This is a genomic window from Kitasatospora phosalacinea (assembly GCF_000717185.1).
GTDB classification, from domain to species: Bacteria; Actinomycetota; Actinomycetes; order Streptomycetales; family Streptomycetaceae; genus Kitasatospora; species Kitasatospora phosalacinea_A.
Genome location: NZ_JNYE01000036.1, coordinates 1 through 106,419 on the forward strand (window position 1 = coordinate 1; position 106,419 = coordinate 106,419).

General features: G+C 73.8%; 99 protein-coding genes and 4 pseudogenes. 69 read left to right on the forward strand and 34 right to left on the reverse strand.

Annotated features, from left to right (window positions below):
- On the forward strand, positions 1–484 hold a 484-nt coding region (locus OO57_RS17090), incomplete at its 5' end, for a nuclear transport factor 2 family protein (protein ID WP_234337374.1).
- Here OO57_RS17090 and dnaN read toward each other — a convergent pair.
- Positions 454–1,596, reverse strand: a complete 1,143-nt coding sequence (gene dnaN / locus OO57_RS17095; RefSeq protein ID WP_033253361.1) for a DNA polymerase III subunit beta — start codon at positions 1,594–1,596, stop codon at positions 454–456. The two genes, OO57_RS17090 and dnaN, sit on opposite strands and share 31 nt — an antisense overlap.
- Before the next feature lie 288 nt (positions 1,597–1,884).
- On the opposite strand from dnaN, the gene OO57_RS17100 reads away from it, so the two are divergent.
- From OO57_RS17100 to OO57_RS44755, 3 genes are all read left to right on the forward strand, one after another.
- Entirely contained in the window at positions 1,885–2,391 is a 507-nt protein-coding gene (locus OO57_RS17100) for a DinB family protein (protein WP_033253362.1), read from the forward strand.
- Positions 2,392–2,468: 77 nt separating this feature from the next.
- The gene (locus OO57_RS17105) at positions 2,469–2,987 is read left to right on the forward strand and encodes a SigE family RNA polymerase sigma factor (protein WP_033253363.1); all 519 of its coding nucleotides are present in this window, start codon (positions 2,469–2,471) and stop codon (positions 2,985–2,987) included.
- Between the two features lie 33 nt (positions 2,988–3,020).
- On the forward strand, positions 3,021–3,956 hold the full coding sequence (locus OO57_RS44755) for a hypothetical protein (RefSeq protein ID WP_033253364.1): 936 nt from the start codon (positions 3,021–3,023) through the stop codon (positions 3,954–3,956).
- A gap of 100 nt (positions 3,957–4,056) precedes the next feature.
- Here the strand turns inward: OO57_RS44755 and OO57_RS17115 are convergent, their stop codons facing one another.
- From OO57_RS17115 to OO57_RS17125, 3 genes are read right to left on the reverse strand one after another with little or no spacing between them, the layout of a single operon-like run.
- Complete coding sequence (locus tag OO57_RS17115) at positions 4,057–4,644, reverse strand: histidine phosphatase family protein (RefSeq protein WP_033253365.1); 588 nt, start codon at positions 4,642–4,644, stop codon at positions 4,057–4,059.
- Between the two features lie 27 nt (positions 4,645–4,671).
- Entirely contained in the window at positions 4,672–6,207 is a 1,536-nt protein-coding gene (locus tag OO57_RS17120; protein WP_033253366.1) for a pyruvate, phosphate dikinase, read from the reverse strand.
- On the reverse strand, positions 6,207–6,836 hold the full coding sequence (locus tag OO57_RS17125; protein ID WP_033253367.1) for a hypothetical protein: 630 nt from the start codon (positions 6,834–6,836) through the stop codon (positions 6,207–6,209). Before OO57_RS17125 ends, OO57_RS17120 begins: the two co-directional genes overlap by 1 nt.
- A gap of 132 nt (positions 6,837–6,968) precedes the next feature.
- Here OO57_RS17125 and OO57_RS17130 point away from each other — a divergent pair, with 132 nt between their 5' ends.
- Positions 6,969–8,075 (forward strand): TetR/AcrR family transcriptional regulator, encoded by a 1,107-nt coding sequence (locus OO57_RS17130; RefSeq protein ID WP_033253368.1) that lies wholly within the window; start codon positions 6,969–6,971, stop codon positions 8,073–8,075.
- A 178-nt stretch (positions 8,076–8,253) separates the two neighbouring features.
- On the opposite strand, the gene OO57_RS17135 is transcribed toward OO57_RS17130, so the two are convergent.
- Positions 8,254–8,808 (reverse strand): GNAT family N-acetyltransferase, encoded by a 555-nt coding sequence (locus OO57_RS17135; RefSeq protein ID WP_033253369.1) that lies wholly within the window; start codon positions 8,806–8,808, stop codon positions 8,254–8,256.
- A 145-nt stretch (positions 8,809–8,953) separates the two neighbouring features.
- On the opposite strand from OO57_RS17135, the gene OO57_RS17140 reads away from it, so the two are divergent.
- The 10 genes from OO57_RS17140 (at position 8,954) to OO57_RS17185 (ending at position 20,114) form a co-directional block, all read left to right on the forward strand.
- Positions 8,954–10,297, forward strand: a complete 1,344-nt coding sequence (locus OO57_RS17140) for an ATP-grasp domain-containing protein (protein ID WP_081973739.1) — start codon at positions 8,954–8,956, stop codon at positions 10,295–10,297.
- Positions 10,294–11,097 (forward strand): Rossmann-like domain-containing protein, encoded by an 804-nt coding sequence (locus OO57_RS17145; protein WP_033253370.1) that lies wholly within the window; start codon positions 10,294–10,296, stop codon positions 11,095–11,097. The genes OO57_RS17140 and OO57_RS17145 overlap by 4 nt, the downstream gene beginning before the upstream one ends.
- Complete coding sequence (locus OO57_RS17150; RefSeq protein WP_033253371.1) at positions 11,094–12,164, forward strand: PLP-dependent cysteine synthase family protein; 1,071 nt, start codon at positions 11,094–11,096, stop codon at positions 12,162–12,164. The genes OO57_RS17145 and OO57_RS17150 overlap by 4 nt, the downstream gene beginning before the upstream one ends.
- A gap of 105 nt (positions 12,165–12,269) precedes the next feature.
- On the forward strand, positions 12,270–13,364 hold the full coding sequence (locus OO57_RS17155; protein WP_051777809.1) for an enolase C-terminal domain-like protein: 1,095 nt from the start codon (positions 12,270–12,272) through the stop codon (positions 13,362–13,364).
- Positions 13,361–14,590, forward strand: coding sequence for an MFS transporter (locus OO57_RS17160; RefSeq protein WP_033253372.1), 1,230 nt, complete (start codon positions 13,361–13,363; stop codon positions 14,588–14,590). Before OO57_RS17155 ends, OO57_RS17160 begins: the two co-directional genes overlap by 4 nt.
- Entirely contained in the window at positions 14,587–15,384 is a 798-nt protein-coding gene (locus OO57_RS17165) for a class I SAM-dependent methyltransferase (RefSeq protein WP_033253373.1), read from the forward strand. The genes OO57_RS17160 and OO57_RS17165 overlap by 4 nt, the downstream gene beginning before the upstream one ends.
- Positions 15,381–16,931, forward strand: coding sequence for an ABC transporter substrate-binding protein (locus OO57_RS17170; RefSeq protein ID WP_033253374.1), 1,551 nt, complete (start codon positions 15,381–15,383; stop codon positions 16,929–16,931). Before OO57_RS17165 ends, OO57_RS17170 begins: the two co-directional genes overlap by 4 nt.
- Entirely contained in the window at positions 16,928–17,872 is a 945-nt protein-coding gene (locus tag OO57_RS17175; protein ID WP_033253375.1) for an ABC transporter permease, read from the forward strand. Before OO57_RS17170 ends, OO57_RS17175 begins: the two co-directional genes overlap by 4 nt.
- Positions 17,869–18,663, forward strand: coding sequence for an ABC transporter permease (locus OO57_RS17180; protein WP_033253376.1), 795 nt, complete (start codon positions 17,869–17,871; stop codon positions 18,661–18,663). The genes OO57_RS17175 and OO57_RS17180 overlap by 4 nt, the downstream gene beginning before the upstream one ends.
- Positions 18,660–20,114: an ABC transporter ATP-binding protein gene (locus OO57_RS17185; protein WP_063737583.1), complete on the forward strand. Its 1,455-nt coding sequence runs from the start codon at positions 18,660–18,662 to the stop codon at positions 20,112–20,114. The genes OO57_RS17180 and OO57_RS17185 overlap by 4 nt, the downstream gene beginning before the upstream one ends.
- A 241-nt stretch (positions 20,115–20,355) precedes the next feature.
- Here OO57_RS17185 and OO57_RS17190 read toward each other — a convergent pair whose 3' ends face one another.
- Positions 20,356–21,732 carry an FAD-binding oxidoreductase gene (locus tag OO57_RS17190; RefSeq protein ID WP_033253377.1) on the reverse strand — a complete coding sequence of 459 codons (1,377 nt, stop codon included), beginning with the start codon at positions 21,730–21,732 and terminating at the stop codon, positions 20,356–20,358.
- Between the two features lie 151 nt (positions 21,733–21,883).
- Here OO57_RS17190 and OO57_RS17195 point away from each other — a divergent pair, with 151 nt between their 5' ends.
- From OO57_RS17195 to fabG, 10 genes are all read left to right on the forward strand, one after another.
- Positions 21,884–22,903 (forward strand): beta-ketoacyl-ACP synthase III, encoded by a 1,020-nt coding sequence (locus OO57_RS17195; protein ID WP_033253378.1) that lies wholly within the window; start codon positions 21,884–21,886, stop codon positions 22,901–22,903.
- Positions 22,904–22,992: 89 nt separating this feature from the next.
- On the forward strand, positions 22,993–23,235 hold the full coding sequence (locus tag OO57_RS17200; RefSeq protein ID WP_033253379.1) for an acyl carrier protein: 243 nt from the start codon (positions 22,993–22,995) through the stop codon (positions 23,233–23,235).
- Positions 23,232–24,452 (forward strand): beta-ketoacyl-[acyl-carrier-protein] synthase family protein, encoded by a 1,221-nt coding sequence (locus OO57_RS17205; protein WP_033253380.1) that lies wholly within the window; start codon positions 23,232–23,234, stop codon positions 24,450–24,452. Before OO57_RS17200 ends, OO57_RS17205 begins: the two co-directional genes overlap by 4 nt.
- Positions 24,453–24,578: 126 nt before the next feature.
- Positions 24,579–26,414 carry an acyl-CoA dehydrogenase gene (locus OO57_RS17210; RefSeq protein WP_051777811.1) on the forward strand — a complete coding sequence of 612 codons (1,836 nt, stop codon included), beginning with the start codon at positions 24,579–24,581 and terminating at the stop codon, positions 26,412–26,414.
- Positions 26,415–26,419: 5 nt separating this feature from the next.
- Complete coding sequence (locus tag OO57_RS17215; protein ID WP_033253381.1) at positions 26,420–26,842, forward strand: acyl-CoA thioesterase; 423 nt, start codon at positions 26,420–26,422, stop codon at positions 26,840–26,842.
- A gap of 1 nt (position 26,843) precedes the next feature.
- Positions 26,844–27,731, forward strand: a complete 888-nt coding sequence (locus OO57_RS17220; RefSeq protein WP_051777814.1) for a fumarylacetoacetate hydrolase family protein — start codon at positions 26,844–26,846, stop codon at positions 27,729–27,731.
- Positions 27,728–28,396 (forward strand): 4'-phosphopantetheinyl transferase family protein, encoded by a 669-nt coding sequence (locus tag OO57_RS17225; RefSeq protein ID WP_033253382.1) that lies wholly within the window; start codon positions 27,728–27,730, stop codon positions 28,394–28,396. Before OO57_RS17220 ends, OO57_RS17225 begins: the two co-directional genes overlap by 4 nt.
- A 3-nt stretch (positions 28,397–28,399) precedes the next feature.
- The gene (locus OO57_RS17230; RefSeq protein WP_033253383.1) at positions 28,400–29,992 is read left to right on the forward strand and encodes an acyl-CoA carboxylase subunit beta; all 1,593 of its coding nucleotides are present in this window, start codon (positions 28,400–28,402) and stop codon (positions 29,990–29,992) included.
- A 32-nt stretch (positions 29,993–30,024) separates the two neighbouring features.
- Positions 30,025–31,107, forward strand: a complete 1,083-nt coding sequence (locus OO57_RS17235) for a branched-chain amino acid aminotransferase (protein WP_033253384.1) — start codon at positions 30,025–30,027, stop codon at positions 31,105–31,107.
- Positions 31,108–31,147: 40 nt separating this feature from the next.
- Complete coding sequence (gene fabG, locus OO57_RS17240; RefSeq protein ID WP_033253385.1) at positions 31,148–31,867, forward strand: 3-oxoacyl-[acyl-carrier-protein] reductase; 720 nt, start codon at positions 31,148–31,150, stop codon at positions 31,865–31,867.
- A 10-nt stretch (positions 31,868–31,877) separates the two neighbouring features.
- Here the strand turns inward: fabG and OO57_RS17245 are convergent, their stop codons facing one another.
- Positions 31,878–32,447, reverse strand: a complete 570-nt coding sequence (locus OO57_RS17245; protein WP_033253386.1) for a helix-turn-helix domain-containing protein — start codon at positions 32,445–32,447, stop codon at positions 31,878–31,880.
- 21 nt (positions 32,448–32,468) lie between these two features.
- Between OO57_RS17245 and OO57_RS17250 the strand changes: the two genes are divergently transcribed.
- From OO57_RS17250 to OO57_RS38525, 3 genes are all read left to right on the forward strand, one after another.
- Entirely contained in the window at positions 32,469–33,203 is a 735-nt protein-coding gene (locus OO57_RS17250) for an AzlC family ABC transporter permease (protein ID WP_324606786.1), read from the forward strand.
- Positions 33,204–33,229: 26 nt separating this feature from the next.
- Positions 33,230–33,523, forward strand: coding sequence for an AzlD domain-containing protein (locus tag OO57_RS17255; protein WP_033253439.1), 294 nt, complete (start codon positions 33,230–33,232; stop codon positions 33,521–33,523).
- Between the two features lie 1,119 nt (positions 33,524–34,642).
- On the forward strand, positions 34,643–34,978 hold the full coding sequence (locus OO57_RS38525; RefSeq protein ID WP_051777816.1) for a helix-turn-helix domain-containing protein: 336 nt from the start codon (positions 34,643–34,645) through the stop codon (positions 34,976–34,978).
- 422 nt (positions 34,979–35,400) lie between these two features.
- Here the strand turns inward: OO57_RS38525 and OO57_RS17265 are convergent, their stop codons facing one another.
- A complete protein-coding gene (locus tag OO57_RS17265; RefSeq protein ID WP_033253388.1) occupies positions 35,401–35,832 on the reverse strand; it encodes a winged helix-turn-helix transcriptional regulator in 432 nt (143 codons plus the stop codon).
- A 92-nt stretch (positions 35,833–35,924) separates the two neighbouring features.
- On the opposite strand from OO57_RS17265, the gene OO57_RS17270 reads away from it, so the two are divergent.
- From OO57_RS17270 to OO57_RS42630, 3 genes and pseudogenes are all read left to right on the forward strand, one after another.
- Positions 35,925–37,025 (forward strand): Gfo/Idh/MocA family protein, encoded by a 1,101-nt coding sequence (locus tag OO57_RS17270; protein ID WP_033253389.1) that lies wholly within the window; start codon positions 35,925–35,927, stop codon positions 37,023–37,025.
- Between the two features lie 56 nt (positions 37,026–37,081).
- Positions 37,082–37,690: an NAD(P)H-dependent oxidoreductase gene (locus tag OO57_RS17275; protein WP_033253390.1), complete on the forward strand. Its 609-nt coding sequence runs from the start codon at positions 37,082–37,084 to the stop codon at positions 37,688–37,690.
- 36 nt (positions 37,691–37,726) lie between these two features.
- Positions 37,727–37,855, forward strand: a pseudogene (locus OO57_RS42630) (IS982 family transposase); the annotation flags it as partial.
- 233 nt (positions 37,856–38,088) lie between these two features.
- Here the strand turns inward: OO57_RS42630 and OO57_RS17285 are convergent.
- Genes OO57_RS17285 through OO57_RS41150 form a run of 4 tightly spaced genes read right to left on the reverse strand, consistent with a single transcriptional unit; the run spans position 38,089 to position 44,387 of the window.
- On the reverse strand, positions 38,089–39,315 hold the full coding sequence (locus tag OO57_RS17285; protein WP_033253392.1) for an MFS transporter: 1,227 nt from the start codon (positions 39,313–39,315) through the stop codon (positions 38,089–38,091).
- 47 nt (positions 39,316–39,362) lie between these two features.
- Entirely contained in the window at positions 39,363–42,446 is a 3,084-nt protein-coding gene (locus OO57_RS39535) for a condensation domain-containing protein (protein ID WP_051777818.1), read from the reverse strand.
- Positions 42,443–43,435: a UDP-N-acetylglucosamine 4,6-dehydratase (inverting) gene (pseB, locus tag OO57_RS17295; RefSeq protein WP_033253393.1), complete on the reverse strand. Its 993-nt coding sequence runs from the start codon at positions 43,433–43,435 to the stop codon at positions 42,443–42,445. Before pseB ends, OO57_RS39535 begins: the two co-directional genes overlap by 4 nt.
- Before the next feature lie 19 nt (positions 43,436–43,454).
- A complete protein-coding gene (locus OO57_RS41150; protein WP_033253394.1) occupies positions 43,455–44,387 on the reverse strand; it encodes an NAD-dependent epimerase/dehydratase family protein in 933 nt (310 codons plus the stop codon).
- Between the two features lie 25 nt (positions 44,388–44,412).
- Here OO57_RS41150 and OO57_RS43880 point away from each other — a divergent pair, with 25 nt between their 5' ends.
- Positions 44,413–45,558 carry a hypothetical protein gene (locus OO57_RS43880; protein ID WP_051777819.1) on the forward strand — a complete coding sequence of 382 codons (1,146 nt, stop codon included), beginning with the start codon at positions 44,413–44,415 and terminating at the stop codon, positions 45,556–45,558.
- 37 nt (positions 45,559–45,595) lie between these two features.
- Here the strand turns inward: OO57_RS43880 and OO57_RS17310 are convergent, their stop codons facing one another.
- Positions 45,596–46,159, reverse strand: coding sequence for an O-methyltransferase (locus OO57_RS17310; protein WP_051777821.1), 564 nt, complete (start codon positions 46,157–46,159; stop codon positions 45,596–45,598).
- A 442-nt stretch (positions 46,160–46,601) separates the two neighbouring features.
- Here OO57_RS17310 and OO57_RS17315 point away from each other — a divergent pair, with 442 nt between their 5' ends.
- The 8 genes from OO57_RS17315 to OO57_RS42635 are packed head-to-tail and all read left to right on the forward strand — an operon-like array spanning position 46,602 to position 54,256.
- Positions 46,602–47,528, forward strand: a complete 927-nt coding sequence (locus OO57_RS17315; RefSeq protein WP_051777823.1) for a thiamine pyrophosphate-dependent dehydrogenase E1 component subunit alpha — start codon at positions 46,602–46,604, stop codon at positions 47,526–47,528.
- Positions 47,525–48,478: a transketolase C-terminal domain-containing protein gene (locus OO57_RS43885; protein ID WP_051777825.1), complete on the forward strand. Its 954-nt coding sequence runs from the start codon at positions 47,525–47,527 to the stop codon at positions 48,476–48,478. The genes OO57_RS17315 and OO57_RS43885 overlap by 4 nt, the downstream gene beginning before the upstream one ends.
- Entirely contained in the window at positions 48,475–49,623 is a 1,149-nt protein-coding gene (locus OO57_RS17325) for a pyridoxal phosphate-dependent aminotransferase (RefSeq protein ID WP_033253395.1), read from the forward strand. Before OO57_RS43885 ends, OO57_RS17325 begins: the two co-directional genes overlap by 4 nt.
- Positions 49,620–50,858 (forward strand): aminotransferase class III-fold pyridoxal phosphate-dependent enzyme, encoded by a 1,239-nt coding sequence (locus tag OO57_RS17330; RefSeq protein ID WP_051777827.1) that lies wholly within the window; start codon positions 49,620–49,622, stop codon positions 50,856–50,858. The genes OO57_RS17325 and OO57_RS17330 overlap by 4 nt, the downstream gene beginning before the upstream one ends.
- 40 nt (positions 50,859–50,898) lie before the next feature.
- Complete coding sequence (locus OO57_RS17335; RefSeq protein WP_033253396.1) at positions 50,899–51,186, forward strand: hypothetical protein; 288 nt, start codon at positions 50,899–50,901, stop codon at positions 51,184–51,186.
- Positions 51,179–51,874, forward strand: a complete 696-nt coding sequence (locus tag OO57_RS17340; protein WP_033253397.1) for an RraA family protein — start codon at positions 51,179–51,181, stop codon at positions 51,872–51,874. The genes OO57_RS17335 and OO57_RS17340 overlap by 8 nt, the downstream gene beginning before the upstream one ends.
- 16 nt (positions 51,875–51,890) lie before the next feature.
- Entirely contained in the window at positions 51,891–53,099 is a 1,209-nt protein-coding gene (locus tag OO57_RS17345; protein ID WP_033253398.1) for a cytochrome P450, read from the forward strand.
- Positions 53,096–54,256 (forward strand): hypothetical protein, encoded by a 1,161-nt coding sequence (locus tag OO57_RS42635; RefSeq protein ID WP_051777829.1) that lies wholly within the window; start codon positions 53,096–53,098, stop codon positions 54,254–54,256. The genes OO57_RS17345 and OO57_RS42635 overlap by 4 nt, the downstream gene beginning before the upstream one ends.
- Positions 54,257–54,379: 123 nt before the next feature.
- Here OO57_RS42635 and OO57_RS17355 read toward each other — a convergent pair whose 3' ends face one another.
- From OO57_RS17355 to OO57_RS47390, 3 genes are all read right to left on the reverse strand, one after another.
- Positions 54,380–55,654: an extracellular solute-binding protein gene (locus OO57_RS17355; RefSeq protein ID WP_033253399.1), complete on the reverse strand. Its 1,275-nt coding sequence runs from the start codon at positions 55,652–55,654 to the stop codon at positions 54,380–54,382.
- 128 nt (positions 55,655–55,782) lie between these two features.
- The gene (locus OO57_RS17360; RefSeq protein WP_033253400.1) at positions 55,783–56,712 is read right to left on the reverse strand and encodes a glutaminase; all 930 of its coding nucleotides are present in this window, start codon (positions 56,710–56,712) and stop codon (positions 55,783–55,785) included.
- The gene (locus OO57_RS47390) at positions 56,700–57,038 is read right to left on the reverse strand and encodes a hypothetical protein (protein ID WP_199811274.1); all 339 of its coding nucleotides are present in this window, start codon (positions 57,036–57,038) and stop codon (positions 56,700–56,702) included. Before OO57_RS47390 ends, OO57_RS17360 begins: the two co-directional genes overlap by 13 nt.
- 378 nt (positions 57,039–57,416) lie before the next feature.
- Here OO57_RS47390 and OO57_RS40415 point away from each other — a divergent pair, with 378 nt between their 5' ends.
- The 5 genes from OO57_RS40415 (at position 57,417) to OO57_RS17390 (ending at position 63,385) form a co-directional block, all read left to right on the forward strand.
- Positions 57,417–58,040, forward strand: a complete 624-nt coding sequence (locus OO57_RS40415) for a carbohydrate-binding module family 20 domain-containing protein (protein WP_063737585.1) — start codon at positions 57,417–57,419, stop codon at positions 58,038–58,040.
- A gap of 203 nt (positions 58,041–58,243) precedes the next feature.
- Positions 58,244–58,528 carry a hypothetical protein gene (locus OO57_RS17375; protein WP_158715145.1) on the forward strand — a complete coding sequence of 95 codons (285 nt, stop codon included), beginning with the start codon at positions 58,244–58,246 and terminating at the stop codon, positions 58,526–58,528.
- A 631-nt stretch (positions 58,529–59,159) separates the two neighbouring features.
- Complete coding sequence (locus OO57_RS42640) at positions 59,160–59,576, forward strand: hypothetical protein (protein ID WP_033253403.1); 417 nt, start codon at positions 59,160–59,162, stop codon at positions 59,574–59,576.
- Positions 59,573–62,179 carry a GH32 C-terminal domain-containing protein gene (locus OO57_RS17385; protein WP_051777831.1) on the forward strand — a complete coding sequence of 869 codons (2,607 nt, stop codon included), beginning with the start codon at positions 59,573–59,575 and terminating at the stop codon, positions 62,177–62,179. Before OO57_RS42640 ends, OO57_RS17385 begins: the two co-directional genes overlap by 4 nt.
- Positions 62,180–62,374: 195 nt before the next feature.
- Positions 62,375–63,385 (forward strand): LacI family DNA-binding transcriptional regulator, encoded by a 1,011-nt coding sequence (locus tag OO57_RS17390; protein ID WP_199811275.1) that lies wholly within the window; start codon positions 62,375–62,377, stop codon positions 63,383–63,385.
- A gap of 66 nt (positions 63,386–63,451) precedes the next feature.
- Here OO57_RS17390 and OO57_RS17395 read toward each other — a convergent pair whose 3' ends face one another.
- The 7 genes from OO57_RS17395 to OO57_RS17425 all read right to left on the reverse strand — a co-directional run bounded on the left by OO57_RS17395 (position 63,452) and on the right by OO57_RS17425 (position 71,063).
- On the reverse strand, positions 63,452–64,906 hold the full coding sequence (locus tag OO57_RS17395; RefSeq protein ID WP_051777834.1) for a glycoside hydrolase family 32 protein: 1,455 nt from the start codon (positions 64,904–64,906) through the stop codon (positions 63,452–63,454).
- Positions 64,907–64,981: 75 nt separating this feature from the next.
- Entirely contained in the window at positions 64,982–65,887 is a 906-nt protein-coding gene (locus OO57_RS17400) for a carbohydrate ABC transporter permease (protein ID WP_081973747.1), read from the reverse strand.
- Position 65,888: 1 nt separating this feature from the next.
- Positions 65,889–66,821: a carbohydrate ABC transporter permease gene (locus tag OO57_RS17405; protein WP_033253405.1), complete on the reverse strand. Its 933-nt coding sequence runs from the start codon at positions 66,819–66,821 to the stop codon at positions 65,889–65,891.
- Positions 66,822–66,896: 75 nt separating this feature from the next.
- Positions 66,897–68,198 (reverse strand): ABC transporter substrate-binding protein, encoded by a 1,302-nt coding sequence (locus tag OO57_RS17410; RefSeq protein WP_033253406.1) that lies wholly within the window; start codon positions 68,196–68,198, stop codon positions 66,897–66,899.
- Positions 68,199–68,293: 95 nt separating this feature from the next.
- A complete protein-coding gene (locus tag OO57_RS17415; protein WP_234337375.1) occupies positions 68,294–69,301 on the reverse strand; it encodes a LacI family DNA-binding transcriptional regulator in 1,008 nt (335 codons plus the stop codon).
- A 464-nt stretch (positions 69,302–69,765) separates the two neighbouring features.
- Positions 69,766–70,059 (reverse strand): putative quinol monooxygenase, encoded by a 294-nt coding sequence (locus tag OO57_RS17420; RefSeq protein ID WP_033253408.1) that lies wholly within the window; start codon positions 70,057–70,059, stop codon positions 69,766–69,768.
- Positions 70,060–70,097: 38 nt separating this feature from the next.
- Complete coding sequence (locus OO57_RS17425) at positions 70,098–71,063, reverse strand: carbohydrate kinase family protein (RefSeq protein ID WP_033253409.1); 966 nt, start codon at positions 71,061–71,063, stop codon at positions 70,098–70,100.
- Positions 71,064–71,329: 266 nt separating this feature from the next.
- Between OO57_RS17425 and OO57_RS17430 the strand changes: the two genes are divergently transcribed.
- From OO57_RS17430 to OO57_RS17460, 7 genes are all read left to right on the forward strand, one after another.
- A complete protein-coding gene (locus OO57_RS17430; RefSeq protein ID WP_033253410.1) occupies positions 71,330–72,355 on the forward strand; it encodes a sugar ABC transporter substrate-binding protein in 1,026 nt (341 codons plus the stop codon).
- A 125-nt stretch (positions 72,356–72,480) separates the two neighbouring features.
- A complete protein-coding gene (locus OO57_RS17435) occupies positions 72,481–73,476 on the forward strand; it encodes an ABC transporter permease (protein WP_033253411.1) in 996 nt (331 codons plus the stop codon).
- Entirely contained in the window at positions 73,476–74,315 is an 840-nt protein-coding gene (locus OO57_RS17440; protein WP_033253412.1) for an ATP-binding cassette domain-containing protein, read from the forward strand. Before OO57_RS17435 ends, OO57_RS17440 begins: the two co-directional genes overlap by 1 nt.
- A gap of 61 nt (positions 74,316–74,376) precedes the next feature.
- A complete protein-coding gene (locus tag OO57_RS17445) occupies positions 74,377–75,399 on the forward strand; it encodes a LacI family DNA-binding transcriptional regulator (protein WP_033253413.1) in 1,023 nt (340 codons plus the stop codon).
- A gap of 161 nt (positions 75,400–75,560) precedes the next feature.
- A complete protein-coding gene (locus tag OO57_RS17450; protein ID WP_033253414.1) occupies positions 75,561–78,104 on the forward strand; it encodes a glycoside hydrolase family 32 protein in 2,544 nt (847 codons plus the stop codon).
- A 287-nt stretch (positions 78,105–78,391) separates the two neighbouring features.
- Complete coding sequence (locus OO57_RS17455) at positions 78,392–80,446, forward strand: glycoside hydrolase family 32 protein (RefSeq protein ID WP_051777836.1); 2,055 nt, start codon at positions 78,392–78,394, stop codon at positions 80,444–80,446.
- Positions 80,447–81,830: 1,384 nt separating this feature from the next.
- Positions 81,831–82,190 (forward strand): MerR family transcriptional regulator, encoded by a 360-nt coding sequence (locus tag OO57_RS17460; protein WP_033253415.1) that lies wholly within the window; start codon positions 81,831–81,833, stop codon positions 82,188–82,190.
- Positions 82,191–82,560: 370 nt separating this feature from the next.
- Here OO57_RS17460 and OO57_RS17465 read toward each other — a convergent pair whose 3' ends face one another.
- The 3 genes from OO57_RS17465 to OO57_RS17475 all read right to left on the reverse strand — a co-directional run bounded on the left by OO57_RS17465 (position 82,561) and on the right by OO57_RS17475 (position 85,181).
- Complete coding sequence (locus tag OO57_RS17465) at positions 82,561–82,941, reverse strand: CBS domain-containing protein (protein ID WP_051777838.1); 381 nt, start codon at positions 82,939–82,941, stop codon at positions 82,561–82,563.
- Positions 82,942–83,110: 169 nt separating this feature from the next.
- On the reverse strand, positions 83,111–84,613 hold the full coding sequence (locus OO57_RS17470) for a DEAD/DEAH box helicase (protein WP_033253416.1): 1,503 nt from the start codon (positions 84,611–84,613) through the stop codon (positions 83,111–83,113).
- A gap of 364 nt (positions 84,614–84,977) precedes the next feature.
- Positions 84,978–85,181, reverse strand: coding sequence for a cold-shock protein (locus OO57_RS17475; RefSeq protein ID WP_033253417.1), 204 nt, complete (start codon positions 85,179–85,181; stop codon positions 84,978–84,980).
- Positions 85,182–85,675: 494 nt separating this feature from the next.
- Between OO57_RS17475 and OO57_RS46810 the strand changes: the two genes are divergently transcribed.
- Entirely contained in the window at positions 85,676–85,804 is a 129-nt protein-coding gene (locus OO57_RS46810) for a hypothetical protein (RefSeq protein WP_267884966.1), read from the forward strand.
- A 35-nt stretch (positions 85,805–85,839) separates the two neighbouring features.
- Here the strand turns inward: OO57_RS46810 and OO57_RS38530 are convergent, their stop codons facing one another.
- A complete protein-coding gene (locus OO57_RS38530) occupies positions 85,840–86,169 on the reverse strand; it encodes a hypothetical protein (RefSeq protein WP_051777840.1) in 330 nt (109 codons plus the stop codon).
- A gap of 850 nt (positions 86,170–87,019) precedes the next feature.
- Positions 87,020–87,436, reverse strand: coding sequence for a GNAT family N-acetyltransferase (locus OO57_RS17485; RefSeq protein WP_033253418.1), 417 nt, complete (start codon positions 87,434–87,436; stop codon positions 87,020–87,022).
- A 388-nt stretch (positions 87,437–87,824) separates the two neighbouring features.
- Between OO57_RS17485 and OO57_RS17490 the strand changes: the two genes are divergently transcribed.
- The 3 genes from OO57_RS17490 (at position 87,825) to OO57_RS17495 (ending at position 88,866) form a co-directional block, all read left to right on the forward strand.
- Positions 87,825–88,304 (forward strand): hypothetical protein, encoded by a 480-nt coding sequence (locus OO57_RS17490; RefSeq protein WP_033253419.1) that lies wholly within the window; start codon positions 87,825–87,827, stop codon positions 88,302–88,304.
- A complete protein-coding gene (locus OO57_RS43890; protein ID WP_158715146.1) occupies positions 88,301–88,603 on the forward strand; it encodes a hypothetical protein in 303 nt (100 codons plus the stop codon). Before OO57_RS17490 ends, OO57_RS43890 begins: the two co-directional genes overlap by 4 nt.
- 77 nt (positions 88,604–88,680) lie before the next feature.
- Positions 88,681–88,866 carry a hypothetical protein gene (locus OO57_RS17495; RefSeq protein ID WP_033253420.1) on the forward strand — a complete coding sequence of 62 codons (186 nt, stop codon included), beginning with the start codon at positions 88,681–88,683 and terminating at the stop codon, positions 88,864–88,866.
- A gap of 237 nt (positions 88,867–89,103) precedes the next feature.
- Here the strand turns inward: OO57_RS17495 and OO57_RS17500 are convergent, their stop codons facing one another.
- Positions 89,104–89,673 (reverse strand): TetR/AcrR family transcriptional regulator, encoded by a 570-nt coding sequence (locus OO57_RS17500; RefSeq protein WP_033253421.1) that lies wholly within the window; start codon positions 89,671–89,673, stop codon positions 89,104–89,106.
- Positions 89,674–89,789: 116 nt separating this feature from the next.
- Here OO57_RS17500 and OO57_RS17505 point away from each other — a divergent pair, with 116 nt between their 5' ends.
- The 5 genes and pseudogenes from OO57_RS17505 (at position 89,790) to OO57_RS17520 (ending at position 94,268) form a co-directional block, all read left to right on the forward strand.
- Positions 89,790–90,476 (forward strand): SDR family oxidoreductase, encoded by a 687-nt coding sequence (locus OO57_RS17505; protein WP_033253422.1) that lies wholly within the window; start codon positions 89,790–89,792, stop codon positions 90,474–90,476.
- An 87-nt stretch (positions 90,477–90,563) separates the two neighbouring features.
- Positions 90,564–91,568, forward strand: a complete 1,005-nt coding sequence (locus OO57_RS17510; RefSeq protein ID WP_033253423.1) for an NADP-dependent oxidoreductase — start codon at positions 90,564–90,566, stop codon at positions 91,566–91,568.
- A gap of 1,205 nt (positions 91,569–92,773) precedes the next feature.
- Positions 92,774–92,944 (forward strand): annotated as a pseudogene (locus OO57_RS45595) (MerR family transcriptional regulator); the annotation flags it as partial.
- Between the two features lie 157 nt (positions 92,945–93,101).
- On the forward strand, positions 93,102–93,554 hold the full coding sequence (locus tag OO57_RS17515) for an ATP-binding protein (RefSeq protein ID WP_033253453.1): 453 nt from the start codon (positions 93,102–93,104) through the stop codon (positions 93,552–93,554).
- Between the two features lie 321 nt (positions 93,555–93,875).
- Positions 93,876–94,268: a hypothetical protein gene (locus OO57_RS17520; RefSeq protein WP_033253424.1), complete on the forward strand. Its 393-nt coding sequence runs from the start codon at positions 93,876–93,878 to the stop codon at positions 94,266–94,268.
- 409 nt (positions 94,269–94,677) lie between these two features.
- On the opposite strand, the gene OO57_RS17525 is transcribed toward OO57_RS17520, so the two are convergent.
- From OO57_RS17525 to OO57_RS17535, 3 genes are all read right to left on the reverse strand, one after another.
- Positions 94,678–95,007 carry a CBS domain-containing protein gene (locus tag OO57_RS17525; protein ID WP_033253425.1) on the reverse strand — a complete coding sequence of 110 codons (330 nt, stop codon included), beginning with the start codon at positions 95,005–95,007 and terminating at the stop codon, positions 94,678–94,680.
- A gap of 199 nt (positions 95,008–95,206) precedes the next feature.
- Positions 95,207–96,709 carry a DEAD/DEAH box helicase gene (locus tag OO57_RS17530; protein ID WP_033253426.1) on the reverse strand — a complete coding sequence of 501 codons (1,503 nt, stop codon included), beginning with the start codon at positions 96,707–96,709 and terminating at the stop codon, positions 95,207–95,209.
- Between the two features lie 369 nt (positions 96,710–97,078).
- The gene (locus OO57_RS17535; protein ID WP_033253427.1) at positions 97,079–97,282 is read right to left on the reverse strand and encodes a cold-shock protein; all 204 of its coding nucleotides are present in this window, start codon (positions 97,280–97,282) and stop codon (positions 97,079–97,081) included.
- Positions 97,283–97,787: 505 nt separating this feature from the next.
- Between OO57_RS17535 and OO57_RS17540 the strand changes: the two genes are divergently transcribed.
- Both OO57_RS17540 and OO57_RS47395 read left to right on the forward strand, forming a co-directional pair.
- On the forward strand, positions 97,788–98,015 hold the full coding sequence (locus OO57_RS17540) for a hypothetical protein (protein ID WP_033253428.1): 228 nt from the start codon (positions 97,788–97,790) through the stop codon (positions 98,013–98,015).
- A gap of 232 nt (positions 98,016–98,247) precedes the next feature.
- Positions 98,248–99,032, forward strand: a pseudogene (locus OO57_RS47395) (transposase).
- A gap of 117 nt (positions 99,033–99,149) precedes the next feature.
- Here the strand turns inward: OO57_RS47395 and OO57_RS17550 are convergent.
- Together OO57_RS17550 and OO57_RS17555 are read right to left on the reverse strand one after the other, a co-directional pair.
- A pseudogene (locus OO57_RS17550) lies at positions 99,150–99,490 on the reverse strand (Tn3 family transposase); the annotation flags it as partial.
- Between the two features lie 100 nt (positions 99,491–99,590).
- Positions 99,591–100,565 (reverse strand): helix-turn-helix domain-containing protein, encoded by a 975-nt coding sequence (locus tag OO57_RS17555; RefSeq protein ID WP_033253430.1) that lies wholly within the window; start codon positions 100,563–100,565, stop codon positions 99,591–99,593.
- Positions 100,566–100,812: 247 nt separating this feature from the next.
- Between OO57_RS17555 and OO57_RS43895 the strand changes: the two genes are divergently transcribed.
- From OO57_RS43895 to OO57_RS43910, 6 genes are all read left to right on the forward strand, one after another.
- Positions 100,813–100,986, forward strand: coding sequence for a hypothetical protein (locus OO57_RS43895; protein ID WP_158715147.1), 174 nt, complete (start codon positions 100,813–100,815; stop codon positions 100,984–100,986).
- Positions 100,987–101,103: 117 nt separating this feature from the next.
- The gene (locus OO57_RS43900) at positions 101,104–101,265 is read left to right on the forward strand and encodes a hypothetical protein (protein WP_158715148.1); all 162 of its coding nucleotides are present in this window, start codon (positions 101,104–101,106) and stop codon (positions 101,263–101,265) included.
- A 262-nt stretch (positions 101,266–101,527) separates the two neighbouring features.
- Entirely contained in the window at positions 101,528–101,962 is a 435-nt protein-coding gene (locus OO57_RS17560) for a hypothetical protein (protein ID WP_033253431.1), read from the forward strand.
- A 388-nt stretch (positions 101,963–102,350) separates the two neighbouring features.
- A complete protein-coding gene (locus OO57_RS17565; protein WP_051777844.1) occupies positions 102,351–103,241 on the forward strand; it encodes a peptidoglycan-binding domain-containing protein in 891 nt (296 codons plus the stop codon).
- A 66-nt stretch (positions 103,242–103,307) separates the two neighbouring features.
- A complete protein-coding gene (locus tag OO57_RS43905) occupies positions 103,308–104,132 on the forward strand; it encodes a CHAP domain-containing protein (protein WP_158715149.1) in 825 nt (274 codons plus the stop codon).
- Positions 104,133–106,027: 1,895 nt separating this feature from the next.
- Positions 106,028–106,207, forward strand: coding sequence for a hypothetical protein (locus OO57_RS43910; protein WP_158715150.1), 180 nt, complete (start codon positions 106,028–106,030; stop codon positions 106,205–106,207).
- Positions 106,208–106,419 lie beyond the last annotated feature (212 nt).

Consider the following 106,419-nt stretch of genomic DNA (forward strand, 5'->3'; position numbering starts at 1 on the left):
CTCCCAGCCCCCCGCCCAACCCGCCGCCCGCACCCCGCACGAGGTGCTGGAGCACTACCACCGCGCCCTGGTCAGCATGTCCGCCGACGACCTGGCCGACCTCTACGCCCCCGACGCCACCCACGAGTTCCCGTTCCCCTTCCCCGGGATGCCGAACTGCTACAAGGGCCGCGAACAGGTCCGGGCCGGCTTCCGCGCCGCCTGGCAGCACAGCCCCGCCACCCCCGCGGGCCTCCGTGACGTCACCGTCCACCCCACCGCCGACGCCACCGTCCTGATCGCCGAACAGACCGTCACCGGCACCGTCGCCACCACCGGCGAGCCCTTCGCCTTCCCCGGCATCCTCGTCCTGCACGTCGAGGACGGCCGGATCACCCACGTCCGCGACTACATGGACGCCCTCACCATCACCCGCACCCTGCGCCGCGACCCCGGGCCGGGCCCGGCGTCCGCTCAGGCGGAGCGCAGCGGCATGAACAGGTAGCGGTAGCCGGGGTCGTGCTCCGCCCCGCCGTCCGCCCGTCCGGTGAGGACGGCCGGTTGGGTGGGGGTGGTGTAGCCCAGTTCCACCACGGGGGCGGCGACGGCGCTGACGCCTTCGACGAGGTAGGCGGCGCTGACGGGGATGCGGACCGGTTCGCCGTGGAAGGCGCCGGGCAGGGTCTCGCGGCCGCGGGCGTCGGCGCCGTCGCCCGCGTCGAGGGTGATCCGGCCGGTGGACAGGGTGATGCGCAGGGGCGAGCGGCCGTCGGCGACGAGGGCGATCCGCTTGGCGGCTTCGAGGAGCGGGAGCCGCTCGACGGTGGCGGACCCGGTGTAGGCGGCGGGGAAGAGGCGCTCGTAGTTCGGGAAGGCGGCGTCGAGGAGCCGGGCCGTCGCCCGGCGGGCCCCGGCGCGGAGGCCGATCAGCCCCCCGCTGCCCGGGGGGCCGCTGTGCAGGGCGATCGTGACCCGGTCGCCCCGGGGCGCCCTGGCCAGTGCCCGGGTGATGTCGTGCAGGCTCCTGGCCGGTACGAGTGCGAGGGCCTCGGGCGCCCGGGGGTCGGCCGGCTGCCAGGGCAGGTCGCGGACGGCGAGGCGGTACCGGTCGGTCGCGGCCAGCCGCAGCCGTTCGGCGGTGATCTCGACCCGGACGGCGGTGAGCACCGGGAGGCTGTCGTCGCGGGCGGCGGCGACGGCGACCTGCGCCACGGCCTCGGCGAGGGCGGCGGCGTCGACCGTGCCCAGGGCCGGGGGCGGCTCCGGCAGCCGCGGGTAGTCCCCGGCCGGGAGGCGGGGCAGCGTGAACTGCGAGTCGCCGCAGGACAGGACGGTGTCCGCGGCGTCGGAGGCGAGTTCGACGGGCCGGTCGGGGAGCGCCCGGCCGAGGTCGGAGAGGAGCCGGCCGGAGACGAGCGCGCTCCCGGGCTCGACGACCTCGGCCTCCGCCTCGAAGGTGGCCGAGACCTCGTGGTCGAAGGCGGCGGCGGTCAGCGTCCGGCCGGACGCCGTCAGCACGATGCCCGCGAGGGCGGGCAGCACGGGGCGGTGCGGGAGGGCCCGGGCGGCCCACGCGACGGTGTCGGAGAAGGCGGCGCGGTCGAGGCGGAGCTTCACGGGGCGGCCTGTTCTGTGCGGCGGATCGGTACGGGCGTCGGGCGCTGCCTACGGGCGTCGGACGCTGTCGAGGACGGTGGCCGCTCGACCTGGTCGAAGGTCAAGCCGGGGCGCCCCCGCGCGGGGGCCGCCCGGTCCCACCCCTGTACACGGCCCTCCCGCTCGTGGATCCTCTGTGGCTGTGACAGTCACCACTTGCGCCCCCTCCCGCCCCACCGGCACCGGTGCGGTCCCCCTCTCCCGCCGGGAGCCGGCCACCGCGGAGCGGTCCCACCGGGAGGTCGCCGCGTGACCGCGTCGCCGGACCTCGAGGTCCGCACCCTGCTGTCGTTCCTGGACGGTCAGCGCCGCCACGTCCTCGGCATCCTCGACGGCCTCGACGCGGACGCCCTGCGCCGACCCGTGCTGCCGTCCGGGTGGAACTGCCTCGGTCTCGTCCAGCACCTCGCCCTCGACGTCGAGCGGTTCTGGTTCCGCGCGGTGGTGGCCGGCGAGCAGGACGTCATCGGGGCCCTGGGCGACGAGGGCGACGCGTGGCGGGTGGGGCCGGAGGTCGGGGCGGCGGAGGTCCTGGACCGGTACCGCGCGGAGAGCGCCCGCGCGGACGCCGTCATCAGGGCCACCGCCGCGGACGCCCCCCTCGCCTGGTGGCCCCACCACCTCTTCGGCGCACCGCACCTGCACACCCTCCGGGACGCCCTGCTGCACGTCATCACCGAGACCGCCTGCCACGCCGGCCACCTGGATGCGGCGCGGGAACTCCTCGACGGCCGACGGTGGCTGGTGCTGACCTGACGCGGCATCCGGTGTGACACCGGCAGGCGGTTCGAGTCGTGTATGGAGTCGTCCGACTTCAAGCCCGAGGAGACCCCTTGTCCGACCGGATCACCTTCGAGGAGTTCGCCGCCGGCCGGGCCGGGCAGCTTTTCAAGATCGCCTACCTGATGTGCGGGGACTGGCACCAGGCGCAGGACCTGGTCCAGATCGCCCTGTCGAACATGTACCCCGCGTGGGGGCGCCTGACCCGGGGCGGCAAGGTCGCCGGCCTCGACGCCTACGCGCGCAAGGTGCTGCTGAACTGCTACATCTCCCACCGCAGGCTCCGGCGTTCCAGCGAGCTCCCGGTCGGCGAACTCCCCGACCGCGCCGTGCACGGGCCGAGCGGGGAGAACGAGGTGACGCTGCGCCTGGCGGTCCTGGACGCGCTGAACCACCTCGCCCCCCGCAACCGGGCGGCCGTGGTGCTGCGCTACCTCGAGGGCTACCGCCTGGAGGAGGTCGCCGACGCCCTGGGCTGCACGGTGAACGCGGTGAAGAGCCTCAACTCCCGCTCCCTGGCCACGCTCCGGGAACTGCTCGGGCCCGACCGTGTCGCCCTGCTGCAGAACTGACCCTCCCAGGCACCCCGGAAAGGCAGAAGCCCCGTGGATTTCGACCAGAACCTCGCCGACGTCCTCACGACCAGCGTCAAGGACCTCGATCCCCCCGTCTCCGAGATCGTCGCGGAGAGCACCCGGCTCGGCCGCGAACAGCAGCGCGCGCAGCGGCTGCGCACCCTGCGCGTCGGCGGCGCGTCGCTGGCCGTCGCCGCCGTGCTCTGCGCCGCCGTCGTGACGTCCCGGCTCCAGGACCGGAGCGCACCGGTGCGGCCCGCGCCCGCCGCCCCGGCCTCCACCGCGGCCTCGCCCTCCGCCTCCGCCCCGCCCTCCGCCCTGCCCTCCACCTCCCCCGCCCCGTCCGCGCTGGGCGCGGACGCCCGGCTGACCCCGGACGCCATGGTCAAGCTGCTGTCCGACCGGCTCCCGCCGGGCGGAACCTTCGTCAAGTACCAGCAGCCGTACGCGGACCGCTCCCCCACCGAGGAACTGGGCGCGTTCCTCCGCTACGACGACGGCCGCGGCACGGCCACCTTCCAGCTCACCCTGCGCAAGGAACCCCGCGCCTTCCCCGGCGACAGCCGCACCCCCGGCACCCTGGAGGCCCCGTTCAGCTGCGACGGCGGGCCCCAGCGCCCCAGCGGGCCCCCGCCGGGCCCCCTCAGCTGCCGGGCCGGCTTCCTCGCCGACGGCAGCTGGGAGATGGTCCGGGCCACCGACGCCTTCGTGCCCGGCCTGTACTCCTACCAGGTCGCCGTCTGGCGCCCCGACGGCGACGTCCTGGTGCTCACCGAGTTCGCCGGGACGGTCGGCGCCTACGGGCACAAGGAGAACGCCACCCGCGCCGAACCCCCCGTCCCCCTCGATCAGTGGCAGCGCATCGCGGAGAGCCCGGACTGGCAGTTCCTCGTCCCCCGCGCCCTGGTCTACGAGGGCGCCCGGCTGACCGCGGGCATCCCCCGCGCCCCCTTCCCCGAGAGCTGACCGCCCCGGCCCGCCGACCGTCCCACCCGCCGACCGCCCCGCCCGCCGACCGTCCCGCCCGTCGGCGCCACCAGCCGAGCGGACGCGCCCGCGGCGGCGCTCAGGGGCGGGTGCCGGCCCCGAACCCCGTCCAGCGCAGTTCGACCGGGAGGTGGCCCATGTCGTTGTACAGCAGGACCGCCGGCGCGTCGCCGTCGCGGTACTCGACCACGGTGAGCGCCGCGTTCCCGCAGTTCAGCCCGAGCCACCGCACCGGCGGCGCGCCCAGGGCGTCCCGGACCAGCCAGGCCACCTGGTAGGCGTGGGTGACCAGGACCTCGTGCGCCTCGGTCGCGGCGGGGCGCGCGAACCTGCCGGTCAGGGCGTCGGCGGCGCGGCGCGCCCGCCCGGCCTCCGCGGCCCCGTAGCCGTCGAAGAACGCCGCCCACGCGGGGGGCACGTCGACGGGCACGTGCGGGACGTGGTCGACCAGTTCCGGCGCTTCGCGCACGGCGGCGCCCGGCAGCCGGGTGCCCACGATCTGCGCGCAGTACGCCGCCCTGGGCAGCGGCGAGTGCCAGACCGTGTCGATCGGCAGGGCGGCCAGCCGCTCCCCGACCAGCTCCGACTGCCGCTCGCCGACGTCGGTCAGGCGGCCGAAGGCGTCGGCCGCGCCGTGCCGCACGAGGTAGAGGTGCCGGGTCGCCATGGTGGGCCTCCTTCAGCGGGGGTCGGCTCAACGGCCGCGCAGGGCGGCGTGGGCCGCGGCGAGGCGCTGGGCCTCGTCGCGGGCGGAGTGGTCGCCCGAGGCGTCGTCGGCCCAGGCGAGCAGCCGGTGGAGGTGGGCGTCGGCGGCGCCGGTGACGGTGCGGGGGCTGCCGAGGACCACCTCGCCGCTGGTGCCGTCGACGGTGACGAGGGTGCCCTCCGGGAGGGTGCGGCCGCCGGCCGTCACGGAGGCGCCGTCGACGGCGAGGCCGGTGGCGCCCACGACGGCGGGCTTCCCCATGGCGCGGGCGACGACCGCGGCGTGGCTGGCGGGCCCGCCGCGCGCGGTGACGATCCCGGCGGCGGCGGCGAGGCCGTGCAGGTCGCCCGGCGAGGTCTCCGGGCGCACCAGGACGACCGGGCCGGTGCGGGCCATCCGCACCGCGCCGTCCGCCGTGGTCGCGATCCGGCCGGTGGCGACGCCGGGGCAGGCGCCGGTCCCCCGGACGAGGACGTCGGCCTCCGCGGTGGGGGCGATCCGCGGGGTGCGGACGTGCCGGAGGTGGAGCGGCGAGACCCGGAGCAGCGCCTCGTCCCGTCCGATGAGCCGCTGGTCGGCGAGTTCGGTGGCGACACGGACCGCGGCGGCGCCCGCGAACCGGCCGGGCCGGGCCTGCAGGAACCACAGCTCGCCGGACTGGAAGGTGAACTCGACGTAGCAGGCGTCGCGGTGGTGCGCCTCGATCCGGCGCAGGGCGTCGCGCAGCCCGGCCCACACCTCCGGCTCCCGTTCGGCGAGTTCGCGCAGGGGCCGGGTCGTCGTCCGCCCGGAGACGACCGCCTCCCCCTGGTGCCCGAACAGGACTTCGCCGAACGGGGTGTCCTCGCCGGTGCCGGGGTCGCGGCTGAACGCGACTCCGCTGCCGCTGCGGCCGTCGCGGTTGCCGAAGACCATCTGCTGGACGACCACGGCCGTGCCCAGGTCGTGCGGGATGCCGTTCAGCTCGCGGTAGGTGCGCGCGCGTGGCGCCTCCCAGGACGCGAAGACGGCTTCGACCGCCCGGGCGAGCTGTCGGGCCGCGTCGTCCGGCACCGCGTCCACGTCCGCGTCCACGTCCGCGGCCCCCGCCGCTGCTGCCAGCGCCTCTGCGAAGCTCGCCAGGAAGCCCCGCCGCGCGTCCCGTGCGAAGGCCCGGTCGCCGGTCTCGGCGGCCAGGCCCTCGGTGGCCCCGGTGGTGAGGCCGAGGTTGAGGACCGTGCTCATCATGCCGGGCATGGACACCTCCGCCCCGGAGCGGACGGACACCGCCAGCGGCCGGTGCGGCCCCCCGAACGTCCGCCCGGTGGCGCGTTCGAGGTCGGCCACGGCCGCCGCGAGCTGCTCGTCGAGCCCCGCGGGCGGGCGCCCGTCCCGCAGGAAGGCGCGGCAGGCCCCCGTGGTGACGACGAACCCGGCCGGCACCGGCAGGCCGAGGCGGTGCAGGACGACCAGGCCGGACGCCTTGCCGCCCAGGGTCCCGGCCGTCCCCCCGGTCCGGGCGGAGAGCGGGCGGACCCACCCCATCACCACCGCTCCCGCCCGAGCGTCACCAGCAGGTCCTCGTGCAGCTCCGCCCACACGAGGTGGTACGACGCGGTGTTGTCGGCCAGGTACGCCGTCTCCCCGGCGGCGGCGCGCCCGAGGGCCTCGGCGAGGCGGGCCCGGTAGCGGCCGAACCGGGGCAGGGCCGCGGCCAGTTCGGCGCAGACCGCGGCGGCCCGCCCGTCCAGGTCCGCGAACCGGGCGAGCACCCGGGAGTCGTACTCGGCGTCGGTGTGGTCGTTGACGCCCGTGACGCCGTCGACGGGGCGGAGCTGCCAGGCCGTGCACAGGTCGAGCAGTTCGGGGTTGAGGACCATGAACCGCTCGTACGCCGCCGTCACGCGCCCGCGGGCCCGGGCCGACTCCAGTTCCCGGGCGATCCGCTCGGCGCCCGCCGCCCGCCCGGCGCCCGTGAGGCTCCACACCGGCGGGTCGCCGGGGAGGCGGGTGACCAGGCCGTCGATCCCGAGGTCGATGAGCTCGGACTCGGCGTCGGACGGGTCGAGCCCCGTGACCGCGGCGACCCGGGCGACGCTGACGGCACCGGCGCAGCGCAGGGCGTGCAGGACCGGCAGGGCGGCGTCCGGGGCGGGGGCCTCGGGCTGCGTCATCGGGTGCTCCTCGTCCGGTGCGCGGGTCGCGGCGCGTCCGCCCCGGCCCACTCGAATGTTCACGGCATCCAGATGTCTTCATCATCCGAGTGCCGGTTGTATCCTGACACACCAGGAGCCGAAGGGGACACCATGGCGAGACTGACCCGCGCCCAGCAGCAGGAGCGGACGCGCGCGGCGGTGCTCGTCGCGGCCCGGCAGGAGTTCGCCGAGTTCGGCTTCGCCGAGGCCAAGGTCGACCGGATCGCCGAACGGGCCGAACTGACCAGGGGCGCGGTCTACTCCAACTTCACCGGCAAGCGCGCCCTCTACCTCGCCGTCCTGGTCGACGCCGTCGAACGGGCCCGGGACGCCGCCGAACCCCCGGCCGGACCGCCCGCCTCCGCCGGGCGGGCGCTCGGCTCCTTCGCCCGGGTCTGGCTCGAACGGCTGCCCTTCCTCGGCGACACCCCGGGGAGCGGCCACCTGCAGGTGCGCTCGCTGTCCGGGGTCCTGGGCAGCGAGTCGACACGGACCGCGCTCGCGGAACTCGTCCGGTTCGAGGCCCTGCTGCTCGCCCTGGCCCTCGGACCCGGCCCCGCCGGCGCCCCCCTCTCCCCCGGGGCCGTGCGGCGCGCCGGGCTGGCCCTGACCCTCCTCCACGGCGCGGCCGCCGTCGCGGAGAACGCCCCCGGCACCGGCGACCCCTTCGACCTGGCCCGCGCCGCCGAACACCTCGCCGACACCGCCCTCGGCGACGACCCGGAACCGCCCCACCTCCCCTACGCCGCCCCGGCCCGCCCCGCCGCTACCCCCTGGACGCCCCCGGACGGCCTGCACGACGAGATCACCGGCCGCCCGGTCGACCTCGCCGACGACGGAGTGGTCGTCGTCCTGGGCACGGGCCGCCTCTCCGCGGCCGAGGACGCGGTGCGCTCCGCGGCGCCGGACGACGCGGTGACGGTCGTCGTCGTCACGGGCGACCCCGCCGAGACCGGCCGCCTGGCCCGGCTCCGGATCGTCGACCTCACCGCCTGCCTGCGCCGGACGTTCCCCCCCGACCGGCTCCCCCGGCTACGCGTCGTCCTCGACGACACCGGCACCGTCCCCACCGCCCTCGGCCACCCCCCGACCGACCACACCGAAACCGCGCTGCGGATCCACGACCACCTGATCACCGCCCACTCCACCGGCCGCGGCGCAGGCCACACCGCAGCCCGCCACCCCACCCGCACCCCCGACCCCAACGGGGCCCCCTGAGACCCGCCCCGCACGACACGGGCCACCGACCCCGACTCCGTGGACCACCTGGTGCTCGCCCTCAGTCCGGGCGCGCTCGGCCTCGGCCCGTTGGCCTCCCTGCGCCCCGCCGGCCTCGGGGGCGCCTTCGACGGCAAGCTCTTCGCCCCCCTGCACGCCGTCCAGGAGCGCCGCGCGGTCAGGCCGGGGTCGGCAGCGGGATCTCGAAGTGGACGGTGGAGACCCCGGGTCCGTGCTCCCCGGTCGGTCTGGCGTCGAAGACCTCGTCGGCGAGGGCGCGCCAGAACGGTTCGGCGCCGGGGACGTCGGTGTTGGTGTGGAGGTAGACGCGGTCGTACCCGCCGTCCCGGGCGGCGAAGTCGCAGGCGAGTGCGACCATCCGGCGGGCCAGCCGGTTGCGGCGGTGCTCGGCGCGGACGTAGACGCGCAGCAGTTGGGCGGTGCGGCCGGAGGGGTAGCGGTCGGCGAGGTGGCGGGGGTGGGGCGGGTGCGCCGGGCCGGTGGAGTTCAGGGCCGTGGTGCCGACGACCTCGCCGTCGCGGACGGCGACGACCAGGGCGTGCCGGGGGTGGTCGAGGTAGTGCCGAGCCAGGTCGATCACGTCCGCGTGCCAGTGGGGGACGTAGCCGTAGCCGAACTCGCGGTAGAGGGTGTCCAGGATCAGTGAGCGCGCCCCCGGGACGTCCCGCTCGTTCGCGAACCGGACTTCGTAGCAGGATTGGTGACGGGTCATCAGTTCTCCGGAGGTGCGAGGGAGCAGGCGGGGCAGCCACACCCTACACATGGAAACGGTTTCCATCTAGACATTGAAAACGACAACGGTGTTCATATAGCTTCTCCTCGGCACGGGCCGGACCGGCCCGCCGAGAGGGGATCACGTGTCACATCTGCTGGTAGTCGAGAGCTGGGTCGGGTCGATGAGCCGACTCCTGCCGCGGGCCATCGCCGAGGGAGGGCACCGCTTCACCTTCCTCACCCGCGACCTGCACCACTACCTCCGCGCCGCCCCCGACGAGCGGCCGCACCCGCTGCTGGCGGCCGGGAACGTGCTGACCGCGGACACCAACGACCCCGCCGCGCTGCTGCCCCACGTCGAACGGCTGCACGCCGCCCTCGGCTTCGACGGCGTGCTCTCCTCCTGCGACTACTACCTGCCGACGGTCGCCGCCCTCGCCGACCGGCTCGGCCTGCCGGGCCCCCGCCCGGAAGCGGTGCGGGACGCCTGCCGCAAGGACCTCACCCGCGCCCGGCTGGCCGCCGCCGGGGTCCCCGGACCGCGCTCCGCCCTGGGCCGGGAACCCGCCGAACTGCTGGACGCGGCAGCGGAGATCGGGTACCCGCTGGTGGCCAAGCCGGTGGACCTGTGCGCCGGGATGTTCGTCCGGCAGATCGCCGACGAGCGCGAACTCCTGGACGCGCTGGCGGCGCTGGCCGCGTTCCCGGTCAACGCGCGCGGCCAGCGCCGGGAACCGGCCGTCCTGCTGGAGGAGTTGCTGACCGGGCCCGAGGTCAGCGTCGAGACGGTCACCTCCGACGGCGTCACGCACGTGGTCGGGGTGACCGGCAAGACGATCGGCGGCGCTCCGGCGTTCGTCGAGACCGGCCACCTCTTCCCCGCCGACCTCGCCCCCGCGCTCGCGGCGGCCGCCGCCGACACCGCCGTCGCCGCCGTCCGGGCCCTCGGGCTGGACCAGGTGGTGGCCCACACCGAGCTCAAACTGACCCCGGACGGCCCGCGCGTCGTCGAGGTCAACCCGCGCCCGGCCGGCAACCGGATCACCGAGCTGGTCCGGCGCGTCACCGGCGTCGACCTGGCCGCCGCCTGCGTGGACGTCGCCCTCGGCCGCCGCCCCGACCTGACGGCGCGCGACACCGGGACGGCCAGTGCCGCCATCGCCTTCCTGCTGCCGGACCGGGACGGCGTCCTCGCCGGGACCGGAGGCGCCGAGGACGTGCGCGACGAGCCCTCGGTGGTCGAACTGTCCCTCGCCGCCCCGGGGCGCACCGTCCGCCGGGCCGTCAGCAACAACGAGTACCTGGGGCACGTGATGACCGCCTCCCCCGAGACCGCCGGGGCGGGCCGGGACGCCGAACGGCTGCTCTCCCGGCTGACGCCCCGCTACCTCGCGGACGGGGCGGACGAAGCGGACAAGGCGAACGGGACGAACAAGGTGAACGGGACGGACAAGGCGGACGAGGCGGACGGGACGGTCCCGGCATGACCCGCCTGGACGCCCTGGCCGCGGCGGCACTGGCCGGCGCCCACGGCCTCGATCCCGCCGAGCAGCGCATCACCGTCGCCTTCAGCACCGCCCAGGCGGTCCGCCACGACGGCCGCGCCGCCGGCTACCGCAACGAGGTGCTCAGCCTGCGCCTCGGCGCGGCGGTCGGCTCGTGCGCCGTCGAACCGGGGACGCTGCCCGCGACGGCGCTGGACGACTGCACCGGCGCCACCGTCGCCGAGCTGCTGGCCCACCCCGCCCTGCCGGTCCGGGTGGCCGCGCTGGACGCCCTGCTGATGGCGGCCCGCCCGCACACCCCCGCGAACGGCGCCCGGCCGCACCCGCTGCCCGCCGGGAGCTCGCTCGCCAAGTCCCGGGCCCGCGCCCGCGCGGTGGTCGGGCTGCTGCCGGTCGGGCGGGTGCGCCGGGTGCTGGTCGTCGGGGTCGTCAACTCCCTGCTGGAGCGGCTGCGCGGCCTCGGGATCGGCTACCTGCCGTGCGACCTCAAGGGCGGCACCACCGAGTGGGGCGAGCCGGTCCGCACCGACGCCGCCGCGCTGCTGGACGGCTGCGACGCCCTGCTGGTGTCCGGCATGACCCTCGGCAACGGCAGCTTCGACGCCTTCCTCGACCACGCGGCGGCGACCGGCAAACCGCTGGTCGCCTTCGCCCAGACCGGCAGCGCCGTCCTGCCCCGCTTCCTCGGGGACGGGGTGAGCGCGGTCAGCGCCGAACCGTACCCGTTCTTCTGGCTGGACGGCGGCCCCGGCGTCATCCACCGCTACGGCGGTGCCCGGTGACCGCCCCCGTGCTCGCGCCCGCCGCCAACCCCGACCTGCTGCCGCTGCTCGGCCGCACCCCGCTCGCCCGGATCCGCACCCCGCTGCCCGACCCCCACCCCGGGTTCTGGGCCAAGCTGGAGTACCTGGGCGCGGGCGGGATGAAGGCCCGCTCGGCCGTGGCGATGCTGCGCGGCGCCCGCGCCCGCGGCGAACTGCGGCCCGGCGCGGCCGTGGTGGAGTCCACCTCCGGCACCCTCGGCGTCGGCCTGGCCTTCGCCGGGCAGGCCCTGGGCCACCCGGTCGTCCTGGTCGGCGACGCCGAACTGGAGCCGTCGATGCGGCAGTTGCTGCGCGCGTACGGCGCGGAGCTGGAGATCGTCGAACAGCCGGCGGAGACCGGCGGCTGGCAGGCCGCCCGGCTGGCCCGGCTGCACGAGGTGCTGGACCGGCTGCCGGGCGCGTACTGGCCGGACCAGTACAACAACCCGGACAACGCGGCCGGCTACCACGCCATGGCCGGTGAACTCATCGGTGAGATCGACGAGTTGGACGTCCTGGTGTGCAGTGTCGGCACCGGCGGCCACAGCGCCGGACTGGTCGGGCCGCTGCGCCGCCGCTGGCCCCGGCTGCGGGTGGTCGGGGTCGACTCGACCGGCTCGGCGATCTTCGGCCAGCCCGCCCGCAGGCGCCTGATGCGCGGGCTGGGCAGCAGCATCCACCCGCGCAACGTCGCCTACGACGCCTTCGACGAGGTGCACTGGGTCGGCCCGGCCGAGGCCGCCGACGCCTGCCGCCGCCTGGCCAGGGGCTGCTTCGTCAGCGGCGGCTGGAGCACCGGCGCGGTCGCCCTGGTCGCCGCCTGGGCCGCCCGCACCGAGGACGGCGCAGCCGTGGCCACGGTCTTCCCGGACGGCCCGCACCGCTACCTCGGCACCGTCTACGACGACGGCTACTGCCAGACCCACGGCCTGGACGGCGGACGCGCCGCCGCCCGCCCGGTCGAGATCCCCCGCCCCGACGCCGCCGAGGTCACCGGCTGGGCCCGCTGCCGCACCGTGCTCGACCCCCTGGGGGCCCGACCGTGACCCCCACCACCCCACCGCCAGCCCCCCGCCCCACCACCACCGAAGCCACCGAAGCCACCGGCCAGGCCCACCACCACACCGCACCCAACCCCCGGGGGCACGACCGTGATCCTCACCACCCACACCGTCCGGCTCCGCCTCGCCGAGCCGCTGCGGATCTCCCGGTCCGTCATGGCCGCCCGCGACGCCGTCGTCCTGACCGTCCGGCACGGCGGGCTGCGCGGCTGCGGCGAGGCCGTCAGCAGCACCTACCTGGGCCTGCCGACCGCCTCGATCCTCCGCGCGGCGGACGGCGCCCGCCCGCGGGTCGAGCGCCTGCCCGAACCGGAGGACGCCCTCGGACGGCTCGGGGCGGGCGCGTTCGACGACCTGCCGCCCGGGGTGCTGGCCGCCCTGGAGGCCGCGCTGCTCGACCTGGTCGGCAAGCGGGCCGGGGCCCCCGTCCACCGGCTGCTCGGCACCCCCGCGGCGCCCGCCGCGGCGACCGCCCGCACCCTCGGCATCACCGCCCCGGCCCGGGCCGCCGCGCAGGCCGCCCGGCTGGCCGCCGCCGGGTTCACCGTGCTCAAGGTCAAGGCCGGATCCGCCGACCCGGCCGAGGACCTGGCCCGGGTCGAGGCCGTCCGGGCCGCCGCGCCCGGCGTCCGGCTGCTGCTGGACCCGAACGGGGCCTGGACGGCGCGGGCGGCGCGCTCGCTGCTCCCCCGGTTCGCCGACCTCGGCGTCGAAGCGGTCGAACAGCCGATCGCCCCCGGCGACCCGGACGCGCTCGCCGACCTCGCGCAGTCCTCGCCGGTCCCGGTGATCGCCGACGAGGACGCCGTCTCGCACCGGGACGCCGTCCGGCTGGCCGGCCGCGTCCACGGCGTCAACGTCAAGCTCGCCAAGTGCGGCGGGGTGTCCGCCGCGCTGCGCACCTGCGAGGCGCTGCGCGGCACCGGCACGGAGGTCATGCTCGGCTGCCTGACGGCCAGTTCGCTCGGCATCGCCCCGGCCGTGCACCTAGCCGACCGGGCCCGCTGGGTGGACCTGGACGGGCACCTGCTGCTCGCCCACGACCCCTGGCGGGGCATCGGCGGGCCGGACGGCACCGTCCGCGCGCCGGACCGGGCCGGCCTCGGCGTGCTGCCCGCCCCGGAGCCGGAGCCCGAGCCGGAGCCCGAGCCGAATCCGAATCCGGAGCCGGAGGGGGCGGGGTGAGGACGTGGCGCGCGGTCCGCTCGTTCCCCCTGCCGGTGCGGCTGCTGCTGGTCAACCAACTGGGCGTCAACACCGGCTTCTACCTGCTGGTCCCCTACCTGGCCGTCCACCTCGGGGAGGACCTGGGCCTGTCCGCCGCGGCGGTCGGCGTGGTCCTGGGCGTCCGCAACCTCAGCCAGCAGGGCCTGTTCCTGCTCGGCGGGTCGGCCGCCGACCGGCTCGGCGCCCGCGGGGTGATCATCACCGGCTGCGCCCTGCGCAGCGCCGGGTTCGCGCTGTTCGCCCTGGGCGACGGGCTCGCCGTGCTGATCGCCGCCTCGGCGCTCACCGGGCTGGCCGGAGCGCTGTTCAACCCGGCCGTGCGCGCCCACCTCGCGCGGGAGGCGGGCGCGCGCACCGCGGAGGCGTTCGCGCTGTTCAACGTCTTCGCGACCACCGGCGCGCTGCTCGGACCGCTGCTCGGCACGCTGCTGCTCCTGGTCGACTTCCGCGCCGCCGCGCTCACGGCGGCCGGCGTCTTCGCCCTGCTGACCGCGGCCCAGGCCCTCGCCCTGCCCGCCGGGACGGTCCGGCCGACCCGGACCCCGCTGCTGCGCGACTGGCGCGAGGTGGCCACCGACCGGCGGTTCGGCGCGTTCTCCCTCGCCCTGGTCGGCCTGTACGTCCTGGAGAGCCAGCTCTACCTGCTGCTGCCGGAAGCCGCCGGGCGCGCCACCGGCTGGGACGGCGCGGCGAGCCTGCTCTTCCTCACCAGCACCCTGGCCAACCTGGCGCTCCAGCTGCGGATCACCCGCCGGCTCCAGGGCTCCGGGCGCCGGGGCCGGTGGATCGCCGCCGGGCTGCTGGTGACGGGCCTGGCGTTCCTCCCGCCGCTCGTCTCGACGGGCCTGCCCGTGCTGCTGCTCACCGTGCTGCTGCTGCAGCTCGGCACCATGGTGGCCCAGCCGTTCGTCATGGAGCTGGTCCCCGCCTTCGGCCGCCCCGAACTGACCGGCACCTACTACGGCGCGTTCTACGTGCTGTCCGGACTGGCCGCCGCCCTCGGCAACGCGGCCGTCGGCTGGGCGATGGACCGCGCCCCGTGGTCGCCCTGGCTGCTGTGCTGCGCCGTCGGCCTGGCCGGAGCCGCGGCCGTCGCCGGGCTCCAGCGCACCGGCCGCCTGCCGCGGGCCCTCCTCCCCTCCCCCGCTGCCGCCGATCCCAGAGAGCCGAGCACCCAGCGATGAGCAGTGACAACCTGCTGACCGACACCCCCGAACTGTACGAACTGCGCTTCCCCGACCCCGGGCACCTGGCGGCCCGCTGGGCGGAGTCCGTCCTGCGGGCGCACGCGGCCGGGCCCCGGGTCCTCGACGTCGGCTGCGGCACCGGACGGGACGCCGCCTGGCTGCACACCCGGGCCGGGCGCGAGGTCACCGGCATCGACGCCTCGGAGGCGATGCTCGCCCACGCCCGCACCGCCCACCCCGGGCCGGAGTACCGACGCGCCGACATGCGCGACTTCGACCTCGGCCGCCGCTTCGACGCGGCGCTCTGCCTGGACAGCGCCCTGCTGTACTGCCACACCAACGCCGACCTCGACGCGTTCCTCACCCGCTGCCGGCGCCACCTCGTCCCCGGCGGCCTCCTGGTCGCCGAGATGCGCAACGGCGCGTACTTCCTCGGCCGCACCGGCCCGCTCGACGCGCCGCGCACCGACACCGTCACCCACGGCGGCGTCACCCGCACCTCCCGCACCACGCTGTCCCTCGACCGCGCCGCCCAACTCCTGCGCAGGGAACGGACCTGGACCGCCGACGACGGCTCGCCGCCCCTCACCCAGCGCTCCGCCTGGCGGCTGCTGTTCCCGCAGGAGCTGCGGTACGTCCTCGCCGCCCACGGCTTCGAGGTCCTCGCCCTGTACGACCGGCCGGGCCCGCGCACCGGTCCCGCCTGGCGGGAGGGCGACGCCCCGGCCGCCACCGCCGACTCCGACCGCCTCCACCTGATCGCCCGACTCGACGGAACGAGCACCCCGTGAACCAGCTCCCCCGCCGGCAGTTCCTCCTCGGCACCGGCGCCGCCGCTCTCGCCCTGACCACCGCCGCGGGCTGCGGCACCGGCAGCACCCGCGCACCGGCCGCCGACGCCGCGTCCCCCCGGCAGGGCGGCCGGCTGCGGGCCGTCTTCGCCGGCGGCGGCAACGAGACGCTCGACCCGCACCTGACCAACCTGTTCGTCGACGCGGCCCGCGCCAAGGCCCTGTTCGACAAGCTCGCCGACTACGGCCCCGACCTGGCGGCCGTCCCCCGCCTCGCCGAGAGCTGGGAGCCCGACGCCACCCTCCGCACCTGGACGGTGAAGCTGCGCAGGGCCGCCTTCCACGACGGCCGCCCGGTCACCGCCGACGACGTCCTGTACAGCTACCGCCGGATAGCCGACCCGGAGCGGGCCTTCCGCGCCAGGGCCTCCCTGGAGCCGATCGACCTCGCCGCCAGCCGCGCCCTCGACCCGGCCACCGTCGCGTTCAGGCTCAAGCGGCCGTACGCCGAATTCCCCAACGTGCTGGCCGCGTTCGGCGCCTACATCGTGCCGGGCGGCACCGAGGACTTCACCGCCCCGGTCGGCTCCGGGCCGTTCCGCTTCACCTCCTTCACCCCGGGCCGCTCGCTGCTCCTCGCGCGCAACCCCGACCACTGGGAGGGCGCGCCGCACCTCGACGAACTCGAACTCCTGGTCGCCGCCGAGGAGTCGGCCCGGGTGAGCGCCCTGCTCGGCGGGCAGGCCGACTACGCCCACGAGCTGAACCCGGCCACCGCCCGCGCCCACCAGGGCAAGGGGAGGATCGAGGTCGTCCGGCTCCGCAACAGCGCCATGCAGGGCTTCGTGATGAAGACCGACCGGCCGCCCTTCGACGACGAGCGGGTCCGCCGGGCGTTCTTCCTGATCGCCGACCGGCGGGAACTGGTCGACGGGGCGCTCTCCGGCGCGGGCGAGATCGGCAACGACCTGTTCGGCAAGGGCTGCCGGTACTACCCGGCGGACCTGCCCCAGCGCACCCAGGACCTGGAGGGGGCCAGGGCCCTGCTGCGCGCGGCGGGCGCCGGGAACCTGAAGGTCACCCTCGACACCTCCCCGGTCGCCGCCGGGTTCGTCGAAGCCGCGGGCATCTTCAAGGAGCAGGCCGCCCGGGCCGGGGTCACGGTCGAGGTGAGGGTCGGCAACAAGGACACCTACTGGAAGGACGTCCTGGACGGCGGCACCTTCGCCTCCTACCGCTCCGGCGCGATGCCGATCGAGTCGCACCTCTCGCAGCGGCTGCTGTCCACCTCCACCACCAACGCCACCCACTGGAAGCGGCCCGACTTCGACGAGCTCTACGCCCGGGCCCAGTCCACCGCCGACCCGGCCGCGCGCACCGCCCTCTACGAGCGGATGCAGCGCCGCCTGCACGACGGGGGCGGGTTCCTGGTCTGGGGCTTCGCCGACTGGATCGTGGCCACCGCGCCCCGCGTGCGCGGCGTCGCGCCGGACGCGCCCGCGAACACCCTCGACTGGGCCCGGTTCGACAGGCTGTGGCTCGCGTGACGTCCCTGCGCTCCTGGACCGGCCGCCGACTGGCCCTCGGGCTCGGGCAGGCGGCGGCCGTGCCCGCCCTGGTCTTCGTCCTCACCGAGGCGCTCCCGGGCGACGCCGCGGACGCCCTGGCCGGCGACGACCCCGACCCGCGCCGGATCGCGGTGCTCCGCGCCGCCATGCACCTGGACCGGCCCGCCCGGCAGCGCTTCCTCGACTGGGCCGGCGGCCTGCTCCGGGGCGACCTGGGCACCTCGCTGGTCAGCGGACGGCCCGTCACCCGCTACCTGGCCGACGGCCTCGCCCCGACCCTGCTGCTCGCCGCCCTCGCCCTCGCCCTGCTGGTGCCGCTCTCGCTGCTGCTCGGCGTCCTCGCCGCCGGGCGCGAGGGCGGCCCGCTCGACCGGGCGATCGGCTCGGCCACCCTGGCGGTGTACGCCGTACCGGAGTTCGCGCTCGGCGTGCTGCTGGTCTCGGTGGTGGCGCTGCGGCTCGGCTGGCTGCCGCCGACCGCCGTCGGCGGGGTCCGGGAGCAGCCCGCCGTGCTGGTCCTGCCGGTGCTGGTGCTGGTCGCCCGGCCGCTGTGCTCGATCAGCCGCCTCGTCCGCGCGGGGATGCTCGCGGCGCTGGACGCGCCGCACGTCCGGCAGGCCCGCCGCCACGGCCTGTCGGAGGCCCGGATCCGCTGGACGCACGCCCTGCCGAACGCGCTCGCCCCCGCCGCCCAGCAGCTCGCCCGGACGTGCGACTGGCTGCTGTGCGGCGTGGTCGTGGTGGAGGCGCTGTTCGTGGTCCCCGGGCTCGGCACCGTCCTGCTGGACGCCGTCGCCGCCCGCGACGTGCCCGTCGTCCAGGGGCTCGCCGTGGTCTTCGGCCTGTTCACCGTCGTCCTCAACCTCGCCGCCGACCTGCTCGCGCGGCGGCTGGCGCCGCGCTCGGAGGCCGCCGCGTGAGACCGCGCTTCCTGCTGGGGGCGGCGCTGGTCGCCGTCCCGCTGCTGCTGGCCCTGTGCGGACCGCTGCTGGCCGGACCGGCCGGGCCGCGCGCGGTGTCCTTCACCCCCGGCCAGGGCCACTGGCTGGGCACCGACTTCACCGGCCGGGACGTGTGGCGGCAGGTGCTGCTGGGCGGCCGACCGGTCGTGCTCGTCGCCCTCGCCGCGACCGCCCTCACCTACGCGGTGGCGCTGCCGGTCGGCCTGGCCGCGGCACTGACCCGCCGGACGTGGCTGGAGGAGGTGCTGATGCGCCCGCTGGACGTGCTGATCGCCGTACCGTCCCTGGTGCTGGTGCTGGTCTGCGCCGCCGCCCTGTCCCCCGGGCCGGTCGGGCTGAGCGCGCTGGTGGCCCTGGTCGCCGTCCCGGACGCGGCCCGGACGGTGCACGCGGGCGCCGTGGAGGTCGCCGCCCGGCCCGCGGTCGAGGCGATGCGGATGTCCGGGGAGTCGTCGGCCCGGATCGCCCTCGGCTACACCGCCCGCTCCCTGCGCCGCACGCTGGCCGCCGACGCGGGCACCCGGCTGGTCGGCGCCCTGTACCTGGTCAGCACCGCCGCGTTCCTCGGCGTCGGCGTGCAGCCCGACGCGAGCGACTGGGCGGTGATGGTCGACCGCAACCGGCCCGGCCTCGACCTCCAGCCGCTCGCCGTCCTCGTGCCCGCCGCACTGATCGCCGCCCTCGCCACGGGCACCAACCTGCTGCTGGACGCCGCGCTGCACCGCGGCGGGAGAGGAGCCCGCCGATGACCCGCCCCCTGGCCGAGCTCGACCGCCTGACCGTCGCGGTGGCTGGCCGCCGCCTGGTCGACGGCGTGAGCCTGCGCGTGCACCCCGGCCGGGTCACCGCGCTGGTCGGCGCCTCCGGCAGCGGCAAGACCACGACCGCCCTCGCCCTGCTCGGCGAGTACCCCGACGGCGCCGAGGTCACCGGCCGGGTGGTCGCCCCCGCCGTCGGGTACGTGCCGCAGCACCCCGCCGCCGCCCTCAACCCGGCCCGCCGCGTGGGCGCCCTGCTGCACGACATCGCCCGGCTGCGCGGCCACGGCACCGCCGAGGTCCACCGGGCCCTGCACCGGGCCCGCCTCGACGACCCGGCGCAGGTGCTGCGGCGGTTCCCGCACCAGCTGTCGGGCGGGCAGCAGCAGCGGGTCGTCCTGGCGCAGGCGCTGCTGCTCGGCGCCCCGGTCGTGGTCGTCGACGAACCGACCACCGGGCAGGACCCGCTGACCAAGCGGGGAATGGTCGAGGAGCTGTCCGCCCTGGCCCGGCAGGGCACCGGCATCCTGCTGCTCAGCCACGACCCGGACGTGGTACGGGAGTTGGCCGACGACGTGGTGGAACTCCGCGACGGCCGGGTGGTCGCGTCGGGCCCGGCGGAGCGCCTGCCCGCCGGTCCGGGCGGCGACCGGACCGCCACCGGCGGCCCCGCCCGGACGGCCGCCGGACCGCGGCTGCTGTCCGTCCGCGCCCTCGACGCCTCGCACCCCGGCGGAGCACGGGCCCTGCACGGGGTGGACCTGGAGGTCCGCCGCGGCGAGTGCCTGGCCCTGCTGGGCCGCTCCGGCAGCGGGAAGACCACCCTCGGCCGCTGCCTCGCCGGCCTGCACAGCCACTACCGGGGCACCGTCACCCTCGACGGCCGCCCCCTGGCGCGCAGCCTGCGCGACCGCTCCCGGGCCGAACTCGCCGCCGTGCAGTACGTCTTCCAGGACGCACCGGCGTCCTTCGACCACCACCGCCCGGTGGCCGAACAGGTGGCCCGCGCCGCCGCCCGCCTCCACGGCACGGCCCCCCGGGAGGCCGCGGCCACCGCCCGGCGGCTGCTCGCCGACGTCGGGCTCCCGGCCGCCCTGACCGCACGCCGACCGGACGCCCTCTCCGGCGGCGAACTCCAGCGCGCGGCCCTCGCCAGGGCACTGGCCGGCGGCCCCCGGCTCCTGGTGTGCGACGAGATCACCTCGGGCCTGGACGCGGCGACCCGCTCCGCCGTCCTCGACCTCCTGGCGGCCCGGCGGGAACGCACCGGCCTGGCAGTGCTGCTGATCACCCACGACCAGGACGCGGCCCGGACCCTCGCCGACCGGACCGCCGTGCTCGACCGCGGGCGGATCACCCCCCAGGACGGTCCGCGGCCCGGCGACCACCGTGCGGCCGCCCCCCGAGGAGGCGACGGAGAGCGCCGGGACGACAGGACGTGAACCTGCAACCCCCCGCCCTCCGGCCGCAGTCGTCCTCACCCCGCCGGGCGCGTGCCCCGGAAATACCCGACCGCTTTCTCGGTGCTCCGGAGGAGCCCCTGTCCGCAAGCCCGTTCCGCGCCGCGGAGGCGGGTGCGCCCGATCTCCGCCGGTTCGGTCCGCGGGCCGGGAAAAGGGAGGTGGAAATCCACGCCCCCGGGCATTTCCGCGCCTCCTGCCGGACGGGCGGCAGGAGGTGCGTTCACGGTGCGAAGACCTTCCCGGGGTTGAGGATGCCCGCCGGGTCCAGCACCTTCTTGATCCCGCGGTGGAGGTCGAGCACGGCCGGGCTCAGCTCCCGGCCCAGGCCGCGCATCTTCAGCAGGCCGACCCCGTGCTCGCCCGTGACGGTGCCGCCCAGGGCGATCGCCTGGTCGACGAGCAGTTCGAACGCCGCGCGGCCCCGGGCCATGGCCTGCGCGTCGCCGCGCGGCACCACCAGCATCGGGTGCAGGTTCCCGTCCCCGGCGTGGGCCAGGGAGGCGATGTGGACGCCCTGTTCGCGGGCGATCCGCTCGATGTGGGCGAGCATCTGCGGGACGAGCATGCGGGGCACGCAGACGTCCTCGCTGAGCACCAGGCCGAGCCGTTCCAGGGCGGGGTAGACCAGGCGCCGCGCGGCGAACAGGGTCTCCGCCTCGGTGCTGTCGGTGGAGCGGGCGCTCCAGGAGGCACCTGCGGCGGCGAAGCAGGCCCGCACGGTGTCGGCCTCCTCCTCGCCGGCCGTGCCGGGCGCGTCGCAGCGGGCCAGCAGGAGGACGTCGCCGCCGGCGGTGAGGCCCATGTGCTTCCACTCGTCGACCGCCCGCAGGCAGTAGCGGTCCACGAGTTCGAGCGCGCTCGGCACGACTCCGGAGGCCACCACGTTCGCGACCGCGCGCCCGGCGGCGGGCAGGTCGTCGAAGTAGCCGACGACCGTGTGCTCCGGTGCCCGCGTGCCGCGCAGCCGCAGCGTGACCTCGGTGACCAGGCCGAGGGTGCCCTCCGAGCCCACCAGCAGTCCCGCCAGTTCGTAGCCCGCGGTGCCCTTGGCGGTCTGCCGGCCGAGGCGGACGACCTCGCCGCGCCCGGTCACGGCCTCCAGCCCCAGCACGTAGTCCCGGGTGACCCCGTACTTCACGCAGCACACGCCGCCGGCGTTGGTGGCGACGTTCCCGCCGATCGTGGACCACGGGGCGCTGGCCGGGTCCGGCGGGTACCACAGGTCGTGCTTGGCGCAGGCGGCCCGCAGGTCGTCGTTGACCACGCCCGGCTGCACCACGGCCAGCCGCTCGTCCGGGTCGATCCGCACGATGCGGTCCATCTCCGCGAACGAGACGACGACGCAGCCCTCGGTCGCGTTGGCGCCGCCGGAGAGCCCGGTGCCCGCGCCGCGCGCGACCACGGGCAGGCCCCGCTCGGCGCAGTGCGCCACGACCGCGGCGACCTCGGCGGTCTCGCGGGGCTGCACGACCGCCAGCGGGAGCCCGAAGGGGGCGCCCGCCGCCTCGTCGTGTGCGAAGGAGGACCGTCGGCCGGGGTCGGTGATCACCCGTCCGGGAGGGAGGAGCCTTTCCAACTCAGCGGTTTCCCTGATCATATCCGGGACATTTCCACAGGCCCCGGAGGCGGTCAATTGACCCTTGGTACAGGCCCGGTCGACGTGTACCAAATGCCAATTGCAACGCTTCTCGGTCCTGGGCAAGGATTTTGCGCCAGGTGAATGGCGGCCACCAGGAGAGGGGATTTCAATGGCGGCGGTACTCGCGGGGATCGGGGGATTCCTTCCCCCCAGGGTGGTGACCAACGAGGACCTGTCCGCGACGCTGGACACCTCCGACGAGTGGATCAGGACCCGGACCGGGATCAGCGAGCGGAGGGTCGTCTCCGGCGGCACCTCGACCGGGGACCTGGCCGTGCAGGCCGGCGCCAGGGCCCTGCGGTCCGCCGGGGTGGACGCGGTGGACGCGGTGGTCGTGGCGACCACCTCCCCCGAGCGGCTCTGCCCGGCGGTGGCGCCGGAGGTCGCCTCCCGGCTCGGCCTGGGCCAGGTGGCCGCCTTCGACCTGACCTCGGCCTGCAGCGGCTTCCTGTACGGGCTGGCCGCCTCCGCCGGGCTGATCGCCTCCGGCGCGGCCGACACCGTCCTGTTCATCGGCGCGGAGGCCTTCACGACGCTGGTGAACCCGCAGGACCGCAGCACCGCGCCGATCTTCGGCGACGGCGCGGGCGCCGTGGTCCTGCGCCGGGGCGAGCCGGACGAGCCCGGCGCGCTCGGCCCCTTCGACCTCGGCAGCGACGGCTCCCTGGCCGACCTGCTGGCCGTCCCGGCCGGGGGTTCGCGCCAGCGCTCCGCCGACGGGGGCCTCGGCCACGGTGCCGTGCCGACCGAGGACTGGTACCTGCGGATGGAGGGCCGTCCGCTCTACCAGCAGGCCGTCGAGCACATGACGCAGTCGGCGCAGGCGGTGCTGAAGCACGCCGACTGGTCGGTGGCCGACGTCGACTGGTTCGTCGGCCACCAGGCCAACGTCCGGATCGTGCGGGCGGTGGCGGAGGAACTCGAACTCCCGGAGGAGCGGGTCGCCGTCAACATCGACCGGGTGGGGAACACCCTGTCGGCCTCGGTCCCGCTGCTGCTGAACGACATCGCCGCCCGCGGCGACCTCCGGCCCGGCGACCGGGTGCTGCTCTCCGCGTTCGGGGCCGGCCTCTCGTGGGGCTCCACGGTCCTGGTCTGGCCGGACATCACGGCCGTCGCCGTCAACTGACCGGCCGCCGACCGCCGTTCCGTCAAGCGCCGTACCGTCAACCGCCGTTCCGCAAACGCCGTTCCGTCAACCACTTCCCAGGAGTAGCCATGAGCTCGCTGTACGACACCGTCGTCGACGTCTTCGTGTCCCGGTTCGACCTCGACCGCGAAGCGGTCCTCCCGGACTCCACCTTCGACGACCTCGACCTCGACTCGCTCTCCCAGATCGAGCTCGCCACGGCGCTGAAGAAGCGCCTCGGCGTCGTGATCACCGACGACGAGCTGGCCGAGGTCTCCGTCGTCGCGGACATCGTCGCCCTGCTGGAGCAGAAGGGCGTCGCGGCCCGATGACCGGGTTCGCCGTCGCCGTCACCGGGATCGGCCTGGTCACCCCCGCCGGGATCGGCGTCAAGGAGAACTGGGACCGCGTGGTCGAGGGCAGGCCGACCGCGGCGCACCACGCCGACCTGGCCGGACTGCCGGTGTCGATGGCGTGCCGGGTGCCCGGCTTCTCGCCCCGGGAGCTCGGGCTGCGCGGGGCCCAGCAGTGGGACCGCTACTCCCAGTTCGCCCTGGTGGCCGGGCGCGAGGCGCTCGCCCAGGCCGGCCTGGGCTCCGGCGACTGGGCGGACAGCGCGCGGGTGGCCGTCATCGTCGGTTCGGGTGCCGGCGGCACCGCGACGCTGGAGGAGCAGCACCGGGTGCTGATCGAGGAGGGCCCGTCCGAGGTCTCCTCGATGACCCTGCCGATGGGGCTGCTCAACATGGCGGCGGGGCAGCTGGCGATCGACATCGGGGCCAACGGCCCCTGCCTCGCCCCGTGCACCGCGTGCGCCGCCGGGGCCAGCGCGATCGGCCTCGGCCGGGAGCTGATCCGGTCGGGCCTGGCCGACGTCGTGGTCGCCGGGGGCGCCGAGGCCCCGATCACCCCGCTGTACCTCTCCGCCTTCGCCCGGATGCGCGCCCTGTCCCGGCGGAGCGAGGACCCGGCGACGGCGTCGCGCCCGTTCGACGCCTCCCGGGACGGGTTCGTGCTCGGCGAGGGGGCCGGGATCCTCGTGCTGGAGTCCGAGGAGCACGCCCGGGCCCGGGGCGCCCGGGCGCTGGCCCGGGTGGTCGGCTACGGCGCCTCGGCGGACGCCCACCACGTGACCTCCCCCCACCCCGGGGGCAAGGGGGCCGAGCTGGCCGTCCGGGCGGCGCTCGCCGACGCCGGCCTGACCGGCCCGGACGTGCGGTACGTCAACGCGCACGGCACGTCCACCCCGCTCAACGACGTCATCGAGGCCGGGGTGATCCGCCGGGTGATCGGGGCGGACGCGCAGGTCAGCTCGACCAAAGGGGTCACCGGGCACCCGCTCGGCGCGGCCGGCTCGATCGAGGCCGCCTACGCGGCGCTCGCCGTCCACCACGGCGTGGTCCCCCCGACGGCGAACCTCACCGAGCTCGACCCGAGGGTGGACGTCGACGTCGTGCACGGGCGGGCGCGGCCCGGCCGGGTGGACGTCGCCCTGAGCAACTCGTTCGGCTTCGGCGGCCAGAACGCCGCCCTGTTGATCGCCTCCTGACGCGCACGCACACGCGCCCGAGCACGCACACGAGCACGAGCACGCGCACGAGCACGAGCACGCGCGAGGCGCACGCACGAGCGGTTGGAAGACCGCACGACCCGAACCGCTGGAAGGGAACCCGAGATGACCAGTGCCGCGACCGCCGAACTGTCCAGGCTGCTCTTCGACGGCAGGTACGAGCAGGTGCACCAGGACATCCGCGAGCTGCTGCTCGACCCCGTGTTCGACGCCCGCGAAGGGCTGACCATGACCGAGGCCGGACAGCTCGCCTACCGGCGCTCGCGCTTCGTGCACGGCGGGCTGGAGCGGCCGCTGGAGGTCCTGCGCGACCCGTGGCGGCTGTTCGCGCTGGCCGAGTGGCCCTCGCTGCTGGACGTCTCCACGTTCTCGCTGCTGATGGTCCACTACAACCTGTGCTTCGGCACGGTGGTCGAGCACGGGGACCGGCCCGACCTCAAGGACCTCGTCGACGAGCTGGACCGGCTGGACTCCTTCGGGCCCTACATGGCCACCGAGCTCGGCTACGGCAACAACGTGGCCGCCCTGCGGACGGAGGCCGTCTACGACGCCGCAAGCCGGACGTTCGTCCTGAACACCCCCGACGCGCTCGCCCAGAAGTTCATGTCCTACAGCGGCTTCCAGGACGTCCCGAAGCTCGCCGTCGTCATGGCGCGGCTGAAGGCGGACGGCAAGGACCACGGGGTGTTCCCGTTCCTGGTGCGGATCAGCGACGGCAACGGGCTGTGCGAGGGCGTGCACGCGGCCGCCTGCCCGGAGAAGCCGGTGCAGGGGCTGGACAACGGCGTCACCTGGTTCGACCACGTCCGCGTCCCCCGGCGCCAGCTGCTCCACGGGGACATGGGCGGCTTCGCGGAGGACGGCACGTTCCGGCCGTCCTCCGGCAACCAGCGCAAGCGGTTCCTGCGGGCGATGAGCCGGATCCTGCCCGGGCGGCTGTGCGTCTCCAGCGCGGCGGTCGGCGCCGGCCGGGCGAGCGTGTACATCGCGCTGCGCTACGCGGCGCAGCGGCTCACCAACGCCCCCGGCCGCAACGACCTGCCGGTCGTCGAGTACCGCAGCCACCAGCTCGCCCTGTTCACGGCGCTCGCCAAGGTCTACGCGATGACCCTGCTGCTCAACCACGCCAAGCGGGCGTACGTGGAGCAGCGGGACGCCGTCCCGGCCGAGCTCAACCACCTGATCTCGATCACCAAGGCCCTGTCCACCTGGGAGATGACCGAGGTCATCGCCACCAGCCGGGAACGCTGCGGCGCCCAGGGCATCTTCAGCGCCAACCGGATCGCCGACTACGGCTCGCTGCTCCAGGGCCTGGTCACCGCGGAGGGCGACAACCAGGTGCTGCTCGCCACGACGGCCGGCCAGATCATCGCCCAGGGCGCGGAGCAGCCGCCGGACGCGGCCCCCGACCCGCGCGGGAAGGACCTGCGGGACCCCGCCTTCCTCCTGGGCGCCCTGCGCCACCGGGAGCAGGAGCTGCTCCGCGCCGCCCGGGAGGCCATGGCGGACGACTCCCGCGAGCGGACCTACCTCGAAGCGTGGAACGGCACCATGAACACCGGGCTGGCCATGGCCCGGCTGCGCGGGGTCCGCACCGCGCTGGAGTGCTTCACCCGGGCGGTGGACGAGGCGCAGGACGCGCGGGTCCGCGAGGCGCTCGGACTGCTGGCCTCGCTCTACGGGCTCACCGAGGTGCAGCGGGACGCCGGCTGGTACCTGGCGCGGGGCGTGCTGACGGCCGAGCAGGTCGAGCGGCTGCCCGAGGCGGTCGACGGCCTGTGCGCGCTCGTCCGGCCGCACGCCGAGACGCTGATCGGCGGGTTCCGGCTCTCCCCGGAGCTGCTGCGCGCCCCGATCGCGGCGGACGACTACGTCGACGCGTTCCAGCGGCGGACCGGGGCCTTCGGCCCGGCCGGCGACCAGACCCCCACCGGGAGTTGAGAGAGATGGCACGGCACAGCTACGCCTGCCCGATCCGCTGGGCGGACATGGACATCTACGGGGTCGTCAACAACGTGTCCTTCCTCCGCTACCTGGAGGAGGCCCGGGTCGACTTCATCTTCCGGATGGCGCCGACCGAGGGCGACGCCTTCTTCCGGGACGGCTCGGTGGTCGTGCAGCACGAGATCCGCTACCGGCGGCAGCTCGTCCACCGGCACGCGCCGGTCGAGATCGAGATGTGGGTCTCGGGGCTCCAGTCGGCGACGGTGACCATCGACTACGAGGTCAAGGACGGCGACACCGTGTACGCGACCGCTTCGACCGTCATGGCGCCCTTCGACTACGGGCGGGGCCGCCCCCGGCGGCTCACCGACGCCGAGACGGGCTTCTTCGAGAAGTACCTCGAAGAGGCCGGGCCGGCCCGCTGACATGCGCCTGCTACGGATCGGAGCCCGGGGCGCGGAACGGCCGTGCGCCGTCGGCCCCGGCGGAGTCGTCCGCGACCTGTCCTCCTGGGTCGCGGACTGGACCGGCGAGGCCCTGGACCCGGACGCGCTGCGCGACCTGGCCGCCAGGCTGGCCCGGGAGGGCGGGGCGCTGCCGGTGGCCGACCCGGCCGCCGAGCGGGTCGGCCCGCCCGTCCGCCCGGGCGGCCACCTGCTGTCGATCGGCCTCAACTACCGTGCGCACGCCGCCGAGGCCGGGCTGGCGCTGCCGGACGAGCCGATCGTCTCCAGCAAGGCGCCCACGACGCTGGTCGGGCCCTACGACGACCTCCTGCTGCCCCCGGGCGGGGAGAAGACCGACTGGGAGGTCGAACTCGCGGTCGTGATCGGACGGCGCGCCCAGTACCTGCCCGACCGGTCGTCCGCCCTGGACCACGTCGCGGGCTTCAGCACCGGCAACGACGTCTCCGAACGCAGTTGGCTGCTCGAACGCGGCGGCCAGTGGGTCAAGGGCAAGTCCTTCGAGTCCTTCAGCCCGCTCGGTCCCTGCCTGGTGACCCCCGACGAGGCGGGCGACCCGCAGGACCTGCGGCTCACCTGCCGGGTCAACGGCCGCCTCGTGCAGGACGGCCGGACCGCCGACATGGTCTTCGACGTGGCCCACCTGGTCTGGTACCTCAGCCAGTTCATGGTCCTCCAGCCGGGCGACGTGGTCCTCACCGGGACTCCGGGCGGGGTCGCCCTCGGCCGCCCCGACCAGCCCTACCTGCGCCCCGGCGACCTCGTCGAGGCCGAGGTGGCGGGCCTGGGCACGCACCGCCAGCGCTGCCGCGCCGTGCTCCTCCCGGACGGCCCCCGGGAGGCGCCGTGATCCGGCACCTGCTCCCCGGGCGGGTCGCCTGCTGGGACTCCTTCGGCGACCGGCCGCACGCCGCCCTGCACCGGGCCGAGGCGGCCGCGGTGCGCGGCGCCGCGCCCAAGCGCCGCCAGGAGTTCGCCAACGGCCGGTACTGCGCCCACCGGGCGCTGCGCCGGCTCGGGGTCCCGGCCGCCGCCGTCCCGGCCGGCGACCGGGGGGCTCCCCGGTGGCCGGACTCCGTGGTCGGCAGCATCACGCACTGCCGCGGCTACACCGCCGCCGCGGTCGCCCGGAGCACGGACGTCCTCTCGCTCGGCATCGACGCGGAACCCCACCGCCCGCTGCCCGAGGACGTGCTGGAGTTCGTGGCCCGGCCGGAGGAGCGGTCGCGGGTGCGCGAGCTGCTCGCGGCCCGGCCCGGCGTGCACTGGGACCGGCTGCTCTTCAGCGCGAAGGAGAGCGTCTACAAGACCTGGTACCCGGTCGCCGGGAGGTTCCTGGGCTTCCAGGAGGCCGAGGTCGTCATCGATCCGGTGGCGGGGACCTTCCGGGCCCTCGTCCCGGACACCGGCGCGGCCGGACCGGGACTCCCCGGTGCGCTGGCCGGCCGCTGGGAGGTCGGGAACGACCTGGTCGTCACCGCGATAGCCGTACCGGCCCCGGAAGGAGAGCGATAGGACATGCCCGTCCCGCAGCAGCCCGTCGACGAGGAGCCGGTGCGCACCGACAGCCGGGGGCGTGTGGCCGAACTGCACGCGATCAAGGAGCTGGCCCGCCGCGGGCCCGGTGAGCGGGCCACCGCGGCCCAGCGGGCCAAGGGCAAGCTGACGGCCCGCGAGCGGATCGAACTGCTCCTGGACGCCGGCTCGTTCAACGAGGTCGAGCAGTTGCGCCGGCACCGGGCCGTCGGCTTCGGGATCGAGGAGCGCAAGCCGCACACGGACGGTGTGATCACCGGGTGGGGCACCGTCGAGGGCCGCACGGTCTTCGTCTACGCGCACGACTTCCGGATCTTCGGCGGCGCGCTCGGCGAGGCCCACGCGCAGAAGATCCACAAGATCATGGACATGGCCCTGGCCGCGGGCGCGCCGCTCGTCTCCCTGAACGACGGTGCGGGCGCCCGGATCCAGGAGGGCGTCTCGGCGCTGGCGGGCTACGGCGGGATCTTCCGGCGCAACGTGCGGGCCTCGGGCGTCATCCCGCAGATCTCGGTGATCCTCGGCCCGTGCGCGGGGGGCGCCGCCTACTCGCCCGCCCTGACCGACTTCGTGTTCATGGTCCGGGGCACCTCGCAGATGTTCGTCACGGGCCCGGACGTGGTCAAGGCGGTCACCGGCGAGGACGTCACCCAGGAGGGCCTCGGCGGCGCCGACGTGCACGCGGAGCTCTCCGGAGTGGCCCACTTCGTCTACGACGACGAGCGGACCTGCCTCGGCGAGGTCCGCTACCTGCTCTCGCTGCTGCCCGCGAACAACACCGAACTCCCGCCCGCCGCACCGGAGACCGACCCGCCCGGGCGGCGCAGCGAGGCCCTGCTCGGCCTGGTCCCGGCGGACGGCAGGCTCCCGTACGACATGCGCGAGGTGATCGGTGAGCTGGTCGACCACGGCGAGTTCCTGGAGGTCCACGAGCGGTGGGCCGGCAACGTCCTGTGCTGCCTGGCCCGGCTGGGCGGCCAGGTGGTCGGCATCGTCGCCAACCAGCCGCTCGTCGTGGCCGGGGTCCTCAACATCCGCGCCAGCGAGAAGGCCGCCCGCTTCGTGCGGATGTGCGACGCCTTCAACGTCCCGCTGCTGACCCTGGTGGACGTCCCCGGGTTCCTGCCGGGGGTGGACCAGGAGCACGGCGGCGTCATCCGGCGCGGCGCGAAGCTGCTGTACGCCTACTGCGAGGCGACGGTGCCGCGGGTCCAGCTGATCCTCCGCAAGGCCTACGGCGGGGCGTACATCGTGATGGACTCCCGCTCGATCGGCACCGACCTCTCCTACGCCTGGCCGACCAACGAGATCGCGGTGATGGGCGCCGAGGGCGCCGCCAACGTCATCTTCCGCCGGCAGATCGCCGAGGCCGACGACCCCGAGGCCACCCGGGTGCGCATGGTGAAGGAGTACCGGGCGGAACTGATGCACCCCTACTACGCGGCCGAGCGCGGCCTCGTCGACGACGTGATCGACCCCGCCGGGACGCGGGCGGTGCTCGTCGACGCGTTCCGGATGCTACGGACCAAGCGCGCCGAACAGCCGTCCCGCAAGCACGCCAACCCGCCCCTGTGACCAAGCGTCCACCACAGCCCCGGAGCGTCTCGATGACCATCACCTTCAGCGTCCAGCCGGCCGACCGGCTCCCGGCCCCGGAGCGGGAGCAGCTGCTCGCGGCACCCGCGTTCGGCGAGGTGTTCAGCGACCACATGATCAGCATCAAGTGGGACCGGCAGAACGGCTGGCACGAGGCGCAGCTCGCCCCGTACGGGCCGCTCCTGCTCGACCCGGCGACCCAGGTCTTCCACTACGGCCAGGAGATCTTCGAGGGCCTCAAGGCGTACCGGCGCGCGGACGGCTCGGTGGTGACCTTCCGGCCGTTCGCCAACGCCGCGCGGTTCAACCGCTCCTGCGAGCGGATGGCGATGCCGCCGCTGCCCGAGGAGACCTTCGTCGAGGCGCTGGAGCTCCTGGTCTCCACCGACCGGGCCTGGGTCCCGGAGCAGCCGGGGCACAGCCTGTACCTGCGGCCCTTCATGATCGCCACCCAGCGCTCGCTCGGCTTCTACGGCCCCTCCGACGCGTACCGGTTCATGGTGATCGCCTGCCCCGCGGGGGCCTACTTCAAGGCCGGGGCCAAGCCGCTGACGGTGTGGCTGTCGGAGGACTACACCCGCGCGGCGCCCGGCGGCACCGGCGCGGCCAAGTGCGGCGGGAACTACGCGGGCACGCTGGTGGCCCAGGCGCAGGCCCAGCAGCAGGGCTGCGACCAGGTGGTCTGGCTGGACGCGGCGGAGCGCCGCTGGGTGGACGAGCTGGGCACCAGCAACCTGTTCTTCGTCTACGGCTCGCGGCTGGTCACCCCGGAGCTGTCCGGCACCCTGCTGCCGGGCGTCACCCGGGACTCCGTGCTCGCCCTGGCGGCCGAGCTCGGGTACACCGCCGAGGAGGGGCGGATCAGCGCGGCGGACTGGCGGGCCGACGCCGAGTCGGGCCGCCTCACCGAGGTGTTCTCCTGCGGCACCTCGTCCATGATCACGTCGGTCGGCCGGGTGCGGAGCAAGGACGGCGACTGGACGGTCGGGGGCGACCGGCCCGGCCCGGTCACCTCGCGGCTGCGCGAGGAGCTGTCGGGCATCCAGTCCGGGGAGCGGCCCGACCCGTTCGGCTGGGTCCACAAGATCGCCTGACGGCCCGCCGGGAACCCCTGAGGAGAGGTGGAGTGAGCTGATGAGCCGTTCGGTCCTCGTCACCGGAGGCAACCGGGGCATCGGCCTCGCCGTCGCCCGCGCCTTCGCGCAGGCCGGAGACAGAGTCGCGCTGACCTACCGCTCGGGCGAGCCGCCCGAGGAGGCGACCCGGCTCGGCTGCCTCGCCGTCCGGTGCGACGTCACCGACGCCGGGCAGGTGGAGCGGGCCCACCAGGAGGCGGAGCGGGCGCACGGCCCGGTCGAGGTCCTGGTGGCCAACGCCGGCATCACCCGGGACCAGCTGCTCCTGCGGATGCCCGAGGAGGACTTCGCCGCGGTCCTGGACACCAACCTGACGGGGGTGTTCCGGGTCGTCAAGCAGGTCGCCGGGGGCATGCTGCAGGCCAGGCGGGGCCGGATCGTGCTGGTGTCGTCCGTGGTCGGCCTGCTCGGCGCGGCCGGGCAGGCCAACTACGCGGCCTCGAAGGCGGGCCTGGTCGGGTTCGCCCGCTCGCTGGCCCGTGAGCTCGGGTCGCGCGGCATCACCTGCAACCTGGTGGCCCCGGGCTTCGTCGAGACCGACATGACGAAGGCGCTCGGGGAGAAGCAGCGCGCCGCCCTGCTGGGCCGGGTGCCGCTGGCCCGCAGCGCGCAGCCGGAGGAGGTCGCCGCCACGGTGCGGTTCCTCGCCTCCGACGACGCCGCGTACATCACCGGGGCCGTCCTCCCGGTGGACGGGGGCCTGGGCATGGGGCACTGAGGCGGCCGGGTCAGTGGTGCTCGGACACCAGGACCGCGCGGGTGCCGGGCTCCAGGGCCTGGAAGACGTGCGGGACGTCGGCCGGGTAGGCGGTGTAGTCGCCCGGGTGCAGCTCCACCGGCTCGTCGGCGGTGCCGACGAGCGCCCGGCCCGCGCTGAGCACCACGTGCTCCACGACCCCGGGCAGGTGCGGGGCCGAGGAGCGCCGGGCGCCGGGCTCGGCGGCGATGCCGTAGACGTCCCGCCGGGCCCCGGGCGGGGAGGCGGCCAGCAGGGTGGCCCGGTAGTCGGTCTCGGCGGAGAAGACGGCGGGCCCCTCCCCCGCGCGGATCACCTGGACCTGCGCCCTGGGCACGGCCAGCAGCTTGGAGAACGGTATCTCCAGGACCACGCAGAGCGCCCACAGCGTCTCCAGGCTCGGGTTCCCGGCCCCGGACTCCAGTTGGGAGAGCGTGGACTTGGCGATTCCGGCCCGGCGGGCGACCTCGGTGAGGGAGAGCCCGGCGCGGAGGCGCTCCGCCCGGAGCGCCACGGCGATCGATTCGAGCGGCGGCTTGAGCGAGGGGTCGGGATCGGGCACGGTGTTCGCTCCAATGGTCACTTGTTCGCCTTGACGAACATCACGATGCTGTTCATTATAAACGCCATGCGTTCGTTAGCGAGAACACTGGACCGCGGCCTGTGGCGCGACATCGCGCTGGTGTGCCTGGCGGTCGGAGTCATCGGGGTGTCGTACGGGGCGATCGCGGTCACCTCGGGGTTCCCCTGGTGGTTCCCGGTGCTGATGGGGTCCCTCGTCCTCGCCGCCTCCTCGGAGTTCCTGTTCGTCGGGATCGTCGCCGCCGGCGGCAGTCCGATCGCCGCCCTGCTGGCCGCGCTGCTGGTCAACGCCCGCCACCTGCCGTTCGGCCTGGCGGTCCCCGACGTGCTCGGCCGCGGCTGGCGCGGACTGCTCGGGACCCACCTGATGAACGACGAGACGGTGGTCTTCGCCATCGCCCAGGACGGCCTCCCGCGCAAGCGGGCCGCGTACTGGGCCTGCGGCCTGGGCATCCTGGCCTGCTGGCCGGCCGGCGCCTCGCTGGGGGCGCTGCTGGGCAGCGTCGTCCGCGACACCGACGCGCTGGGCCTGGACGCCATGTTCCCCGCGGTGATCATGGCGCTGATCGTGCCCGCCATGAAGGACGCCAAGCTCCGGCGCACCGCCCTGGCCGGAGTCGCCCTGGCGCTGGTCGCCACCTTCTTCCTCCCCCCGGGGCTCCCCGTCCTGGTCGCACTGGCGGCCCTTCCGCTCTTCACCCCGGCCGCGGCCCCGACCGAAGGAGCCGTCCGGTGAGGAACGCGGTGCCGACCCTCGTCGCGATGCTGGCGCTCGCGGGGGGGACCTTCCTCCTCCGGCTCTCCGGCCCGGCCCTGCGCGCCAGGGTCAGCTTCCCGCAGCGGGTGGAGAAGCTGCTGGAGGCCTCCACCGTGGTCCTGCTGGCCGCACTGACGGCCACCGCGGCGCTCACCGAGGGCCACGCCCTGGCCGGCGCCGCCCGCCCGCTCGGCGTCCTGGTGGGCGGCCTGCTCGCCTGGCGCAAGGCGCCCTTCCTGGTCGTCGTCCTCGCCGCCGCCGGGGTCACGGCCCTGCTGAGGCTCGCCGGGGTGAGCTGACCCCCGTCAACAATTCGCATGCGATTAACATCGCGACAAGCCGGACATCTGAGGACTCTTTGGACCTTTCGCGAAACAGGAATCCCATATGGCGGATCCGTTGTTGTCGATCGGTGACTGATCGAGTACCGTCAATACAAGCGGCTGCCGGGACGTGACGTGCGGATTGCCTGATTGTGCTCCATTCCCGTCTGTTGGCCGCCCTGCCGCCGGGAATTCCAGGGAGTTTTCGTGAACGAAGGCACTGCGCCGTTTTTATTAACGGATCTTCAGCGAGCACATTCCGTGCAGGGGCGGGAGCCGACGGGCCGTCCGGAACCGCTCCGGCCCCGCCGGGAGCACGTGGCCGGGGCCGGGGCGGCATGCGATCCGCGCCGATCGCCCCCTGATCCCGCCGGGCCCCGGAGAATGCACCCGGAGCCCCGGCACGACCCTTCCCCCGCGGGGCGGCGCACCTTCGCCCCGCGGGACGCCGGGGGAGAAATACGGCCGGGTTCCTCCCGTGCTCTCCCGGGGTTTCCGGAGCAGGCCGCCCGGTGCCGGCCCCTCGCATTGCGCGGGGCGCCGAGATCGATATCGCGCACCGCCCGGCGTTCTCACGAGGGCGGGGCGCCCCCCTCCCGGCGGCACGCCGAGCCGGGGGCCGACCCGGTCCGGGGACGTGCCGCCGACAGCGCACTCCGACGGCCCGACCGACGCCCCGACCGACGCCCCGACCGCCTTCCGCCGGGACCGCCCGCGGCGATTCCCGGGCGCTGCAGAGGTAGGTGAGCGGACCCGCCCCCGACTCGCCGCGCGCCGACCCGACCGGGCCGCCACCGCCCCGGGGGTGAGCCGCGGTCCTCCCCGAAGGGCGCGCCCCGCAAGCAGCCGACCCCACACCCACCACACCCGCCGTGCCCGCGGTCCAGTGGCCGTCCGGCGTGCCCGGGCCCGGACCGCGGCCACCGCGGAGGTCCGGCGCAGTACGACAGCAGTACGACAGCCGAGCTCAGCATCGAGATGTAGATCGACCAACTCTCCCGCACCGCCCCCGTCGCCGAGACCCCGACCCGTGTCGTGGCCCGGCGGCGGCGCGCCGCCCAGTAGATCGAATTCCATCCCTGATCGAGGAGCCCGATGAGCATCACCGACACCCTCAGTCCGCCCGGCCGGAGCTCGTGCCCCGCTGCGGCCGGGCCCGCTCCGGCCTGCGACCACGCCTGGGACGCGGTCCTGGCCAGGGTGCCCCTGCTCTCCGAGCGCGAGCTCGACGTCTTCCGCCTGCTCGCGAAGGGGGCGTCCAACCGGACCATCGCGGCCACGCTGCTCATCACGGAGCGCACCGCCAAGGCACATGTCGCGCAGATCCTGTCCAAGCTCGACGTGGAGTCGCGGCTGCAGGCGGGCATCGCGGGCTTCGCCTGGGAGATGCTCTCCCCGGACGCCGACCGGGCAGTGGGGCTGTCCGCCTAGTGCCGCGTCAGGTCGGGGCTGGGGTTGGTGTGGCGGCGGGGCGGTGGCATGTCCAGTAGGCGCCGCTCTCGTGGACCCGCACCTCCTCCTGGCCCGGGACGGCGCCGCAGTCCACGCACGCCAGCGCTCCATCGCCTCCCGGTGCTCGCGTTCCTCCTCGGCCCGGCGCTCGGCCCGCCGCCGCTCATAGGCGGCACGGTCCTGCGGGTTGTCGAGGGCGCCGGTGAGGGGGTGCAGGCCGTCGAGGCCACACCGCCACCGCACCTGGCCCGTCGGCCCGAGCTGGATGAGCTTGTCGGGGGAGGCGACCACGATGGGGATGGCGTCGGGGTAGTCGAGCCGGCCGTCCGTCGAGCAGGACTCGGTCCGGCGGCGGTCACGCCAGAACTCGGCCGGGCGGTCGCCGCGATGCGAAAGGAACCCTATTCGGCGTCGCTCCCCGCGGCGGCGAGTGCGACGTCGTAGTCGAGGCGGGCCCGGTCGATCGCCTCGACATGCCGCTCGGCCCAGCCGGCCAGTTCGACCAGGGAGTCGTACAGCTCGCGCGCGATCGGCGTCGCCGTGTACTCGACCTTCGGCGGCACCGTCGGGTAGACGGTCCGGGTCAGCAGGCCGTCGCGCTCCAGGTTGCGCAGGGTGAGCGTCAGCATCCGGCGGCTGATGCCCCTGACCTGGCGCTCCAACTCGGTGAAACGGGCCGGACCCTGAGTGGTCACCAGCAGGATGGCGATGCTCCACTTCCCGCTGACCCTGCCGAGGACGTCGAGCACCGAGCAGGCGGCCTGGGTGGCAGGAGTTTCGCACTCCTTCGGGGCGCTGACCTCGACGGTCACACCGGTGTTCCCCTGGGACACGAAAGTGCCTCCTTCCACTTTCGGTGCATGATCGCAGACCATGATCCCGGCAACAAGACGGGTAGTACGAACGCGGAGCGAGGGGTTCCATCATGGCGGGCAGGATTCGGGTCGGGGTTGTCGGGGCTCACGCCGAACGCGGCTGGGGACGTGCGGTCCACCTGCCCGCCCTCGCGGCCTCCAGGGACGACTACGAGATCGTCGCGGTCGCCGGTACGAGCCAGCAGTCGGCCGACGCGGCAGCCGGCGTCTGGGGTGCCCGGCACGCCTTCGCCGACGCCCAGAAGCTGATGGAGCACCCCGAGGTCGACCTGGTCACCATCGCCGTCCAACTGCCCCAGCGGGACGGCCTGGTGGACGCGGCGATCACGGCCGGCAAGCACGTGTACAGCGAGTGGCCGCTGGCCCTGGACGCGGGGACCGCCGAGCGGTTCCGGGCCGGTGCGGAGGCGGCCGGGGTCCGGGCCGCGATCGGCCTGCAATCCCGGCACCACCCGATGGTCCGCTACCTGCGCGACCTGGTCACCGAGGGCGCGGTCGGCGAGGTCCTCTCCAGCTCGCTCAGCTACTCGATCGCCTCGCCCGAGGTCTGGTCGCAGCGGTACGCGGCGCTCTTCGACGCCACCAAGGGCGTCAACCACGTCGCGGTCGTCGGCGGCCACTCGCTCGACATGTACGGCTCGATCGTGGGCGGCTTCGCCGAGCTCTCCGCGACCCTGACCACCCGGACCAGCACCATCACCCTCCAGGAGACCGGCGAGCCGCTCGCGGTCACCTCGCCGGACCAGATCGTGGTGTCGGGCCTGCTGGAGTCCGGCGCCGCCTCGTCGGTCCACTTCATGACGGGCGGCCCGCGCGGCGACGGCTTCCGCATCGAGGTGCACGGCCGGGCCGGCCGGCTCGTGCTGCACTCCACCGACGACTCGCTGGTGGGTCCGGAGTTCGTCCTCACCCTCGCCAAGGCGAACGGCGCCCCCGCCGAGACGCTCGTACTCCCGTCGCGCTACGTCCCGGTTCTCGCCACCGCCCCCGTCCCGGTGAGCAACGTCCACCGCGTCTACGCCGACCTCGCCCGCGCCATACGCACCGGCGAGCCCTTCGACCCCTCCTTCGCCACTGCGGTCCGCACCCACCGCCTGCTGGACGCGATCAAGGACTCCGCCGCCATGGGCGAGCGCCGGCGCCTGGGCTGATTCCCGTGCGGGCATAAGATCTCCCGTGCGGCAACGGCCAAGGGGGAAAAAAAGACATGGGCGGCGTACAGCGGGTCGGGGTCTATCTGGCGCATCCTCGGACGGGGAGCTTCAACCACGCGCTGTACGAGGCGGTGGTGGACGAGCTGCGCGGGCGCGGGTGCGAGGTGGCCGGGCACGACCTGTACGCGGAGGGGTTCGCACCGGTGCTGACCGCCGAGGAGACGGAGACGGTGACTGCGGTCGGCGAGTCCGTCGATCCGCAACTGGCGCTGCACCGGGCGGAGGTGGCCACACTCGACGCGCTGGTGCTGATCCACCCGAACTGGTGGGGAATGCCGCCGGCCGTGCTGGCCGGGTGGGTCCAGCGAGTACTGGTGCCCGGTGTGGCGTACAAGCTGGGCACCGCCGACGGCGAGCCGACCGGCTTGCTGCGGGCCGGCCGGGCGCTGGTGCTGAACACCTCCGACACTCCGCAGGACCGCGAGCACGACGAGTTCGGCGACCCGCTGCAGCGGATCTGGGCTGCCTGCGTCCTGCCCTACGTGGGCGTGGCGGAGGTCCGGCGGCTCGTCTTCCGCACGGTCACGGACTCGGTGGACGCCACCCGCGCGCAGTGGCTGCGCCAGGCGCGGCAGGAGGCGGCGGCGCTGCTCGGCGCGTGACAACCGACCGCGTGTCCAGCCATCAGGGCGAAGGCCCACCAGGGCCGAACCCCAGGCGGTGTAATGGCCCGTGTCCTGCAACGCATCCTCGCCCTGACCACCGCGATCTGGCACAACCACCACACCGGCCAACCCGTCATGCGCTCGCTGACCGCCTACGACCACCAACCCTTCGCATCAATCATCCAGGAGCGTCGGGCGTCGCCCGGAGCAGCCGGGGGCCGGTGGGACTCGGTCGGCCTCGGCCCTCCCTGACGGTCCGTCGGCCTGCTGGCGGGCCGACGGTGGGCCGTTCGGGCCGTTCGGGCCGTTCGGCGGGTGGCGGGACGCCCGCGGCCCGGCTGCCGCAGCGGGCGGGTGCCGGGCCGTGCCCCGCGGGGGCCTGCGGTGGTCCGGGCTCAGTCCTGCAGCGCCCGCCAGCCGGCGAGGGTGGCCAGGGCGAGGCCCGCGCCCGAGAGGGAGAAGGCCACCCGCGCATCGACGTGCTGCGCCAGCGCGGTGACCAGCAGGCCGGTGAACGGCACCGTGCCGGTCATCGCCACGCCCCACAGGGCCATCACGCGGCCGCGCAGTCCGGGGTCGGACCGCAGCTGGACCAGGGTGTTGGCGGCGGCGATGAACCAGATGGAGGTCAGGCCGGTGGCGGCCATGGCGACGAACGCCACCGGGGTGGCCGGGGCCCACGCCACGCAGAGGATCGAGGCGCCGGTGCCCAGGGCGAGCACCCGGACCCGCTGTGCGCTCGGCTCCGGGGCCCCGGCCGCCAGGAGCGCTCCGGGCAGTCCGCCGAGGCCGAAGGCCGCCATCATCGCCCCGTAGCCGCCGCCGCCCAGGTGCAGTGACCGCTCCACGAGCGGGGGCAGCGCGATGCCCATGCTGAAGATCAGGCCGCTGAACGCCACCATGGGCATCAGGGTCCGCAGCAGCGGCGTGCGCCACACGTAGCCGAAGCCCTCGCGGACCTCGCCGCCGCGCTTGGCCCCGCGCGGCGGGGTCACCGTGGACGGGGCGAGCCGGGTCAGCACCAGCAGCGGCGCGCAGTAGGCCAGCCCGTTGACGGCGAAGCAGGCGGCGGGGCCGGTGGTCGCCAGCAGGGCGCCGGCCGCTCCGGGCCCGATCACCCGGGCGGCGTTCAGCGCGACCTCCCAGAGCCCGACCGCGCTGGCGACCGCCTTCTCTCCGACCAGGTCGATGACGTAGACCTGCCGGGCGGGTGCGTCGACGGTGGTGGTCGCACCGGACAGGGCGGACAGGACGAGGATCGGGGCGATCGTCAGCCGGTCCGTCGCCGCGAGCAGGCTGAGCGTCGCCGCGATGGCCATCAGCAGCGGCTGGGTGATCAGGAGCAGCCTGCGGCGGTCGTAGCGGTCCACCAGGGCGCCCGCCCAGGGGCCGAGCAGCAGGGTGGGGCCCCAGAAGCAGGCGGTGAGCGCGCTGAGCCACAGCGCGTTGCCGGTCCGCTCCAGGACGACCCAGGACAGGGCGACGCTCTGGGCCATGGAGCCGGAGGCGGAGGTGAGTTGGCCGAGGAACCACACCCGGAACCTCGGTTCGCGCAGGGCGCCGCCGATGCGGGCGAGCACGCCGGGCGCGCGGGACGGCAGGGTGCCGGATTCGGTGGACACGCTTGCTCCTCGGTGGGTGGGGCCTGGGCAGTGGGACGGGGGGCCGGTCAGCGGGGCACCGGGCGGCCGGAGCCCTCCGCCCGGACCGGCAGGCGCTCCCACTCCTCCCGGTTCCGGCCGGGCGCGGCGGCCCCCGTCACCGGGTGCAGCACGTAGTGGTGCGGCGCGACGGCGGCCGGGAAGCCCGGCAGTGCGGCGACCACGGCCCGGTGCAGGTCCTCGGGCCCGACGGCATCTCCGGGCCCGGCGTCCCCGGGCCCGACGGTGGCGTCCTGGCAGGCGACGTGGGCGACGAGCCGGGGCCCGTCGGGGGTGTCGTCGACGAAGACCTCGGCCGGCCGGCCGGGGAGCGCGGCGGCGACCGCGGCGCGGACGTCGGCCGGGTGGACCGCGCAGTGGTCGAGGTGCAGCCACTCGGGGCCGCGGTCCGGCGGGGTGAGGCCGGTGGCCAGGACGGCGGCGGTGAGGTCGGGCAGCGGGAGGTCGCGTTCGGCCGCGCGGACGGCGACCAGCTCGACGGCGCGCAGCAGCGGGTCGGTCCGGTCCCCGGCCAGGTGCGCGGTGTCGACCATCGCGTAGACGTGGTCGCAGGCCCCGGTGGTGTCGGACGGGCAGTCGCCGACGGTGCGGCTGTGGAAGAAGAAGGTGGCGTCCTGGCGTTCCCAGGCTCCGATCCAGCCGGTCCTGGTCCGCTCGGACAGCGCGGCGAGGTCGAGTTCGGGCCGGGGGACGACCGGCTGTTCGAGACCGGCCCGGACGTCGTTGAAGAAGGTCGACAGGTTCAGGTGGACGCCGCGCTCCAGGCCGGTCCGGGCGGTCAGCACGTCCCGGGCGTCGGGGTCGCACTGGCTGTGCAGCAGGTTGCCCATCGAACTGCGCACGACGGCCCGGACCAGTTCGCCGAAGGTGCCGCCGCCGATCTCGGCCGGGACGACGGCGTTGCTCAGCGCGTTGCCGACCAGCGGCGCGATCTCGGGGAAGACGCGGTTGCCGAGGACGGTCTTGAAGGCCACGGTCCGGTTGCCGGTGGCGGTGGCCAGGGCGACGGCGACCGCGGCGAGCAGCACGGCGGAGGTGCCGGTCCGGTGCCGGTCGGCGATCCGGCGGAGCGCTTCGGTGAGGGCCGGGGAGCACATCTCCATGCGGCGGAAGCGGTACCGGTCCGGCGGCAGGAGCGGGCCGGGGAAGTTGGTCTGCGGCATGGCCCGCAGGTGTGCGGCGGTCCGGGCGAGGCCCGCTTCGGAGAGTTTCCGGCCGGCCGCCGAGGTCTCGTACGCGGCCCGGTCGAGCGGTTGCGGGACGGGCTCCGGCAGTTCGGCCCGCGGGCCGTCGGCGAGCAGGGCGGCCAGTTCCCCGGTGAGCACGGCGGCGGCTCCGCCGTCGGCGAGGACGTGCGAGAGCACCAGGGTGATCCGGGCGGGGGCGCCGTCGACGGTGACGACGCAGGGCCGCACCGGCCACTCCTCGTCGAGTGCGAAGGTGCGTCCGAGCAGGCGGGCGCGGTGCCGGTCGAGGACCTGGTCGGCGGTGCCCGGGTCGGCGGGGGCGATCAGCACCTCGACCGTGCCCGCGGCCGGGACCTCCTGCCGCGGGGTGCCGTCGGGGGCGGTCACGACCCGGGTGCGGAGCGCCTCGTGGCGGTGCACCAGGCGTCCGAGGCAGGCGAGCGCGGTGGGCAGGTCGCGGCCGGGCGGGACCGGCACGGTCACGTGCAGGTTGAAGTAGTGCGCCTCCTCCCCCATCCACCGGGAGTCGTTCCACAGCAGCCGCTGGCCCCACATCAGGGGGCCGGGCGGCCGCGGGGTGCCGGTGAAGGCGAGCGGGGCGTACCGGAGGGGCGCGTACTTGTGGGGGTCGCCGTAGTCGTCGGCGCCGGTCCAGGAGCCGGGGCGCAGGTGCCCGTTGAACGGGAGGTCCTGGTCGGTGCGCATGGCGGGCCGGGGGTGGTCGAGGTGGAGCAGCGGGTCGTCGAAGCGGCGCAGTTCGCCGTCCTCGGCGAGGCGGCGCACCACGTCCTCGTCCTCGCCGCCCCAGCCCTCGAAGCGCTCGTCGAACCCGCCGATCCGGTGCAGTGCGCCGCTCCGGGCCCAGAGCGCGCCGCCGGGCGGTTCGCGGAGCAGGACGCCGCGCAGCCGGTCGAGCGGGACGTCCGGTTCGCCGTGGACGCAGCGCCGGGTGAGGGCGGTGGCGGTGGCGGGGGCGTCGAGGGAGAGCGACCGGTCGCAGCAGACGTGCGCGGTGTGGCCGAGCTCGGTCAGGCGCCGGGCGTTGCGGCGGACGAAGGAGCGGTCGGCGAGGATGTCGGCGTCGAGGACGCAGGTGAGGGTGGAGCGGTCGTGGTCGCGGTCCGCGGCGAGGCCGAGGTTGACGGTCCAGGACTTGTTGAAGCGGCCCTCGTGGGCGGCGAACAGGTACCGGTCGGCGAGGGGTTCGACCAGCTCGCGCACGTACGGCCGGTCGTCGGTCTCCACGACGGTGACCCGGATCGGCCCGTCCCGGTAGTCCTGGTCGTGCAGGGCGAGCAGGCAGGCGAGCAGGTTGCGGGTGCGGCCGCCGCGGGTGCGGTCCCGGAACGGGACGACGACGTGGACGGACGGCCCGTCGGCGGGCCGGGCCGGGGCCGGCCGGTGGCGGGCCCCGGCGGCGAGGGCGCGCAGCGCGGCGGTGTCCGGTGCGGCGGCGCCGGGTGCGTGGCGGTCGCCGAGGTGGTGGTCGAGCCAGATCTCGCCGTCGGTGCGGGCGGTGAGCGCGGCGAGTGCGGCGCGTTCCGGGGAGGAGTCGAGCAGCGGGGCGAGCCGTTCGGCGAGCGCCCGGTGGCGCTGCGGGTCGGCCGGTGCGGCGACGAGGGCGGCGTGGGCGGCCCGGGCGCCGGGTTCGGTCGCGGCCAGCGCGCGGGTGCGGCCGTCGACGGCGGCGAAGGCGGCCCGGCTGAGCTCCCAGTAGCCGGCGGTGGCGGCCGGGACGGCGGGGTCGTGGGCGAGGACGGTGTAGTCGGCGAGGCGGCGGGCGAGGCGGTCCGCGGTGTCAGCCGGGTGGTCCGCGGTGTCAGCCGGGTGGTCCGCGGTGTCCGCGGGGTGGTCCGCGGTGTCCGCGGGGCGGTCCGCGGTGTCGGCGGGGCGGGGGCCGGTCACGCCTGTTCCTCCGTCCGGTCGAGCATGGCGCGCAGTTCGTCGACGCCGAGCCACAGGTCGTTGCGGTCCGAGGAGTAGGAGAAGCCGTCGGGCACGGGGAGGGCCCCGGCGGGCGGGCGGTAGCCGAGGCCGCTCAGGGCGGGCTGGACGATGTAGCGGTCACCGAGCCGGACGACCTGCGGCGCGTCGTCGGGGTGGATCATCTCCTCGTGCAGCTTCTCGCCGGGGCGCAGTCCGATCTCGTGCTGCACCCCGTCGGGGGCGATGGCCTGGGCGAGGTCGGTGATCCGCATGCTGGGGATGCGGGGGACGTACAGTTCGCCGCCCTGCATCTGGTCGAAGGTGTCGAGGACGAAGCGGACGGCCTGGTCGAGGCCGATCCAGAACCTGGTCATCCGCTTGTCGGTGATCGGCAGGCTCCGGCCGGCCCGGGCGGTGGCGCGGAAGAAGGGCACGACGGAGCCGCGGCTGCCGAGCACGTTGCCGTAGCGCACGACGGCGTACCGGGTGCCGTGCGGGGCGGTCTCGGCGTTGGCGGCGACGAAGAGCTTGTCGGCGACGAGCTTGGTGCCGCCGTAGAGGTTGACCGGGCGGCAGGCCTTGTCCGTGGAGAGCGCGACGACCTTGGCGACGCCGGCCTCGGCCGCGGCGTCGGCGACGTTCTGGGAGCCGGTGATGTTGGTGCGGATGAACTCGGCGGGATTGGACTCGCCCGCGTCGACCTGCTTGAGCGCGGCGGCGTGCACGACGTGGTCGACGCCCCGCATCGCCGTGCGCAGGCGGTCGCGGTCGCGGACGTCGCCGATGACCCAGTGGATCCGGGGGTCGTCGGCGAACAGCCGGCGGGCCTCGTACTGCTTGAGCTCGTCGCGCGAGTAGACGACCACCCGCGCGGGGTCGCCGTGGTCGAGGACCTGCCGCAGGAGGGCCTTGCCGAAGGAGCCGGTGGCTCCGGTGACCAGCAGGGACGCGCCTCGAAGTGTTTCCAAGTCTCTCAGCTCCGTTCGTTCAGGGGAGGTCGGCCAGCTGGTCGGCCACCAGGCGCGACAGCGCGGAGGACACCGGGGACCAGCCCAGTGCCGCCCGGGTGTCGGCGGTGTCGGCGACCAGGTAGGGCGTGTCCTGCTCGGGCGCGGGACGGTGGACCACCGGGACGGGGCGGCCGGTGGCCCGTCCCACCTCGGCGAGGACGTCCCGGACGCTCGCCGGCGTGGCGCCCAGGTTGAGGACGCGGTGTTCCCCGTCCGGGCTGCGGACCAGCGCGGCGGCCACGGCGGCGGCCACGTCGCGGACGTGGACGAAGTCGCGCATCGCGCTGCCGTCGCCGTTGACGGTGAGCGCGGGCGAGCGGCCGGTCGCGGCGGCGACGGCCCTCGGGATCAGGGCGACCGGGTTGGGTCGTCCGCCGTACGGCGTGCGGCCGGCGGCGTTGAACAGGCGCAGGCCCGTCGCGCCGAGGACGCCGCTCTCGACGGCGGCGGTGACGGCCCGTTCGGCCGCGAGCTTGGCCCGTCCGTAGGTGCTGCGCGGGCTGCCCGCGTCGCAGGTGCGCAGCGGCCGCTCCAGCGGACGGCCGTAGACGGCGGAGCTGGAGAGGTGAACCAGCGTCAGCGGGCGGCCGCTGCGCCGGGATTCGGCCCGCAGTGCGGCCAGCAGGTGGGCGGTCCCCTCGGTGATAACCTTCCGCTGCCGTTCGGCGGCTTCGGCGGAGGACTGCCTGACCGTGCCGTCGGCGGCGAGGTGGCAGACCGCGTCGACCCCGCGGACCGCGTCGGCCAGCTCGGCCGGGCGGAGGACGTCGCCGCGGCGGGCGAGGACGGGCCGGGGCCAGCTCCGCCGGGTGCGGTGCTCCAGTGCGACCACCTCCGTGCCCCCGGCCGCCAGCCGGTGCACCACCGCCTGTCCGAGGTATCCGCACGCCCCGGTGACCAGTACCCGCATTTCGTCCTCCGGAGGGAGCCGCACCATGGCGGTGGTTTCGGACCGTGCCGCAGCGCACCCGGCCCGCGGGGCCCGCCCGCTGCGGGTGGGCCTGCGCGCCGACGCGTCGGCGGCCGTGGGCGGCGGCCACATGATGCGCTGCCTGGCGCTCGCCGAGGAACTGCGCCGGCAGGGCGCCGAGGCGGTGCTGCTCGGGTCGGTGGACGGCCTCGACTGGCTGCGCGAGCAGCTCGCCGAACGCCGCCTGGAGCTGCTGCCCGGCCCGTCCGACCCGGCCGGGCTGGTGGAGGCCGCCCGCGCGGCGGCGCTGGACGCGGTGGTCCTCGACTCGTACGCGCTGGCCGCGGAGTGCTCGGCCGCGCTGCGCTCCGCCGGGCTGCCGGTCGCCGTGATCGTCGACGGCACCACCCGCGGGCAGAGCGCCGACCTGGTGATCGACCAGGCGGTGGGCTCGCCCGACATGAGTTCCGTCCTTCCGGAGACGACCGGGGGGGCTGGGGAGGCTGGGGGTGAACGGCCGCGCCGGCTCGGCGGCTTCGAGCACGCGCTGGTCCGCGGCGCCGTGCTCGCCGCCCGCGACGGCGCCGGGTCCGGGTCCGGGTCCGGTCCCGGCGCGGTGCCGCACGTGCTGTGCTTCTTCGGCGCCACCGACCCGTACGGGGCCGCGCCCGACGCCGTCGCCGCGCTGCTGGCCACCGGGCTGCCGGTGCGGCTGACCGTGGTGGCCGCCGGGGCCGGACCGCGCGGGGCTGTCGAGGCGCTGGCCGTGGGCCCTGGGCAGGTGGTCCGGGTGACCCCGCCGGTCGCCGACCTGCCGGGGCTGGCGCGGGAGGCCGACGCGGTGGTCACCGCGGCGGGCAGCTCGGTGCTGGACCTGCTGTGCCTGGGGCGGGCGGTGGCGGTGCTGGTGGTCGCCGAGGCCCAGTGGCCGGTCTACCGGGCGGTGGTGGACGCCGGTCTGGTGGTCGGCCTGGGCGCGCTGGAGTCGCTGCGCGGGGCCGGGAGCGCCCGGGTGCGGGCGGTGGCCGCGCTGCGGGAGCTGCTCGCCGACGGGTCGGCCCGGGCCGGGCTGGCGCGCCGGGGGGCCGCCGCGGTCGACGGGTCGGGCTGCGTGCGCGTCGCCGGGGCGCTGCTCGGGCTCGCCCGGTCGGGGCGGGAGCAGGCCGGCTGACGTCCGGGCGGCCGGGGGCCGGGCGGGCCGGGACCGGTCAGCGCTTCGTCGCCAGGACGAAGCCGCTGCCGACGGCCAGTTCGACCGCCACCAGGTCGGGGTGGCCGAGCAGGGTGGCCTTGATCTCGGCCACCTTGGCGACGTGCTCCGGCTCCGCGTAGCGGGCGGGGTCGAGGTCGTCGACGATGAGCACGCCGCCGGGCCGCAGCGCAGCGATGGTGCGGTCGAGCCCGGTCCACTTGCCACCCGGCGCGTCCGCGAAGATCAGGTCGAACTGGCCGAGTTCGCCGAGGAGTTGCTCGGCGTCGCCGAGGTGCAGCCGCACTCCGGCGGGCCAGTTCCCGGCTCCGGCGAGTTCCGCGACGGCGGCGTCGTTGTCCACCGAGTGGACCTCGACGTCGTCACGGCCCCCCAGCCCGCGCACGATCCAGGCGAGGCCGACGCCGACCCCGGTGCCGAGCTCCAGGATGCGGCCGCCCCGGGGCACCGCCGCGCTCAGCACGGCGAGCAGCTCCCCGGCCGGCGGCTCGCAGGAATAGGCGAAGCCATGTGCCCGGGACCGCTCGGCGGCCGATTCGACAATTGCCACCAATTCGTCCATGACCTGTCTCCTAATCAGCCCTCCGGGGTGATCCGGAGGGGCCGTTCGCACGGCCGCTTCGGACGGCCCGACGGTGCCGATGCTATTCGACTCATTTACGGAACCGCAAGCACGACAGGGCCCTTGACGGACCATCAGGACAAAAGTGATCTAGACCAATCGCTTGCCAGCGGCCAGCCCCCTGGGTAGTGTCGGTCGTGATCCAACAGGCGTCCCACCACCGAGAAGCCAGGGTCACAGCACCTACCTCGGACTTCGAGCCACACCATGCTCGTCCGAGCGCGCCGGTCCTCCATCGAGGCCGCACCCGTGCTTCCACTGCCCTTGACACCTTCATCTATTCCGCTCCGGCGAAGGCGAAATGACGGTTAACCGGAATCCTTTCCCCAACGGTGCAGAAATCGGACGGAATGGGTTCGACCTGTTCTCCGCATATTCCTGCATGGCGCTCATCCGCGAGTACGAGGAGCGCGTGATGGAACTGCGCACGGCCGGCGAGGTGGTCGGTCCCGTGCACCCGTACATCGGCCAGGAGGCGATCGCGGTCGGCGTCTGCGCCGCCCTGCGCGCCGGCGACTCGATCGTCAGCCACTACCGGGGCCACGGCCACGCCCTCGCCCGCGGCGTGTCGATGGACGCGCTCACCGCCGAACTGCTCGGCCGCAAGAGCGGCCTGTGCGGCGGCCGGGCCGCCGCGCTGGTCTCCGACCCGGCCGTCAACCTGCTGCTCTCCAGCGGGATCATCGGCGCGGGCATCCCGATCGCGGCCGGCGCCGCGATGACCTCGCAGGTCCGGGGCAGCGGCGACGTGGCGGTGGTGTTCCTCGGCGACGGCGGGCTCGGCAGCGGCGTCGTGCACGAGACGCTGCTGATGGCGACCGCCCAGCGCCTGCCGCTGATCCTGGTCTGCGAGCACAACAGCTACCAGGGCGGCACCCGCAGCGAGGAGGTCTACCCCGACCTCGACCTGACCCGGATCCCGCTCGGCCACCGGATGCGGACCGTCTCCGTCGACGGCAACGACGTGACCGCCGTCCACGAGGCGGCCGCCGAGGCGGTCGCCGCCGCCCGCAGCGGCGCCGGCCCCACCTTCGTCGAGGCCCGCACCTACCTCACCCGCTTCCACCTCCAGTTCGACAAGCCGTCCACCGAGCGCCGCCCCGCCGCGGAGCTCGCGCACTGGCTCGACCGCGACCCGCTGCAACTCGCCCACCGGCGGCTGCTCGCCGCGGGCACCGCGGACGAGGACCTGGCCGCGGTGGCCCGGGCGGCCGCCGAGCGGGTGGCCGCAGCCGTCGCGTTCGCCCGCTCGGCGCCCTGGCCGGCCCCTTCCGACGTATCGACCAACGTGTGGGCGGAGAAGCCGTGAACGAACTCGCAGTGCTCGACGTCGTCCTGGAGGACGAACTGCGCCGGGACGACTCCCTGGTGTTCCTGGCGACCAGCACCCCGCCGGAGTGGCGCCGCGAGTTCGGCGAGGCCCGGATCCGCACCTGCGCCATCTCCGAGCAGGCCATGGTCGGCGCCGCGGTCGGCGCCGCGATGACCGGGCTGAGGCCGGTGGTCGACCTCAACCGGGCCTCCTTCTCCTTCCTGGTGATGGACCAGCTCGTCAACCACGCCGCCCGCCTGCACTACCTCACCGACGGCGGCTACCGCGCGCCGATGGTGGTCACCTCCGCCACCCGCGGCCGCCAGCAGCTCGGCCCGCAGAACGAGCAGTGCCCGTACGGGGTCTTCATGCAGATCCCGGGCATCCGGGTGGCCGTGCCCGGCACCGCCGAGGACGCCTGCGCCCTGCTGCGCTCGGCCGTCCGCGAGAGCGGCCCGGTGATGCTGTTCATCGCGCCGGAGCTGGCCCGCGGCGCCAACCTCCGGGCGGCCCTCACCGCCCCGCCGGTGCCGTTCGGCGAGGCCATGCTCCGCCACCGGGGCGACGCCGCGACGGTGGTGGCGATCGGCGGCGCCGTCCGTCCGGCCGTCGAAGGGGTGGCCGCGCTCGCCGCGCAGGGCATCGACTGCGACCTGATCGATCCGCGCACCCTCGTCCCGCTGGACGTCGAGGCCCTCGCCTCCTCGCTGCGCCGCACCGGCCGGCTGGTCCTGGTGGACGACGGCCCGCGCTCGGGCGCGCCCGCCCAGATCCTCTCCGCGCTGTACGACGTGCCCGGGCTGCCGGAGGCGCTCGGCGGCCGGGTCGCCTTCGTGTGCGCCCCCGACTCGCCGGTGCCGTCCACGCCCGCGCTGGAGCAGTACACCTGGCCCGAGCCGCAGGCGGTGGCCGCAGCCGTGCGCCGACTGGCGGAGCCCCGGCCGTGACCACGGCGGTCGGCCGGACGAGCCGCGGCTCGGCGTTCACGATCGCCGCGGCCGCCGACCGGCTGGAGCGGGCCGGACGGTCCGTGGTGCGGCTGGAACTGGGCGTCCCCGACCTCCCGCCCCCGCCGGAGGCGCAGGAGGCGCTCGCCGCCGCACTCGGCCGGCCCTCGGCGTACACCCCGCCGGCCGGGCTGCCCGAGGTCCGGGCCCACGTCGCCGCCCACTACTCCGGCGTGCTCGGGCGGCCGGTCGCCGCCGACGAGGTGCTGCTGGTGCCCGGCAGCAACCTGGTCCTGCACGGCGTCCTGCTCGCCACCGTCCGCCCCGGCGACGAGGTGCTGCTGCCCGACCCGGGCTTCCCCCCGTACGCCGAGCTGGTCAGGCTCGCCGGTGCCGTGCCGGTCTGCTACCCGCTGCGCGCCGAGCGGGGCCACGCCCCCGACCCGGCCGAGGTCGCCGCCCTGGTGACCCCCCGGACCAGGCTGCTCATCCTGAACACGCCGAACAACCCGACCGGCGCCGTCACCCCCGGCACGACGGTGGCCGCCCTGGCCGCACTGGCCCGGCGCGGCGGGTTCCGGCTGCTGCTCGACGACGCCTACCGCGAACTCGTCTACGACGGCAGCCCGCCCGCCGCGGCCGCGCTCGCGCCCGACGACCCGGTGGTCCTGATGGACAGCCTGTCCAAGAGCCACTCGCTGTGCGGCTGGCGGGTCGGCATCGCCGTCGCCGACCGCCGACTCGTCCGCGAACTCGCCGAACTGATGACCAACCTGCACTGCTGCATGCCCGACGTCATCCAGCGCGCCGTCCCCGCCGCCCTCCGCGCGCACCACCGGGTCCGCGCGCTGGCCGCCGAACTGCGCACCCGCCGCGACCTGGTGACCGGGCGGCTGTCGGACATGCCCGGCATCCGCCTGCACCCGCCGGGCGGCGCCTTCTACGCCTTCCCCGACATCACCGCCACCGGCCTGACCGACGAGCAGTTCGCCGACCGGCTGCTGCACCGGGCCGGCGTCGCCGTCGTCCCCGGATCGCTCTACGGGCGGCACGGCCGGGGCCACGTCCGCATCGCCTTCACCCGTCCGTCGGACCAGCTCACCGCAGGCATGGACCGGTTACACGACTTCCTGGAGTCCCTATGACCACCGTCGACACGCCCGGCACCGAGGCCGCCGGGACACCGCACCCCGACGACGCGCCCGGCGCCCTGTCCACCCTCGACGAGGGCGGGCTGCTCGGCGAGCGCCTCACCGTCGTGGACGCCGACAACGCGACCCTGACCCTGCGCGACCGGGCCGGACGGCTGCGCACCTGCGTCGACCTGATGTCGGCGTACGCCTCGGTCAACTTCGGCCACCGCAACCGGGCCGTCGAGCGGAGCCTGTCCCGCGGCTCGGACCTCGCCGCGCTGTTCTACCCCCAGGAGGCCGCCGAGGTCGCCGAGTGGCTCGCCACCGCGGTCGCCGGGGACGGCGGGCCCCGCCGGGTGCTGTACCAGGTCGGCGGCAGCTTCGCCGTCTCCAGCGCGATCGCGCTGGCCCGCCGGGCCCGGCCCGGGCGGGTGCTGGCCGTCGACGGGGCCTTCCACGGGCTCGGCGTCGACGCGCTCGCCGTCACCACCGTGCACCGGGACAGCGCCCTCCAGGACACCGGCTTCACCGCCCGGCTCGCCGACCAGGTCGAGCACCTGAGCCCCGGCGAGCTGCCGACCGACTGGTCCGGCGTCTCGTGCGTCGTCTACGAGCCGGTGCAGGGGGCCAACGGCTACGTGCCGTTGGACGCCGACTGGCTGCGGGAGCTGGAGGCGGCCGCCCGCGCGGCCGGCGCGGTGCTGGTCTCCGACGAGATCCAGTGCGGCTACTACCGGCACGGCCACCTGAGCCCGTCGCGCGCGCTGGGCCTCGACCCGGACGTCGTGCTGTTCGGCAAGTCGCTCACCAACGGCATGTACCCGCTCTCCGCAGTGGTCTACAAGCCGTGGCTGGAAGAGGAGTTGAAGGCCCCGGTCCACCTGGCGCACACCTTCCAGACCGGCGCGCTGGGCTTCACCGCCGCCCGCGAGGTGATCCGCTTCGTGACCGCGAACCCGGTCGCCGAGTGGGCCGACCGGGTCGGCGCGCAACTGCGCGCGGCGGCCGGTGCCTGGCAGCGGGACGGCCTGGTCCGCTCGGTCCACCTGACCGGCCCCACGCTCTCCTTCGAGCCCGTGCACGGCACCGCCCGGCAGCTGGTCCGGGCCGCGTTCGAGCGCGGCGTCCTGCCGTTCACCGGCGGTGCGCACGGCCAGCGGGTGCGGATCGCCCCGCCGCTCACCGTCCCCGCCGAGCAGCTCGACGAGGCCCTGCGCACCGTCGAAGCCGCCCTCCCCCGTCCCTGACCGCACACCACCGTCCCCCCTGAAAGGGAGCTGACCGACCATGACCCCGGACGACTTCTACCGGCAACTGACCGACTTCCTGCGCGAGATGAACGCGGATCCGGACGCCGTCCCGGACAGCCTCGACGCGGACGACAACCTGTTCGACCTCGGGCTGATGAGCTCGTTCTCCACCATCCGGGTACTGGTCTTCCTGGAGCAGCTGACCGGCCGCGCGGTCGACATCGCCGACCACGACATCGAGGAGTTCTACACCATGCGCGGCCTGTACGGGCTGTTCGCCGCCGAGACCGCCGAGGCCGCCGCAGAGGGGGCGACCCGTGGCTGAGACCGTCCCCGCCTCCCGCTTCGACGAGGCCGCGATCGCCGCCCTGCGGGCCCGCTTCGAACGGGTCGGCTGCGCCCAGCTCGCGGACGCCGCACCGGAGCTGATCACCGTCCTGGACCTGCCGCTGGCCGCCCGCAACGGCCGCCCCCGGGTCTGCGGCCCGGTCTTCCCGGTGGCCACCGACGACGACATGCTGCCGTGCCTGCAGGCGCTCGCCGCCACCCCGCCCGGCTGGGTGCTCTTCCTGCACAACCGGGTCACCCCGTCCGAGGCCCTCGCCGGGGACATCTTCACCGCCTCGGCGGCGGCCCAGCGGCTGGGCGGGATCGTGGTCGACGGCGCCGTCCGGGACCTGCTGGAACTCGCCCCGCTCCCGGTGCCGGTCTTCTCCACCCAGGTCACCTACGTCTCCGCCCGCACCACCGAGACCCGCGCCGACCAGGTGCCGCAGACCGTCCGGGCGGGCGGGCGCGAGATCCGCCCCGGCGACTGGATCTTCGGTGACGCCGACGGGTTCCTGCTGCTGGCCGAGGACCGGGTCTCCGCCGTCCTCGCCGCCGGCGCGGTGCTCCGCAATCAGGAGGAGAAGCTCATCGACGCCATCACCCGCGGCGACGGCACCCTGGCCGAGCTGACCGGTCTCGCCGACTTCCTGGCCGGCACCGGACCGCTCACGTTCGCCCCGTAGCGGGAGGGGAGCCGTCGTGACAGCAACCACCGGCCACCAGGCACCCGGCCGCCTCGACTTCGACGACCCGGTGTTCCAGACCGACCCGTGGCCCCTCTACGCCCACCACCGCGAGCACGACCCGGTGCACTGGTCGCCCGCGCTCGGCTCGTTCTTCGTCTTCGGCCACGAACACGTGCGGCAGACCCTGGTCTCGCCCGACTTCGGCACCTACCACCCGTTCCGGGCCAGCCGCCGCGCCTTCGGCCCGTCCATGCTCGACAGCGACGGTGCGCGGCACACCGTCCAGCGGGCGGCCGCGGCCGGCAGCTTCCGCCCGCGCCAGGTCGGCGAGGCGGCGACCCGCATCGTCGCCCCGCTGGCCGCCGCCCTCCTCGACGACCTGCTCCCCGCCGGACGCGCCGACTTCGCCGAGGTGCTCGCCCGGACCCTGCCGATGCAGGTGGTCTGCCGGGTGATGGGCCTGCCGGTGGCGGACGCGCAGTGGCTCGGCGACATGATGCGGCCGCTGGCCGCGTACGTCGACCACGCCGGAGTGGAGCTGGCCGAGGTGGTGCGGCGGCGCCAGGAGCTGCGCGCCTACCTGCTCGACGCGGCGGCCGACGGCGCGGAGCACCCCGGGCTGCTGCACGTGCTGGCGGGCAACGAGGAGCTGACCGAGGCCGACGCGTGCAACAACGGGATCCTGCTGCTGGCGGCCGGCACCGAGACCACGACCGCCGCGATCACCAACCTGGTCGCGCGCGTCGCCGCCGAACCCGGCCTGTTCGAACGGCTGCGGCGGGACCGCTCGCTGCTGCCCGCCGTGATCGCCGAGACCCTGCGGCACGAGCCGCCGCTGCACGTCACCCTCCGCTTCGCGCAGCGCGACCTCGTGCTGGAGGGCGTCGACGTGCCGGCGGGCTCCGCCGTCCAGGTCTGCCTGGCCAGTGCCAACCGCGACCCGGCGGTCCACCCCGAACCCGACCGCTGGCTGCCCGACCGGCCGCGCCGCCCCACGATGTCCTTCGGCATGGGACGGCACCTCTGCCTCGGCATGGGGCTGGCCAACGCCGAGCTGGAGACCGTGCTCGGCGCGGTCCTGGACCGGCTCGACCACCTGGCGCTCGCCGAGGGCGTCGACCCCCGCCCGGTCGGGCGGACCTTCCGCACGGTACCCGCCCTGCGGTGCAGCTACCCGGCCCCCCGGCCGGCCCCGTCCAGCGAGCGGAGAACCGCCTCATGACCGATCCGCAGCCGGAGACCGCCGCGCTCTGGCGCAGCCCGGCCGCGCTGGCCCCCGCCCAGCGGCGCACCTTCGACGACCTGCTCGCGTACTGCGTCCCCGGCCCGGCCGCGGTCGAGGCGCGGCACACCGAGGAGGGCACCACCGTCCGGCTCCCGGCCGATCCCGGCTGGCCGGTCGACCGGGTCCGCGGGCTGCTCGACGCCGCGTTCGCCCGGGCCGGCGCCGCGCCGCCCCGCGACCCGAAGGTGCTGGTCGAGCTGGGCGGCCGGCACCGCCCGCCGACGCCGGAGCGGGCCGTGCCCGCGGACAGCACGCACGTCGGCCCTGGGCTGAACGTCTCCGGGCCCGGGGTCGCCCGGCTGGTGCGGGCCCTGGACCGCGTCTTCCTCGACCTGGCCCGCCGGGCCGGCGCGGTCGAGCACGCCGTGCCGCACCTGGTCTCCTGGGAGACCGTCGAACGGGCCGGCTACCACCGGACCTTCCCGCAGCACCTCACCCCGTGCGCCGTCGCCGGCCCCGACCTCGCCGCCCTGGACCGCTTCGCGGCGGCCGCCCCCGAGGACCGGATGGCGGAGCTGCGCCCGGCCCCGGTGGTGCTCGCCCCGGCGGTCTGCCTGAGCCTCTTCGCGGCGCTCGCCGACTCGGCGCTCGACCGGCCGTTCATCGGCACCGCGACCGGCGGCTGCGCCCGGCACGAGGCGGGCACGGTCCGCTCCACCACGCGGCTGTGGGCGTTCACCATGCGCGAGGTGGTGTTCGTCGGCGAGCCGGCGGCCGCCCGGGCGTTCCGGGACGACATGCTCGACCGGGTCGCGGAATTCGCCCGCGAGCTGGACCTGCCCAGCACGCTGCTCTCCGCGAACGACCCCTTCTTCACCCGCGAGCGCGGCGACCTGGCCACCTTCCAGTCGTCCTTCGACCTGAAGCACGAACTGCTCGCCCGCACCGCCGACGGCAGCCCCGTCGCGGTCACCTCGGTCAACCTGCACCAGCAGCACTTCGGCACCGGCTTCGGCATCACCCTCCCCTCGGGCGCCCCGGCCCACTCCACCTGCGTGGGCTTCGGCCTGGAACGCTGGGCCCAGTGGATCCACAGCCACCTCGGCAGCGACCCGGCCGCCTGGCCCGACCCCCTCCGCACCGCAGCCGACTGAACCCCGCCCCGCTCCCCCGCACCCCGCTCCCCCGTACCCCGCCCGCCCTGCTGCCCGCCCCGGCAGCAGGGCGGCGCGCCCGGCGGCCCCCGCGGGAAGAGCCGGCACCGGCATCCGGCCCGCTCAGGAGCGGTAGTCCGGCAGGAGCGTGCGGGCCTGTTCGGCGGCGCGGTCCAGGCCCGCCCTGACGCTCTCCCGGCCGTCGAGGATGCTCACCAGCTCGGCGCCGAACAGGTCGTACAGCGACCCGTACTCGGCGAGGGCGGCCCGGGGCCGGCCGACCGGCAGCACCTTGCGGAAGCCGATCACGCCCGGGTTGGCCTCCACGTAGGAGGTGGTGGCGTCGGACCGGGTGGGCAGCGTCGAGTTGCGCACCGCGGTCCAGGTCTGGGCGTTGGCGGAGGTCATGAAGGCGACGAACTTCTCGGCGGCCGCCCGGTGTTCGGCGTCGGCGGCGGCGGAGACGACGAGGTTGTGGCCGCCGAGCGGCGAACCCGCCCGGCCCGAGCCGCCGGCCGGCACGGGCGCGATCCCGAGGTTGCCCCGGTCGGCGAACGCCGCGCCGCGGGTGACGTTGGCGTTCTCCCACGGCCCCTCGACGACGGCGGCGACCCGGCCGGCCGAGAACGCCGCGAGCAGCGCGGCGCGGCCCTGGGGCGTGCCGTCGTCCTTGGTGACGCCGGGAGCGGAGACGAGTGCCTTCAGCCCGGTGACCGCCTTGACCGCGGCCGGGGAGTTGACGGTGATCGTCCGGTCGGGGACGTCGACCAGGTCCACGTCCTCGCCGTACAGGAACGGCATCGCGTAGTACCCCTGGACGTGCAGGGCGAAGCCGTCGGCACCCGTCCGCGCCTTGATGACCGCGGCCGCGGCCTTGAGGTCGGACCAGGTGGCCGGCGGCCCGGAGAGGCCCGCCGCGGCGAACAGCCGCTTGTTGTAGAGCAGCGCGAGGACGTCGGTGGACTGCGGCACGGCGTACAGCCGCCCCCCGTAACGGGCCTGCTCGATCAGCTGGGGCTCGAACTCGGCGATGTCCGCCGCGGCCTCGGTCCCGTCCAGCGGGACCAGCCGACCCGCCTGCGCCAGTCCGGCCGTCCAGCCGACGTCGGCGCGGAGCACGTCCGGCGCGTCCTTCCCGCTCGCGGCCTCGAACCGGGCGCGGGCCTCGGTGAACGGCACGCTGACGTACTCCACCTCGATGCCGGGGTTGACCTCCTCGAAGTCGTGCACCAGCGTGCGGAAGGTCGGACTCTCGGTCACCGGGTCGGAGGTGTCCCACCAGGTGATGGTGACGGCGGCTCCGGCGGCGCGTCCCGCCGACGTGGTGGCGGGGCCGCAGGCGGTCAGCACGAGGGCGACCGCGAGCGCGAGGACGGCGGGCGGGCCGACACGTCGCACGGTGACTCCTGTCGGGTGGGTGGTCGGACGGAACGGCCGTATCCCAGCACGCGCATGCAAGGCCTGACAATAGTTTTCGGAAAAGCGTGCAAACCTTTTCCGTCGGTCGGCCGCCCGGCCCGACAGGATCAGAACACCGACAGCCCGGTGAGCGTGGTGAAGAGGTCCAGCGCCGCCACTCCGGCGACGGAGTTCCCCCGTTCGTCCAGGCCGGGGCTCCACACGCACAGGGCGCACCGGCCGGGCACGACGGCGATGATGCCGCCGCCCACCCCGCTCTTGCCGGGCAGGCCCACCCGATAGGCGAAGTCGCCGGCGGCGTCGTAGGTCCCGCAGGTCAGCATGACGGCGTTGACCTGCTTGGCCTGGCTGCGGGTCAGCAGCCGGGTGCCGTCGGCGCGGACGCCGTGCCGGGCCAGGAGGGTGGCCGCCAGCGCGAGGTCGGCGCAGGAGGCGGTGAGCGAGCACTGGCGGAAGTACTGGTCGAGCAGGAGCGGGACGGGGTTGTCGATGTTGCCGTAGGAGGCCATGAAGTGGCCGAGGGCGGCGTTCCGGTCGCCGTGCGCGGCCTCCGAGGCGGCGACCGCCGGATCGAAGTCGAGGTCCGGGTTCCCGCTCTCGGTGCGCAGCAGCCGCAGGAGCGCGCCCGCGGCGTCACCGGTGCGGGTGTGGAGGCGGTCGGTGACGACCAGGGCGCCGGCGTTGATGAACGGGTTGCGCGGGATGCCGTTCTCGTACTCGAGCTGCACCAGGGAGTTGAACGGGTTGCCGGAGGGCTCGCGGCCCACGTGCTCCCACAGCTCGTCGCCCTCGTGGGCCAGGTCCAGGGCCAGGGTGAAGACCTTGGTGATGGACTGCACGGAGAACGGTTCGCGCCACTCGCCCACCCCGTGGACGGTGCCGTCCAACTCGGCGACGGCCATGCCGAAGGCGCGCGGGTCGCGGCCGGCGAGCGCCGGGATGTAGTCGGCGGACCGCCCCCGGCCGGGCGTCCGCGCGATCTCCTCGGAGATGCGTTCCAGAAGCTGCTGATAGTCCGTCGTCGTCACGGCACCCATTGTGCGCACCGGGCCCGTCGGGCTGCGGCGGGATCCCCGTCGGCGACGGCACGGACCGCCGCCGCGGCCTCCGGCCCCGCCCGGAAGGGCTCGGCGGGTCGCCGCCGCCGGGGGGCTCCCGGCCCGTCCTGGACGACGGGCAGGCCGTGCGGGCAGCGCCTGCCGAGCGGGGCGTCGAGGACGGCGGCGCCGTCGCGGACCTCGGAGCCGTCGAAGGCGGCGGAGGCCGCGGTGGTCCGGAGGGCGCCCTCGCACTCGTTGTCGTCGTCGCGCTCGCGGTCGTGGGCGACGGAGGTGTCGTCCAGCACCGACGGCGTGGACCCCACCCGGCTCGGCCCCGGCCCCCCTGGGCAACGCCCGGCAGTTCCACCCCCGGCTACCGCTTCGCCCTCTTCGACCACGCGACGCAGGCGCTCGGCCCGTCCTTTCGCAAGTCCCTGCAAGAAATTTTATCTTTCTGGTGCGAGACCCCGCTCCCTATCGGCTCCACGTGGCCAGAACTCCAAGGAGGGTAGATTTTCGGCCAAACGATCTCCCCGGTTCCGGCGTCACGCACCCGCCGGGCCCGCCCGGCGCGGACCTGGAAAACCCTGACGACCAGCCAGTTCACGTGGAATTCAAGCCGAGTTCACTCCCCCGGGCATCAGTCTGAAAAAGTTTTCATCAAATTGCGCAAGGAGGTGGCTCCCGGCCAGGCTTCAGGCATGACGAACCCGTTCTCCCGCACCCGCGTCTCACGTCCGTTCGTTCTCGCCGCCGCCGGAGCGGTCGGCCTCCTGGCGCCACTGGCCGCCGCGCCGTCCGCCTCGGCCACCGAGGGCACCGCGCCGCCGGCCTGCGTGCAGTACTACTCCAGCTGGCGCTACACCCAGGTCGCCAACAACTGCTCCACCGCCGTCAGCATCAGCGTCCAGTACACCAACGGCCAGAGCAGCGCCTGCCAGACCGTCCAGCCCGGCGCCTGGGCCACCTTCGACGGCTACGGCACCGACATGAACTACGTGACGGGCCTGCTGACCTGCACCCCCGCACCCGTGGCCGCGGTCTTCCACGCCACCGCCACCACCACCTACGGACAGAACCTCTACCTCTCGGGCGACATCGCCGAACTCGGCGGCTGGGACCCGGCGAAGGCCCTCCCGCTGACCACGGACGGCACCAGCTACCCGGTCTGGACCGCCAACCTGCAGCTGCCCGCCGGCACCCCGATCGCGTACAAGTACCTCATCAAGAACCCCGACGGCACCGTGATCTGGGAGAGCGGCGACAACCGCACCGCGACCACCCCGGCCACCGGCTCCTTCACCGCCGACGACACCTGGCGCTGACCACCGGCCCGAACGGCGCGGGGCAGTCGGGCAGCACACCTGCCCGACCGCCCCGCGCCGTCATGCCGTGACGGCCACGACGCGCACCGCCCCGCGGACTGCGCCGCCGCGCCGCAGTGGCGCAACGCGGTGGAGACGGCACGGTCGCGGAGGGCGGGCGGGCAGCCGGCTCCGGCTTCGGGCGGCCGGTGCACCCGTGCGCGGTGAGCATGGTGGTCGAGCACGCGGACTTCCCCGAACTCGTCCTGGACGGAACGAGGTTGGATCCGCCCGGCCCGCCCCAGGACGAGCAGGCCGCCCGCGGCGTCCTCGTCACCACCTCCCGGCACGGCAGGTCCAGCCGGGAGACCGCCCACCGCAACGGCCGGTGCCTGGACCTGGTCGACGGCCGCAACCCCACGGCCCTGCGCCTCGAACACCTCGGCATCGACGCCCTGATCGGGCTCCCGGAGCTCCCGCCCCGCCGACAGTCGGGCGATGTCACCTGACGTTCGTCGCCACAGGGACAGACCCAGTCGCGTCACCGCATGAACGTACAGGCATGCCCGGGAGCCCCTCTGAGACCGGGACGCGTACTCTTCCCGCACTGCACAGCACGTTGCGGGTCGAGGAAGGTGCTGTGCAGGCCGGTCGGCCACGGCCCCGTCAGACGATGGCCGTCCTGGTCCTCGACGACAGTCTCGCCCCACCGAACCGGACGGGCGTTCGGCCCTCCGGTGCAGAAGCACGCCTCGGCAGTGTTCTTCGTCAGCGACGGACCCGTTGCGTCGGCGCCTCCACCGGCCTCCTGCAGTAGCGGTCACCGGCCGCGAGGCGGGGCTTCCCGTCTTCGCGCACGCCGGTCTGATCATCGCGGCGCTCTGGTACGCGCGCTTCGACCTGAGCACCAGACGCGCCGTCCCGACCGGAGGCCGGGCAGGCCTGGGCACGGCACAGCTCGGCGACAGCAGCCCGCACACGGCAGAGCTAAATCGAATTACCAAGCTATCTGACGCCCCATCAGTCATAACGAATGGGCAAACAGTCGCGCCAAGGCACTTGTATTAGCAAGCGCGACGCCACCAGCATCGGCGGCCATGGAGATTCGATTTAGCACGCCAGAAACGCGGAGGGAACCTCGTGCGTAGACACTCGGCTCCACCGGGGCGCAACGTCGTCCTGCGCCTCCTGCTCGCGCTGCTGTTCTGCCTGCCCATGGGCTCGGTGCTGACCGCCCACCAGGCCGTCGCCGCCACGGGCGACCTGGTCAATCCGGGGTTCGAGACGGGTGACCTGAGCGGGTGGACCGCCACGGGCAACGCCTTCCAGGGCGGTGCCACCTCGGAGACCGGCTGGGGCTGGGGCTGCTGCTTCAACCAGCAGGGCACCTACCACCTGTGGGGCTTCAAGTGGGACGCACGCGACCGCATCGGCCAGCAACTGCGCATCAAGGTCGTCGACCAGGCCACCGGCGGCTGGGGCCACATCAACCTCGACGACGTCCGCAACGGACTCGACGCAACGGACTCGACCAGCCCGGTGCCTCGGTCCTGGTGAACCCCGGGTTCGAGACGGGTGACCTGTCGGGGTGGACGGCGACGGGCAACGCCTTCCAGGGCGGTGCCACCTCGGAGACCGGCTGGGGCTGGGGCTGCTGCTTCAACCAGCAGGGCACCTACCACCTGTGGGGCTTCAAGAACAGCCTGTACGTCGCCTTGACCACCGCCGACGGCACCGTCCTGCAGAAGACCACCGGCACGAACAGCGAGACGTACCGCCGCGTCACCTGGGACGTGCGCGACCGCATCGGCCAGCAACTGCGCATCAAGGTCGTCGACCAGGCCACCGGCGGCTGGGGCCACATCAACCTCGACGACGTCCGCAACGGACTCGACTCCGAGAACAAGGGGAAGAGCACGGTGGAGCAGGTCAGCCACCAGGCCGACCCGATCAGCTACGTGTTCAACAACGCGGTGTACAAGCCGAACAGCGACCCGCTGTGGCAGCCCGCCGCCGCCGGTGACGGCGCCCTGTCCGGCGCCCTGAAGTTCGACGGCTACTCGACCTGGGTCAGCCGCAGCGCCTCCTCCGTGCCGCTGTCGCCCGGCGGGCTGACCGTCGACACCTGGGTCGCTCCGCAGGGCTTCGAGTGGGGCGACGGCGGGAAGGTCTCGGCGATCGTCAACCAGCAGGACGCCGGGGCCCGCCTCGGCTTCTCCCTGGGGGTGGGACGCCACGGCGTGTGGAAGCTCGGTGTCGGCACCGGCGACGCCTGGCGGGAGGTCAGCGCCCCGCAGTCGGCCGCGCTCACCGTCGGCCGGTGGGCGCACCTGGTCGCCACGTTCGACTCGGCGCGCGGCACCATGACCCTGTACCTCAACGGGACCCAGGTGGCGCAGAGCGCCGTTCCCGCGGGGGTGAGCCTGCAGGCCGCGCAGGTGCCGCTGCTGATCGGGCGCCACAACCAGCCCGAGATCGTCAACGGGACCTTCGCCGTCAACATGTTCAGCGGCCTCATCGACGAGGTGAAGGTCTACGACCGGCCCCTGAGCGCCGCGGAGGTCGCCGACGGGCACGGCGCGACGCTGTCGACGTTCGCGGGCGGCGTGATCCCGGCCGCGCACCTGCCCCAGGACCGCTCGCGCTACGACGGCGACAAGTACCGCCCCGGGTACCACTTCACCGCCCCGAACCACTGGATGAACGAGCCGCACGCCCCGATCTTCGTCAAGGGCCAGTACCACCTCTTCTACCAGTACAACGAGCACGGCCCCTACTGGCACGACATCAGCTGGGGGCACGCGGTGAGCACGGACCTCGTGCACTGGCGGGACCTGCCGATCGCCCTGGCGCCCACCGCCGACAGCGTGGCGCCGGACGGCGTGTGGTCGGGCGGCGCCACCGTCGACAAGGACGGCAACCCGGTGCTGTTCTTCACCGCGGGCAACGACTCGCTCCACCCCAACCAGGCGGTCGGCACCGCGCGGCCGGTCGACCCCGACGACCCCGACCTGGTGCGCTGGGCGATGGACCCGCAGCTGGTCACCCAGCAGGACCCGGCCGCGAACGTCGGCGCCGGGCGCAAGGTCCGCGTCGGGGAGTTCCGCGACCCGAGCGTCTGGAAGGAGGGCGACACCTGGTTCGAGCTGGTGGGCTCCGGCGTCCAGACCACCGGTGGCGCCGACGTCGGCGGCACGGCGCTGCTGTACACCTCGACCGACCTGGCGCACTGGACCTACGTCGGCCCGCTCATGACGGGTGACGTCGGCGCCTACCCCAAGTCGGGCCAGGTGTGGGAGCTGCCCACCTTCCTGCCGATCGGCAAGGACGCCCAGGGCCGGCAGCGCAACGCGCTGATCGTGAACCCCTCGTTCAGCGGTCCGAGCCCCTACAGCAGCAAGAACACCCTGTACTGGGTGGGCACTTGGGACGCGGCGACCCGCACGTGGACGCCGGACAGCACCGCGCCGCGGATGTTCGACTACGGCGAGCACTTCACCGGCCCCAGCGGAACGGTCGACGGCAAGGGCCGGTCGCTGCTCTTCAGCATCGCCCAGGACCGCCGCACCGAGCAGGCCCACTACGACGCCGGGTGGGCGCACAACGCCGGGCTGCCGGTCGAACTGACCATGCGCCCCGACGGCGACCTCGGCATCCGCCCCGTGGCCGAGACCGCGGACCTGCACGCCGGAGCACCCCTGCTCGACGTGAGCGGCCCGACGGGCATCGCCGCCGTGAACCAGCAACTCGCCTCCGTCAAGGGCGACATGCTCCAGGTCCACCTGACCCTCGAGCCCGGGACGGCCCAGCGCTTCGGCCTGGACGTCCTGCGCAGCCCCGGCGACGAGGAGCGCACCAGGTTCTTCTACGACACCGCGAACGGCGGCACGTTCGGCGTCGACCGCACCAGGACCGGCAGCAACTCCGACGTCGACGGCAACCTCGGCGTGCAGGGCGGACCGCTCGTCCTCGACAACGGACAGGTCACCCTGGACGTCTTCGTCGACCGCTCGATGGTCGAGGCGTACGCGAACTCGTACAAGTCGATCACCACCCGGGCCTACGACGTCCGCAACGACTCCCTCGGCCTGCAGTTGTGGGGAGACGGCTCCGTCGTCCGGTCCATGACGGTCTGGAAGATGAACAGCATGACCGGCTGACCGGCCACCGGTCGACCAGGTGAGCGGCGCCGCACGCAACCGTGCGGCGCCGCTCAGCGGTCTGCCGCCGCCGGGTGGGCACCGACCGCGCAGAACTTGACAGACACCGCCGTTCCTCCGCATCGTCGCCCCCACGCGGGTTGCCGGAGGACCATCGCACAGGGGTGAACGACATTGACCGACCGACGGGTGACCATGAGCGACGTCGCTCGGCAGGCGGGGGTCTCGCAGACCACCGCCTCCTTCGTGCTGTCCGGGCGCACCGACATGCGGATCTCCGAGGCGGCCCAGGAGCGGGTGCGGGAGGCTGCCGCGGCGCTGGGCTACCGGCCGAACGTGACGGCGCGGAGCCTGCGCACCCGGGTCACCCGGACGATCGGGTTCGTCTCCGACGCCATCACCACGACCCCCTTCGCGGGCGAGGTGATCCGCGGCGCGCTGGAGGTGGCCCGGGCGCACGACCACCTGCTGTTCATCGTCGAGAGCGAGGGCTCGGCCGACACCGAGACGGCGCTGGTGAACGCCCTGGTGGACCGCCAGGTCGATGCCGTGGTCCTGGCGTCCATGTACACCAGGTACATCACACCGCCCAAGGACCTGCACGGTCGGCGGGTGGTGCTGCTCAACTGCCTGGCGCCGGGGTTCGACGCGCCGTCGGTGATCCCCGACGAGGTCGGGGCGGGCCGGGCGGCCGGGCGGGTGCTGCTGGCCGCCGGGCACCGGGACGGGGTCTGGGCGATCGGCGGTCACCAGGCGATCCCGGCGACCCCGGAGGGGACGTTCGCCGGCAACGAGCGGATGCGCGGGCTGCAGGAGGTGCTGCGGCAGGAGCGGGTGGCCCTGGACGGGGTCGTCGAGTGCGAGTGGAACGCCGAGGACGGCTACCGGGAGACCCGGGCGCTGCTGGCGGCCGGGCGGCGGCCGCGGGCCCTGGTGTGTTCGACCGACCGGCTGTCCTTCGGCGCCTACCAGGCCCTCGCGGAAGCGGGGCTCACCGTCCCGGAGGACGTCTCGGTCGTCTCGTTCGACGACCAGGACATCGCGTCGTGGCTGCGTCCCGCGTTGACGACGCTGGCGCTGCCGCACTACGAGATGGGCCGCACCGCGATGGAGCTGGTCCTCGGCGGGGAGCCGCTGGGCAGCGCGGTGCACCGGATCCCGATGCCGCTGCGGGAGCGCGGTTCGGTGGCCGCACCCGGGCGTTGACGCGCACGACGGCGGTGCCCCCGGCCCGGAGATGGGGTCGGGGGCACCGCCGTCGTCGTCGTGCGTTCAGTGCGCGGGCGCGGCCAGGGCCGCGGAGTGCTCGTGCGGGGCCGTCCGGCTGCCGGGGACGAGGTTCCACGCCTGCGCCTCGATGTGCACCGGGCCGAGGGTGTGCAGGTGCCAGGGCGGGGCGCCGGTGGGGTAGCAGCGCAGCGTGAGCGCCTCCCCGGTGGCGAGGAAGACCTCCACGACCGAGCCGTCGACGACGACGCGCAGGTCGACGCCGCTGCCGGGGTCGGTGCCGGGGGGCAGCGGCAGCCGGTACCGGCCGGGCCGGGCCCGGGGGTCGAGGGAGGCGTGGTCGCGGTCGACGACGAGTTCGCCCGCGGCCGGGTCGAGCGTGATGTCGAGGTGCTCGCCGGGGGCGGTGCTCAGGCGCAGCCCGCCGGGTTCCCGGGTGCCGGGGCGCAGCCGGGCGGTCAGGTCGAAGGCGGGGCCGACCTCCCCGAGGTCGAGGGGCTCCGGGCCGGCCGCCTGCTCGGGGAGGTGGACGGTGCGGGGGCCGCGGAGCCGGAGGACCTCCCGGGCGGGCTGCTGGTGGACCCGGCCGTCGGGGGTGAGGGTGACCTCGCGCGGGAGGGTCAGGGTGCCGGCCCATCCGGCCTCGTCGCTCCATGCGGCGTCGCGGGCCTCCCAGGACCATCCCCACAGCAGCCAGCGGCCGTCGGGGGCGGGCAGCAGGGCGGGCGCGTAGAAGTCGGGGCCGTGGTCGAGCGGGTGGTGCGCGGCGGGGGTGAAGGTGCCGTCGCTCTCGGCGCCGACGTAGGCCCGGACGTCGCGCGGGCCGCCGAGTGCGTCCCAGAGGCTGACCACCAGGACGCCCCGCGGGCCGAAGGGGGCGTACTGGGGGCACTCCCAGCCGGTCCAGCCGCCCGTTCCGGGAGCGTGGCCGTCGTCGTCGGTGAGGAACGGTCCGCGGAGCTCCCACTGTTCGAGGTCGGCGGACTCGTACAGGAACGCGGTCCCCCGGTCTCCTTCGACGCTGGCGCCGACGAGCATCCGCCAGCGGTCGCCCTCGCGCCAGACGTAGGGGTCGCGGTACATGGTGGCGCCGTCGGGGGGCGTGGGTACCAGCAGGTCGGGCCGCTTGTGCCAGGTGAGTCCGCCGTCGCGGGACTCGGCGGAGGCGACGGGCTGCCACCAGCGGTCGTTGCGGTGCGCGGAGTAGAAGGCGACCATGCGGGGGCCGTCGGAGACGGCGTTGCCGGAGTAGCAGCCGTCCGCGTCGTAGCCGCCGGGCGTCGGGGCCAGGGCGATCGGCTGGGGCTCCCAGGTGACGAGGTCGGGGCTGCGGTAGTGCCCCCAGTGGACCCGGGTGTGGACGGGCGCGTGCGGGTTGTACTGGAAGAAGACGTGGTAGTGGCCGTCGTGGAAGGCCAGGCCGTTGGGGTCGTTGATCCAGTTCCTGGGCGGCCTGAGGTGGACGGCGGGCAGGTGCGGGTCGGCGGGCGAGGTGGACAAGGGCGTCCTTCGAATGGGTGCGGACGGCGCCGGCGGGCGTCTCGGCGCGGCGTTCGGTCGGTGGCGGAGGGTGGGTCAGCCCTTCACGCCGCTGGAGGCGATGCTGTTGATGAAGGAGCGCTGGAAGGCCAGGAACAGGGCCAGCACCGGGACGGTGATCATGGTGGAGTACGCCATGATCTGGCCCCAGGAGACGTTCAGTTGGAAGAAGTACTGGATGCCGACCATGACGGGGCGCAGGTTCTCGTCCTGGACGACCATGAGGGGCCACAGGTAGGAGTTCCACATGGGCAGGAAGGTGAGGATGGCGACGGTGGCGACGGCGGGTCCGGACAGCGGCATGACGATGCGCCGGTAGATGCCGAACCAGCTCGCGCCGTCCATCCGGGCGGCCTCGTCGAGTTCCTTGGGGATGCTCTGGAAGTACTGGTGGAACAGGAAGACGGAGAAGGCGTTGGCGACGAACGGCAGGATCTGCACCCGGTAGGTGTCGAGCCAGCCTTCGGTGAGCGCCAGGTGGAAGCCGTTCAGCTCCAGCCAGGGCAGCTTGTTGACCCACCACACCAGCGGCAGGGCGAAGGTCTCGAACGGCACGATCAGGGTCGCGATGATGAGCACCAGCAGCAGCCGGCGCCCGGGCCAGCGCATCCGGGACAGGGCGAAGGCCGCGAGGCTGTTGACCACGATGCCCAGGACGACGGTGACGGCCGAGATGACGATCGAGTTGAGCAGGAAGCGGCCGGCCGGCACCCGGTCGAAGACCGCGGTGTAGTTGTCCAGGGACAGCTGTCCGACGGGCAGGAACGCCTTGATGCTGCCGAGGTCGGCGAAGATCTGCTGGTCCGGCTTGAACGACGAGATCAGCATGAAGACGACGGGGAAGACGAAGAGCAGGGCGAGCGCGCTGCGCAGCAGGTGCCCGGGGATGCGGCGCAGGGTCCGCCGCCGGGGGCCGGGGGCCGGGGTGGGCGTGGTCGCCATGTCAGTCCTTCTCCCGGGTGAGGAAGCGCTGGACGAGGGAGACGGCCAGCACGAGGACGAAGAACACCAGGGAGATCGCCGAGGCGTAGGCGGTCTGCTGCTGGTCGTAGCCGGTGTGGACGGCCTGGTAGACGACGGTGGTGGTGGAGTCCAACGGGCCGCCCTGGGTCATGACGTTGACCTGGGTGAACAGGCGCAGCGCGTCGATGGTGATGGTGATCAGGACGAAGGTGCGGGTTGCGCGCAGGCCGGGCCAGGTCACGTGGCGGAAGCGGGCCCAGCGGTCGGCGCCGTCGATGGCGGCGGCCTCGTGCAGGTCGGCGGGGATGGTCTGCAGGCCGGAGAGCCAGATGACCATGTGGAAGCCGACGCCCTGCCAGACGGACATGAAGATGATCGCGGGCAGTGCGGTGGAAGGGTCGTTCAGCCAGTCGGGGCCGTGCAGGTGGCCGAGGCTGAAGGTGTCGATGAGGTGGTTGACCAGCCCGGTCTTCTGGTAGAGGAACATCCACACGATGGAGATGACCACCATCGAGGTGACGACCGGGACGAAGTAGACGGTGCGGAAGAAGTTGGTGCCGCCGACCTTCGTGTTGACCAGCAGGGCCAGGGCCAGGGCGAGTCCGGCCTGCACGGGGACCACCACGGCCGCGAAGACGGCGGTGTTGAGCAGGGAGCGGAAGAAGACCGGGTCCTGGAAGAGCAGGGTGAAGTTGCGCAGGCCCACGAAGTGGGCGGGGGTCGGTGAGATCAGCCGGGCGCTGGTGAAGGCCAGGGCGAACGCCAGGACGACCGGGATGACGAAGAAGACCAGCAGCAGCAGGACCGCGGGGCTGACCATGCCGAGGGCGGTGAGGCGTTCGCGGCGGCGGGCCGCGGTGCGCGGGCCGCGGCCCGGGGGCCGGGCGCCTGCGCGCGGGAGGAGGGTGGTCACGGGGACTCCGGACGGGAAGGGGGGCTCCGGTGGAGCGGGGAAGGCGCCTCCACCGGAGGAGCGCGGGCGGGGCCGTCAGCCGGCGTAGTAGTTGTTGCTCTTCAGGTTCGCGTCGATCTGGTCCGCGGCCTGGGAGAGCGCCTTCTTCGGGTCGGCGCCGGCCAGGATGTCCTTGGCGGTCTTCTCGAAGACGGAGGAGACGTACGGGTAGGCGGGCGTGACGGGGCGCACCACGGCGAACTTGCGGGCTTCCTGGGTGAAGACCTCGTAGGGGCCGCCGGGCTGGTAGCCGGGGATCTGCGCGGAGGCGGCGGCGGTGGCCGGGATGGTGCCGGTGGCCTTGGCGAAGTCCACGAAGTACTGGGTCTTGCGCGAGAACTTCAGGTACTCCTGGGCGCCGGCCTTGTTGCCGCAGGTGGCGCTCATGCCCCACTGCCAGGAGGCGCCGCCGATCTTGGGGCCCTGTCCGAAGTCGACCGGGGGCAGGATCGCCAGGTCGTCGCCGAGCTTCTCGGCGTTCTTCGCCGCGTCCCAGCTGCCGTCCCACTCGATGGCGGACTTGCCGTTGAGGAAGTCGTCGTTGGGGCTGCTCCCGCCCTTCTGCGCCATGTACCCGTCGGTGACCAGGGAGCGGAACCAGGTGGCCCAGGCGACGGCCTCGGGGCCGTCGAGCGCGCCCTTGGCGCTCTTGTAGTCGGAGCGGTCGACGAGGTCGCCGCCGAAGCTCTGCAGCTGCGGGGAGTAGGCGTAGGGCCACCACTCGCCGCTGCCGCCGGTGCCCATCTCCAGCGGGTGCTCGAACGTGCCGCTCGCCTTGAGGGCGGCGAGGGCGGAGGTGAACTCGTCCGCGGTCCAGGGCCGGTCGATGGTGGGGATGCGGATGCCGTGGGCCTGCAGCACCGACTTGCGGGCGAACATCGTCAGTGCGACGTCGTAGTGGCCGAAGGCGTAGAGCTTGTCGTCGTAGGTGCCGACGGTGCTCGGCAGCTGGTCGGCGACCGCGGTCTCGCTGCCGCTCATGTCCAGGGGCGCCAGGTAGCCGCCCCAGGCCCAGTTGGGCACGTTGGGGCCGTCGGCGTCGAGGATGCACGGCAGCTTCCTGGCGGAGGCGGCGGCGACCACGGCGTCGTTGTAGGAGCCCTGCGGGAACGCCTGGATCCTGACCTTGTACTTGCCCTGGCTGGCGTTGAAGTCGTCGACGATCTGCTGGACGACCTTGTACTCGGCGGCGTTGCCCGCGTTGTGCGTCCACAGGGTCAGGGTGTCGCCGTCCGCGCCGGAGCCGGATCCGCTGCTCCCGGAGCAGCCGGCGAGCACGGTGGCCGCGGTGACGATGGCTACACTGGTGGCCGCGAGGCGCTTGGCCTTCGATCTCATGGTTTCTCCATTGTCATGGGGCGGGTCCTGGAAGGGCCTCGCCTGGCGACCGGTGTCGACGGTCGCCGTGGTGGTGTTGCTTCACCGTCCCGGGGTCAGAGCCGGGGCGGTGGGGCGACCGAGTCCCGGGGGACCAGCGGGCAGTGCAGCGTCTCCTGGCTGCGCGGGGCGCCCGCGGGCTCCGGTGCGTCGATCACGGCTTGGAGTTGTGCGATGGCCCGCGCGCCCATCTCGTAGTGCGGCAGCGCGACGGTGCTCAGCGCGGGGAAGAGGTTCTCGCTGATGAGTTCCTGGTTGTCGAAGCCGATCACCGACAGGTCCCCCGGGACGGTGAGTCCGAGTTCGGCGGCGGCCCGGTAGGCGCCCATGGCCATCCGATCGTTGAAGCAGAACAGCGCGGTGGGCCGGTGCGCGGTGCCGAGCAGCCTGCGCGCGGCGCGGTAGCCGCCCTGGGCGTCGGAGAGGTCGGCGGACACCAGGGCGGCGTCGAAGCCGATGCCGGCTTCGGCGAGCGCGCCGCGGTAGCCGGCCAGCCTCCCCGAAGTGGCCGGGATGTCGTCGGAGTTGGTGACGAACCCGATCCGCCGGTGGCCGTGGTCCAGCAGTTCCCGGGTGGCCGTGCGGCCGCCCTGCTCCTCGTCGGGGACGACCGAGGGGAAGGCCGGGTCGTCGGACCGGGCGTCCAGCAGGACGGTGGGCACCGAGCGCAGCTGCTCGGGCACCTCCACGGTCCGGTGGTACATCGAGGCGTACAGGATCCCGTCGACCCGGTGCTGGAGCAGCAGGTCGATCTCCTTCTGCTCCAGCTCGCGGTCGTTGCCGGTGTTCAGCATGAGCAGCAGCAGCCCGAGTTCGGCGGCCGCCTCCTGGGCGCCCTTGATGATCAGCCCGGCGTGCGGGGTGGTGGCGATCTCGTCGCTGAGGAACCCCACGGTGTAGGAGCGGCTCAGCCGCAGCCCGCGGGCCAGGTTGTTCGGGAGGTACCCCAGGCGCTCCGCGGTCTCCAGGACCAGCTGCCGGGTGTCGGGGTTGATCCGCTTGCCCTCGACCGCGTTGAGGATGTGGGAGACGGTCGTCGCGGACACTCCGGCGGCAGCCGCCACATCCTTGATTCCAACGCGCTTCATCATACCTGCCAAAACGTTTGGGCCATGTGGTGCGACGACGATCGCCGCATCCGGCGCCTGCTGTCAAGGGACCGTTACGCACTCGTGTCGGCCCGGTGCCCGAGCCGGTGACCTGCGGGCTTGCCCCGGGTGCGCCCCGGCTCCGGTCGACCCGAGTGCTCGCGGGCGCGCCCGGCCGGGATGAGCACGACGCGGACGCCCCGCGTCCGGCCCGGGTTCTGCCAAAACGATTTGGCACCTGCCGTTCAGCCTGTTCCCAAACGCCGGACGTGTCAACGGTCCGTGACGATTTCGTTCTCTCCCCGCCGGGAGCACGCGTTTCGACCGGCCCGGGCCACGGGGGTCGCGGCGTCCGCCCGCGCGGACCCTCACCGCGGGGCGGACGCCTCCTGGAGCGGTCGTGGACGGCTCGCTCCGGCTCGGCGGGCGGTCGGTGCCGCTCAGTCCGCAGGGGTCAGGAAGGTGAGGACGGAGGCGTCCTCCTCGATCATCGGCACCAGCCGGGCGTTGAACGGAGCCCCGTGCGGGGCGGCGAGGTGCGCGGCGAAGGCGGCCTCGTCGCGGTACTCCTCGAAGATCCAGTAGGCGCGGGGGTCGGACGCCTTGCGGTGGACGTCAAAGGCGAGGTTGCCGGGTTCGGCCCGCACCAGCAGGGCGAAGTCGGCCACCAGGGCGGCTACTTGCTCCTCGCAGCCGGGCTTCGCGGTGAACTCGGCCAGCAGGGTCTTCTTCACGGCTGTCGCTTTCGGTGAGCAGGGGCGGGGGGACGCCGTCACTGGGAGGCGGTGGCGGGGACGGACTCCAGCTGGTGCGCCCAGGGCGGGTTGGGCCCGGCGACCGAGCAGGTGTACGCGGCCACGCGGGCCGCGTACCGGCAGGCGTCGGCCACCTCGTCCGCGGTCAGCTGCTCCAGCCGGCCGCCCAACCGGCCCGCCAGGGCGAGGCGGTGGAGCAGGCCGGCGGTGAACGAGTCGCCCGCGCCGATGGTGTCCACGACCTCGGTCCGCGGCGCGGGGACGAGGACCCGGACGCCGTCGAGCGAGGCCAGCGCGCCGCGGCTGCCCAGGGTGACCACCACCAGCCGGACCCCGGCGAGGTGCCAGGCGTCGCAGGCACGCTCGGGGGTGGCGCCGGGCATCAGCAGCTCCAGGTCGTCCGAGCTCAGGCGCAGGATGTCGGCGAGCGCGCACCAGCGCGGCAGCCGCTGCCGGTAGACGGCCGGATCGACCAGCAGGGGGCGGACGTTGGGGTCGATCGAGACGGTCGCGCCGCCGCGGGCGCGCAGCAGCGCCTCCTCGATGCGCTCGTCGCCGGGGGCGCGGACCAGGGCGAGCGAGCCGGTGTGCAGGCAGGCCGCGTCCTCGGGCCGGGCGGCGGCGAGTTCGGCCCCGGTCCACTGCCAGTCGGCGGTGGCCTCGGCGTGGAAGGAGTACTGGGCCTGGCCGTGCGCGTCGAAGGTGGCGATGGCCAGGGTGCCGGGCTCGCGGGCGGCGACGGCCCCGGAGAGGTCGACGCCGGAGGAGGCGAGGTGGCCGCGGAAGAGCGCGCCGAAGGCGTCGGAGGAGATCCGGCCGAGGAAGCGGGTGGGGGTGCCGAGCCGGGCCAGCGCCACGGCCGTGTTGGCCGGTCCGCCGCCGGGCAGGACGCGCAGGGCGAGCTCGCCGGGGCGGGGCTGGAGGACGTCGGCGAAGGCGTCGGCGACGCACTCCCCGAGGACGGCGATCGGGCGCTGGGCCATCGTTGCGCCTTTCGGATTCTAGGAAGGACAAGGGCGAACCGGACGCTCTGGGGCCCGGCGGACCGGCCGGCCGGTTCTTCGCCGGACGGTGCGGGTGATTGCGGCCGCGTTACCCAGTCGTTACGCGGAGGGGGCTTGTGGCCCGGGTTGCGCAGACTTCATCATCACTCCCAAGCCGATGTCAACGATGACATAAGTCAACGATGACATTCCCGACGCAGCTGATACCCGCCCTGTCCACCCGGGCCGCACCCCCAGGAGCCACCATGTCCCTCGCCTCTCGCACCACCCTGACCAGAACCGCGGCCGTCGTACTGGCCGGTGGTCTGGCGCTCACGCTGACCGCGTGCGGCTCCGGCTCGAAGGGCTCCGCCGACGCCGGTTCCTCCGGCGGTGCGGTCAAGGTCGGCCTGATCACCAAGACCGACACCAACCCGTTCTTCGTGAAGATGAAGGAGGGCGCGCAGAAGGCCGCCAAGGAGAACAACGTCACGCTGAGCACCGCGGCGGGCAAGTTCGACGGCGACAACGCGGGCCAGATCGCGGCGATCGAGAACATGGTCGCCGCCGGGGTCAAGGGCATCCTGATCACCCCGAGCGACTCCAAGGCGATCCTGCCCGCGATCAAGAAGGCCCGGGACAAGGGCGTCGTGGTGATCGCCCTCGACAGCCCCACCGACCCCACCGACGGCACCGACGCGCTGTTCGCCACCAACAACGAGAAGGCCGGCGAGCTGATCGGCCAGTACGCCAAGGCCACGATGGCGGGCAAGAGCGCCAAGATCGCCACCCTGGACCTCGCGCCGGGCGTCGCCGTCGGGCAGCTGCGCCACGACGGGTTCCTGAAGGGCTTCGGCATCGCGGAGGGCGACCCGTCGGTGGTCTGCTCCCAGGACACCGGCGGCGACCAGGCCAAGGGCCAGACCGCGATGGAGAACTGCCTGCAGAAGGCGCCCGACGTCAACGTCGTCTACACCATCAACGAGCCCGCCGCGCTGGGCGCCTACACCGCGCTGAAGGCCAAGGGCCGGGAGAAGGACGTCCTGATCGTCTCGGTCGACGGCGGCTGCACCGGCACCCAGGCCGTCAAGGACGGCAAGATCGCCGCGACCTCCCAGCAGTACCCGCTGGTGATGGCGTCCGAGGGCGTCAAGGCCATCGCCGAGTACGCCAAGTCCGGTGTGAAGCCCATCGGTTACACCGACACCGGCGTCAACCTGGTCACCGACGAGCCGCAGACCGGCGTGGAGGCCAAGGACACCGCCTACGGCCTGGAGAACTGCTGGGGCTGATCCGCGCCCCGCCGAACCGGCGGTCCGGGCCGGATCTCCTGCCCCGACCCGGCCCGGACCGCTCCCATCCGTCGTGACGCCGACCGTTCGGCGCTCCCGATCCGCTTCACCGGCAAGGACCTTCCATGACCACATCCACCGTCCCGTACGGAAACCTGACCGGGCCGTCGAGGCTGCGGCGGCTGGCGACGGCCCCGATCGCGGGCCCGCTCGCCGCGCTCGTCCTGGCCTGCGCCTTCTTCTCCCTGATGACGGACCAGTTCCTGTCCGGCGGGAACTTCTCCCTGATCATCCAGCAGGTGATGGTGGTCGGTGCGCTGGCCGTGGGGCAGACGCTGATCATCCTGACCGCCGGCATCGACCTGTCCTGCGGCGCGGTGATGGCCTTCGGCTCGATCATGATCGCGAAGATGGCCGCCGAGGGCACCGTCCCGCCGCTGGTGGCCGTCGCCCTGGGCCTGGCGGTGTGCGCGGGCTTCGGACTGCTCAACGGCCTGCTGGTGAAGCTGATCCCGCTGCCGCCGTTCATCGTGACGCTCGGCATGCTGAACGTGGCCTTCGCGCTGACCCACATCTACTCGAACGAACAGACCGTCAGCGACCTGCCCCGTGCACTGACCTTCCTCGGTGAGACGTTCCCGCTCGGCGACACCGACGTCACCTACGGCTCACTGCTCGCCCTGGGCCTGTTCGGCCTGTTCGCCTACCTGCTGAGCAGCACCTCCTGGGGCCGCCACGTCTACGCCCTGGGCAACAGCCCCGAGGCCGCCCGGCTCAACGGCATCCGCACCGGCCGCCTCACCATCGGCCTGTACGCGATCGCCGGACTGGTCTACGGCGTCGCCGCGCTGCTGCTGATCTCCCGCACCGGCGTCGGCGACCCGCAGGCGGGACAGACCGACAACCTCGACAGCATCACCGCCGTCGTCCTCGGCGGCACCAGCCTGTTCGGCGGCCGCGGCAGCGTCCTGGGCTCCCTGATCGGCGCCCTGATCGTCGGCGTGTTCCGCAACGGCCTGCAGCTGATGGGCGTCGCCTCCATCTACCAGACCCTGATCACCGGCGTCCTGGTCATCCTCGCCGTCACCGTCGACCAGATCTCCCGGAAGAGGATCCGCTGATGAGCACCGCCACCACGGCCACCCCCGTGATCCAGGCCCGGGGCCTGGTCAAGCGCTACGGCCACGTCACCGCCATCGACGGCGCCGACTTCGACCTGCTGCCCGGCGAGGTGCTGGCCGTCATCGGCGACAACGGCGCGGGCAAGTCCAGCCTGATCAAGGCGCTCACCGGCGCCGTCACCCCGGACGAGGGCGAGATCCGCCTCAACGGCGAGGTGATCCGCTTCAACGGGCCGCAGGACGCCCGCGCCCACGGCATCGAGACCGTGTACCAGGACCTCGCGGTGGCCGCCTCGATGGACATCGCCTCCAACATGTTCCTCGGCCGCGAACTGCTCCGGCCCGGCCCGCTGGGCAGCGTCCTGCGGATGGTGGACAAGAAGCGGATGCGCGAGGAGGCCGCCGCGCACATGGCCGACCTGAAGATCGGCCTGCGCTCGCTCACCCAGCCGGTGGAGACCCTCTCCGGCGGCCAGCGCCAGGCCGTCGCGGTGGCCCGCGCGGTCGCCTGGGCCCGCAGCGTCGTCGTGATGGACGAGCCCACCGCGGCCCTGGGCGTCAAGGAGTCCGGCCAGGTCCTCGACCTGATCCGCCGGGTCCGCGACAAGGGCCTGCCCGTCATCCTGATCAGCCACAACATGCCGCACGTCTTCGAGATCGCCGACCGCATCCACGTCCACCGGATGGGACGGCGCGAGGCCCTGATCAAGCCGTCCGACTACTCCATGTCGGAGGTCGTGGCGATCATGACCGGTGCGCTCACCGTCGACGGGGACGGCGGCGGTACTGTCGTGGCGGACGAAGCCGCCGCGAAGGCGGCCGGCGTCCGCCCGAACTGACCAGACCGGGCCCCGCCCGCCGCGGCGGGGCCCGGGCCCGACGAAGCCGGAACGGTGGTCCATGGCCTCGCCCCGTCGCACGACGCTCGCCGACGTCGCCCAGGAGGTCGGCGTGAGCGCCAAGACCGTCTCCCGGGTGCTCAACGGCGACGGGCCGACCTCCCGGGAGACCCGGGAGAAGGTCATGGCAGCGGTCGAGAAGCTCGGCTTCCAGCCCAACCTGATGGCCCGCAACATCCGCGTCGGCGGCCCGGACAGCACCGTCGGCCTGATCATCCCCGACATGGGCAACCCGTTCTTCGGCTCCGTCGCCGGGGGCATCGAGAGCGCGGTGCGCGAACGCGGACTGACCCTGCTGATGGGCTCCTGCGCCGACGACCCCGCCCGCGAACGCGCCCTGACCGCCACCTTCCTGGCCCGCCGGGTCAGCGCGCTGATGGTGGTGCCCACCGTCGGCGCCGACCACGCCCACCTGCGCACCGCCCGCAGCAACGGCCTGCCCGTGGTCTTCCTCGACCGCCCCGGCACCGGACTGACCGCCGACAGCGTGGTCAGCTCCAACCGGGACGGCGCCCGCGAGGGCACCGCCCACCTGATCGCCGCCGGACACCGCCGCATCGCCTTCGTCGGCGACCGCCCCGCCACCCTCTACACCCGCCGCGAGCGCCTCGCCGGCTACCGCGAGGCCCTCGACGCGGCCCGACTGCCGTACGACCGCTCGCTCGTCCTCGACGGCCACACCGAGGCCGAGGCCGCCGACGCCGTCCAGCGCGCGCTGCGCGACCCGCAGCCGCCCACCGCGATCCTCGCGGCCAACAACTTCGCCGCCATGGGCACCGTCCTGGGCACCACCCGGGCCGGCCGGCGCGACGTCGCCCTGGTCTCCTTCGACGACCTGCCCTTCGCCGAGGTCCTGGAGCCCGCCATCACCACCGTCGCCCAGGACCCCACCGCCATCGGCACCGCCGCGGCCGAGATCGCCCTGGCCCGCCTCGACGGCGACCGCACCCGGGCCCGCACCGTCACCGTCCCCACCCGCCTCATCCCCCGCGGCTCCGGCGAACTCCCGCCCACCGCCCGGTAGTTCCGCACCACCACGGACCGCACCACCAACGACCGCTCACCCTCGGCGCCCGTCGTCGCGCCGCCGTGCCCGCGCCCAGCCGTGCCCCGGTGCCGCCGTGCCCCGCCGTGCCGCGAGCGCGTCCCCCACCCACCCCGCCCAAGCTCTGTGAAGGAGCTCGCATGCGCGCGTCCCGACCCACCCGCCGCACCTCGCTGGCCGTCCTGGCCACCGCCGTCTGCCTCGGCCTGACCGCCGGCTCCCCCGCCGTGGCCGACACCGGGCAGTTCCAGGAACAGTACCGCCCCCAGGTGCACTACACCCCCGCGCAGAACTGGATGAACGACCCCAACGGGCTCGTGTACTACCAGGGCGAGTACCACCTCTTCTACCAGTACAACCCGAACGGCAACTCCTGGGGCGACATGTCCTGGGGCCACGCCGTCAGCACCGACCTCGTCCACTGGAAGGAGCTGCCGCTGGCCATCCCCCGCAGCGAGGACGAGATGGTCTTCTCCGGCAGCGTCGTCGTCGACGCCGACAACACCTCCGGCCTCGGCACCCGCGCGAACCCCGCCATGGTCGCGGTGTACACCAGCGCCTACAACGACGGGCGGCAGGCCCAGTCGCTCGCCTACTCCACCGACCGCGGCCGCACCTGGACCAAGTACAGCGGCAACCCGGTGCTCGACATCGGCTCCCGCGCCTTCCGCGACCCGAAGGTCCAGTGGTACGCGCCCACCCGCAGCTGGCTGATGACCGTCTCCCTGGCCGACGAGCACAAGGTGGAGTTCTACACCTCCGAGGACCTCAAGTCCTGGTCCCTGCTCAGCGAGTTCGGCCCGGCCGGGGCCACCGGCGGCGGCTGGGAGTGCCCCGACTTCTTCCCCCTCGCCGTCGACGGCGACCCCGAGCACGTCAAGTGGGTCATGGTCGTCAACATCAACCCCGGCGGCATCGCCGGCGGCTCCGGCGCCCAGTACTTCGTCGGCGACTTCGACGGCACCACCTTCACCCCCGACGACAACGGCTCCTACACCCCGCCCGCCGGCACCGTCCTGCAGGACTTCGAACAGGGCGGCTACGGCACCTGGACCACCACCGGAACGGCCTTCGGCACCGCACCGGCCACCGGCCCCCTCCCCGGACAGTCCGCGATCACCGGCATCGAGGGCACCGGCCACGCCAACAGCTTCCACGACGGCGACAGCAGCACCGGCACCCTCACCTCCCCCGCGTTCACCGCCACCAGCGACTACCTCAACTTCAAGGTCGGCGGCGGCAACCACCCCCACAACCCGGACGCCGTCACCGACCCGCAGCCCGCCCCCACCGGCACCGTCCTCGCCGACTTCGAGGGCGACACCTACGGCGACTGGACCGCCACCGGCACCGCCTTCGGCACCGGACCGGCCCGGGGCACCCTCCCGGGCCAGATGGACGTCTCCGGCTACACCGGCCACGGCCTGGCCAACAGCTTCCTCCAGGGCGACGCCACCACCGGCACCCTCACCTCCCCCGCGTTCACCGTCGACAAGAAGTACCTCGACTTCCTGATCGGCGGCGGCACCCACCCCGCCAACTCCGACTCCCCCACCACCGTCGAACTCGTCGTCGACGGCAAGACCGTCCGCAGCGCCACCGGCAGCAACAACGAGCACCTCGACTGGGCCTCCTGGGACCTGTCCGACCTCCAGGGCAGGACCGCCCGGGTCGAGATCGTCGACCGGAACACCGGCGGCTGGGGCCACATCAACGTCGACCAGATCGTCCTGTCCGACACCCAGGTCAAGCCCCGGTCGAGCGAGACCGCCGTCAACCTGATCGTCGACGGCCAGGTCGTGCAGAGCGCCACCGGCTCCGACAGCGAAACCCTGGACTGGGCCTCCTTCGACCTGCGCCCCTACCAGGGCAAGCAGGTCCAGGTCCAGATCGCCGACCTCAACACCGGCGGCTGGGGCCACATCATGGCCGACCGGTTCACCGCCGCCGACGCCCCCGCCCTCTCCACCCTCCAGCGCGCCCACTGGGTCGACTTCGGCAAGGACTTCTACGCCGCCGTCACCTACAACGACGCACCCCGCGGCCAGCGCACCATGATCGGCTGGATGAGCGACTGGCAGTACGCCGGCAACACCCCCACCACCCCGTGGCGCAGCGCGCAGAGCCTGCCCCGCAACCTGCAGCTGCGCACCGTCGACGGCCGCCTCCAGCTCACCCAGCAGCCGGTCCAGTCGCTGAACACGCTGCGCCAGGGACCGGCCGTCGCCCTGAACCACCGCACCGTCGCGGCCGGCACCACCGCCCTGCCCTCCCGCGGCAACGGCAAGGCCCTCGACATCGACGCCGTCTTCTCCCCCGCCGACGCGGAGAAGTTCGGCCTCAAGGTGCGCACCGGCGCCGGCCAGGAGACCGTCATCGGCTACGACACCGCCGACCAGCAGCTCTACGTCGACCGCACCGAGTCCGGCGCCGTCGACTTCGACCCCAACTTCCCCGGCGTCCAGACCGCCCCGCTCAAGCCCGGGAAGGACGGCAAGATCCACATCCGGGTGGTCGTCGACTGGTCCTCCGTCGAGGTGTTCGGCGGCCAGGGCGAAGCCGTGATCACCGACCAGGTCTTCCCCGACCCCAGCAGCCAGGGCGTCCAGCTGTTCGCCGAGGGCGGCTCCGCCCGCCTCGACAGCCTCAAGCTCTGGCACCTCGGCTCCTACTGGAGCGAGTAGGAGCCCCGTGCGGGGCGGGCCCGAGGGTGCCCGCCCCGCACGGTCCCCCTCCCGACCCCGCACGGCCCCCTCCGGCCCCGTCCTCGCACGGGCACCGGGTGCGTCCCGTCCGATCCGGAGACCGGGACCGGCCGTATCCGTTCCGGCCTCCGCCGAGTGAACTCCGCGCCATCCCCCACCCCGCGGCCTGCCCCACCGCGCCACCCCCACCGCGGCACGCCGCTCCCCAGGACCCACCCGCACGGGCACCCCACCCGCCCCGGGGGTCCGGACCCGAGGAGACCCACATGCGCGACCGAACCGTCACGCACCACCGCTCCAAGCGCCTGCTCGCCCTCTCCGCCGCCGCCGTCCTCGGCCTGGCGCTCCTCGCGCCCTCCGCCGACGCGCAGACCTCGTACACCGAGACCTACCGGCCCCAGCTGCACTTCTCGCCCGCCCAGAACTGGATGAACGACCCCAACGGCCCGATCTGGTACAAGGGCACGTACCACCTCTTCTTCCAGTACAACCCCTCGGGGAACACCTGGGGCAACATGTCCTGGGGACACGCGACCAGCCCCGACCTGGTCCACTGGACCGAGCAGCCGATCGCCCTCCCCCAGGACGCCGACGAGATGGTCTTCTCCGGCGGAGTCGTCCTCGACAAGAACAACACCACCGGCTTCGGCACCAGCACCAACCCCCCGCTGGTCGCGGTCTACACCAGCAACCGCAAGGCCGACGGCGTGCAGGCCCAGTCGCTGGCCTACTCCACCGACGGCGGCACCACCTGGACCAAGTACGCCGGCAGCCCCGTCCTCACCATCGGCTCCCAGAACTTCCGCGACCCCAAGGTCTTCTGGAACGCCCGGACCAACAGCTGGCTCATGACGGTCGCCCTGTCCGCCGACCACAAGGTGAGCTTCTACTCCTCCCCGAACCTGAAGACCTGGACCAAGCTCAGCGACTTCGGACCGGCGGGCGCCACCGGCGGCCTGTGGGAGTGCCCGGACCTCTTCCAGCTCCCGGTGGACGGCGACCCGGCGCGCACCAAGTGGGTCCTGGTCGTCAACATCAACCCCGGAGGCCCCCAGAACACCTCCGCCGCCCAGTACTTCGTCGGCGACTTCGACGGCACGACCTTCACCCCGGACGGACCCGCCACCTCCACCCCGCCCACGGGAACGGTCCTCGCCGACTTCGAGGGGAGCGCCTACGGGTCCTGGACGACCACCGGCACCGCCTTCGGCACCGCCCCCGCCCAAGGCACCCTCCCGGGCCAGCAGAACGTCACCGGCTACCTCGGCAAGGGACTCGTCAACTCCTTCCTCCAGGGCGACGCCACCACCGGCACCCTCACCTCCCCCGCCTTCACCGTCGACAAGCCGTACCTGAACTTCCTGGTCGGCGGCGGCAACCACCCCAACTCCCAACCCAACCCCACCACCGTCAACCTCCTGGTCGACGGCGCCGTCGTCAGGACCACCACCGGCAAGGACAACGAAGCACTCGACCAGGCCCAATGGGACCTGCGCAGCCTCGCCGGCAAGCAGGCCCGGATCCAGATCGTCGACAACAACACCGGCGGCTGGGGCCACATCAACGCCGACCAGTTCACCCTCACCGACACCCCCGCCCAGAACCAGGCTGCCAACGTCCACTGGATGGACTACGGAGCCGACTTCTACGCCGCCACCTCCTTCAACGACGAGCCCGCCGGCCGACGCGTGGTCATCGGCTGGATGAACAACTGGCAGTACGGAGGGAACATCCCCACCTCCCCCTGGCGCAGCGCCGACTCCCTGCCCCGGGAGCTCTCGCTGAAGACGGTGGACGGCGCCCCGCAGCTGGTGCAGGTGCCGGTCGAGGAACTGGAGCAGCTGCGGACGGGGACGGTCGGCACCGCACCGGCGACGGCCGTCGCGGCCGGTGCCGACGTACCCCTGAGCACCCAGGGCGCCCTGCTCGACATCACGGCCACCCTGCGGGCCGGCACCGCGCAGGACTTCGGCATCAAGGTCCACACCGGGGGCGGCCAGGAGACCCGCATCGGCTACGACACCACCACCCAGGAGCTGTACGTCGACCGGACGCGCTCGGGCGACTCCTCCTTCGGCGGGAACTTCGCCGCCGTGCACCGCGCACCGCTCAGCCTCGACGCCGACGGCAAGCTGCAACTGCGCGTCGTCGTCGACACCTCCTCCGTCGAGGTGTACGCGGCGGACGGCCGGGTCGTCATGACCGACCAGATCTTCCCCAACCCCGCCAACAACGGCGTCTCCGCCTACGCCACCGGCGGCATCGCCTCCCTGGACGCCTTCAGCGCCCAGAAACTGAACTCCATCTGGGCCGACCGCTGATCCCACCGCCCACTGCCCACTGCCCACTGCCCCGGAGCGCGCCTCACCACCCGCACTCCGGGGCAGCCCCGAGCCCGACACTGCATGAAGGACAGCGGGCGAGCGCCGTAGGGCGGTCCGTGAACTTCAACGGCGCGCAGCCCACGGCAGGCGACCGACGGCACGGAGCCGGGCGCCGCCGCGGAACGCGGGCTGCGACGGGCCGGCTTCCGGGGATGCCCGCCCGGCCTCGCCGTCCGCGGAGCGCGCCCGACCGCTTTCCCGGTAGGCGGGGGCGTTCTTGCCGGGGCCCCTCGGGGGTGGCGAGCTCGCTGAGGGCCGCGGTCTCCTGGGTCCGGTTCACCGCGCAGTCGAGGACGCGGCCCAGCGCGGAGGCCCGCCGTCCTCCCGGCTGCGCCACGCGGTCACGGTGTCGCTCCCGGGCGGCGCGTGGCTGCCCAGCACGCCTCGGTCGTACTCGTCCGGGGAGAGCGTCCTCTCGCCGTGGAAGCACCGGTCGAGCGCGCGCAGGACGGCGGACTCCCCCGAGCCGGTCTACCGGGGGCCCGGACGCCGGCCGCGGTTGCGGCGGGGGTCGAGCGCGTCGCGCAGGGGGTGGAGGTCCGCGAGGGTGACCTGCTGGGCGAACCGGGTCAGCAGGCGGCGCAGGCTCCGCTCGTCCCGGTCGCGGACGGCTTCGGCAAGGGCTGCCGCCAGTGACGTCCGATCGTGCGGGTCGGATCCGCGTCCTCGACCTGCCGTTCCCGGTTCTTCCACCGGTCCGCCCTCTCGTCCGTGTCTGCTGCTCGTGGCCCTGGCCGGGTCCCCGCACACCGCGCCCGCGTTCCGCAGGGCGCAGACTACCTGCCTCTCAAACACCGGAAAATCTACCCTGACTGAGGTAGACATTGGCCTGCTGCTGGGTTAGCGTTTCTCTCGTAAGCGCAGGAAACAGACGGCCCGGCAGACATGAACTGGCGGGAAGTACCAGAGAAGTTCGCAGGTCGGCACGGCAGTGGGGTCCTGAAGCCAGCGTGTGTGCAGTGAGGCGACAGGGCCGACGGCCGGGCCGGGCGGCCCGCAGTCATCAGGGGCTGCCGTCGAGCAGTACCAGCAGTTCGCAGTACCAGTCCACGAAGAGGAAGAACGGAGGGACAGAGCGCCATCAGGATCGCCCGGCCCGTGATGCCTTTCACCCGGGCGGACACCGCAGACCCCCTTTGAGTACGAGGACGGTGGTTTCCGGTCACGCATACGCGATCCCCGCAGGTCCCCTCCCCCGGGGCAGTGCGGAACAAGGAACCCGGCCGAAGCCGGTAGATGGTGTTGTTTCCCCTTCGGGGCCCCGGAGCCGCCACGGCGCCGGGGCCCCTCGACGCGTTCTTCGGGAACCAAGAGAGGTGCAGTGACTACGACGACCGACCAGCCCCACACCCCGGACACCGTCAACTCGTTCGACGACGATGACTACCCCGCCTACACCATGGGCCGGGCCGCCGCGATGACCGGCACCACCGCCGGCTTCCTACGCACCCTGGGCGACCAGGGCCTCATCACCCCACTGCGTTCCGAGGGCGGCCACCGCCGCTACTCCCGCTACCAGCTGCGGATCGCGATGCGCGCCCGCGACCTCGTCGACCAGGGCACCGCCATCGACGCGGCCTGCCGCATCATCATCCTCGAGGACCAGCTCGAAGAAGCCCTGCGCATCAACGAACAACTCCGCCGCCGCCAGGCCGGCCCGGACGCCGCGGCCGACACCTGACGCCGCTGCCCTCCCGTCGCGAAGCAGGCCCGTGGTGAGCGCCGGGCGCTCACCACGCCGGGCGCAGCGGAGCACCCCCGCCCGCCGACCGGCTCCTGCGAGAGGGCTCGGTGCAGGCAGGCGGGCTGCGCACCGCGGCGGATGGGCTGCGCACCGCGGCGGGCGGACCCGTTGCGCGGGTGCGCACCGGTGGCGGAACTCAAGGAGTGGGACGTGGCCGCCTCGGCCGGGACACCCCTGCGTTCTGACCTCCGCCGCGGCGTCCGCCCCCTGCCGCAGGTCTTCGCCCGGCTCCGACGGTAGGAGCTCCGGGGCGGGCGGGCGTCGGCCCGTGGGTGCCTTCGGCCGGTTCCTAGTGCCTGACGCGGCACTAGAAGTCGAGGAGGCCGATGGCGTGGCCGTCGTGGTCCACCACCGCCCACGTGTCCAGACCGCGGGCGCGCATGGCGGCGAGGGCGTCGGCGGCCGGCATGTCGGCGGTGGCGAACGGGGCGCGGTCGAGGGTGATGTCGCGGACCGGGGTCCGCTCGGTGTACCAGGACCGGGCCTGGAAGGGCGCGAGGTGGAGCCGGGTCAGCAGCCCGGCGCAGCGGCCGTCGTCGGTGCGGACCAGGACGTGGTCCGCACCGGAGCTGTGCAGGACGTCCATCGCGGTGTCGGCGGTGACGTCGTCGCTGATCTGCAGTTCCGGGTGTTTCATGAGGTCGCCGACCGTGGTGGTGGTCGTGGGCCGTTCGAGGCTGATGGTCATGGGCGGTGTCCTTCGGGTCGGCGCCGCCGGTGGCGGCGGTCCGGGCGCTGGTGGGGGCGGGCCGACGGCGGCTCGCAAAGTGCGGTGGGGCCGTGACGGGCAGGGCCGGACCCGAGGGGCCGGGGCGTGCGAGCGGGCACCGTGTCGCGGCCCGGCGCCGTGCGGCGTCCTACCCTGCGAGGGCGGTGCGCTCGGGCGCCTGGGTGCGGGAGCCGGTGACGGTCCGGGCGGCGCGAGAGGCCCGGCGGCGCCGGTTGCGACTCGTGGAGGTGCTGCGGCGCGGGCGCTCGACGACCGGGTCGGCGATCGCGGTGGGGATGCCGGTGGGCACGCGGGCGCCGGTGATCCGGGCCAGTTCCGCGTCTCCGGCGCTGACGCGGGTGGTGACGGGGACGATGGCGGCGGTGGTCATCATGCGGTCCATCTCGCGGCGCTGGTCGGGCAGGACCAGGGTGACGACGGTGCCGGACTCGCCGGCCCGGGCGGTGCGTCCGCCGCGGTGCAGGTAGTCCTTGTGGTCGGCGGGCGGGTCCAGGTTGACGACCAGGTCGAGGCCGTCGACGTGGATGCCGCGGGCGGCGACGTTGGTGGCGATCAGGGCGGTGACCTGGCCGTTGCGGAACTGCTCCAGGGTGCGGGTGCGCTGCGGCTGGGACTTGCCGCCGTGCAGGGCCGCGGCCTTGACCCCGTTGGCGAGCAGGTCCCGCACCAGGCGGTCGGCGCCGTACTTGGTGTCGGTGAACATGATGACTCCGCCGTCGCGGGAGGCGATGTGCGCGATCGTGGCGGCCTTGTCGGTGTTCCGCACGTGCAGCACGTGGTGCTCCATGGTGCTGACCGCGCCCGCGGACGGATCCACCGAGTGCGTGACCGGGTCCTTGAGGAAGCGGCGGACCAGGCGGTCGACGTTGCGGTCCAGGGTGGCGGAGAAGAGCATCGTCTGCCCGCCCTCGGCGACCTGGTCGAGGAGTTGTACGACCTGCGGCAGGAAACCCACGTCGGCCATCTGGTCGGCCTCGTCCAGCACCGTGGTGCCGACCCCGTCCAACCTGCAGTCACCGCGCTGGACCAGGTCCGCGAGCCGTCCGGGAGTGGCGATCACGACCTCGGCGCCGCGGGCCAGCGCCTGGGCCTGGCGGCCGATGGACACCCCGCCGACCACCGTGGCCAGGCGCAGGCGCACCGCGTGGGCGTAGGGGGCGAGGGCATCGGTGACCTGCTGGGCGAGTTCGCGGGTGGGGACCAGGACCAGCGCCAGCGGTCGCCCCGGTTCGGCCTGCCGTCCGGCGGTGCGGGCCAGCAGGGCGAGGCCGAACGCGAGGGTCTTGCCGGAGCCGGTGCGGCCGCGGCCGAGCACGTCGCGGCCGGCCAGCGAGTTCGGCAGCGTCGTGGCCTGGATCGGGAACGGCGAGGTGACGCCCTGCCGGGTCAGCGTCGTCAGCAGCGCCCCCGGCAGGTCCAGCTCGTCGAAGGACTCGACGGCCGGCAGCGCCGGGGTCGTGCCCGCCGGCAGCGCGAACTCGCCCTGCACAGAGGGCTTCTGACGGGTACGACGGCCGACGGCGCTCCGGCCGCCGACGGGCCGGTCACCGTAGGAGGAGCCGCCGGAGCGGGAGCCTGCGGCGGAGCGGGAGTGGGAACCCTGCGGCGAGAAGCGACTGGAACTGTTCATGCGGAAGACCTTCCTCGGGACGGCGCGTCACGAGGAGGCTCCGCAGCGCCTGGGCACCGGGCGGAGACCGCAAGGGAACGGGCCGGAAGTATGACGGGCGGGGCGTGGACGGTGGAACCGTGCGGCACGTCACCTGCGGTCGGTGCTCACCGGAAAGGGGTGGGAGCAGAAGACCTCGAACCGTGGAACGTCACGGCAGGACGGCGATCCGCACACGGCGCCGGGCGCCTCGCGTGGGGATGACCGCCGGTGGCGGGGCCCGGACCAGCCGGGACGTACGTCATGGCGCACGGCCGAGGGGCCCGCACCGAGCGTGTGCGCGGTGCGGGCCCCTCGCTGCCGGGCGGGCGCCGTGGCAGAAGAACTACAGCGGACGGATGTTCTCGGCCTGCGGGCCCTTCTGGCCCTGCGTGACGTCGAACTCGACCTTCTGGCCCTCGAGCAGCTCACGGAAGCCGTTGGCGTTGATGTTCGAGTAGTGGGCGAACACGTCGGGGCCGCCACCCTCCTGCTCGATGAAGCCGAAGCCCTTTTCCGCGTTGAACCACTTCACAGTGCCATTAGTCATAGACAAATCTCCTTCAAGGGGCTGTCCGAAGTCCGCACGGTGCCGACTCCGAGATGCCGCGATGATGACCCACCCGGAACGAAACCGGAAAAAAACGTCCGCGACACCTCAGCAGACGTAGAGAAATCTCATGGGAACCACTACTGCAACTACATGCGACTCTAGCAGGCCGATGCGTTCCGTGGCGGACATTTCACCGTCGGCTCCCGGGAAACCCGCTTTCCGGCCTGCCGTCCCGGAGCCGCCGACGCGGTCAACACACCGCACCACCAGGCACATCGACGACACGAGCACCCGCCACGCCCACCCCGGAATCTCCACTGGCGGTTGCGGCGCGGACGTCTTCCGCGAGGGTCGTGCCGTCGAGGCGGACGTCGATTGCACGGATTTCGACACGGCGGCGCGCCCGTGCTCGGCGAGTTGGAGGCGGTGCCGCCGGTCGTCGACTTCGCCCCGACCCGCTCCCGAGGGACCCGCCCGCGTTCGAGCGCCTGGTGCGCGAACTCTTCACCGCCGTGGGCCACGAGGCCGTCCGGGCCCCGCTCCTCCAGCACCTCGGCGCCGACGCCCTGATCGGCCTGCCGAAGCTCCCGCCCGGCCGGCAGCCGGACGACGTCGGATGACGGTGCCGTCCGGAAGTACGCGGACGTGTCCCGCGTCAAGCGGTCGGCAGGTTTTCGGGTTCCGGAAAGTTGGGGACGAGCGGGTCCGCAGCACCGAATCCGCGCTCACGTGAGCCGTTCTGCCCAGGCGTGCGGACCCGGGTTCGGACGTGCCGCGGCTCCGGTCGGGTGCCGCGGCACCCCTCGATGCGGAACGAGCGGAACGGTCCGCCGTTGTCGGTGACGATGATGGCCAACGGCTTCAGGCTCCCGTCCACGTCGCGCGGGGCGAGCTCGGCCGGTGGCCTTCCGGCCAGCAACTCCGCTTCCCTGATGGGGAGTTCGATCGCGGCGACGGCGTCGTGCCGGTTCGCGGTGGGCGCCACGTGCCGGCCCGGCTCGTACTTCGACCAGTGGTCCCGACAGCCCGCGAGCCGCCAGGTGCCAGGTGCCGCCACCGGTCGTCTCGAACTCGCAGAAGTCGAGCTGCCGGACCCGGATCGGGCCGGTCGGCTCGGTCGCGAAGGCGGCCTTGCGGTGGGCCCGGGCCTGGTGCGCGAGCGCGTGCCTGGTGATGGCGCCAGGTCCGCTCGGGCACGCCGACCGCGAAGAACTCGGCACCCCCGCCAACCGCACCCCGCGCCTCGACGACCCCGCCGAGGACCGGCCCATGCGGTCCGGCCACCACCTGAGGCGGCAACAGAAAGAGCCGGCACCTGGTCTCCCAAGTACCGGCCCGCCACCGCTGGTCCCAGCCGGCGGCCGCCCGGGCCCTCGACCGTGCGGCGGACACCCGGGCCCGGCCCGGGTTCCTCCACCACGCGGCGGCCCTCGCCGACCTGAACCTGCTCGCCCACGCGCTGGTGGCCGCCGAGCGGCGCGACGAGGCCCGCCCGGTCTTCGAAGCGATCAACGGTACGGTCGCGGCCTGGCCTGGAGCTTCGGAGGCGACCCGGTGCCCGAGTTCGAGAAGGTGCGGGCCAGGAGCGGAACCGGCGGGTGAGCCGCCGGGCTCCTCGGCACGGCGAACGGACGGTCCTTGCGATCGTGAACCGGCGGAGCCGGCAGGTCTCCGCAGTCGTCCGGCGGGCGGCCGCGGAGGCGGTGCTCGCGCGCGATCGGCGCCGTCGGCGCCGCCGGGCTCGACGAGCCGCGCGCATCGGGCGACGTCCGCCCTGCTTGCCGCTCTGCGCGGACGTCCATCGGCGGCGGGCGAGAGGGGTCCGTCCCGTCGGTCTACACCGGGTCGAACGCCCAGGTGAGTACCACCTGCCCCGCTTCCGGCACGCCACCGGCGCGGCGGTACGTCGCCCGCGCCGCCGCGTTGTCCTCGTCCGTGATCGTCCACACGCCGTAGCAGCCCCGTTCGCGCGCCAGGTCCGCGAGCGCGGACACCAGGGCCCGGCCCACGCCACGGCCGCGGAACGGCTCGTCCACGCCCAGCTCGTACAGGAACATCTCGGTTCCCTTGTCCGGGTGGGTCATCTCGACCCCGGTGACCATCCCCGCCGGGGCGTCGTCGGCGTAGGCGATCAGGAGGTGGTGGCGCTCGTCCGCCAGGAACCGTTCGGTGGCCTCCCGCCCCGGGGCGGTGTCGAAGAGGTGCCCGGCGGCGTGGACCGCCTCGGCCTGGGTGACGCGACGGATCTCCATGCGGGGATCCTGGCACGTTCCGGCGTCGGGGGTCGGCCGTTTTCCCGCCGCGCGCTCCTGCTGCTCGGCGCGGGAGCGCCGGCGGCCGCCGGCCTGATCGCTCCGCTGCCCGCGGCAGCGGCCACCGCCGACCCGGTGCGGCGACCCGCTGACCGGGAACGGCGCCGTCTCGCGCACCCTGCTGCCCTACCGTCAGCTGACGACCACCCAGAACCCCGGCGGCCCGGTCGGCGACGCCGCCTTCGCCCTGCCGGCCGCCGCCGCGCCGCCCCGGTTCGCCTTCAAGGGGGCCCTCACCCTCACCGGCCCCGGCGGCAGCGGAGGGTTCAAGAACATCAAGAACTGCACCGGCTGCGGCAGGCACCTGCCGCCGATCGGCCTCGACCTCGTGCAGAACGGCAGCCACCTGATCCCGGCGGTCCAGGGCCTGACGATCACCGGCGACACGCAGTCGGGCTCCACGTACGACCTCATCGTGGGGCCGGGGCGGGCGTGGTCGGAGAACGGCGACACGGGCGCGGCCGGGACGTTCTCCCGGGCCTCCCTGCCGTTCGCGCTCGTCGACCGCAACCAGAACTGCGTCCACAACGGCGGGCTCAGCTTCCCCTACAACGCGGCCGCGGTCTCGATCGCCGCCTACCAGGTGACGGCCGAGGCCTGCGCGCTGCACCAGTTCGACGTGTGGGGCCAGCTCGCTGCGACCTACGACGCCCACGGCGTGCCCGACGCCGTCGCGCTGGAGAACGCCCACGCGGCGGAGGTCGGGAACCGGATGCCGACCAAACCACTGTCCGCCCTCGCCACCGACCACCCGGCGGCGGGGCTCGACCTCGCCGCCTTCGGCAGCGGCATCACCCCTCGGCGATGACCTCCTACGGCGTGGTCTGCAACGGCGTGAACTACGTGGCGGGCGGCACGTCCGCGAACAAGGGCTGCCAGACCCGCTACGGCGCCCACGCCTTCTGCCAGGACATGCGGCTGCCCTCCTGCTCCACGGCCAAGTCGGCGTTCGTCGGACTCTCGATGGCCCGACCGGTGCAGGACTTCGGTCCCGGCGTCCCGAACCTCGACCTCAAGGGCTACGTCCCCGAGATGGCGTCCAGCGGGAACTGGAGGACCTGTCCAGCGACACCGGCACCGTCTCGTCCCCGTTCCGGACCACGCTGACCAGTTCCTGCTCCAGCACGGCCACCACCTGCAAGGTAGCCAGCACCGCCGGTCTCAAGGCGGGCGACACGATCGGGATGGGCAGCGCCACGCTCACCGACGACACCCACGTGATCACCGCGCTCACCCCCACCTCGATCACCTGGGCCGGCGCCCATCAGCGGGCCGGTCACAGCAGCGGGCAGGCCGTCTGGCTGCAGAACACCGCCGGTGGCGGCTTCGCGGCCAGCACCGGTGCCGCCGTGGGGGTGACCGTGTCCTGACCGGGGAAGCGCACCCGGCACCCGCCTGCTGAAGAGTGGTCCCCGGTCGTCGCGCTCCGGCGTGGCGACCGGGGACCACTCCGGCGCGGGCCGACGCCGTTCCGGTGCGCCCCCGGACGGCCCGGGCGAACCGCCGGTCGGAGCGGAGCGCCCCGCCCCCGGATCGGTTCGAGGCCGCGCCGACGGGGCTCGGCGACCTGGTCACCGGGCCCGCGTGCGACCCTCTCGTCCGGGCTCTCAGCTCCGCGACGGGGTGGCCGTCAGCGCCTCGCGCGCGGCGGTGAGGATCTCCTCGGAGAGCGGGGAGCCCTTGGTGGCCCGGGACAGGACGAGCGCGCCGACCATGGTGCACAGCCGGGCGAGGCCGTCCTGGTCGTCGTCGGCGAGGAAGTCGGCGAAGTCGGCCGCGCCCCGGGTGTAGACGCGGCGGGCCTCCTCGCCCGCCTCCGCGCGGGCGACGTCGGTGGCGAGTGCGGCGACGGGGCACCCGTCGGCCGGACTGTCGCGGTGCTCGACGGAGAGGTAGGCGTCGATCGCCGCCCGCCGGGCGGCGCCGGGCTGCCCCGGGTGCTCCTCCAGCCCGTCCCGGTGGTGCCGGGTGAGTTCGGCGAACGCGTGGGCGGTGGCTTCGGCGACCAGTTCCTCCTTGGAGGCGAACTGCTTGTAGAAGCCGCCGTGGGTCAGCCCGGCCGCCTTCATGAGGTCGGCGACGCTGGCCTGGGTCCCCTGTTCCCGGAGCAGCCGGGAGGCGGTCTCCACCACCCGTCGGCGGTTCTCCTGCGCCTGCGCCTGCGATACGCGGCCCATCGTTCACCCTCCCATTTGGATGTCGAGTCCAATCTATTCTAGACTCGAATTTAGATGTTGGACGAAATCTATCGCTGGCGGTCGAGGCCGCACGCGGGACCGGGAGCGGAGCACCGATGGAACTGAAGGACGCGGTCGCAGTGGTCACCGGAGCCAACCGGGGGCTCGGACGGCAGCTGGCCGCCCAGCTCTTGGAGCGCGGGGCCAAGGTGTACGCGGCGGCCCGGCGGCCCGAGACGGTGGACCTGCCGGGCGCCGTCCCGCTGCGGCTCGACGTGACGGACGAGGAGTCGATCCGCGCGGCGGCCCGCACCGCCGCCGACGCGACGCTGCTGGTCAACAACGCCGGGATCTCCACCGGCACCCCGCTGCTCACCGGCAGCCCGGACGCGGTGCGCCGGGAGATGGAGGTGAACTTCTTCGGCCCGCTCGCCGTGACGCGGGCCTTCGCCCCGGTCATCGAGGCCAACGGCGGCGGCGCGGTGCTCAACGTGCTGTCGGTCCTGTCCTGGCTGCACCCGGCCGAACTCGGCGCCTACGCCGCGGCGAAGGCCGCGGCCTGGGCGCTGACCGGCGCGAGCCGGGAGGAACTGGCGCCGCGCGGCATCACCGTGACAGCGCTGCACGTCGCCTACATGGACACCGACATGGCCGCCGACGTCCCCGCCGACCGGAAGACCGCCCCTGCCGAGGTCGCCGCCCGGGCCCTGGACGGGATCGCGGCGGGCCTGCCCGAGGTCCTCGCCGACGAGGTCACCCGGCACGTGAAGCGGAGCCTGGCCACCCCGCCGACCGCCGCCTGAGGGCCGCGGCCTCGAGGCCGCTCGGCCGCACCGGGGCCGGGGCACGACGAACCAGCAGCGCACACCGCACGAGGCACGGAGACGACGATGAAGGCGTACCTGATCGAGAAGTACGGCGACCGGTCCGCGGTGCGGGCCGCCGAAGTGCCCGACCCGCGGCCCGGGCCCGAGGACGTCCTGGTCGAGATCCCGGCCGCGAGCGTCAACCCGTTGGACTTTCGGATCCGCGACGGCGCCTTCAAGCGGATCCTGCCCTACCGCCTCCCCCTGGTGCTGGGCAACGACCTGGCCGGCGTCGTGGTGCGGGTCGGCCCGGCCGTCACCCGGTTCGCGGTGGGCGACGAGGTCTACGCCCGGCCCGACAAGGACCGCATCGGCACCTTCGCCGAACTCATCGCCGTCCACCAGGACGACCTCGCCCCCAAACCGGCCGCCCTCACCATGGCCCAGGCCGCCTCCCTCCCGCTGGTCGCCCTCACCGCCTGGCAGGCGCTGGTCGAGCGGACACGGGTCCGGCCCGGCCAGAAGGTCCTGATCCACGGGGGCTCCGGCGGCGTGGGCACCGTCGCCGTCCAGCTCGCCCGGCACCTCGGCGCCCACGTGGCCGCCACCGCGAGCGCGGCCAACGCCGACCTGCTGCGGGAACTCGGCGCCGACCTCGTCATCGACTACCGCACCCAGGACTTCGAGGAGCTCCTGGACGGCTACGACGTCGTCCTGGACACCCTCGGCGGCGAGACCCTGAAGAAGTCGCTGCGGGTCCTCGGGCCGGGCGGGAAGGTCATCAGCATCGCCGGGCCCCCCGACGCCGGCTTCGCCCGGGAACTCGGCGCCGACCCGCTCCTGCGGCAGGCGATGAACGCGCTGAGCTTCCGGACCCGACGCCGCGCCAGGCGCCGGGGCGTGGCCTACTCGTTCCTGTTCATGAAGGCCAGCGGCGAGCAGCTGGCCGAAATCACCCGGCTCGTCGACACCGGGAAGATCCGCCCCGTCGTCGACCGCGTCTTCCCCTTCGCGCAGACCCGCGAAGCCATGGAGTACGCCGAGCAGGGCCGCACCAGGGCCGGCAAGGTCGTCGTCACGATGGCCTGACACCGGGCGCCCGGCCCCGACCCCCGACGGCCTCCGCACCCCGCTCGGGTGACCGCGGAGGCCGCACCGCCCCCCGCCCTCGGCGCCGGTCCCGCACCGACCACCGCGCACCGGCCGGACCGGCCGATCCGCCGGAGTCAGGGTGCGGCCGCCGGGTTCGGCGGCAGATGAGGAGGCCGCGGGCGGGCTGCGGCCACCAGGAGCGCCGGTTGCGGTACCGACGGGCGGCGTCGAGGGTGTCGCGGAGTGCGGGCAGGTGGGCGACGGCGACCTGTTGGACCAGGCGTGCGAGGAGCCGGCGTGCCCGGGTTCCTTCCGCCGTTCACCCTCCTGCGCATTGTCCCTGGTCGTGCCCGGCATGTTCCGACCAGCGCGCAGGCCGAAGACTATCTCCCCCCTGGACACTCAAAAATCTACCCTGGCCGGAGTAGACATTGCCGTCGGGCGTGGTTAGTGTTTCTCTCGTAGTCAGCAGTCGGAAGGGCCCGCCAGACACGAACTGGCGGGGGCATCAACGAAGTTCGCAGACCGGTCCGGTCGCGGGGTACTGAAGCCAGGGTTGTTGCAGGACGGCGACAGGACCGGCGACCGGACCGGGCGGCCCGCAGTGATCAGGGGCCGCCGACGAGCGGTACCGCGGCAAGCACGATGGCGGTACCGCGGCGAGCAGGTGAAGTCGATCCGCAGTCACCAGTAGGTGGAGTAGGCAGGGTCTCAGCAAAGGCGTCGGACTGCGGGCGCGCGTGCTGGGAAGTCCGGCAGTGGGGTACCGAAGCCGAGCAGTGGAGCACGACTGGCGACGGGGCCGGCCGCCGGACCGGATGGTGAGCCTCTTCGGCCGCCACGGCAGTACCGAGCAGTACCAGTGCCGGACCGGCAGTACGCAGTACCAGCACTTCGCAGGACGTCGCTTGGCGCAGAGGAAGAACGGAGGGCGCGAGCGCCATCAGGATCGCCCGGCCCGTGAGATGAAGCAGTTCTCGTCCGGGCGGACACCGCAGACCCCTCAGAGCACGAAGGACGGTGGTTTCCGGTCACGCATGCGCGATCCCCGCAGGCCCCTCCCCCGGGGCGGTGCGGAACAAGGAACCCGGCCCAGGCCGGTAGATGGTGAAGTTCCCTTCGGGGCCCCGGAGCCGCAACGGCGCCGGGGCCCCTCCGTGCGTTCTCGGAACCCCACTTGAAACCCCGCTCGAAGAGGTGCAGTGACCACGAGCACCGATCGACCCACCACCGCAAGCAGCTTCGACGACGACTACCCCGCCCGCACCATGGGCCGCGCCGCCGAGATGACCGCCACCACCGCCGGCTTCCTGCGCGCCCTCGGCGAACACCGCCTCATCACCCCGCTGCGCTCGGAGGGCGGCCACCGCCGCTCCCCCTTCCTGCCCACCGGTTCTCCGGGGTGTGCGTGCGGGGCCGGACGGGGGGTACGAGCCCACCGCAGCCCCGGCTGCTTCGAGAGGGGTAGCGGTGCGGCAGATGGCGCGCGAGAGCGGGATCCGGTCCCCGGAGGTCCGTCCGGAACCGTCGATGACGGTGTTCGTCGACGGTGAACCGCTGGCGTGGGCCCGCCGAAGCGCCCGCGCCTTCCTGGCCCGGGCGCGTGACACCCACGCGGTTGCGGTCTCGGAGCGGGTGGTGGACACGGTCCAGCTGGTCGTCTCCGAGCTGGTGACCAACGCCCGCAAGTACGCGCCCGGGCCGTGCCTGCTGGAGCTGACGATCACCGGCAGCGCTGTGGAGATCAGCGTGTGGGACAGCGGGCCCACCCTCCCCGTGGCACACGCCCCCGACCCGACCCGCGTCGGCCGCCACGGCTTGGAGACCGTGCTGGCCGTCAGCCGGCGCTTCGAGATCCTCCGCGAGATCGTGGGCAAGCGCGTCACAGCCGCCATCGCACTCGCGGACGACCCGGCGGACGACCCGGCGGACGACCCGGCGGACCGGGTGACACGACCAGCAGGTCCGGCCGCCACCCGGTGAAGCCGTCCGCCCGCGCCCCGCTCCGACCCGCTGCCGGAAGCCGGACGGCACCACGCGGTTCACCGGCCCCGACACCCGGCGCACGAAGGCGAGGACCGCACCACCGCACTCACCCGGAAGCCCCTCGAAGAGCCCGGCCCCCGCGCCCCCGCGCCTGCGCCGTGTCCGGGACCGGCCCGCCACCCGGCCCCGGCGCCCCGGCGTCCTCCACCGCCCCCGCCTGAACGGCGGTCGTGACCGGCACCGCTCCCGGCTCGGATACCGTGTCCCTGCACGGGGTGCCATAACGGATGTGGCGCCCCCTACGGAGGTAGCCAGCGTATGAGTTCCAAGCGCAGCCAGAATCCAGCCCTGCCCGTCCTCGACGACGCGTACCGGCTCGCGTCGGTCAAGGACACCGAGGAGTCCACCCGCGACTTGGCCGCACGGCTGGCCACCACCGAGCTGCGCCGCGCCTCCCACCCCGGCCGGGTCACCTGGGACGCCGTCGATCAGGCCGATCCCGTACCGGCCCCGCCGACCGTGGTCGACGGCGACGGGGACCTGTGGCTGCGCGACCGGGGCACCGGCACCTGGACCATGCCCGAATTCGACCCGAAGACGTTCCCGGCCCGCTGCGGCGAGGTCCTGACGTGGAACGAGCTCGCTCGTGAGTACGGCCCGCTGACCGCACTGGCCAACGAGCGCCACATCGGCGGCGGCCGCCGCCGCTGACCGCGCCGCCCGCCGGGCTGACCGCACCCGGAAGGACACCGATGCGGCCCTGACAGTGGCCCTGACAGCGGCCCCTTCCCCCGACCGGGATTCGAGGTGCCGCGTGAACCGGCGGCCAGGCGAACACCCGCCACGGGATCCTTGACCGGTGGTGCCCCGGGAGCGGGCCCGCAGCAGCGGTCGGCCAGTTGTTCCCCGGTGCGGGCTGCCAACCTGCACCGGGGGCCTGGTCGCCCCTTCTGCCCCGGGCCGGTGAGTCTCGCCGGCGAAGCCTGCTGAGTGGGCCCGGCTCGGCGCGGCCTGTCCCGCCTCTTCGCCGGCCTCTCTCCACTTCACTCCGGGGAGACGACCGTTTCAGTGCGGAGCGGACGGAAACCTGCCACGGGCGCGGAAGCTCGGACGTGCGCTCCTACGCGGCGAGCAGGCCGATGGCGTGGCCGTCGTGGTCGATGACCAGCCATGCGTCGAGACCGCGCGAGCGCATCGCGGCGGCCGCGAGGGCCACGGGCATGGAGGCGGTGGCGAACGGGCCGCGGTCGTGGAGGATGTCGCGGCCCCGGGTGCGTTCGGTGTACCAGGAGCGGACTCGGAACGGCGCGAGGTGCAGGCGGGTCAGCAGCCCGGCGCAGCGGCCGTCCTCGTCGCGGACCAGCAGGTGGCCGGTGCCGGAGCCGAGCAGGATGTCCGTCGCGGTGTCCGCCGTGGCGTCGTCACTGATCTGCGGCCCGGGAGGCCGCACGAGCTCCCGACGGTGAGGTCCGTGCTCGGGCGCTCAAGGGTGATGCTCGTGGGCGGTTCCTCCGTGTCGGTTCCGACAGTGACGGCGGTGCTCCGGTCTGCCGGGCGGCGCGGGCGGTCACCGCGGGGTGCGGCGCTTCCTGCCACGAGGTGCGGCGTGCCCGTTCCCGGTGCGACGGAGCAGGGGCACGCCCGCCGGGCTATGCGGCGAGGGTGACGTGGCTGGGTGCCGCCTGGTAGCGGCCGGTGTTCTGCGCGCTGCGGCCGGAGGCCGGGCGACGGCGGCGGTTGCGGCGTGAGGGGGCCCTGCGGCTCGGGCGCTCGAGGACAGGGGCCACGATCACGGTGGGGATGCCGGTGGGCACCCGGGCGCCGGTGATGCGGACCAGTTCCTCGTCAGTGGAGTGGACCCGGGTGGAGGTGGGAGTGATGGCAGCGGTGGTCATCATCCGCGCCGTCTCCCGGCGCTGGTTGGGCAGGACCAGCGTGACGACGGTGCCGGACGCACCGGCCCGGGCGGTGCGTCCGGCCCGGTGCAGGTAGTCCTTGTGGTCGCTCGGCGGAGCCAGGTTGACGACCAGGTCGAGCCCGTCGACGTGGATGCCGCGGGCGGCGACGTTGGTGGCGATCAGCGCGGTCACCGCGCCGGTGCGGAACTGCTCCAGGGTGCGGGTGCGCTCCGGCTGGGACTTGCCGCCGTGCAGGGCGGCCGCCTTCACCCCGTTGGACAGGAGGTCCTGCACCAGGCGGTCCGCTCCGTGCTTGGTGTCGGTGAACATGATCACCCCGCCGTCGCGGGAGGCGATGCGGGCGATCGTGGCGTCCTTGTCGCTGCTCTGCACGTGCAGCACGTGGTGCTCCATGGTGCTGACCGCCCCGGCGGAGGGGTCGACCGAGTGCGTGACCGGGTCCTTGAGGAAGGCGCGCACCAACCGGTCGACGTTGCGGTCCAGGGTGGCGGAGAAGAGCATCGTCTGGCAGCCCACGGCGACCTGCTGGAGCAGTCCGGTGACCTGCGGCAGGAAGCCCATGTCGGCCATCTGGTCGGCCTCGTCGAGCACCGTGACCGCGACGCCGTCCAGTTGGCAGTCGCCGCGCTGGACCAGGTCCTTGAGGCGGCCCGGGGTGGCCACCACGACCTCCGCGCCGCGGTTCAGCGCCTGCGCCTGGCGCCCGATCGACATCCCGCCCACCACGGCCGCCGTCCGCAGCCGCACCGCGTGGGCGAAGGGCGTGAGCGCCTCGGTGACCTGCTGCGCGAGCTCACGGGTCGGCACCAGCACCAGGGCCAGCGGGCGTCGGGGCTCGGCCTTCCGCCCGGCGGTGCGGGCCAGCACGGCGAGGCCGAACGCGAGGGTCTTGCCCGAGCCCGTGCGGCCGCGGCCCAGGACGTCGCGTCCGGCCAGCGAGTTCGGCAGGGTGGCGGCCTGGATCGGGAACGGCGTGGTGACGCCCTGGCGGGTCAGCACCGACAGCAGCGCGTTCGGCAGGCCCAGTTCCTCGAAGGACTCGACGGCCGGGAGCGCCGGGGTGGTGCTCACCGGAAGCGCGAACTCGCCCTGCGGGGAGGAGCCCTGACGGCCGTTCCGGCCGGAGGACCGCCCGCCGGCGGGGCGGTCGCCGTAGCAGGAGCCGCCGGAGCGGGAGCCTGCGGCGGAGCAGGAGTGGGAACCCTGCTGCGAGAAGCGACTGGAGCGGTTCATGGGAAACCTTCCTGGGCGGCCCGTCACGGCACGGCTCTGCAGCGCGGAGGCGCCGGCGGAGCCCGCGGAGGAACGGGCCGAGAAGCATGACGGGCGGGGCGTGGACGGGAGAACCGTGCGGCACGACACCTTCGGTCGGCGCTCACCGGAAAGCAGCGGGAGCGAAGAACCTCGAACCGTGGGATGTCACGGCAGGGTGCCGATCCGGACGCGACGCCGGGCGTCTCGCGTACGGACGGCTGCCGGTGACGGAGCCAGGGGGCCTTGGGCGGCCAGGGTCGTGCGCGGTGATGCAATGCCGAGGGGCCCGCACCGAGCGTGTACGCGGTGCGGGCCCCTCGCTGCCGGGCGGGTGCCGTGGCAGAAGAACTACAGCGGGCGGATGCTCTCGGCCTGCGGGCCCTTCGGGCCCTGCGTGACGTCGAACTCGACCTTCTGGCCCTCGAGCAGCTCACGGAAGCCGTTGGCGTTGATGTTCGAGTAGTGGGCGAAGACGTCGGGGCCGCCGCCCTCCTGCTCGATGAAGCCGAAGCCCTTTTCCGCGTTGAACCACTTCACAGTGCCATTAGCCATAAATAAATCTCCTTCAAGGGGCTTTCCGAAACACGCACGGCGCGCACTTCGAGTCGCCGCGATGAGCACCCACCCGGAAAATGTCCAGGAAAGAAAAATGCGCCTGCGACACATCAGCAGGCGCACACAAAGTTCATGGGAACCACTACTGCAACTAGGAGAGACTCTAGCAGGCCCGGGCTCGCCACGCGCGGAAATTTCGTGCCCGGTTCTGTGACGCTTCTCGCCGGGCACCACCGACCACGAGGCCGAACAGCCGCCACCATGCCTCGTTTCCAGCCTGGCCGGGCCCCCGCCGCAGCGCCTTCGGGGCCTACTGGCGGCTCCCCCGAACGGGCGAGTCGCACGGGCACCGAGCGCCCGCCCCACCGTGCCGGGCCCCCACCGCGCCCACCGGCACATCGGTGATCGTTTCGGGCGGCGGGCGCGACATTCTTGCCGCAGCCGCGAAACCGAGACCCCGGAAAAGTCCCGCTGCCACGATTTCCGGCGCATACTCCAGGGGATGAAGAAATTTGTAGCAGTTCGCCGCGTCCTGCCCACCAGCCCCTTCAAAGTCCCGGCCGAAGCACCGCGCAAGCACTTCGCCGTCGGCGACCGCGTCACCCACGACCGGTACGGCCTAGGCCGGGCCATCGCGGTCGAAGGAGACAGCGACATCGCGGTGCTCGTCGACTTCGGATCGCGACGCGAACGCATCACCCAGCCCTACGCCACGATGTACAAGCTCTGACTGTGAGGATGTAGGTGGCATCGCTCGGGGGTCTGACCCGTGCTCTGACCGACGCTTCAGCTGTCCTTCCGCGGAATCGTCGATCGTTCGGGCGGTGCCGTCATACACGCGCCGGTCGGGCACCTGTGACCTCATAGGAGCCCGGCCAAAGGTCCCGCCACAGTCCTGTCCTGCCGCCCGACCGGTGCGTGCCGTCCCCCGCGTGTCGCACGGAAGGACAGCAGCACCCGGCATGGCAGAGGCGACAGCGGTGGTCGGAGGTGTGGACACCCGCACCGACTTCCACCAGGCCGCCGTGATCGATTCCATCGGCCGACACCGGGCCACCGAGTCGTTCCCCACCGACCCCGACGGCTACCGCCGCCTGCTGGACTGGTTGCGCTCGCACGGCGACCTCACGGCCGTCGGCGTCGAGGGCACCGGCCCCGCAGAGGCCCGCGAGAAGCCGCGCGGCCTGCCCACCGGAGAGCTGATCAGACAGCCGGCCCGCTCCCGGCCGGGCACCGACACCCACGCCCCCGCCGGCGCGACCAGGATCGTGCCGCGGCGCCTGGCCCGCCGCCACCAGTACCTCACCGAGGAGACCGCCGACGCCGACGCCGAGCTCAGACCGCCGGTCCCCAGGCGGCGCCCGAACCGGTCGCGCTGCCCGGAGTCGGCACCGAGACCGCGGCCCAGCTCCTGACCACCGCCGGTGACAACTCCGACCGGCTCAGGTCCGAGGCGCCCGGCGCGCACCTGTGCGCGGTGGCCCCGGTCCCCGCCGGCCCCGGCCGCACCCATCGGCACCGCCTCAACCGGGGCGGCGACCGACAAGCCAACAACGCCCTCCACGTCATCGCCCCGGTCCGGATGCGCCACGACCCACGCACCCGCGACCACGTCGCCCGTCGCACCGCCGAAGGCATGTCCAAGAAGGACATCCTGCGCTGCCTCAAACGATTCATCGCCCGCGAGGTCCACAAGCACCTCGTCCAGCCGTCAGCCAGCCCACAACCGCTCCTACCGACCGCTTGACGATCATAGGAGCTTCCGCCCCGGCGCGGACCTGGACGCCGCACAGGGGATCGGCCTGCTCGTCCTCATCGAGGGCGGCGCCTTCGGCCCGTGACCAGCAGTGTCCGGCAAGCGCTGTCAGGCGCGGACGGTGTTCGATCCGCCCTCGTCGTCGCCCAGTTCCGGGGTGTCCGGGTCGCGCAGCGGCGCAGGGCGCCCGCGGCCGGGACGGTGGCGGTGAAGCTGTGGCGGCCGGGCAGGTTCAGGTTGCGGTGCTCGAGCGGGGACAGGCGGGCGATGTCTCCGTCCCGCAGTTCGTGGCCCTCGGCGCGGAGCCGGGCGACGGCGTCGTCGATGTACTTCGTCGTCCACAGCACGATGGCGTTGAGGACCAGGCCGAGCGCGCCGAGCCGGTCCTCCGTCCCGCCCCGGTACGCCTGGTGGACGGTGCCGCGCTTGCCGTGGCACACGTCCCGGGCCGAGGCCCAGCCTCGTCTGCCACCCCACCCGCGCCGAGCAGCCCTTTCACCCTCCCGCTCCCGGACAGGAGGAAAGAGGCTCACTGACGCCCTGTCGGGGTCACAGCCAGTCCTGCCGCACGGCCTGGGCCCCTGCCTGGAAGCGGCTTTCGGCGCCCAGCCGGACCATCAGGTCCTGCATCATTCGACGCACTGTCCGCAGGGACAGGCCCAGCTTGCGGCTGGCGGACTCGTCCGTGTGGCCCTGGTCCAGCAGCTGCAGCAGAGCACGCTCGGACCCGGTGAGGTCCTGATCGTCGCGGGGGGCGGGCTGACCGAACTCGGCTCCGCTGCGCCACAGTTCGTCGAACAGCGCGCACAGGGGCTGGACGAGGGCCTCGCCGTGCAGTTCCAGTGCGCCGCGGCGGCCGTCGCTGGGGTGGGTCGGCACCAGGGCGACGCTGCGGTCGACGATCACCAGTCGCACGGGCAGTAGCGGCACGGTACGCGTCAAACCGCCCAGATCGGCCAACCAACGAACATAGCGCAAGGTGTCCGGGTCGTTGCGGAAACTGTCCTGGAAAATGCTGCGGATGACCACTCCGCGCTCCAGCGCCAGTTGATTGGGGTGCTTGCCCGCCTGGATGGAATCGGGGCGGACCGCCCCCCCTCGCATCAAGGACAGGCATTCCTCGGTCGCGCTCGCAGCGAGTTCCTCGAGACGGTCGCGGACGGCTTCGAGGGAGTCCAGCCGGACAACCATGCCGTCGCCGGGTCGCCGGTCGACGTACTCGGCGGAAAGGGCTGCGATCGCGGTCCGGGCGCTCTCCAGTTGCTGCTGGCGGAAGAGCAGTTGGTCCTGGTTGCGGGCGAGCAGCCTGGTGAGTCCGACCTCCGGGCTGACGGCCCGCAGCGCATGGGAGTCGGCCGCGGGCCGCAGCAGCGTCAGTTCCAGCAGTTCGTCGAGCGCTTCGCGCACCTCCGCCTCCGACAGGTGCAGGTGGGCGGCGACTTGGTCGAGCCGCCAGTCCGGCTCGGCCAGCAGGGTCCGGTAGACGCCTTCCGTCAGTGCGCTCAGTCCGAGTGCTTGCAACACCGCGCTGCCCTCTCTACGTCGATGATCTTCATCATCGGCGCACGGCGGACGCGTACGCAATGCCTCCGCAGACGAAATGATCTGGCACTTAGCTGCCGGGCGGTTTGGTGCCACACGTGTAGTCGTGACATCGCTTTGCGTAGACGGCAGGCTCTTCCCCAACAGCGGAAAGCGCCACAAGAACCGGGACGAGTTCCGTAAACCATTCACAGGCACAGCATCGGTGACAAAACAGGGGAGAACAGTCGTGCCTCACTCCATACGCCTCGCGTGCACCGCCCTGGTCGTGGCCTTCACCGTCGGCCTGGGAGCCGTTGCCGTCGGCGGCACCGTCGCAGACCGCTCGGCCGCCCAACGCGCCGTCACCGCCTCGGGTTTCGACTGGGACAGCGTTTCCCTCTCGCCGCCCGTGCAGGGATGACCGAACCCCGTGCACTTGGTCGCGGTGACTCTCATCCGTCCTGGCCCGGCGCCATCGCAGCTGACGGCTGAAGCGGTCACCGATCTGGTCTGGAGCCACAGCCGACGCGAAGACCGAGTGGAACACATCCGCACCCGCATCGACCTCGACCACTGTCGCATCGCTGCCGCGATGATCGCGGACACCCCGGACACGGCGACCGCGAACCTGCGCCGCGTCTGCGAACGCGCCCTGCAGCACGCACCGGCCCTGCGCGGCTGGCACCTCGCCCGCGTGTAAGACCTCCGCGAACGGAATCCACGGCCCTCCTGGCCGCCCGGGTGCGGCCACGCCGGAGAGATCGAGAACCGCCTGCCCACCCCCGCCCGAAAGCCTCGGACCGGCCGAGCACGTGACGTCCGCCCGGAGAGCCGGAGCGCCCGTCGACCCGGCACCGGGGACTCGGCAGTGCGGCCTGTTAGCGGAGGGAACCCGCTCCAACGCCCTGGCGACGCCGAGGGAGACCCTCCCCATCCCATTTCCTGAAAGAAGGTTGTCCGCCATGCCCAGCTTCAAGAAGTTCGCTGCCGTCGCCGCCCTTGCCGTGCCGATGCTGCTCGCCGTTCCCGGGACCGCCAGCGCCTCCACCCCGGGCGCCTGTTCCAGTGTCACGCAGATCGGCAGCACCGCCTACCTCAACGTGGGCGGGCAGACGATGGCGTCGGTGAAGCAGTACAAGGGCTGCGGCCAGAACTACTCCTACCTGTACGTGTGGGAGGGCTACCGCTCCACCCACAGCAGTTGGGACGTGTGCGCGGCCATCGTCACCAACGGTGGACGGGACGTCGAGGACCCCAAGTGCGGCCACAACTCCGTCGAGCTCTGGTCCTGGGGCTCCGACACGCTGTCGGTGTGCACCCAGGCCATGGGCTGGACCGGGTACGGCCCCGTTCCCTACTCCGGCGACATCACCGCCAAGACCGACGTCCGCTGCTGACCGGGTGCCCCCGTTCGACCGCCGAGACCACCGCGGCGACCACCGCGGCGACCACCGCGGCGACCACCGCGGCGACGGTTCCCGGAACGACTGCTCCTGACGGCTCGACGGCTTCCCCGAGCCCGGCCGCGTCCATCACCCGGCGCTGACCCCCCGCGCCGTCACCGGCGCTCGCACCGGACGCCCGGCCCACCGGGCCCCGGCAGGCGCACCTGCCCCGGCACCGCCCTTCTCCGCGGCAACCGCGCCGACAACAGCCGCACCGGCCAACGGTGTTGCCGGCCGCCGCCCCCGCCGGGGCCCTCCACCGCGACCCCCACCCGTCCGCTGCCCGACGGCGGACGGGGTCAGGGCCGGTCCTCCCCCCCCACCAGTAAGGAACCACCGCATGGCATCCGTCACCAAGACCCGGAACACCGCAACCCGCCTCCTCACGGCCGTCGCCGTCCTGAGCGGCCTGGTACTGAGCGCCGCCCAGGCCCAGGCGGCGGCCCCACCGCCCAGTACCGCAGCGTCGGCGGTCACCGCCACCACGCTGCCCGCGGTGGACATGGAAGCCACCGTCCTGGCCGCCCAGATCGATCCCCGCCGCGCCGACAGCACACTGACCCCGGGCGCCCACGACTCGGTCCTGGCCGTCGAGCGGGCCCTGCAGGCCCGCGGCCTCCTCGACGCCACGTGGGTGGACGGGTACTTCGGCACCAGCACCATCAGCGCCTACGCCGCCTACCAGCGCTCCCTGGGCTACAGCGGCCTGGCCGCCAACGGACTGCCCGGCACCACCTCCCTCACCACGCTCGGGCAGGGCCGCTACACCGTCACCCACCAGATCGGCCCCGGCGCCAAGCTGCAACGCGACGGATACACCGTCAACACCCGCACCCAGAACATGCTCACCGAAGCCGAACGCCTCCTGGGCTTCCGCCTCACCCTCTCCCAGGGCTCCTACAACCCCGGCGGCGACCCCACGTCCGCAGGCACCCACGACGGCGGCGGCGTCGTCGACATCAACGTCGACGGCATGACCAGCAGCACCCGCACCGCCGTCGCCCTGGCACTGCGCCAGGTCGGATTCGCCGCCTGGATCCGCAACCCCACCCAGGGCGACTGGCCGTGGCACATCCACGCCGCGGCGATCAACGACACCGACCTGGCCACCCAGGCCCAGAACCAGACCGGTGACTACTACCTCGGCTTGAACGGCCTGGCCAACCACGCGGCCGACGACGGCCCCCGCATCCCCATCCAGACCTGGGAGCAGTACCAGCGCAGCCACTGACCGCGCACAGCACCTCCCGAACACCACCGAAGCGCCCGTCGACCACACGTCACGAAAGAGAAGACCGTGAAGAAGATACGCACCACGCTGACCATCGCCGGCACCGCACTGGCCATGGCCGTCCCCCTCCTCGCCACCACCACCGTCCCCGCCTTCGCCGCGTCCCGCGACGGAGTCTGCGGCTCCGGGGAGTTCTGCTACTACTACAACAGCGACGAGGCCGGCTCGATCTCCGACTTCACCAGCTCCCTCAGCAACTACGGAGACACCCAGCCGACCTGCTACGACTTCAAGGGCACCGGCGCCGGCCAGGGCCTCTGCATCAAGAACAACGCCGCATCGGTGTGGAACCGCACCAGCCAGACCGTCCGCGTCTACTACAACAGCGGCTACGCCGGCTCCTACCAGGACTTCGCCCCCGGCGCCAAGGGCAACCTCAACTCCACCCTGAAGAACAACAACGCCTCCCACAAACTCCTCAGCAGCTCCAGCAGCGACAACGAGAGCCCCGTCAACGACTTCGACGGCGGCACCCGCGGCTTCGCCGCCAAGAACTGCACCGCCTTCGCGGCCTTCCGCATCGCGGACCGCCTCGGCGTCCCGAACTTCAGCAACTCCTACGGCGGCACCACCTGGGGCAACGCCGCCACCTGGGACGACGCCGCCCGCCGCCTCGGCATCACCGTCAACACCACCCCCACCGTCGGCGCCATCGCCGTCAACGACACCCACGGGGCGTACGGCCACGTCGCCTACGTCAACGCGGTCTACTCCGACGGTTCCTTCGACGTCGAGGAGTACAACTGGAACAACCCCCTCGCCTACGGCACCCGCAGCCACCTCAAGGTCAGCAGCGCCGAGTCCTCCTTCCAGCACATGATCCACTTCTGAGCCGGCACCAGCAGGACACCGGCCCACCCGGGCCGCGGCCGGCCTCCCGGCCGGGATGACCCCGTAGGTGTGTGCGTCACGGTGAGGTGACGCTCCCCGCCGGAGCCGCAGCGGAACCCATCGAAGCCCCGTCGGGCGGGCGACCCCTCCGAGTCGCCCTCGCTCGACGGGGCTTCGACGTGTCGTGCCGAGAAGGCGTTGAGCCCGCTCTTGGTGGAGGCTCCGTCGGTGGGCAGTTCGAGCAGTTCGTGCAGTTCACGAGCGCGGAAGGCTCGCCCGAGGTGGTCGTCGAAGACGGTCAGGGGCCGCTGGTGGGAGTCCGGCGTCGCGGTGGTCTGCGGTTCGGGCCCGGGTCGGAGGAGGTCCCCGACGGCCGTGCGTGCGTGCGGTCCGCAACTCCGCGAGGTGCGTCCGGGCCCCGGCGAGGGTTACCGCGAGGCCGTCGACCTGTTGCTGCAGGCCGTCAGCGCGGGCGGTGGCCAGCTCCTGCCCGGCCCTGAGCCGGTGGAGGAGTCCGGTGACGTTCATGCGGCAAGCCCGGTGTCGCGCCGGGCCGGGGCGGGGAGCGGAGTTCTCGGGCCGGCGCCATCCGCACCGCTCGCCGCTCTGCCCGAGCCGGGCGTGGACGCGTGGGGCCCCGTAGCTTCTCCGGGAGTCCGCGTGGATCTCGGTGGTCTTCTCGGTCAGCGCGGTGTCGCGGACGGCGCGGGGTCCGCGCTCGCTGTTGCGGCGGGCGCAGAAGGCGGCACCGAGACCGGGAGCAGTTCACACGTCCGTCCGACGTTGTCGCCCGCCTGCTTCTCCGCCTCGACGAACGGGTGGACCGTCACCGGGTCTCCGGGGCGAAGAAAGCCGTGGCCGCTCGAGAATGTCCACGTCCTCACGCAGGCGGCGGTTCTCCCGCCGCAACCGGGCCGGTTCCCCGCGCTCGTCGCCGGTCAGGCCCTCCCGTTCGCCGGGGCCGAAGCCCTGGTCAGGAGTGTCCGCCAAAGCGGATCAAGCCCACCGGCAACTGCCCGCACATCAACGGGCACGGACAGAGGAACCACCGACGTCCCGGCCGATGTGGCCCGGCGACCACCATGCGACCACCGAGCTGACGCAACAACAGAAAGAGCCGGCATCTGGTTTCCCAAGTACCGGCTCTCACAACCGACTTCACAGTCGGGACGACAGGATTTGAACCTGCGACCCCTTGACCCCCAGTCAGGAAAGGTTTTCCTATTCCTGCCTGAATTGCGCTCACATGCACGTCGTGCGTGTGCAGATGAGCGCGCTTCGCGCACCTCGTGCGACGGCATGCATGACGTGTGGTCCCCAGCTGGTCCCCAGCTCAGGGGCTTGACGAAGGGTCTGGGCGGCGTCCATATCTCAAGGGTAGCGCCGCCCCGGCCACGGATCCAGTGGTTCCCGCGGACCATCCAGAAATCTCCCGGCAGGACGTCGATGGCCGCCGAGGAGAATTAGGCTGAGCCGGACGAAGGGCAGCCATAGAACGGCCGTTGGAAATCCCGGGGCCAGCCATTTCCCACAGGCCTTCGAGGATTTTCGACGCTCGCTGTGGCGCACCCCGAAGACCCGTGCGAGACCCACCGCCGCAGCAGCATGCGTGCTCCGGGTTGTGCGAGCCCGACAACCCGCGGCCGACCAGCAGACATGCACTCCCGGCCCGCAGCCACTCGTCGTACGGCGTCTCCTTGCGGACCGATACCGCGCGATCAAGCAGCCGTACCCACCATCCGCACAGCGTGATCACCCGCACGGTGTGTCGCCGGCGCGTGTCCCAGGTGGTCGATCTCGCTGTGCTCCACGCCCCGCCACGCGCGCTCTGCCGACCCACCCACCACTCCAGCAACTCTGGACTCGCCATCACCACTTGGTTCGAGGAGGAGCCCATGGCGCAGTGTCTCAAGCGTGGTCGGGTGTACCGCAGGTGCGGGTGCAAGGACGGCAACACCGGGAAGCAGTTGGGTTCGTGGTGTCCGCGGCTGGCCGCCGATACCGCGCACGGGCGGTGGACGTACGCGGTGGACCTGGCGAGGGAGGACGGCAAGCGTCGGACCGAGGCGCCCTGAACCACGCGGTACGGACGTGGCGGCTGCGCTACAACCCGGCCAAGCACTCCGTCCCGCCCAAGCCCAAGCCCCGCGCGGCGGTGCGCACCTGCTGGACCCCCGACCAAGCCGCAGCGTTCCTCCGCCACAACGCGGAGCACTACGCCGACCGGCTCACCGACCTGTTCGAGGTCATGCTCGGCACCGGCATGCGCCGCGGCGAAATCCTCGCC

Coding starts and splice junctions, on each gene's coding strand:
- OO57_RS17115 (WP_033253365.1), bottom strand. CDS start 4,644: ATGGCGACCCGGCACCTCTACCTCGTGCGGCACGGCGCGGCCGACGCC.
- OO57_RS17120 (WP_033253366.1), bottom strand. CDS start 6,207: ATGGGGTGGGTCCGCCCGCTCTCCGCCCGGACCGGGGGGACGGCCGGG.
- OO57_RS17125 (WP_033253367.1), bottom strand. CDS start 6,836: ATGACGCAGCCCGAGGCCCCCGCCCCGGACGCCGCCCTGCCGGTCCTG.
- OO57_RS17130 (WP_033253368.1), top strand. CDS start 6,969: ATGGCGAGACTGACCCGCGCCCAGCAGCAGGAGCGGACGCGCGCGGCG.
- OO57_RS17135 (WP_033253369.1), bottom strand. CDS start 8,808: ATGACCCGTCACCAATCCTGCTACGAAGTCCGGTTCGCGAACGAGCGG.
- OO57_RS17145 (WP_033253370.1), top strand. CDS start 10,294: ATGACCCGCCTGGACGCCCTGGCCGCGGCGGCACTGGCCGGCGCCCAC.
- OO57_RS17165 (WP_033253373.1), top strand. CDS start 14,587: ATGAGCAGTGACAACCTGCTGACCGACACCCCCGAACTGTACGAACTG.
- OO57_RS17185 (WP_063737583.1), top strand. CDS start 18,660: ATGACCCGCCCCCTGGCCGAGCTCGACCGCCTGACCGTCGCGGTGGCT.
- OO57_RS17190 (WP_033253377.1), bottom strand. CDS start 21,732: ATGATCAGGGAAACCGCTGAGTTGGAAAGGCTCCTCCCTCCCGGACGG.
- OO57_RS17195 (WP_033253378.1), top strand. CDS start 21,884: ATGGCGGCGGTACTCGCGGGGATCGGGGGATTCCTTCCCCCCAGGGTG.
- OO57_RS17200 (WP_033253379.1), top strand. CDS start 22,993: ATGAGCTCGCTGTACGACACCGTCGTCGACGTCTTCGTGTCCCGGTTC.
- OO57_RS17205 (WP_033253380.1), top strand. CDS start 23,232: ATGACCGGGTTCGCCGTCGCCGTCACCGGGATCGGCCTGGTCACCCCC.
- OO57_RS17210 (WP_051777811.1), top strand. CDS start 24,579: ATGACCAGTGCCGCGACCGCCGAACTGTCCAGGCTGCTCTTCGACGGC.
- OO57_RS17215 (WP_033253381.1), top strand. CDS start 26,420: ATGGCACGGCACAGCTACGCCTGCCCGATCCGCTGGGCGGACATGGAC.
- OO57_RS17220 (WP_051777814.1), top strand. CDS start 26,844: ATGCGCCTGCTACGGATCGGAGCCCGGGGCGCGGAACGGCCGTGCGCC.
- OO57_RS17230 (WP_033253383.1), top strand. CDS start 28,400: ATGCCCGTCCCGCAGCAGCCCGTCGACGAGGAGCCGGTGCGCACCGAC.
- OO57_RS17235 (WP_033253384.1), top strand. CDS start 30,025: ATGACCATCACCTTCAGCGTCCAGCCGGCCGACCGGCTCCCGGCCCCG.
- fabG (WP_033253385.1), top strand. CDS start 31,148: ATGAGCCGTTCGGTCCTCGTCACCGGAGGCAACCGGGGCATCGGCCTC.
- OO57_RS17255 (WP_033253439.1), top strand. CDS start 33,230: ATGCTGGCGCTCGCGGGGGGGACCTTCCTCCTCCGGCTCTCCGGCCCG.
- OO57_RS38525 (WP_051777816.1), top strand. CDS start 34,643: ATGAGCATCACCGACACCCTCAGTCCGCCCGGCCGGAGCTCGTGCCCC.
- OO57_RS17270 (WP_033253389.1), top strand. CDS start 35,925: ATGGCGGGCAGGATTCGGGTCGGGGTTGTCGGGGCTCACGCCGAACGC.
- OO57_RS17275 (WP_033253390.1), top strand. CDS start 37,082: ATGGGCGGCGTACAGCGGGTCGGGGTCTATCTGGCGCATCCTCGGACG.
- OO57_RS41150 (WP_033253394.1), bottom strand. CDS start 44,387: ATGCGGGTACTGGTCACCGGGGCGTGCGGATACCTCGGACAGGCGGTG.
- OO57_RS43880 (WP_051777819.1), top strand. CDS start 44,413: ATGGCGGTGGTTTCGGACCGTGCCGCAGCGCACCCGGCCCGCGGGGCC.
- OO57_RS17310 (WP_051777821.1), bottom strand. CDS start 46,159: ATGGACGAATTGGTGGCAATTGTCGAATCGGCCGCCGAGCGGTCCCGG.
- OO57_RS17315 (WP_051777823.1), top strand. CDS start 46,602: ATGGCGCTCATCCGCGAGTACGAGGAGCGCGTGATGGAACTGCGCACG.
- OO57_RS17330 (WP_051777827.1), top strand. CDS start 49,620: ATGACCACCGTCGACACGCCCGGCACCGAGGCCGCCGGGACACCGCAC.
- OO57_RS17335 (WP_033253396.1), top strand. CDS start 50,899: ATGACCCCGGACGACTTCTACCGGCAACTGACCGACTTCCTGCGCGAG.
- OO57_RS42635 (WP_051777829.1), top strand. CDS start 53,096: ATGACCGATCCGCAGCCGGAGACCGCCGCGCTCTGGCGCAGCCCGGCC.
- OO57_RS17360 (WP_033253400.1), bottom strand. CDS start 56,712: ATGGGTGCCGTGACGACGACGGACTATCAGCAGCTTCTGGAACGCATC.
- OO57_RS40415 (WP_063737585.1), top strand. CDS start 57,417: ATGACGAACCCGTTCTCCCGCACCCGCGTCTCACGTCCGTTCGTTCTC.
- OO57_RS17390 (WP_199811275.1), top strand. CDS start 62,375: ATGAGCGACGTCGCTCGGCAGGCGGGGGTCTCGCAGACCACCGCCTCC.
- OO57_RS17400 (WP_081973747.1), bottom strand. CDS start 65,887: ATGGCGACCACGCCCACCCCGGCCCCCGGCCCCCGGCGGCGGACCCTG.
- OO57_RS17410 (WP_033253406.1), bottom strand. CDS start 68,198: ATGAGATCGAAGGCCAAGCGCCTCGCGGCCACCAGTGTAGCCATCGTC.
- OO57_RS17425 (WP_033253409.1), bottom strand. CDS start 71,063: ATGGCCCAGCGCCCGATCGCCGTCCTCGGGGAGTGCGTCGCCGACGCC.
- OO57_RS17430 (WP_033253410.1), top strand. CDS start 71,330: ATGTCCCTCGCCTCTCGCACCACCCTGACCAGAACCGCGGCCGTCGTA.
- OO57_RS17435 (WP_033253411.1), top strand. CDS start 72,481: ATGACCACATCCACCGTCCCGTACGGAAACCTGACCGGGCCGTCGAGG.
- OO57_RS17440 (WP_033253412.1), top strand. CDS start 73,476: ATGAGCACCGCCACCACGGCCACCCCCGTGATCCAGGCCCGGGGCCTG.
- OO57_RS17445 (WP_033253413.1), top strand. CDS start 74,377: ATGGCCTCGCCCCGTCGCACGACGCTCGCCGACGTCGCCCAGGAGGTC.
- OO57_RS17450 (WP_033253414.1), top strand. CDS start 75,561: ATGCGCGCGTCCCGACCCACCCGCCGCACCTCGCTGGCCGTCCTGGCC.
- OO57_RS17455 (WP_051777836.1), top strand. CDS start 78,392: ATGCGCGACCGAACCGTCACGCACCACCGCTCCAAGCGCCTGCTCGCC.
- OO57_RS17465 (WP_051777838.1), bottom strand. CDS start 82,941: ATGACCATCAGCCTCGAACGGCCCACGACCACCACCACGGTCGGCGAC.
- OO57_RS17470 (WP_033253416.1), bottom strand. CDS start 84,613: ATGAACAGTTCCAGTCGCTTCTCGCCGCAGGGTTCCCACTCCCGCTCC.
- OO57_RS17475 (WP_033253417.1), bottom strand. CDS start 85,181: ATGACTAATGGCACTGTGAAGTGGTTCAACGCGGAAAAGGGCTTCGGC.
- OO57_RS17485 (WP_033253418.1), bottom strand. CDS start 87,436: ATGGAGATCCGTCGCGTCACCCAGGCCGAGGCGGTCCACGCCGCCGGG.
- OO57_RS43890 (WP_158715146.1), top strand. CDS start 88,301: ATGACCTCCTACGGCGTGGTCTGCAACGGCGTGAACTACGTGGCGGGC.
- OO57_RS17495 (WP_033253420.1), top strand. CDS start 88,681: ATGGGCAGCGCCACGCTCACCGACGACACCCACGTGATCACCGCGCTC.
- OO57_RS17500 (WP_033253421.1), bottom strand. CDS start 89,673: ATGGGCCGCGTATCGCAGGCGCAGGCGCAGGAGAACCGCCGACGGGTG.
- OO57_RS17505 (WP_033253422.1), top strand. CDS start 89,790: ATGGAACTGAAGGACGCGGTCGCAGTGGTCACCGGAGCCAACCGGGGG.
- OO57_RS17510 (WP_033253423.1), top strand. CDS start 90,564: ATGAAGGCGTACCTGATCGAGAAGTACGGCGACCGGTCCGCGGTGCGG.
- OO57_RS17515 (WP_033253453.1), top strand. CDS start 93,102: ATGACGGTGTTCGTCGACGGTGAACCGCTGGCGTGGGCCCGCCGAAGC.
- OO57_RS17520 (WP_033253424.1), top strand. CDS start 93,876: ATGAGTTCCAAGCGCAGCCAGAATCCAGCCCTGCCCGTCCTCGACGAC.
- OO57_RS17530 (WP_033253426.1), bottom strand. CDS start 96,709: ATGAACCGCTCCAGTCGCTTCTCGCAGCAGGGTTCCCACTCCTGCTCC.
- OO57_RS17535 (WP_033253427.1), bottom strand. CDS start 97,282: ATGGCTAATGGCACTGTGAAGTGGTTCAACGCGGAAAAGGGCTTCGGC.
- OO57_RS17540 (WP_033253428.1), top strand. CDS start 97,788: ATGAAGAAATTTGTAGCAGTTCGCCGCGTCCTGCCCACCAGCCCCTTC.
- OO57_RS17560 (WP_033253431.1), top strand. CDS start 101,528: ATGCCCAGCTTCAAGAAGTTCGCTGCCGTCGCCGCCCTTGCCGTGCCG.
- OO57_RS17565 (WP_051777844.1), top strand. CDS start 102,351: ATGGCATCCGTCACCAAGACCCGGAACACCGCAACCCGCCTCCTCACG.
- OO57_RS43910 (WP_158715150.1), top strand. CDS start 106,028: ATGGCGCAGTGTCTCAAGCGTGGTCGGGTGTACCGCAGGTGCGGGTGC.